At 71.6% G+C, this 108,837-nt stretch carries 113 protein-coding genes, 1 pseudogene and 1 riboswitch (1 of these 115 only partly in view); of the genes and pseudogenes, 51 read left to right on the top strand and 63 right to left on the bottom strand.

Going from position 1 to position 108,837, the window contains the following annotated elements; all coding sequences use genetic code 11:
* Positions 1–346, top strand: partial view of a virulence RhuM family protein gene (locus ACFUJ1_RS03760; protein WP_378642113.1) — the final stretch only. 713 nt of this gene lie to the left of the window's left edge; the window shows 346 of its 1,059 coding nt (coding positions 714–1,059); the start codon falls outside the window, past its left edge; its stop codon occupies positions 344–346.
* A 46-nt stretch (positions 347–392) separates the two neighbouring features.
* Here ACFUJ1_RS03760 and ACFUJ1_RS03755 read toward each other — a convergent pair whose 3' ends face one another.
* Entirely contained in the window at positions 393–1,964 is a 1,572-nt protein-coding gene (locus ACFUJ1_RS03755; RefSeq protein WP_378642111.1) for a DUF2339 domain-containing protein, read from the bottom strand.
* Between the two features lie 761 nt (positions 1,965–2,725).
* Positions 2,726–3,178 carry a hypothetical protein gene (locus tag ACFUJ1_RS03750; protein WP_378642109.1) on the bottom strand — a complete coding sequence of 151 codons (453 nt, stop codon included), beginning with the start codon at positions 3,176–3,178 and terminating at the stop codon, positions 2,726–2,728.
* A 284-nt stretch (positions 3,179–3,462) separates the two neighbouring features.
* Here ACFUJ1_RS03750 and ACFUJ1_RS03745 point away from each other — a divergent pair, with 284 nt between their 5' ends.
* Positions 3,463–4,656 (top strand): helix-turn-helix domain-containing protein, encoded by a 1,194-nt coding sequence (locus ACFUJ1_RS03745; protein WP_378642107.1) that lies wholly within the window; start codon positions 3,463–3,465, stop codon positions 4,654–4,656.
* Here the strand turns inward: ACFUJ1_RS03745 and ACFUJ1_RS03740 are convergent, their stop codons facing one another.
* The 4 genes from ACFUJ1_RS03740 to ACFUJ1_RS03725 form a co-directional block, all read right to left on the bottom strand.
* On the bottom strand, positions 4,657–5,310 hold the full coding sequence (locus tag ACFUJ1_RS03740; RefSeq protein ID WP_378642106.1) for a DUF1707 domain-containing protein: 654 nt from the start codon (positions 5,308–5,310) through the stop codon (positions 4,657–4,659).
* 154 nt (positions 5,311–5,464) lie between these two features.
* Positions 5,465–6,097 (bottom strand): response regulator transcription factor, encoded by a 633-nt coding sequence (locus ACFUJ1_RS03735; RefSeq protein WP_233021056.1) that lies wholly within the window; start codon positions 6,095–6,097, stop codon positions 5,465–5,467.
* A gap of 68 nt (positions 6,098–6,165) precedes the next feature.
* Positions 6,166–7,386, bottom strand: coding sequence for a MacS family sensor histidine kinase (gene macS / locus ACFUJ1_RS03730; RefSeq protein ID WP_378642105.1), 1,221 nt, complete (start codon positions 7,384–7,386; stop codon positions 6,166–6,168).
* Positions 7,364–8,686: an AI-2E family transporter gene (locus tag ACFUJ1_RS03725; RefSeq protein ID WP_378642103.1), complete on the bottom strand. Its 1,323-nt coding sequence runs from the start codon at positions 8,684–8,686 to the stop codon at positions 7,364–7,366. Before ACFUJ1_RS03725 ends, macS begins: the two co-directional genes overlap by 23 nt.
* Positions 8,687–8,797: 111 nt before the next feature.
* Here ACFUJ1_RS03725 and ACFUJ1_RS03720 point away from each other — a divergent pair, with 111 nt between their 5' ends.
* On the top strand, positions 8,798–10,318 hold the full coding sequence (locus ACFUJ1_RS03720) for an adenylate/guanylate cyclase domain-containing protein (RefSeq protein WP_378642101.1): 1,521 nt from the start codon (positions 8,798–8,800) through the stop codon (positions 10,316–10,318).
* A gap of 4 nt (positions 10,319–10,322) precedes the next feature.
* Positions 10,323–11,405, top strand: coding sequence for a YbhN family protein (locus ACFUJ1_RS03715; RefSeq protein WP_378642099.1), 1,083 nt, complete (start codon positions 10,323–10,325; stop codon positions 11,403–11,405).
* A gap of 1 nt (position 11,406) precedes the next feature.
* Here ACFUJ1_RS03715 and ACFUJ1_RS03710 read toward each other — a convergent pair whose 3' ends face one another.
* Entirely contained in the window at positions 11,407–12,315 is a 909-nt protein-coding gene (locus ACFUJ1_RS03710) for an NAD-dependent epimerase/dehydratase family protein (RefSeq protein WP_378642097.1), read from the bottom strand.
* A gap of 58 nt (positions 12,316–12,373) precedes the next feature.
* Here ACFUJ1_RS03710 and ACFUJ1_RS03705 point away from each other — a divergent pair, with 58 nt between their 5' ends.
* Entirely contained in the window at positions 12,374–13,048 is a 675-nt protein-coding gene (locus tag ACFUJ1_RS03705; protein WP_378642095.1) for a TetR/AcrR family transcriptional regulator, read from the top strand.
* Between the two features lie 34 nt (positions 13,049–13,082).
* On the top strand, positions 13,083–13,445 hold the full coding sequence (locus tag ACFUJ1_RS03700) for a DUF3054 domain-containing protein (protein WP_233015113.1): 363 nt from the start codon (positions 13,083–13,085) through the stop codon (positions 13,443–13,445).
* Between the two features lie 111 nt (positions 13,446–13,556).
* Here ACFUJ1_RS03700 and ACFUJ1_RS03695 read toward each other — a convergent pair whose 3' ends face one another.
* Positions 13,557–15,155: an NTF2-like N-terminal transpeptidase domain-containing protein gene (locus ACFUJ1_RS03695; protein ID WP_378642093.1), complete on the bottom strand. Its 1,599-nt coding sequence runs from the start codon at positions 15,153–15,155 to the stop codon at positions 13,557–13,559.
* A 415-nt stretch (positions 15,156–15,570) separates the two neighbouring features.
* Between ACFUJ1_RS03695 and ACFUJ1_RS03690 the strand changes: the two genes are divergently transcribed.
* Together ACFUJ1_RS03690 and aroQ are read left to right on the top strand one after the other, a co-directional pair.
* Positions 15,571–16,149, top strand: coding sequence for a hypothetical protein (locus tag ACFUJ1_RS03690; protein ID WP_378642091.1), 579 nt, complete (start codon positions 15,571–15,573; stop codon positions 16,147–16,149).
* Positions 16,150–16,173: 24 nt separating this feature from the next.
* Positions 16,174–16,614: a type II 3-dehydroquinate dehydratase gene (aroQ, locus tag ACFUJ1_RS03685; RefSeq protein WP_378642089.1), complete on the top strand. Its 441-nt coding sequence runs from the start codon at positions 16,174–16,176 to the stop codon at positions 16,612–16,614.
* Position 16,615: 1 nt separating this feature from the next.
* Here aroQ and ACFUJ1_RS03680 read toward each other — a convergent pair whose 3' ends face one another.
* From ACFUJ1_RS03680 to ACFUJ1_RS03650, 7 genes are all read right to left on the bottom strand, one after another.
* Complete coding sequence (locus ACFUJ1_RS03680) at positions 16,616–17,059, bottom strand: nitroreductase family deazaflavin-dependent oxidoreductase (protein WP_378642087.1); 444 nt, start codon at positions 17,057–17,059, stop codon at positions 16,616–16,618.
* Positions 17,060–17,145: 86 nt separating this feature from the next.
* A complete protein-coding gene (locus ACFUJ1_RS03675) occupies positions 17,146–18,399 on the bottom strand; it encodes an allantoate amidohydrolase (protein WP_378642085.1) in 1,254 nt (417 codons plus the stop codon).
* An 85-nt stretch (positions 18,400–18,484) separates the two neighbouring features.
* Positions 18,485–19,798, bottom strand: coding sequence for an FMN-binding glutamate synthase family protein (locus ACFUJ1_RS03670; protein WP_378642083.1), 1,314 nt, complete (start codon positions 19,796–19,798; stop codon positions 18,485–18,487).
* An 11-nt stretch (positions 19,799–19,809) separates the two neighbouring features.
* On the bottom strand, positions 19,810–20,634 hold the full coding sequence (locus ACFUJ1_RS03665; RefSeq protein ID WP_378642081.1) for a protein glxC: 825 nt from the start codon (positions 20,632–20,634) through the stop codon (positions 19,810–19,812).
* Entirely contained in the window at positions 20,616–21,518 is a 903-nt protein-coding gene (locus tag ACFUJ1_RS03660) for a glutamine amidotransferase family protein (RefSeq protein WP_378642080.1), read from the bottom strand. Before ACFUJ1_RS03660 ends, ACFUJ1_RS03665 begins: the two co-directional genes overlap by 19 nt.
* A gap of 10 nt (positions 21,519–21,528) precedes the next feature.
* Positions 21,529–22,863, bottom strand: a complete 1,335-nt coding sequence (glnT, locus tag ACFUJ1_RS03655) for a type III glutamate--ammonia ligase (RefSeq protein WP_378642079.1) — start codon at positions 22,861–22,863, stop codon at positions 21,529–21,531.
* Between the two features lie 18 nt (positions 22,864–22,881).
* Entirely contained in the window at positions 22,882–24,069 is a 1,188-nt protein-coding gene (locus ACFUJ1_RS03650; protein WP_378642938.1) for an NAD(P)/FAD-dependent oxidoreductase, read from the bottom strand.
* A 273-nt stretch (positions 24,070–24,342) separates the two neighbouring features.
* Between ACFUJ1_RS03650 and ACFUJ1_RS03645 the strand changes: the two genes are divergently transcribed.
* The 6 genes from ACFUJ1_RS03645 to ACFUJ1_RS03620 all read left to right on the top strand — a co-directional run bounded on the left by ACFUJ1_RS03645 (position 24,343) and on the right by ACFUJ1_RS03620 (position 27,960).
* Entirely contained in the window at positions 24,343–25,695 is a 1,353-nt protein-coding gene (locus ACFUJ1_RS03645) for an ammonium transporter (protein WP_378642077.1), read from the top strand.
* Between the two features lie 123 nt (positions 25,696–25,818).
* Complete coding sequence (locus ACFUJ1_RS03640; RefSeq protein ID WP_378642075.1) at positions 25,819–26,055, top strand: hypothetical protein; 237 nt, start codon at positions 25,819–25,821, stop codon at positions 26,053–26,055.
* Positions 26,056–26,062: 7 nt separating this feature from the next.
* Entirely contained in the window at positions 26,063–26,551 is a 489-nt protein-coding gene (locus tag ACFUJ1_RS03635; RefSeq protein ID WP_378642073.1) for a hypothetical protein, read from the top strand.
* 29 nt (positions 26,552–26,580) lie between these two features.
* Positions 26,581–27,249 (top strand): helix-turn-helix domain-containing protein, encoded by a 669-nt coding sequence (locus tag ACFUJ1_RS03630; RefSeq protein ID WP_378642071.1) that lies wholly within the window; start codon positions 26,581–26,583, stop codon positions 27,247–27,249.
* Positions 27,246–27,521 (top strand): DUF6191 domain-containing protein, encoded by a 276-nt coding sequence (locus ACFUJ1_RS03625; RefSeq protein ID WP_378642069.1) that lies wholly within the window; start codon positions 27,246–27,248, stop codon positions 27,519–27,521. Before ACFUJ1_RS03630 ends, ACFUJ1_RS03625 begins: the two co-directional genes overlap by 4 nt.
* 47 nt (positions 27,522–27,568) lie before the next feature.
* Positions 27,569–27,635: riboswitch (guanidine-III (ykkC-III) riboswitch) on the top strand.
* Positions 27,636–27,645: 10 nt separating this feature from the next.
* Positions 27,646–27,960, top strand: a complete 315-nt coding sequence (locus ACFUJ1_RS03620) for a DMT family transporter (protein ID WP_378642067.1) — start codon at positions 27,646–27,648, stop codon at positions 27,958–27,960.
* A gap of 3 nt (positions 27,961–27,963) precedes the next feature.
* Here the strand turns inward: ACFUJ1_RS03620 and ACFUJ1_RS03615 are convergent, their stop codons facing one another.
* A complete protein-coding gene (locus ACFUJ1_RS03615; protein WP_378642065.1) occupies positions 27,964–28,767 on the bottom strand; it encodes an ArsR/SmtB family transcription factor in 804 nt (267 codons plus the stop codon).
* Between the two features lie 141 nt (positions 28,768–28,908).
* Here ACFUJ1_RS03615 and ACFUJ1_RS03610 point away from each other — a divergent pair, with 141 nt between their 5' ends.
* From ACFUJ1_RS03610 to ACFUJ1_RS03600, 3 genes are read left to right on the top strand one after another with little or no spacing between them, the layout of a single operon-like run.
* Entirely contained in the window at positions 28,909–29,820 is a 912-nt protein-coding gene (locus ACFUJ1_RS03610) for an ABC transporter ATP-binding protein (RefSeq protein WP_378642063.1), read from the top strand.
* Complete coding sequence (locus tag ACFUJ1_RS03605) at positions 29,817–30,671, top strand: ABC transporter permease (RefSeq protein WP_378642061.1); 855 nt, start codon at positions 29,817–29,819, stop codon at positions 30,669–30,671. Before ACFUJ1_RS03610 ends, ACFUJ1_RS03605 begins: the two co-directional genes overlap by 4 nt.
* On the top strand, positions 30,661–30,897 hold the full coding sequence (locus ACFUJ1_RS03600; RefSeq protein WP_233015155.1) for a helix-turn-helix transcriptional regulator: 237 nt from the start codon (positions 30,661–30,663) through the stop codon (positions 30,895–30,897). Before ACFUJ1_RS03605 ends, ACFUJ1_RS03600 begins: the two co-directional genes overlap by 11 nt.
* A gap of 6 nt (positions 30,898–30,903) precedes the next feature.
* Here ACFUJ1_RS03600 and ACFUJ1_RS03595 read toward each other — a convergent pair.
* A pseudogene (locus ACFUJ1_RS03595) lies at positions 30,904–31,827 on the bottom strand (NAD(P)-dependent oxidoreductase); the annotation flags it as partial.
* Positions 31,828–31,947: 120 nt separating this feature from the next.
* Between ACFUJ1_RS03595 and ACFUJ1_RS03590 the strand changes: the two are divergent.
* The gene (locus ACFUJ1_RS03590) at positions 31,948–32,274 is read left to right on the top strand and encodes a winged helix-turn-helix transcriptional regulator (protein WP_378642935.1); all 327 of its coding nucleotides are present in this window, start codon (positions 31,948–31,950) and stop codon (positions 32,272–32,274) included.
* A gap of 48 nt (positions 32,275–32,322) precedes the next feature.
* Here ACFUJ1_RS03590 and ACFUJ1_RS03585 read toward each other — a convergent pair whose 3' ends face one another.
* Entirely contained in the window at positions 32,323–33,492 is a 1,170-nt protein-coding gene (locus ACFUJ1_RS03585; protein ID WP_378642059.1) for a glycerate kinase, read from the bottom strand.
* Between the two features lie 62 nt (positions 33,493–33,554).
* Positions 33,555–35,153 carry an alpha/beta fold hydrolase gene (locus tag ACFUJ1_RS03580; protein ID WP_378642057.1) on the bottom strand — a complete coding sequence of 533 codons (1,599 nt, stop codon included), beginning with the start codon at positions 35,151–35,153 and terminating at the stop codon, positions 33,555–33,557.
* Positions 35,154–35,325: 172 nt separating this feature from the next.
* On the opposite strand from ACFUJ1_RS03580, the gene ACFUJ1_RS03575 reads away from it, so the two are divergent.
* The gene (locus tag ACFUJ1_RS03575) at positions 35,326–35,634 is read left to right on the top strand and encodes a GNAT family N-acetyltransferase (protein WP_233015160.1); all 309 of its coding nucleotides are present in this window, start codon (positions 35,326–35,328) and stop codon (positions 35,632–35,634) included.
* Here ACFUJ1_RS03575 and ACFUJ1_RS03570 read toward each other — a convergent pair.
* Positions 35,631–36,392: a lysophospholipid acyltransferase family protein gene (locus tag ACFUJ1_RS03570; protein WP_378642055.1), complete on the bottom strand. Its 762-nt coding sequence runs from the start codon at positions 36,390–36,392 to the stop codon at positions 35,631–35,633. The two genes, ACFUJ1_RS03575 and ACFUJ1_RS03570, sit on opposite strands and share 4 nt — an antisense overlap.
* 82 nt (positions 36,393–36,474) lie before the next feature.
* Between ACFUJ1_RS03570 and ACFUJ1_RS03565 the strand changes: the two genes are divergently transcribed.
* The 3 genes from ACFUJ1_RS03565 (at position 36,475) to ACFUJ1_RS03555 (ending at position 38,462) form a co-directional block, all read left to right on the top strand.
* Positions 36,475–37,116, top strand: a complete 642-nt coding sequence (locus ACFUJ1_RS03565; RefSeq protein WP_378642053.1) for a YqgE/AlgH family protein — start codon at positions 36,475–36,477, stop codon at positions 37,114–37,116.
* A 63-nt stretch (positions 37,117–37,179) separates the two neighbouring features.
* On the top strand, positions 37,180–37,761 hold the full coding sequence (locus ACFUJ1_RS03560; RefSeq protein WP_378642051.1) for a sigma-70 family RNA polymerase sigma factor: 582 nt from the start codon (positions 37,180–37,182) through the stop codon (positions 37,759–37,761).
* On the top strand, positions 37,758–38,462 hold the full coding sequence (locus ACFUJ1_RS03555) for an anti-sigma factor family protein (protein ID WP_378642049.1): 705 nt from the start codon (positions 37,758–37,760) through the stop codon (positions 38,460–38,462). The genes ACFUJ1_RS03560 and ACFUJ1_RS03555 overlap by 4 nt, the downstream gene beginning before the upstream one ends.
* A 51-nt stretch (positions 38,463–38,513) precedes the next feature.
* Here ACFUJ1_RS03555 and ACFUJ1_RS03550 read toward each other — a convergent pair whose 3' ends face one another.
* The 5 genes from ACFUJ1_RS03550 to ACFUJ1_RS03530 form a co-directional block, all read right to left on the bottom strand.
* Complete coding sequence (locus tag ACFUJ1_RS03550) at positions 38,514–38,864, bottom strand: hypothetical protein (protein ID WP_378642047.1); 351 nt, start codon at positions 38,862–38,864, stop codon at positions 38,514–38,516.
* Positions 38,857–39,321, bottom strand: coding sequence for a hypothetical protein (locus ACFUJ1_RS03545; protein ID WP_378642045.1), 465 nt, complete (start codon positions 39,319–39,321; stop codon positions 38,857–38,859). The genes ACFUJ1_RS03550 and ACFUJ1_RS03545 overlap by 8 nt, the downstream gene beginning before the upstream one ends.
* Before the next feature lie 199 nt (positions 39,322–39,520).
* Entirely contained in the window at positions 39,521–40,108 is a 588-nt protein-coding gene (locus tag ACFUJ1_RS03540) for a hypothetical protein (RefSeq protein WP_378642043.1), read from the bottom strand.
* Positions 40,109–40,250: 142 nt separating this feature from the next.
* The gene (locus ACFUJ1_RS03535; protein ID WP_378642041.1) at positions 40,251–40,436 is read right to left on the bottom strand and encodes a DUF397 domain-containing protein; all 186 of its coding nucleotides are present in this window, start codon (positions 40,434–40,436) and stop codon (positions 40,251–40,253) included.
* On the bottom strand, positions 40,433–41,305 hold the full coding sequence (locus ACFUJ1_RS03530) for a helix-turn-helix domain-containing protein (RefSeq protein ID WP_378642039.1): 873 nt from the start codon (positions 41,303–41,305) through the stop codon (positions 40,433–40,435). Before ACFUJ1_RS03530 ends, ACFUJ1_RS03535 begins: the two co-directional genes overlap by 4 nt.
* Positions 41,306–41,431: 126 nt before the next feature.
* Here ACFUJ1_RS03530 and ACFUJ1_RS03525 point away from each other — a divergent pair, with 126 nt between their 5' ends.
* Positions 41,432–41,641 (top strand): hypothetical protein, encoded by a 210-nt coding sequence (locus ACFUJ1_RS03525; RefSeq protein ID WP_378642037.1) that lies wholly within the window; start codon positions 41,432–41,434, stop codon positions 41,639–41,641.
* A gap of 82 nt (positions 41,642–41,723) precedes the next feature.
* On the opposite strand, the gene ACFUJ1_RS03520 is transcribed toward ACFUJ1_RS03525, so the two are convergent.
* The 3 genes from ACFUJ1_RS03520 to ACFUJ1_RS03510 all read right to left on the bottom strand — a co-directional run bounded on the left by ACFUJ1_RS03520 (position 41,724) and on the right by ACFUJ1_RS03510 (position 44,042).
* The gene (locus ACFUJ1_RS03520) at positions 41,724–42,500 is read right to left on the bottom strand and encodes an ABC transporter permease (protein ID WP_378642035.1); all 777 of its coding nucleotides are present in this window, start codon (positions 42,498–42,500) and stop codon (positions 41,724–41,726) included.
* Positions 42,497–43,444: an ATP-binding cassette domain-containing protein gene (locus ACFUJ1_RS03515; protein ID WP_378642033.1), complete on the bottom strand. Its 948-nt coding sequence runs from the start codon at positions 43,442–43,444 to the stop codon at positions 42,497–42,499. The genes ACFUJ1_RS03520 and ACFUJ1_RS03515 overlap by 4 nt, the downstream gene beginning before the upstream one ends.
* An 82-nt stretch (positions 43,445–43,526) precedes the next feature.
* Positions 43,527–44,042 (bottom strand): EXLDI protein, encoded by a 516-nt coding sequence (locus ACFUJ1_RS03510; RefSeq protein ID WP_378642031.1) that lies wholly within the window; start codon positions 44,040–44,042, stop codon positions 43,527–43,529.
* 185 nt (positions 44,043–44,227) lie between these two features.
* On the opposite strand from ACFUJ1_RS03510, the gene ACFUJ1_RS03505 reads away from it, so the two are divergent.
* The 4 genes from ACFUJ1_RS03505 to ACFUJ1_RS03490 are packed head-to-tail and all read left to right on the top strand — an operon-like array spanning position 44,228 to position 48,721.
* Entirely contained in the window at positions 44,228–46,042 is a 1,815-nt protein-coding gene (locus ACFUJ1_RS03505) for a thiamine pyrophosphate-binding protein (RefSeq protein WP_378642029.1), read from the top strand.
* Positions 46,039–46,683 carry an SRPBCC family protein gene (locus ACFUJ1_RS03500; RefSeq protein WP_378642027.1) on the top strand — a complete coding sequence of 215 codons (645 nt, stop codon included), beginning with the start codon at positions 46,039–46,041 and terminating at the stop codon, positions 46,681–46,683. The genes ACFUJ1_RS03505 and ACFUJ1_RS03500 overlap by 4 nt, the downstream gene beginning before the upstream one ends.
* On the top strand, positions 46,680–47,693 hold the full coding sequence (locus ACFUJ1_RS03495; protein ID WP_378642025.1) for a 3-oxoacyl-ACP synthase III family protein: 1,014 nt from the start codon (positions 46,680–46,682) through the stop codon (positions 47,691–47,693). Before ACFUJ1_RS03500 ends, ACFUJ1_RS03495 begins: the two co-directional genes overlap by 4 nt.
* A 2-nt stretch (positions 47,694–47,695) precedes the next feature.
* Positions 47,696–48,721 carry a pyridoxal phosphate-dependent aminotransferase gene (locus ACFUJ1_RS03490; RefSeq protein WP_378642933.1) on the top strand — a complete coding sequence of 342 codons (1,026 nt, stop codon included), beginning with the start codon at positions 47,696–47,698 and terminating at the stop codon, positions 48,719–48,721.
* A gap of 13 nt (positions 48,722–48,734) precedes the next feature.
* On the opposite strand, the gene ACFUJ1_RS03485 is transcribed toward ACFUJ1_RS03490, so the two are convergent.
* Genes ACFUJ1_RS03485 through ACFUJ1_RS03475 form a run of 3 tightly spaced genes read right to left on the bottom strand, consistent with a single transcriptional unit; the run spans position 48,735 to position 50,809 of the window.
* Complete coding sequence (locus tag ACFUJ1_RS03485; protein WP_378642023.1) at positions 48,735–49,049, bottom strand: hypothetical protein; 315 nt, start codon at positions 49,047–49,049, stop codon at positions 48,735–48,737.
* Complete coding sequence (locus ACFUJ1_RS03480) at positions 49,046–49,885, bottom strand: DUF692 domain-containing protein (RefSeq protein ID WP_378642022.1); 840 nt, start codon at positions 49,883–49,885, stop codon at positions 49,046–49,048. Before ACFUJ1_RS03480 ends, ACFUJ1_RS03485 begins: the two co-directional genes overlap by 4 nt.
* A 3-nt stretch (positions 49,886–49,888) precedes the next feature.
* A complete protein-coding gene (locus ACFUJ1_RS03475; RefSeq protein ID WP_378642020.1) occupies positions 49,889–50,809 on the bottom strand; it encodes a TIGR04222 domain-containing membrane protein in 921 nt (306 codons plus the stop codon).
* 77 nt (positions 50,810–50,886) lie between these two features.
* On the opposite strand from ACFUJ1_RS03475, the gene ACFUJ1_RS03470 reads away from it, so the two are divergent.
* Positions 50,887–51,258, top strand: a complete 372-nt coding sequence (locus ACFUJ1_RS03470; protein WP_378642018.1) for a hypothetical protein — start codon at positions 50,887–50,889, stop codon at positions 51,256–51,258.
* Positions 51,259–51,261: 3 nt separating this feature from the next.
* Here the strand turns inward: ACFUJ1_RS03470 and ACFUJ1_RS03465 are convergent, their stop codons facing one another.
* The gene (locus ACFUJ1_RS03465) at positions 51,262–51,663 is read right to left on the bottom strand and encodes an SdpI family protein (protein ID WP_378642016.1); all 402 of its coding nucleotides are present in this window, start codon (positions 51,661–51,663) and stop codon (positions 51,262–51,264) included.
* A gap of 164 nt (positions 51,664–51,827) precedes the next feature.
* On the opposite strand from ACFUJ1_RS03465, the gene leuS reads away from it, so the two are divergent.
* Entirely contained in the window at positions 51,828–54,662 is a 2,835-nt protein-coding gene (leuS, locus tag ACFUJ1_RS03460) for a leucine--tRNA ligase (protein ID WP_378642015.1), read from the top strand.
* Between the two features lie 3 nt (positions 54,663–54,665).
* Here leuS and cutA read toward each other — a convergent pair whose 3' ends face one another.
* On the bottom strand, positions 54,666–55,007 hold the full coding sequence (gene cutA / locus ACFUJ1_RS03455) for a divalent-cation tolerance protein CutA (RefSeq protein WP_378642013.1): 342 nt from the start codon (positions 55,005–55,007) through the stop codon (positions 54,666–54,668).
* A 10-nt stretch (positions 55,008–55,017) separates the two neighbouring features.
* Positions 55,018–55,701, bottom strand: a complete 684-nt coding sequence (locus ACFUJ1_RS03450; protein ID WP_378642011.1) for an SDR family oxidoreductase — start codon at positions 55,699–55,701, stop codon at positions 55,018–55,020.
* 116 nt (positions 55,702–55,817) lie between these two features.
* Here ACFUJ1_RS03450 and ACFUJ1_RS03445 point away from each other — a divergent pair, with 116 nt between their 5' ends.
* Complete coding sequence (locus tag ACFUJ1_RS03445; RefSeq protein WP_378642009.1) at positions 55,818–57,155, top strand: glycogen debranching protein; 1,338 nt, start codon at positions 55,818–55,820, stop codon at positions 57,153–57,155.
* On the opposite strand, the gene ACFUJ1_RS03440 is transcribed toward ACFUJ1_RS03445, so the two are convergent.
* The 6 genes from ACFUJ1_RS03440 to ACFUJ1_RS03415 form a co-directional block, all read right to left on the bottom strand.
* Positions 57,152–57,709: a hypothetical protein gene (locus tag ACFUJ1_RS03440; protein ID WP_378642008.1), complete on the bottom strand. Its 558-nt coding sequence runs from the start codon at positions 57,707–57,709 to the stop codon at positions 57,152–57,154. The two genes, ACFUJ1_RS03445 and ACFUJ1_RS03440, sit on opposite strands and share 4 nt — an antisense overlap.
* On the bottom strand, positions 57,706–58,584 hold the full coding sequence (locus tag ACFUJ1_RS03435; protein WP_378642006.1) for a hypothetical protein: 879 nt from the start codon (positions 58,582–58,584) through the stop codon (positions 57,706–57,708). Before ACFUJ1_RS03435 ends, ACFUJ1_RS03440 begins: the two co-directional genes overlap by 4 nt.
* 11 nt (positions 58,585–58,595) lie before the next feature.
* Positions 58,596–58,733, bottom strand: a complete 138-nt coding sequence (locus tag ACFUJ1_RS03430; protein ID WP_378642004.1) for a hypothetical protein — start codon at positions 58,731–58,733, stop codon at positions 58,596–58,598.
* Positions 58,734–59,113: 380 nt separating this feature from the next.
* Complete coding sequence (locus tag ACFUJ1_RS03425) at positions 59,114–61,177, bottom strand: PhoX family protein (RefSeq protein ID WP_378642002.1); 2,064 nt, start codon at positions 61,175–61,177, stop codon at positions 59,114–59,116.
* Between the two features lie 194 nt (positions 61,178–61,371).
* Positions 61,372–62,181 (bottom strand): hypothetical protein, encoded by an 810-nt coding sequence (locus tag ACFUJ1_RS03420; protein WP_378642001.1) that lies wholly within the window; start codon positions 62,179–62,181, stop codon positions 61,372–61,374.
* Between the two features lie 30 nt (positions 62,182–62,211).
* A complete protein-coding gene (locus tag ACFUJ1_RS03415; protein ID WP_378641999.1) occupies positions 62,212–62,718 on the bottom strand; it encodes a lipoprotein LpqH in 507 nt (168 codons plus the stop codon).
* A gap of 123 nt (positions 62,719–62,841) precedes the next feature.
* Here ACFUJ1_RS03415 and ACFUJ1_RS03410 point away from each other — a divergent pair, with 123 nt between their 5' ends.
* From ACFUJ1_RS03410 to ACFUJ1_RS03395, 4 genes are read left to right on the top strand one after another with little or no spacing between them, the layout of a single operon-like run.
* Positions 62,842–64,197, top strand: a complete 1,356-nt coding sequence (locus ACFUJ1_RS03410; RefSeq protein ID WP_378641997.1) for a hypothetical protein — start codon at positions 62,842–62,844, stop codon at positions 64,195–64,197.
* On the top strand, positions 64,197–65,144 hold the full coding sequence (locus ACFUJ1_RS03405) for a hypothetical protein (RefSeq protein ID WP_378641995.1): 948 nt from the start codon (positions 64,197–64,199) through the stop codon (positions 65,142–65,144). The genes ACFUJ1_RS03410 and ACFUJ1_RS03405 overlap by 1 nt, the downstream gene beginning before the upstream one ends.
* Complete coding sequence (locus tag ACFUJ1_RS03400) at positions 65,128–66,684, top strand: tetratricopeptide repeat protein (RefSeq protein ID WP_378641993.1); 1,557 nt, start codon at positions 65,128–65,130, stop codon at positions 66,682–66,684. The genes ACFUJ1_RS03405 and ACFUJ1_RS03400 overlap by 17 nt, the downstream gene beginning before the upstream one ends.
* Positions 66,681–67,925 carry a CHAT domain-containing protein gene (locus tag ACFUJ1_RS03395; RefSeq protein ID WP_378641991.1) on the top strand — a complete coding sequence of 415 codons (1,245 nt, stop codon included), beginning with the start codon at positions 66,681–66,683 and terminating at the stop codon, positions 67,923–67,925. Before ACFUJ1_RS03400 ends, ACFUJ1_RS03395 begins: the two co-directional genes overlap by 4 nt.
* Here the strand turns inward: ACFUJ1_RS03395 and ACFUJ1_RS03390 are convergent.
* The 7 genes from ACFUJ1_RS03390 to ACFUJ1_RS03360 form a co-directional block, all read right to left on the bottom strand.
* Complete coding sequence (locus tag ACFUJ1_RS03390) at positions 67,913–68,638, bottom strand: amino acid ABC transporter ATP-binding protein (protein WP_378641989.1); 726 nt, start codon at positions 68,636–68,638, stop codon at positions 67,913–67,915. The two genes, ACFUJ1_RS03395 and ACFUJ1_RS03390, sit on opposite strands and share 13 nt — an antisense overlap.
* Before the next feature lie 2 nt (positions 68,639–68,640).
* Positions 68,641–70,431, bottom strand: coding sequence for an ABC transporter substrate-binding protein/permease (locus ACFUJ1_RS03385; protein ID WP_378641987.1), 1,791 nt, complete (start codon positions 70,429–70,431; stop codon positions 68,641–68,643).
* 78 nt (positions 70,432–70,509) lie between these two features.
* Entirely contained in the window at positions 70,510–71,304 is a 795-nt protein-coding gene (locus tag ACFUJ1_RS03380) for an LLM class F420-dependent oxidoreductase (protein WP_378641985.1), read from the bottom strand.
* A 41-nt stretch (positions 71,305–71,345) separates the two neighbouring features.
* Positions 71,346–72,725, bottom strand: coding sequence for a CHAT domain-containing protein (locus ACFUJ1_RS03375; protein WP_378641984.1), 1,380 nt, complete (start codon positions 72,723–72,725; stop codon positions 71,346–71,348).
* The gene (locus tag ACFUJ1_RS03370; RefSeq protein WP_378641982.1) at positions 72,722–74,044 is read right to left on the bottom strand and encodes a hypothetical protein; all 1,323 of its coding nucleotides are present in this window, start codon (positions 74,042–74,044) and stop codon (positions 72,722–72,724) included. Before ACFUJ1_RS03370 ends, ACFUJ1_RS03375 begins: the two co-directional genes overlap by 4 nt.
* Entirely contained in the window at positions 74,041–75,351 is a 1,311-nt protein-coding gene (locus tag ACFUJ1_RS03365) for a hypothetical protein (protein ID WP_378641981.1), read from the bottom strand. Before ACFUJ1_RS03365 ends, ACFUJ1_RS03370 begins: the two co-directional genes overlap by 4 nt.
* Positions 75,352–75,479: 128 nt before the next feature.
* The gene (locus tag ACFUJ1_RS03360; RefSeq protein WP_378641979.1) at positions 75,480–75,755 is read right to left on the bottom strand and encodes a helix-turn-helix transcriptional regulator; all 276 of its coding nucleotides are present in this window, start codon (positions 75,753–75,755) and stop codon (positions 75,480–75,482) included.
* Between the two features lie 229 nt (positions 75,756–75,984).
* On the opposite strand from ACFUJ1_RS03360, the gene ACFUJ1_RS03355 reads away from it, so the two are divergent.
* On the top strand, positions 75,985–77,238 hold the full coding sequence (locus ACFUJ1_RS03355) for a TetR/AcrR family transcriptional regulator (RefSeq protein WP_378641977.1): 1,254 nt from the start codon (positions 75,985–75,987) through the stop codon (positions 77,236–77,238).
* Between the two features lie 18 nt (positions 77,239–77,256).
* Here ACFUJ1_RS03355 and ACFUJ1_RS03350 read toward each other — a convergent pair whose 3' ends face one another.
* Positions 77,257–78,354, bottom strand: a complete 1,098-nt coding sequence (locus ACFUJ1_RS03350; protein WP_378641975.1) for a ThiF family adenylyltransferase — start codon at positions 78,352–78,354, stop codon at positions 77,257–77,259.
* On the bottom strand, positions 78,351–79,757 hold the full coding sequence (locus tag ACFUJ1_RS03345) for a phenylacetate--CoA ligase family protein (RefSeq protein ID WP_378641973.1): 1,407 nt from the start codon (positions 79,755–79,757) through the stop codon (positions 78,351–78,353). Before ACFUJ1_RS03345 ends, ACFUJ1_RS03350 begins: the two co-directional genes overlap by 4 nt.
* A 138-nt stretch (positions 79,758–79,895) precedes the next feature.
* On the opposite strand from ACFUJ1_RS03345, the gene ACFUJ1_RS03340 reads away from it, so the two are divergent.
* The 3 genes from ACFUJ1_RS03340 (at position 79,896) to ACFUJ1_RS03330 (ending at position 85,249) form a co-directional block, all read left to right on the top strand.
* Complete coding sequence (locus ACFUJ1_RS03340; RefSeq protein ID WP_378641972.1) at positions 79,896–82,385, top strand: hypothetical protein; 2,490 nt, start codon at positions 79,896–79,898, stop codon at positions 82,383–82,385.
* 58 nt (positions 82,386–82,443) lie between these two features.
* A complete protein-coding gene (locus ACFUJ1_RS03335; RefSeq protein ID WP_378641970.1) occupies positions 82,444–84,060 on the top strand; it encodes a tetratricopeptide repeat protein in 1,617 nt (538 codons plus the stop codon).
* A gap of 103 nt (positions 84,061–84,163) precedes the next feature.
* A complete protein-coding gene (locus ACFUJ1_RS03330; RefSeq protein ID WP_378641968.1) occupies positions 84,164–85,249 on the top strand; it encodes an ABC transporter ATP-binding protein in 1,086 nt (361 codons plus the stop codon).
* A 521-nt stretch (positions 85,250–85,770) separates the two neighbouring features.
* Here ACFUJ1_RS03330 and ACFUJ1_RS03325 read toward each other — a convergent pair.
* Together ACFUJ1_RS03325 and ACFUJ1_RS03320 are read right to left on the bottom strand one after the other, a co-directional pair.
* Positions 85,771–85,995, bottom strand: a complete 225-nt coding sequence (locus ACFUJ1_RS03325; protein WP_378641966.1) for a hypothetical protein — start codon at positions 85,993–85,995, stop codon at positions 85,771–85,773.
* Positions 85,992–86,198, bottom strand: coding sequence for a hypothetical protein (locus ACFUJ1_RS03320; RefSeq protein WP_378641964.1), 207 nt, complete (start codon positions 86,196–86,198; stop codon positions 85,992–85,994). The genes ACFUJ1_RS03325 and ACFUJ1_RS03320 overlap by 4 nt, the downstream gene beginning before the upstream one ends.
* 227 nt (positions 86,199–86,425) lie before the next feature.
* On the opposite strand from ACFUJ1_RS03320, the gene ACFUJ1_RS03315 reads away from it, so the two are divergent.
* The 3 genes from ACFUJ1_RS03315 (at position 86,426) to ACFUJ1_RS03305 (ending at position 88,200) form a co-directional block, all read left to right on the top strand.
* Positions 86,426–87,316, top strand: a complete 891-nt coding sequence (locus ACFUJ1_RS03315; RefSeq protein ID WP_378641962.1) for a helix-turn-helix domain-containing protein — start codon at positions 86,426–86,428, stop codon at positions 87,314–87,316.
* Positions 87,313–87,519, top strand: a complete 207-nt coding sequence (locus tag ACFUJ1_RS03310) for a DUF397 domain-containing protein (protein ID WP_378641960.1) — start codon at positions 87,313–87,315, stop codon at positions 87,517–87,519. The genes ACFUJ1_RS03315 and ACFUJ1_RS03310 overlap by 4 nt, the downstream gene beginning before the upstream one ends.
* A gap of 162 nt (positions 87,520–87,681) precedes the next feature.
* Positions 87,682–88,200 carry an NUDIX domain-containing protein gene (locus tag ACFUJ1_RS03305; protein WP_378641959.1) on the top strand — a complete coding sequence of 173 codons (519 nt, stop codon included), beginning with the start codon at positions 87,682–87,684 and terminating at the stop codon, positions 88,198–88,200.
* 27 nt (positions 88,201–88,227) lie between these two features.
* On the opposite strand, the gene ACFUJ1_RS03300 is transcribed toward ACFUJ1_RS03305, so the two are convergent.
* Together ACFUJ1_RS03300 and ACFUJ1_RS03295 are read right to left on the bottom strand one after the other, a co-directional pair.
* Positions 88,228–89,442, bottom strand: coding sequence for an acyl-CoA dehydrogenase family protein (locus ACFUJ1_RS03300; protein WP_378641957.1), 1,215 nt, complete (start codon positions 89,440–89,442; stop codon positions 88,228–88,230).
* Positions 89,439–90,374 carry a hypothetical protein gene (locus ACFUJ1_RS03295; protein WP_378641955.1) on the bottom strand — a complete coding sequence of 312 codons (936 nt, stop codon included), beginning with the start codon at positions 90,372–90,374 and terminating at the stop codon, positions 89,439–89,441. Before ACFUJ1_RS03295 ends, ACFUJ1_RS03300 begins: the two co-directional genes overlap by 4 nt.
* A gap of 67 nt (positions 90,375–90,441) precedes the next feature.
* Here ACFUJ1_RS03295 and ACFUJ1_RS03290 point away from each other — a divergent pair, with 67 nt between their 5' ends.
* Positions 90,442–91,818 (top strand): helix-turn-helix domain-containing protein, encoded by a 1,377-nt coding sequence (locus ACFUJ1_RS03290; protein ID WP_378641953.1) that lies wholly within the window; start codon positions 90,442–90,444, stop codon positions 91,816–91,818.
* A gap of 7 nt (positions 91,819–91,825) precedes the next feature.
* On the opposite strand, the gene ACFUJ1_RS03285 is transcribed toward ACFUJ1_RS03290, so the two are convergent.
* Complete coding sequence (locus ACFUJ1_RS03285) at positions 91,826–92,329, bottom strand: winged helix-turn-helix transcriptional regulator (RefSeq protein ID WP_378641951.1); 504 nt, start codon at positions 92,327–92,329, stop codon at positions 91,826–91,828.
* A 91-nt stretch (positions 92,330–92,420) separates the two neighbouring features.
* Here ACFUJ1_RS03285 and ACFUJ1_RS03280 point away from each other — a divergent pair, with 91 nt between their 5' ends.
* Positions 92,421–93,590 carry a thiolase family protein gene (locus ACFUJ1_RS03280; RefSeq protein ID WP_378641950.1) on the top strand — a complete coding sequence of 390 codons (1,170 nt, stop codon included), beginning with the start codon at positions 92,421–92,423 and terminating at the stop codon, positions 93,588–93,590.
* Between the two features lie 3 nt (positions 93,591–93,593).
* Here ACFUJ1_RS03280 and ACFUJ1_RS03275 read toward each other — a convergent pair whose 3' ends face one another.
* Genes ACFUJ1_RS03275 through ACFUJ1_RS03265 form a run of 3 tightly spaced genes read right to left on the bottom strand, consistent with a single transcriptional unit; the run spans position 93,594 to position 94,886 of the window.
* Positions 93,594–93,968 (bottom strand): hypothetical protein, encoded by a 375-nt coding sequence (locus ACFUJ1_RS03275; RefSeq protein ID WP_378613398.1) that lies wholly within the window; start codon positions 93,966–93,968, stop codon positions 93,594–93,596.
* 55 nt (positions 93,969–94,023) lie between these two features.
* A complete protein-coding gene (locus tag ACFUJ1_RS03270) occupies positions 94,024–94,425 on the bottom strand; it encodes a hypothetical protein (protein WP_378641949.1) in 402 nt (133 codons plus the stop codon).
* A 53-nt stretch (positions 94,426–94,478) separates the two neighbouring features.
* Complete coding sequence (locus ACFUJ1_RS03265; RefSeq protein WP_378641947.1) at positions 94,479–94,886, bottom strand: hypothetical protein; 408 nt, start codon at positions 94,884–94,886, stop codon at positions 94,479–94,481.
* A gap of 91 nt (positions 94,887–94,977) precedes the next feature.
* Here ACFUJ1_RS03265 and ACFUJ1_RS03260 point away from each other — a divergent pair, with 91 nt between their 5' ends.
* A complete protein-coding gene (locus ACFUJ1_RS03260; protein ID WP_378641945.1) occupies positions 94,978–95,928 on the top strand; it encodes an o-succinylbenzoate synthase in 951 nt (316 codons plus the stop codon).
* 119 nt (positions 95,929–96,047) lie between these two features.
* On the opposite strand, the gene ACFUJ1_RS03255 is transcribed toward ACFUJ1_RS03260, so the two are convergent.
* Both ACFUJ1_RS03255 and ACFUJ1_RS03250 read right to left on the bottom strand, forming a co-directional pair.
* On the bottom strand, positions 96,048–96,548 hold the full coding sequence (locus tag ACFUJ1_RS03255) for a TIGR04338 family metallohydrolase (protein WP_378641943.1): 501 nt from the start codon (positions 96,546–96,548) through the stop codon (positions 96,048–96,050).
* Positions 96,545–97,384 carry a DUF2786 domain-containing protein gene (locus tag ACFUJ1_RS03250; RefSeq protein WP_378641941.1) on the bottom strand — a complete coding sequence of 280 codons (840 nt, stop codon included), beginning with the start codon at positions 97,382–97,384 and terminating at the stop codon, positions 96,545–96,547. The genes ACFUJ1_RS03255 and ACFUJ1_RS03250 overlap by 4 nt, the downstream gene beginning before the upstream one ends.
* A 126-nt stretch (positions 97,385–97,510) precedes the next feature.
* Between ACFUJ1_RS03250 and ACFUJ1_RS03245 the strand changes: the two genes are divergently transcribed.
* The 6 genes from ACFUJ1_RS03245 to ACFUJ1_RS03220 all read left to right on the top strand — a co-directional run bounded on the left by ACFUJ1_RS03245 (position 97,511) and on the right by ACFUJ1_RS03220 (position 104,225).
* Positions 97,511–98,812 carry an ABC transporter substrate-binding protein gene (locus ACFUJ1_RS03245; RefSeq protein ID WP_233015256.1) on the top strand — a complete coding sequence of 434 codons (1,302 nt, stop codon included), beginning with the start codon at positions 97,511–97,513 and terminating at the stop codon, positions 98,810–98,812.
* A 47-nt stretch (positions 98,813–98,859) separates the two neighbouring features.
* The gene (locus ACFUJ1_RS03240) at positions 98,860–99,879 is read left to right on the top strand and encodes a carbohydrate ABC transporter permease (RefSeq protein ID WP_378641938.1); all 1,020 of its coding nucleotides are present in this window, start codon (positions 98,860–98,862) and stop codon (positions 99,877–99,879) included.
* Positions 99,876–100,775 carry a carbohydrate ABC transporter permease gene (locus tag ACFUJ1_RS03235; protein ID WP_378641937.1) on the top strand — a complete coding sequence of 300 codons (900 nt, stop codon included), beginning with the start codon at positions 99,876–99,878 and terminating at the stop codon, positions 100,773–100,775. The genes ACFUJ1_RS03240 and ACFUJ1_RS03235 overlap by 4 nt, the downstream gene beginning before the upstream one ends.
* 96 nt (positions 100,776–100,871) lie before the next feature.
* Positions 100,872–103,046, top strand: coding sequence for a transglycosylase domain-containing protein (locus ACFUJ1_RS03230; protein ID WP_378641935.1), 2,175 nt, complete (start codon positions 100,872–100,874; stop codon positions 103,044–103,046).
* A 285-nt stretch (positions 103,047–103,331) separates the two neighbouring features.
* Entirely contained in the window at positions 103,332–103,790 is a 459-nt protein-coding gene (locus ACFUJ1_RS03225) for a GyrI-like domain-containing protein (RefSeq protein ID WP_233015259.1), read from the top strand.
* A 3-nt stretch (positions 103,791–103,793) separates the two neighbouring features.
* Positions 103,794–104,225: a GyrI-like domain-containing protein gene (locus ACFUJ1_RS03220; RefSeq protein WP_378641933.1), complete on the top strand. Its 432-nt coding sequence runs from the start codon at positions 103,794–103,796 to the stop codon at positions 104,223–104,225.
* A gap of 63 nt (positions 104,226–104,288) precedes the next feature.
* Here the strand turns inward: ACFUJ1_RS03220 and ACFUJ1_RS03215 are convergent, their stop codons facing one another.
* From ACFUJ1_RS03215 to ACFUJ1_RS03200, 4 genes are all read right to left on the bottom strand, one after another.
* Positions 104,289–105,389 (bottom strand): inositol-3-phosphate synthase, encoded by a 1,101-nt coding sequence (locus ACFUJ1_RS03215; protein WP_378641931.1) that lies wholly within the window; start codon positions 105,387–105,389, stop codon positions 104,289–104,291.
* Positions 105,382–105,939, bottom strand: a complete 558-nt coding sequence (locus ACFUJ1_RS03210; RefSeq protein WP_378613410.1) for a PadR family transcriptional regulator — start codon at positions 105,937–105,939, stop codon at positions 105,382–105,384. Before ACFUJ1_RS03210 ends, ACFUJ1_RS03215 begins: the two co-directional genes overlap by 8 nt.
* 114 nt (positions 105,940–106,053) lie before the next feature.
* The gene (locus ACFUJ1_RS03205; protein ID WP_378641929.1) at positions 106,054–106,845 is read right to left on the bottom strand and encodes a DUF1707 domain-containing protein; all 792 of its coding nucleotides are present in this window, start codon (positions 106,843–106,845) and stop codon (positions 106,054–106,056) included.
* Between the two features lie 14 nt (positions 106,846–106,859).
* On the bottom strand, positions 106,860–107,945 hold the full coding sequence (locus tag ACFUJ1_RS03200) for a DUF1707 domain-containing protein (protein WP_378642930.1): 1,086 nt from the start codon (positions 107,943–107,945) through the stop codon (positions 106,860–106,862).
* Between the two features lie 156 nt (positions 107,946–108,101).
* Between ACFUJ1_RS03200 and ACFUJ1_RS03195 the strand changes: the two genes are divergently transcribed.
* Positions 108,102–108,521: a DUF5318 family protein gene (locus tag ACFUJ1_RS03195; RefSeq protein WP_233021063.1), complete on the top strand. Its 420-nt coding sequence runs from the start codon at positions 108,102–108,104 to the stop codon at positions 108,519–108,521.
* The last annotated feature ends 316 nt before the right edge of the window (positions 108,522–108,837 follow it).

Genomic DNA, 108,837 nt, shown 5'->3' with positions numbered 1-108,837 from the left:
GACCGTTCGCAAGGGCGATGTCGGTATCGCGAAGAACTATCTGACGGAGCCCGAGATCAAACGCCTGAATCGACTCACCACGATGTTCTTGGACTACGCCGAGGACCGAGCTGAGCACCGGCAGCAACTCACCATGGCGGACTGGGTCGATCAGACAGATCGCTTCTTGCACTTCAACGAGCGGGAGGTCCTGCGCGGGCCGGGTCGGGTTTCGGCTGCGGAAGCCACACAGGTATCCGCGGACCGGTACACCGAATTCGCCGAGCGGCGGCACCGCGCTGCCGAATCCGCCTCGGACCTGGCCGAACTGGAGGGCATTCAGGCTGAGATCGAGAAACGGCGCTGAGGGCCGAGAAGCCGGCCCCGGTAACCGGGACCGACGCTCGGCTCGTTCACTCGACCGGCGAGTTCTCCTGCCGCTCCGCGGCCGCTTCGGCGAAGGCGCGGGCGTAGCGGGTTCCGGCGAGCAGGAGCAGGACGCCGACCGCCAGGAAGGCGAGGACGCGGACCAGGCCGTCGAGGGTGGCGAGGTCGAAGAGGAAGAGTTTGGCGAGCGCCGCCGCGGTGACGAGCAGGCCGGAGACCAGGGCGACCTTGGCGGCGGCGGGGGCCCGGGTGAGCAGGCGGAGGCCGTAGAAGAGCGCGGCGGTGGCACCAGCCATCCAGAGGATGGTGGCGGCACTGTGGCCTGCGACGAAGCCGTCCGCGGCGCCGGTCGCCACGCCGATGGAGACCGTGGTGACGGTGGTGGCGTAGAGCGCGACGAGGGCGGCGATGACGCCGAAGACGGAGTCCGCGCCGGTGTCCCGGTTCGGGGCGACGGTGCGCAGGCAGCGGAAGCCGAGGCCGGCGACGGCGACGGCGAGCACCGCGGCGACGGCGGTGGCGAAGCCGAGGTCGTCGACCGCGAGGCGCTGGGTGGCGAGGGTTTCGGTGTTCGCGAGGGTGAAAAGCAGGCCGGTGCCGATGACACCGAAGGCGGTGCCGAGCAGCGCCGCGAGCAGCGACCTTGCCTGGCTGCCGACGGCGAGGAAGCCGACGGCGACCGCGAGGAGCGCGATCGGCAGGGTGTCGTCAGCGGTCACCGTGATGCAGGTGGCGAGCAGCGCGAGGGCGCCCGCCACTGCGGCGGTGGCCCTCGTGTGCAGCGGAATGCGCAGTGAGGCGGCGAATTTCGCGGAGGTGAGCGCGGCGGCGCCGAGCAGGGCGGCGGCGGTGACGCCGGAGATGACGGCCGCGGCGGGCCGGTCGAAGAGCGCGGGCATGCTCAGCAGCGGGACCGTGGACAGGGCGAAGGCGACGGTGGCGACGATGTCCTTCGGGCGGCGGCGCACGCTGTCGACCACGCCGACGGCGCCGAGCAGCGCGATCACGGTGGCGCCTGCCAGGATCCAGAGCACGCGGGAGTCGACGGGGTCGTCGATCACCGCGTCGCCGACGGCCCACAGGGTGGCGAGCACTGCGGGCAGGGTGCGGGCGATCTGCAGTGCGGGCCAGTCGAAGCGGTGGTGCACCGGGAGGCCCGCGGCCATGAGCACGATCAGGAAGGCGACAAGCGCGAGGTCACCGGTGACGGCCGGGGAGAGCACCGCGACGCCGGCGACCACCAGCACCGCGAACGGCTGCGAACGCCACTGCATGGCGAGGGCGACGCCGCCAGCGGCGATGCCGAAGGCGACGGCGAGGCCGGGGATCGGGTGCAGCCAGCCGTACAGGGTGGTCACGGCGAGGACGTCCAGGTAGCCACCGGCGATACCGGTTGCGGCGAGCGCGATTCCGCCGACCCGGCCGCCCGCGCGGCCGGAGACCCGGATTCCCGCGGCGACCAGGACCGCGCTGAATACGGCGCCCGCGGCGACCCGAGGGACCGGGCCGAACCAGCCCGCCTGCGCGGCCAGGACCAGCAGCATCACGACGCCGGTCAGCGTCACCGCGACGCCCGCGACGGCGAGCAGGCGGCTCACGACGCCCTCGCGCTGCCACCACGGCGGAGTTGTCCTCGGCGGGCGAGTGTATGGGGGCGGGGTGCCGGGCGGGCGCTGTCCGTAGGGCGGGACGCCCGGACGGGGTGCGGGCCAGGTGTTCGGGCCGGGTCCGGGCGGCGGTGCCATCTGCCCGCCGGGCGCGGGCCGCCAGCCCGCGTTCGGGTTGGGCGGCACCGGCGCACCCGGCGCGCCCTGCCAGCCGGAAGGCGGAACCGGACCACCAGCGGTAAGTGGCCAGCTGGGGGGCGGAACCGCCGGACCACCGGCGGCAGTCGGCAGGCCGGGAGGCGGAATTGCCGGGACGCCCGCGGAAGTGCGATCGGCTTCGGAAGGCGAGCCGCTCGAATCCGCTGCGGGCGGCACCTCGCCCGAACCGGGCGCACCACCCGGCGGAACCGCGGGAGCGGCACCGCTCGGCGCCGCACCGGCGACCTCGGACCGCGCCGGATCACCGCCGGGTACCGGCCGCTTCCACACGCCGGCCGCGGCACCTTCCGCCCCGGCGGAACCGGCGGCGGCCGCCGGAGAACCGGCGACGCCGGGCGCGATCTGGACCCGCAACAGGTCCAGATCGCGCCCGAGTGCGCCCATGCGCGTACCCAGATCGGTGAACTCCCCGGACAACCGCGCGACCAGGGCCGGATCGATGAGTGTGGTCATGCACCCATCGTCGGCGCGGCGGCGCCCCCCGGCATGAGTAGAAACCCCCTGCACGCCGCCGGGATCTACCCGACCTGGGACTACGTAGCGGTCAAGCGGGTGACGGCGTGCACCGCGGCCAGCACAGCGCCGCGCGCGGGCATGGCGAGCGCACCCGCGCCGGGTTCGCCGACCCAGTGGTAGCCGAGGCTGCTGTCGACGGTCGGCAGCATCACGTGACGCCCGCTCGGCACCACGGTCACCCGGTGCCCGGCGAGGGTGTGCCGCTCGTGAATGTCCAGCGGCGCGGCCGGGATCGGCGGGGTGACCAGGAAGGTCCAGCTACCGTCGCCGGGGTCGGCGATCACCGGCGCGGGCCGCTCCCGCTCCAGGCGGTTCAGCACGGCGCGGCCGAGCTCGGGCGGCATCACCACGGCGCCGAGCACCGAGCCGGTGCTCACGGTCGGACGGCCGGCGAAGAGCTGGACCGGCAGCCCGTAGCGATGTCGGAGCAGGTACGCCACATCGTGCGGGGAGTGACAGGATTCGAACATCGCCCTCATCCCTCCCCCTCGTCGCGGAGGTCGAGTAGTAGGCCGCAGCTCGACCGCTGTTCCGGTGTCGCAGGCCACGTCGCGCGTTCCGCGCTCCGGGCCCCTACGAAGATCTCGGGATGGGTGATCATTCGTTGCCCGCCCTTTGCAGTGTCAAAGTTGCAGAAATGCCAAGGTATTCCATGGACACGTCAACGAGTCGTACGCAATGTCCCACTCACCACCCCGAATGCGGAATAGCGTCGTACCCTGAAACCTGGATTTAACAAAGGGGCAGGGTGGGCATGGACGATTCGACGATCGGAGTGCGGATCCGCTACTTCCGCGGGCGCGCGCTGACCCAGCGGCAGCTAGCGGACCAGGCCGGCGTCAGCGTCGATCTGGTGCGCAAGCTGGAGCAGGGCGGCAGGCAGACGGCGTCGATCGCGAGCCTGCAGAAGATCGCCCGCGCCCTCGACGTCGACATCGCCGACCTGATCGGCAAGAAGCAGGGCGGCGTCCCCTCCACCGACCCGGACGCGGGCATCGTCGCGATCCGCCGCGCCCTCACCCCGGTCGACGACCTGCTCGGCGCCGCCCCGGACGACCGCTCCGCCGACCTGGACGAGGGCCGCCGCGCGGTCGAGTACGCCTGGGGCGCCTACTGGACCGGCCGCTACGAACTGCTCACCTCGCTGCTGCCGACCGGGCTCACCCAGCTCCGTGCGACGGTGCATGCCGCGCGCAACGGCTCGGTGGCCCCGGCGAACGAGCTGCTGGCCCGGATGTACTGGGTCACCGGCTGCACGCTGGTGCACCTGGGCCAGACCGATCCGGCCTTCCTGGCGATCCGGCAGGCGCTCACCGCCGCCGAGCGCGGCGACGATCCGCTGCTGCTCGCCACGATTCGCGGCTCGGTCGCCTGGCAGTTGCTGGTGCAGGGCCGCTACGCCGAGTCGCGCGGTGTCGCGCTGCGCGCCGCCGCCGAGCTGGAGCCCGACGGCGAGGTCGCCGCGCCGCACCTGGCCGCCTACGGCTCGCTGGTGCTGCAGGGCGCGACGGCGGCGGGCCGCGCGCAGGAGGTCCCCGAGGCGCTCGCGCTGGTACAGGCCGCAGGCGAGGTGGCGGGGCGGCTCGGCGCCGACCGGCGCGACTACGAGACCTACTTCGGCCCGTCCCAGGTCGTCATGCAGACGGTGGACGTGAACGTCTCGGCCGAGCGCTACCCGGAGGCGCTGGCGGCCGCCGCCACCATGCCTGCGCGGTGCGGGCTGCCGCAGGCCTCCCGGGCCAGGCACCTCACCGACACCGCGGTCGCGCTGACCCGCACCGGCAAGCGCGGGCGGGCGCTGGACACCCTGCTCGACGCCGAGCGGGTCGGCGGCGCGGACTGGCTCAAGTACCAGACGCTGCCGAAGCACATCGTCTCGGAGCTGCTCGACCACGACCGCAGGCTGCCGCTGCGCACCTTCGCCCGCAGGCTCGGCGTACACGCCTGATCAGTGCTGATACCCCATCAGCTTGCGCCAGTGCGCGCTGAGCGGGTGCTTCGCGGTGACCGAGCCGAAGCGGACCCGGCCCTGCACGATCAGGTGCAGCCTGCCGAAGGGCGGGCCGGTGCGCACCTTGTTGCTGATGCTGGAGCCGATCAGGTCGATGTTGTTCAGGTCGACGGTGGTCTCGGTGGGGACGACGAGGGTGAGGCCGCTGCAGTAGTCGTCCATGTGCAGCTCGACCACCTGGGTGGTCATGATCGCCTGGGTGAAATCCAGCGTCACCGAGGACATCCAGGAGTTCAGCCGCAGCACCGGCGGCACCTGCCAGCGCCCCCTGCGGGTGACGCCGGACATCCTGGCCCGGATCACCGAGCCACCGTCGCCGGAGATCGGCTGCGCCGGGCGGGGGGCGAAGGCGGGGCCGGGCGGGTAGTTCACGAAGTTCGACGCGGGCGCGGCGGGGCGGCCGACCAGCCGCATGCCGGGCAGATCGATGAGCACGGCGTTGAGCTCGCCGCGGGTTTTGGCGGCCAGCGCGGTGTCCATCCGCTCGGTGAACTCGCCGAGCGAGAGCATGCCCAATCCGACGGCGCGCTGCAGCAATTGCCCGACGTGCTCGCGCTCGGCGTCGGACACCCGCAGCTCGCGATCGCTCACATGGTGCGGAGTGGGCGCACGTTCCGCCTCCGCCACCGGGCCTGACTCGCGCACGCGGGGCTCCTCACCTGACTCTGCCTCGGACCCACCCATCCTTCGAGATTACCGACGATTTCGGTACCGCGGCATCAGGGCGAACCCGGAGACCGGCGTCCTACTCGAGGCCCTGTTCGATGGCGTAGCGGGTGAGCTCGACGCGGTTCGCCAGCTGGAGTTTGCGCAGCGTGGCCTGCACGTGGTTCTCCACCGTCCGGTGGCTGAGGTTGAGCCTGCCCGCGATCTGCTTGGCGGAGAGCCCCTTGGCGACCATGCGCAGCACCTCGGTCTCCCGGTCGGTGAGCGCGGGGCGGTGCGGTTCGTCCGCGGCGGGCGGGGTGGTGGCGATCCGGCGGTACTCGCCGAGCACCAGCCCGGCCAACCCCGGTGTGAAGACGGGTTGACCGGCCGCGGTGGCGCGCACCGCCTCGATCAGCTCGGTGGCGGAGGCGCTCTTCACCAGGTAGCCGGTGGCGCCGGCCTTGATGGCCTCGAGGACGTCGTCGCGCTCGGCGGAGGCGCTGAGCACGAGCACCCGGCTGTGCGGGGAGACCCGGAGCACCTCGGCGGTGGCCTGCGCGCCGGTGCCGTCGAGCAGCTGCATGTCCATGAGTACGACGTCCGGCTGTACCGCGGCGGCCCTGCGACCAGCGGTGCCGACGCCGTCGGCGGTGGCGGCGACGGTGAACCCCGCCTCAGCGAGGTCGCGGGAAACCCCGTCCCGCCACATCGGGTGGTCGTCCACGACCATCACCGACACCTCGCGCCCTCCGTGGCTACGCTCCGCTCCCGCCTCCTGGCCCGACTCGCTCACGCCACTCATCGTGCCACCCCCCGCAGCGGGATACGGAACTCCCACTCCGTGCCGAACCCGACCCCGCCGGTCTCCTCGGTGAGCAGCACCGCGGTGCCGCCGAGCGCGCCCAGCCTGCCGACGATGCTGCGCGACACCCCGAGCCGCCCCTCCGCCTCGGCCTCGGCCAGCCGCCCCGGCGGAATGCCGACCCCGTCGTCGCGCACGCTCACGATCAGCTCCTCGCCGGTGTCCTCCAGCAGGACATACGCCTTCGCCTCCGGCCCGGCGTGCTGCGCGACGTTCGCCAGCGCGTTGCGCACCGCCCCGTCCAGCTCGGCGGCGGCCGCGGGGCCGAGCAGCACCGGCTCGCCGGGGGTGGAGACCGACACGTCGGGCCGGGCCTGCGCGGTGAGCAGCGGCCGCAGGTCGACCTCGTCGCCGGGCTCGCCACCGTCCCGCCGCCCGCCCTGCTCGGAGAGCAGCACCCGCAGCGCCACCTCCTGCTCACCCGCGCGCCGCGCGAGTTCCGCGGTGGCGCCGCCGATCTCGGTGCCGCGCCGCTTGATGTAGGCGAGCACCTGGAGCACGCCGTCGTGCACCTCGCGGGCCAGCCGCTCGCGCTCCTCGGCGGCCGCGGTGAGCCGCACCGCGCGCTCCACCTGGCCCTGCGCCCGGCGCGCGGTCTCGGCGGCGAGCCCGAGCGCGAGCCCGACCGAGACCAGCACCGGCACCGTGGCATCGGTCCAGACGTCGTTGCCCCACTGGTCGCGCACGGTCAGCGCGACCGAGGCGATGAGCAGCCCGGAGAGCACACCGGCCACCGGGCCGCGCAGGATGGCGGCGGAGATCACCGCGTTGGTGGCCCAGAGCGTGGTCGGCAGGGTCTGGTGGCCGTGGTACCAGTCGTAATCGGCGACCAGCCGGGTCGAGGCGATCAGCAGGATCACCACCACGTGGTCGCCGATCACCACCCAGACCCGCAGCCGCCGCGCCACCTCGGGAAAGTGCCACTGCGAGAGCATCAGCGCGCTCACCCCCGACCACACCGCCATCAGCGCGATCAGCACCCAGCTCAGCCGCTGGTTGTGGTAGTTCGGCACCGACGCGACCTGCTGCCCCACCGCGTACAGCAGGGTGACCAGGCGAAACGCCTGCGCGGCGCGCCAGAGCGGGGCGACGGCGGCGCCGGTCGAGTCCGTCCGGCGGGCCGCGCCCGCCGAGTCAGCCCTGCCCGGGTCGCTCATCGGCGTCGTCTCCGCCGGGTCGCGCGGCGGACTCCGGCCGTGCCGCCGGGCCACCGCCGGCCGCGTCACCCCGATCGGCCGTGCGCTTGCGCAGCGCCACCCGCGCCGACTCCTCGGCGGCGACGGTACCGAGTTCCAGCCGGTCCGGTGCGGGCATGTCGTCCGGCTCGGCGTCGTAGAGCCCGTGCTCCGGGGTGACGGTCTGGATCTCCTCGAACATCTCCTCCGGCTCACCGGCGAGCAGCGACCGGATGGCGGTGTTCAGCACCGCGACGATGGGCACCGCGAGCAACCCGCCGACGATCCCGGCGACCACGACGCCCGCGGTGATCGCCAGCACCACGGCCAGCGGGTGGATGCTCACCGCCCGGCCGAGCAGCAGCGGTTGCAGCACATGCCCTTCCAGCTGCATCACCGCGATGATGATGCCGAGCACGATCAGCGCGGTGACGAAACCCTTCGTGACCAGCGCGATGAAGACCGCGATGAAGCCGGCCAGGAAGGCGCCGATGATCGGGATGAAGGCGCCGACGAAGACCAGCGAGCCGAGCGGAAGCGCCAGCGGCACACCGAGGATCGCGAGTCCGGCACCGATGCCGATGGCGTCCACCGCGGCCACGACGACGGTCGCCCGGACGAAGCCGACCAGCGAGCCGAAGCCGAGCCTGCCCGCGGTGCGGGTGCGGGCGCGGTGCGCGGTCGGCACGATCCGGGTGACGAACTGCCAGATCTGCTCGCCGCCGTAGAGGAAGAAGATCAGGATGAACAGGGTGAGGAAGGTGCCGGTGAGGATGTGCCCGACCACCGTCGCGGTGGTGAGCGCGCCGCTGGTCACGCTGTCCTGATTGTCCTGGATGGTCTGGACGATGGTGTCGCCCGCACTGCGGATCTGGTCGTCGCTGAGGTGCGGCGGGCCGTTGATCAGCCAGTCCTGGATGGTGTGGATGCTGTTGGTGACCTCGTCGGAGAGCTGCGGCACGCCGTCGATGAACTGCTCGACCACGAAGGTCAGGACTCCGGCCACCAGCCCGATCGAGCCGAGCAACGTGACGAAGACGCCGGCCCCGCGCGGCACCCCCCTGCGCTGCATCCAGTCCACCAGCGGGGCAAGCAGCGCCGCCGCGAGCAGCGCGATGGCGATCGGGATCACCACGGTCGCCATCCGCTGCACGATCATGCTCAGCGCCAGGAAGGCGCCGAGGATCACCAGCAGCCGCCAGGCCCACTCCGCGCTCTGCCGGACCAGCGGGTGCACCGCGTCCGCCGGATGCCGCTCCGGCTTCGCCGCTGCCTCGGTCATTCCGCGAGCGTATCCGCCGCACGCGACACTCGGGCGTGCGCCCGGAGCCGAAACGCTAGATTGTTTGTCGTGTCGGCCCCCCTCGAAGCAATCGCAGCGGTCAAACAGACCATGCGAACGCGGTGGCCGCTCTACCTGACCTCCATGCTGCTGGCCAATGCCTTCGGCGGCATCCTGGTCTGGGCCTTCATCCAGTACGGGCTGCCGGTCCCCGAGGGCGAGCAGGGCGGGCCGCGGCGGACGGGGCTGCTGGTCCCGGTCGCCGTCTTCGGCGCGGGCGGGGTGCTCAGCCTGACCGCGTCGGCGCTCATGCTGCGCCCGGTCATGCGCTGGCAGATGCGCGGCGGGCCGCCGAGCAGGCGCGAGCAGATGGCCGCGCTGCACGCCCCGCTGCGCCAGGCCATCGTGCACCTGCTCATCTGGCTGGTCGGCGGCGGCATCCTGACCGGCTTCATCCTGCTCGACTCGCCCGAGCTGGCGCTGGCGGTGATCGTCACCCAGTGCATGGCGGCGACCATCGTCTTCGGCTTCACCTACATGCTCGGCGAGCGCATCCTGCGCCCGGTCGCGGCGCAGGCGCTCACCGAGGGCACCTTCGACCACACGCTCACCCCCGGCGTCGGCACCAGGATGGCGATGACCTGGGGCATGGGCACCTTCGCGCCGACCATCGCGATCGTGCTGCTCTGCGTCACCCAGATCTCCTCGGACGTGAAGTTCTCCGCGCAGTCGCTCGCCGTCTCGATCCTGCTGCTCTGCGGCGTGGTGATATTGCAGGCCCTGGCTCTGTCGATGCTCACCGGCTCCAGCATCTCCGACCCGGTGCGCCAGCTCAGCCAGGCCATCGACCGGGTGCAGGACGGCTCGGTGGACGTGCAGGTCGAGGTGTTCGACGGCAGCGAGATCGGGCTGCTCCAGGTCGGTTTCAACCGGATGATGGAGGAGGCGGCCAAGCGCCGCCAGCTGCAGGAGCTCTTCGGCAGGCACGTCGGCGAGGAGGTCGCGCAGCGCGCGCTCGACTACGGCACCGAGCTGGGCGGCGAGACCAGGTTCGTCGCGGTGCTCTTCGTGGACATGGTCGGCTCCACCGCGACCGCGGCCGAGCGGCCGCCGACCGAGGTGGTCAGCCTGCTCAACGAGTTCTTCCGGATCGTGGTCGACGTCATCGACCGGCACCACGGCTTCGTCAACAAGTTCGTCGGCGACGCCGCGCTCGCCATCTTCGGCGCCCCGCTGGACCGCCCCGACGCCCCGACCGCCGCGCTCGCCGCCGCCCGCGAGCTGCGCGAGACGCTGCGCGAGGTGCCCGGCCTCGACATCGGCATCGGGGTCTCCGCCGGACTGGCCGTCGCGGGCAATATCGGCGCCGCCAACCGCTTCGAGTACACCGTGATCGGCGACCCGGTGAACGAGGCGTCGCGCTTGACCGAACTCGCCAAGGACCGCCCGGAGCGGGTGCTCGCCTCCGGCAGCGCGCTGTATTTCGCGGACGACGCCGAGCAGAGCTTCTGGACCACCGGCGAGGAGGTCCAGCTGCGCGGCCGCCGTCGGATGACGCTGCTGGCCTGGCCGCGGGAGCGCACCGGCGCGAGCGGTGCTGCCGACTCGGAACAGGCCCGTTGGCTAGGCTGAGACAGTGACGGCCAACGGCGAACGGGTGGGTACCCCGGCACGCCGTGTCCCGAAACGCGCCCGGTACCGCTGGCTGCGCTGGTTGCTCGGCATCGCGGTGCTGGCGCTGCTCGCCGGCGAGGGCGTCTACCTCTGGCCGCGGCTGCACGAGAGCTGGCAGAAGCTCACCGAGATCCACTGGGGCTGGGTGGCGCTCTGCGTCGTCCTGCAGGCGCTCTCGATGAGCGGTTTCGGCCGGGTGCAGAAGCAGCTGCTGCGCGCGGGCGGGGTGCTGGTCAGCCAGTTGCGCTCGGTGGCGGTGGTCTACGGCGCGACCGCGATGTCGGTGACGCTGCCCGCCGGGCAGGTCTTCTCCACCGCCTTCACCTACCGGCAGACCAGGCGCTGGGGCGCCAACCCGGTGGTCGCCTCCTGGCAGCTGGTCTTCTCCGGCGTTGTCGCCGCGGCCGGGCTCGCGCTGCTCGGGGTGAGCGGCGCGATCCTGGCCGGCGACCGGATCGGCCCGGCCCAGCTGGTGCTCTCGCTCGCCGCGGTGGCCGCGCTCGCCACCGCGGGCAACTACCTCGCGCGCCGGCCCGGCTCGCTGGAGGCGCTGCTCCGGCGCGGGCTCGCACTGGTGAACCGGGTGCGCAAGCGGCCGCGCGAGCACGGGCTGGCCAAGGTCACCGAGATGCTCGGCCAGCTGGAGTCGGTGCGGCTCAGCAGCACCGACGGCGCGCTGGTCGGGGTATGGGCGGTGGTGCACCGGCTCGCCGACGTGGCCTGCCTCGGCGCCGCCTGCTACGCCATCGGCGGCGACCCGGTCTGGGCCGGGCTGCTCATCGCCTTCGCCGCGGGCAAGGCGGTCGGCTCGATCCCGTTCGCGCCGGGCGGCATCGTCTACGTGGACGCCACCCTGATCTACGCGCTGACCGCCGCCGCCGGGCTGCCCGCCGCCCAGGCCGTCGCCGCCGCCTTCGTCTACCGCATGGTGAGCTTCGTGCTGGTCGCGATCGTCGGCTGGATCGTCTTCGCCTTCCTCTTCCGCACCCCGCACGCCGACGAGGCGGAGTACGAGCGGGAGTTCGAATCCCGCCGCCCGCGCTGAGTCAGCCGATCATGGCGCGCAGCGCCGCCGCGGTCGGCGTCGGTTCCAGGCCGAGCTCCCTGCGCGCTGCGCTGGAGTCGAGGACGAACGGGCGCTGGAACTGGTACTGCACTTCGACCATCGCCCTGGCGTCGGCATCGAAGAGCCCCGCCAGCCGGAGGGCGATTCCCGGCATGCGCCGCACCCGGGCGGGTGCGGCGCCCGCCAACTCGGCGGCCATGGCCGCGAGGGCGCGGATCGAGACCGGGGGTGCGGTCGGCACGTGCCACGGCCTGCCCAGGTGCCGCTCATCGGCGGCTACCGCGACCAGGGTGCGAGCGACGTCGCCGGTGTGGGTCCAGCTGTGCGGGGCGTCGAGGTCGGCCGGGATCGACGCGGTGCGCCCGGCCAGCACCTTGGGCAGCACCATGACTCCGAACGAGGTCACCGCACCGGCGCCGAGGTAGTCCGAGCCCCGTACCTCGACCGCGCGGAGCTGCCCCGACTCGTGCGCGGCCAGTGCCTCCTCCCACAGCGCGGCGCGCACCCGCCCCTTCACCGAATTCGGCCGCAGCGGCAGCTCCTCGGTGATCGGGCCGTCGACCGCGCCGTAGCCGTAGAGGTTGCCGGTGCCCGCGTACACCGCGCCGGTGGCCGCGGCGGCCCGGAGGAAGGCGGCGCCGAGCGGCGGCCAGTCGGTCGCCCAGCGGGGGTAGGGCGGGCCCGCGCAGCAGTACAGCGCCACCGCGCCGTCGGCGTGCCCGGTGAGCACGGCCGGATCGGTGGCGTCCGCGGCCACCCGCTCGACGGCCGGATGCTCGGGGCCGGCGCCGCCGCGGGTCAGCAGCCGCACCCGCTCGCCCCGCTCCGCGAGCAGCAGGGCGGTGGCGGTGCCCACCGGCCCAGCCCCGACGACGACATGCAGTGACATGGGGAAACACCTCTCACGAGAACAGCAATACGTTTCGAGAACACTGTACACTGAACGCATGGCAGCTCCTTCGATTCGCGCCCGGGTTCGGTCCGAGATGAACCGCGAGATCAAAGAGGTCGCGCGCAGGCGGCTGGCCGCGGACGGCGCGAACCTCTCGCTGCGCGCGGTGGCCAGGGACATGGGCATGGTCGCCTCGGCGCTCTACCGCTACTTCCCGAGCCGGGACGCGCTGCTCACCGCGCTCATCGTGGACGCGTACGGCGACCTGCGGGACGCGGCCCGCACCGCCGCCGCCGCGATTCCGGACGATCGCCCCCGCGCGCGCTGGCTCGCCGTCGGCCACGCGGTGCGGGCGTGGGCGCTGGCCCATCCGGCGGAGTACGGCTTGGTCTACGGCACGCCGGTACCCGGCTACAGCGCACCGCCGGAGACGACGGCGCCCGCCGCCGAGGTGATCCTGCTGCTCGCCGAGATCGCCGCGGCGCACGCCACCCCGCCCGCCGACCCGGTGCCCGCCGCCTACCGCTCCGACCTCGAGCAACTCATCGACGCGCAGCCGGGCGGGATCGCCCCGGAGCTGCTGGACCGGGTGCTGCTGGCCTGGACCCAGCTCTTCGGCGCGGTCTCCTTCGAACTCTTCGGCCGGTTGGACGGCATGGTCGCGGCGCGCGCCGAGTACTTCGACCGGCACCTGCGGCTGATCGCCGACCTGGTCGGCCTGCCGCGCTGAGCGCGGGGGCGAACCGCCGGTACGCTCGGAGCCCGTGAGGACCCTGGTGCCGCTGCTCGTCGATGTCGTGCTGGTGATCCTGTTCTGCGCCATCGGCAGACGCAGCCACGAGGAGGCGGTGCTGGCCGGGCTGCTGCGCACGGCGTGGCCGTTCGCCGCCGGGCTCGCGCTCGGCTGGCTCGGCGCGCTGCTGCTGGCCAGGCGCACCGCCGACGCATTCGACGGCTCCCTGCTCTGGCCGTCCGGCGTGCTGATCTGGGCGGTCACCCTGGCCGGCGGGATGGTGCTGCGCGCGGTCTCCGGTCAGGGCACCGCCTTCAGCTTCGTGCTGGTCGCGACCGGGGTACTCGCGCTCTTCCTGCTCGGCTGGCGCGCCGCGGTCTCCGCCCTCGGCTGATTTCGCTCAACTGGCGCGCCGCGGTCTCCGCGCTGGGCTGGTTCGCTCACCTGGCGCGCCGCGCGGTCTCCGCGCTGGCTGATCCTGCTCCGGTCGGCGCGCGGCGTCGTGTCAGGAGTCGGGGGCGGCCAGAGACTGCAGCAGCCGCGCGGCCATCCGCGCGGTGGCGTCGCCGCTGTCGACGGCGTCGATATGGATGGCGAAGGCCAGGTCGCCCATGGTGGCGAGGAGCCAGCCGTCGGCGCCCGCGGTGGCCGCGAGCCCGCTGACGTCCCGGTAGCCGCGCACCGAGGCGAACTCGGGGCGGCCGGTGCCGTCGCGCAGCAGGCCGCGCAGCCGATCCACCATCTCCGGGTTCAGCCCGCCGAGCGGGGCATCGGTGGCGCCGGGGCGGCCGACCTCGATCATCGGCGGCGCCAGCGCGCCGCGGGCGACCGCGGCGGTGGCGATGGCCATACCGAACGGGCTGGCCAGGATGGCGTCCCCGCCGCCGTTCTGGCTCACCTGCTCCGCACCGCGACCGCCGGGCAGCCGCCCGGTGACCTCGTCCAGTCCAGGCACCTGGAAGTCCACCCCGACCCCGAGCAGCGCCGCCGCGTCGGCGGCCTCCTGCCCGGTGACCTCCTGCGGCGGCTTGCCGTGCGCCACCGAGGCGACCAGGCGGAACAGCTCCGAGGTACCCCCGACCGGGTAGAGCCCGGTGAAGGCGACCGGACCGTGCTCGCTGGCCTGGCTGTTCTGCGCCACCGCGACCACCGCGCCGCTGGACGGCTGGATCGCCACGATCGACGCGGGCGTCGCCGAGCTCACCACGGCGTCCTCGGCGGCGCGCTGCAGCCGCTGGTCCATGGTGGCCGCGATATCCGGCCCTGGCGGGCCCTGATACCCCGCGACCTGCCCGGCGAACTTCCCGTCCGGCTCGAACAGCTGCACGCCCCAGCCGGAGTGCGCCTCCTGGCTCTCCTGCTGCACCTTGCGCAGCGCGTCGAGCATCGGCGACCAGACCCGGCGGTCGGCGGAGATGAGCCGCGGCTGCTTCTCGATCACGGCCCCCTGCACCGCGACCAGGTCGGGCTCCAGGATCTCGAAGTCGCCGTCGCGCAGGTTGACGGCGGTGATCGGCTTGCCCTGCGAGGTGGCGAGCTGCTGCATGAGCGCGGGGCCGGTGATCAGCGGGGCGACCGGTTCGATGGCGCGGGCCAGCGCGTCGGTGGCGGCGACGGGGTCGCCGATCCGGGCCGGGTCCAGCTTGATCACGTTGATGTTCTGCTCGGTCATCAGCGGCGCGCCCGCGATGTCGACCACCTTCGGCGCCGGCGCGGGCAGCGTGCGGACCAGCCGGACGGTGCGGTTGTTCTGCAGCGGCGGCATGACGACGCTCGGCTCCCAGGAGATCCGCCAGCCGATGGCGAGCTTGCGCACATTGCCCTGCAGCGAGTAGCGCCACTCCTTGTTCTCACCGAAGGACCAGTCGACGTCCATGCTGTACATCCCGGACTCCGCGTCGAGCGCGATGAACTGGGTCTTGGCGTAGTCGACGGTGCCGGGGTCGAGCCCCTTGAACATTTGCTCGAGAGTTGCCGAGGCGGCGGCGGGATAGGAGGTCAGCTGGGCGGCACCGGCGTAATCACGATCGTCGAGCAACTCCGTGAACCGTTCGACAACCGCCTCCGCCGCGTTCCGCTGCTCGTGTACACCGCATGATCCCATCGCGATCGCGATAGCCGCTACACCCACGAGTGCCAATGCGCTCCGGAGGCGAAAGCGGCGGGATCCCCACACATCCATGTCCGCCCACTCTTCACTCTTGTCACTTCAGCAACAAGACAACCGTATCCGACCAGTCTCCACCGGCGACACCTGGAGCACCGGGGACGCCACGCATGCTCAGCACCTTCATTGTGCCCCAACCCGGCGAACCGGGGGCCGATCATGACCTCCGCCCGGCGCTGTCGAGACAACCGGCGCCGCTACCGTACCGGCCCTGCCGGGCGGGCGGGCCACCAACCGCCCGCTTCGGCGATTCGGGTGGATCCCGGGCGTGTTCGCGCTGAGCGCAACCGGTAAGGCGCATGTCGACGTAATCTTGTAATCACTGCAAGACGAGTGACAGGCAGGTGACGTGATGGGACACGGACAGCGACGCGGATTCGGCAGGCCCGGCGGTTGGCAGCAGGCCGACCTCCCCGACGCGGCGGATGCCGCCGATTGGTTCGCCGGGAGATTGCCGGAGGAGTGGTTCGTCGGTGCGCCGACGCTGGAGATCGACCGGGACGAGATCGTGGTGGTCGGCGAGCTCCGGCTGACGCCGCCCGGCGAGCAGCCCGGCGAGGGCGAGCCCATCCCGGCCGCGACGAAGGAGGGCGCGATCGCGCGTTTCCGCGAGGGCACCCGCTCGGCGCGCATGCGGATCGCGGAGGAGGCACAGCACCGCTACCGGCGCAATGTCGCCTGGGGTATCACGGTGGACGGCGAGCGGATCCTCTTCACCCACCTCGCGGTGCCGGTGATGACCCGGCTGCGGCAGCCGGAGCGCAAGGTGCTCGACACCCTGGTCGACGCGGGCGTCGCGCGGTCGCGGTCGGATGCGCTGGCCTGGACCGTCCGGCTGGCGGGCGAGCACGCCGAGTCCTGGCTGGAAGAGCTGCGCGCGGCCATGAAGACCGTCGACGACCTGCGCGCCGAAGGCCCGAAGGATCTCTGACCGCGGGCCGGTAGGGTGGCCCGCATGTCAGCTCCCGGCCCGATCCTGGTGCTCAACGGCCCGAACCTGAACATGCTCGGCACCAGGCAGCCGGAGGTATACGGCTCGGACACCCTCGACGACGTGGTGGCGCTCTGCCGCGCGACGGCGGAGCGGTACGGCCGCGAGATCGCGGCATTCCAGTCCAACTCCGAGGGCGCGCTGATCGACCGGATCCACGCCGCGCGCGGCGTGGCGTCCGGCATCGTGATCAACCCGGGCGGGCTCACGCACACCTCGGTGGCGCTGCGCGACGCGCTGGTGATCCCGGAGCTGCCGATCGTCGAGGTGCACATCAGCAACGTGCACGCCCGCGAGGAGTTCCGGCACCACTCCTACGTCTCGCCGATCGCGACGGCGGTGGTCGCCGGGATGGGCGTCTTCGGCTACGCGGCGGCCGTCGAGTTCCTGATCCGGCGCGGCTGAGTCAGTTCAGCCGGAAGACCGGGAAGCCGGGCGCGATCCCGGCCAGCTGCTCGTCGGTGGCGTTCTTGTCGATGCCGTCGAAGAAGCGGCCGACCTCCCAGCCCCAGCGCCGCAGGTACTCGCGCAGCAGCGGGTTCTTCTCGGCGTCGGGCACCTCGACCGCGGTGAACGGCTGTACCTTGCGGCCGAGCCGCAGCTCGCCGCCGCCCGCCGCGCGCAGGTTGCGCACCCACTGGGTGTGGCCGCGCGGGGAGACCAGGTAGCGCGCGCCGTCGATCTCCATCGGGTTCACCGGGACGGTGCGCCACTCGCCGCTCTTCCGGCCGCGCACGGCGAGCTCCTTCGACCCGGCCAGGCTGATGCCCCACTGCGCGAGCTTGCGCACGATCCGGTTGAAGACGTTGTCGCCGCCTGCGGGGGCGAGGTAGCGGGACTCGGCGTTCATGATCTCTCCTCTGTGAGCACTGCTCTCTGTTGAGAGAAGTGTTCCACGGATTGCAGCGCCGAGTCAAGAGCAGTGCTCTCTGTTTTTCAGCGCACCCAGGCCGCCATCACCTCCGCCAGTGCCGCCGCGCCCCGGTGGCAGTCCGCCGCCTCGGCGAACTCGTGCGGGGAGTGCGAGACGCCGGTCGGGTTGCGGACGAAGAGCATGGCGGTCGGCACCCGCTCGGCCAGCACCCCGGCATCGTGGCCGGCGGCGGTGGGGATCACCGGGACATCGCCGAGGTGCGCGAGCGCGGCGCTCAGCCTGGCGCGCGGCTCCGGCGGAAATTCCACGATGGGTGAGCGGGATTCGGCCTCGGCGGCGAAGCCGATGCCGCCGTCGGCGGCGGCCTTGCCCGCGAGTACCTCGATCTCGGCGACCAGGGCGGTCAGCGTGGCCTCGTCGGCGGCGCGGGCGTCCAGCCAGGCGCGGACCGCGGAGGGGATGGCATTGGTGCCGTTCGGGGCGACCAGCACCTTGCCGAAGGTGGCGACGGCGCGGTGCTTCTCGGCGGTGCTGCGAGCGGCGTGCACGGCGGTGGCGAAGGTGAGCATGGGGTCGCGGCGGTCGACCAGGCGGGTGGCGCCCGCGTGGTTGGCCTCGCCGGTGAAGGTGAACTCCCAGCGGCCGTGCGGCCAGATCGAGGAGGCGAGGGCGATCGGGCGGTCCACCAGGTCGAGGGCGCGGCCCTGCTCGACGTGCAGTTCGACGAAGACGCCGATCCTGCTCGCCAGCAGCGGGTCCGGGCCGAGCGCGGCCGGGTCGCGGCCCGCCGCGCGCAACGCCTCGGCCAGGGTGATGCCGTCGCCGTCGCGCAGCCGCAGGGCGCGCTCCGGGGCGAGCGCACCGGCGCTGAGCTGGGAGCCGATGCAGGCGACGCCGAAGCGGGCGCCCTCCTCGTCCACGAAGCAGGTGACCGCGACCGGCACCCGCGGGGTGATGCCCCGCGCGCGCACCAGATCCACCGCGGCGAAGGCGGAGACGACGCCGAGCGGGCCGTCGAAGGCGCCGCCGTCCGGCACCGAGTCCAGGTGCGAGCCGGTGACGAAGGCGTTCTCCGGTTCCCCGGTCCAGGCCGGGGGGAGCCACCAGGCCCAGAGGTTGCCGTTGCGGTCGATCTCCACGTCCATGCCGCGCGCCGCCGCGCAGCCGGTGAACCATTCGCGCAGCGTGAGATCCGCGTCCGCCCAGGCGAACCGCCGGTACCCGCCGGTTCCGGGGTCGCGCCCGACGGCCAGGATCTCATCCCACAGCGGGTCGAACGCCCGCGCGGCGGCATCCGTCGCGAACAGCCCCGTCATCGGGGTGCCCCCACCGCGGGGCGGGGATCGAATCCTTCGCTGCCGGTGCTGTGGCGCACGAACCCGGCGGGCGACACGGCCCCCGTCACCCCACCGCTCCGGGAATCCAGGAGGTGCCCGCGAGCGGAACGCGGGCCATGGCCGACGCCTCGACGGTGAGCGCGACCAGATCCTCCGGCTCCAGGTTGCGCAGGTGCGACTTCCCGCAGGCGCGGGCGAGGGTCTGCGCCTCCATGGTCAGCACCCGCAGGTAGTTGGCGAGTCTGCGGCCGCCGTCGACCGGGTCGAGCCGGGCGGCGAGTTCCGGGTCCTGGGTGGTGATGCCCGCCGGATCCCGGCCCGCCTGGAAGTCGTCGTAGCTGCCCGCCGCGCTGCCGAGCGCCGCGTACTCGGCGGCGTAGCGCGGGCTGTTGTCGCCGAGCGCGATGAGCGCGGCGGTGCCGATGGCGACCGCGTCCGCGCCGAGCGCCATCGCCTTGGCCACGTCGGCACCGGTGCGGATCCCGCCGGAGACGATGAGCTGCACCTTCCGGTGCACCCCGAGCTCCTGCAGCGCCTGCACCGCCTGCGGGATCGCCGCCAGCGTCGGAATCCCGACGTGCTCGATGAAGACCTCCTGGGTGGCGGCGGTCCCGCCCTGCATCCCGTCGACCACCACCACGTCCGCCCCGGCCTTCACCGCGAGCTTGACGTCGTAGTAGGTGCGGCTCGCGCCGACCTTGATGTAGATCGGCTTCTCCCACTGCGTGATCTCGCGCAGCTCCAGGATCTTGATGGCCAGGTCGTCCGGCCCGGTCCAGTCCGGGTGCCTGCACGCGCTGCGCTGGTCGATTCCCTGCGGCAGGGTGCGCATCCCGGCCACCCGCTCGGTGATCTTCTGCCCGAGCAGCATGCCGCCGCCGCCAGGCTTGGCGCCCTGGCCGAGCACGATCTCGATGGCGTCGGCCTGCCGCAGGTCGTCCGGGTTCATCCCGTAGCGGGAGGGAAGGTACTGGTAGACGAGGTTTTTGGACTGTCCCCGCTCCTCGGGGGTCATGCCGCCGTCGCCGGTGGTGGTCGAGGTGCCCATGGCGCTGGCGCCGCGGCCGAGCGCCTCCTTGGCCTGGCCGGAGAGCGCGCCGAAGCTCATGCCCGCGATGGTGATCGGGATGTCGAGGTGCAGCGGGTGTTTCGCGTTGCGGTCGCCGAGCACCACATCGGTGCCGCAGCGCTCGCGGTACCCCTCCAGCGGGTAGCGCGACATGGAGGCGCCGAGCAGGACCAGGTCGTCGAAGTGCGGCAGTCTGCGCTTGGCGCCCCAGCCGCGGATGTCGTAGATGCCGGTCTCCGCCGCGCGCTGGATCTCGGCGATCACGCCGCGGTCGAAGGTGGCGGATTCCCTCGGCAGTGTTCCGGTCATCGGTGGCCTCCTCAGTACGCGTTCGCGTTGTCGACGTGGAAGTGGTACAGCTCGCGGGCCGAGCCGTAGCGGGTGAACTCGGCCGGGTCGGCGTCGAAACCGGCGGCGGCGAGCAGCTCGGCCAGCTCGGCCAGGTGCTCCGGGCGCAGTTCCTTGCGCACGCAGTCGGCGCCGAGCGAGGCGACCCGGCCGCGCACATAGATCCGGGCCTCGTAGAGCGAATCACCCAGCGCCTCACCGGCGTCGCCGAGTACCACCAGCCTGCCCGCCTGCCCCATGAAGGCGCTCATGTGCCCGATATCGCCCCCGACGACGATATCGACGCCCTTCATCGAGATCCCGCAGCGCGCACCGGCATTGCCCTCGATAACCAGCAGCCCGCCGTGCGCGGTCGCGCCCGCCGACTGCGAGGCGTCGCCCTCGACCCGCACGGTGCCGGACATCATGTTCTCCGCCACCCCGACGCCCGCGCTGCCCCGCACGGTCACGGTCGCGCGCTGGTTCATGCCTGCGCAGTAGTAGCCGACGTGGCCCTCGATGGTGACCTCGACGTCGGCGTCCAGCCCGCAGGCGAGGGCATGCGCCCCGCGCGGGTCGGTGATGGTCAGCGTGGCCGGGCGCTCCGGCCCGGCCAGCAGCGCGTTCACCGCCCGCACGCCCGCGGCCGTCGCGTCGACGGTGGCGTGCTCCCCCGCCGCAGGCGCGTCGACGGCGCCGCGGCTCCCCGCGGCCGCGGCCGCGTCCGGCTGCTCCTCGAGCACGGCCCCCGTTCCGGCGGCGGCAACCGTGCCCGCCGCTCGGGTCGGAGTTTCTCGGCTCACTGCGGTCGGCGCCATACGTACACCTCTTCCGGTTCGGGTTCGAAGATCCGGGCGTCGGCGACGCCGGGCAGCTCGGCGAGGGCGCGGTACTCCGACGCCATCGCCACCCAGCGATCGGTCTCCGCGACGATCGCCGGCTTGCAGGAGATGGCGTCGCGCACCACCGCGAAGGAGTCGGCGGTCGACACCAGCAGCGTGTAGAAACCGTCGAAGACCCCGTTGAGCAGCAGCAGCGCCTTCTCCAGGTCGGCGCCTGCCGCCAGCTGCTGCGCGACGAACCGCGCCCCCACCTCGGTGTCGTTCTCGCTGTCGAACTCGACGCCCGCGCGCCGCAGCTCGTGCCTGATGCTCATGTGGTTGCTGAACGACCCGTTGTGCACCAGGCACTGCCCCGGCCCCACCGAGAACGGGTGCGACCCCTCCGCCGTGACCGCCGACTCGGTCGCCATCCTGGTGTGCGCCACCCCCTGCCAGCCCTGCGCGGCGGGCAGCCCGAAGCGGTGCGCCAGCTCGGTCGGGTTCCCGACGCCCTTGAGCACGGTCAGCTCCGAGCCGAAGCCGATCACCCTGGCCGCGGGGACGGCCGCGCGCACCGCCGCGACCAGCGGCTCGTGCGCCACCGGGCCGTGCAGCACGAGGGTGGGGTCCAGGTCGTGCGCCGCGATCGGCGCGCCCGTCGCCGTGCTCAGCAGCGCCGCGAGTTCGGCGGCGGGCAGCGGGCTGTCCAGCACCGAGACGGTGGTGTGCCCCGGCGGCGACCACACCGGGTCGCCGTAGACCGCCATCCCGGCCGAGTCCGGCCCGCGGTCGCACATCTGGTCCAGCATGCCGGTGAGCAGCTCGCCCAGCCGGGGGTAGAGGGTGGCATCACGCAGGTGAAGCCCGACGATTCCGCACATGGCGCTCCTCTCAGAAGGCGGTGAGGTAGTGGTCGATCTCCCAGTCCGAGACCGTGTTGTGCCAGGCGAAGAACTCCGCGCGCTTGGCCTGCGCGAAGTAGGCGGCGACGCCGGGCCCGGCCACGTCGAGCGCGGCGGTGAGCACCGGGTCGGCCTCCAGCGCGTCCATGGCGTGCACCAGCGTCATCGGCAGGTCGGCGGCGGCGCCCGCGCCGAGCGGGCCGGGGTGCGCCGCGCGCTCGACCCCGTCCAGCCCGGCGGCGATGGTGGCGGCTGCGGCCAGGTACGGGTTGGCCGAGCCGTCCGCGCCGCGCAGCTCGACGCGGTTGCCGTCCGGCACCCGGAGGAAGTGCGTGCGGTCGTTGCCGCCGTAGGTGGCGCGCCGGGGTGACCAGGTGGCGCCGCTGGTGGTCGAGGTGGCGCCGGTTCGCTTGTAGGAGTTCACCGTCGGGGCGATGACGCCCTGCAGCGCGCAGGCGTGGTCCAGGATGCCCGCGACGAACGAGTAGGCCAGTGGCGAGAGCCCGAGCCCCTGCGGGTCGGCGCCGGGGAAGAGCGCCGTGTCGCCGCGCCACAGCGACAGGTGCAGGTGCATCCCGGAGCCGGTCCGGTCGGTGAACGGCTTCGGCATGAAGGTGGCCGTCATGCCGCGCTTCTCGGCGATCACCGAGAGCAGGTAGCGGGCGGTGATCACCCGGTCGGCGGTGGTCATGGCGTCGGCGTAGTCGAAGTTCTGCTCGAACTGGCCGTTGCCGTCCTCGTGGTCGCTGGCGTAGTTGCCCCAGCCGAGTGCGTTCATCGCCGTCGAGATCTCGGTCAGGTGGTCGTACATCCGGGTGACGTCGCGGGCGTCGTAGCAGGGCTGGGCGCTGACGTCGGCGGCGTCCGCGGTGGTCAGCTTGCCGCTCGCCCGGTCGACCAGGAAGTACTCGATCTCCGCGCCGACGTTCACCGCGTACCCCATGGCCGCGGCGCGGGCCAGCGTGCGCTGCAGGATCACCCGCGGCGCGAACGGCCACGGCTCGCCCTCGACGTGCGGGGTGCAGTGCACCAGCGCCAGCCCGGGCCGGACGAACGGGATCGGGGTGAACGAGGCCGGGTCCGGCACCGCGACCAGGTCGGGGTCGCGCGGCTCCTGGCCCATCATGCCGGCGGCGTACCCGGCGAAGCCGACGCCGTCCCGCTCGAGCTGGTCGATCGCCTGCACCGGAACCAGCTTGGCGCATGGCTTTCCGGAGAGCGTGGTGAAGAGCGCGAGCACGAAGGTGGTGCCGGACTCGGCGGCCAGCTCGCGCAGCGTGCGGGTGCTGGTCGGGAGGGTGGAGACGGTGGCGGTGTCGGACATGCGGGGTACTCCTGTTGGTCAGCGCATCTCGCCCGCGCCGAGGTACGGGTGCGGGCTCGTGAGCGGCGCACCCTCGGCGAAGCGGCTGAGGCGGAAATCGGCGGGGTCGACGTTCGGCAGGGTGGTGGCACCGTCCAGCAGCAGCTCGGCGGCGAGCCGCCCGACGGCGGGCGAGATCTTGAAGCCGTGCCCGGAGAAGCCGGTGGCGAGGAAGAGGCCGGGCAGCGGCGCGGGGCCGATGATCGGGTTGTAGTCCGGGGTCACGTCGTAGGCGCCGGCGTAGCTGCCGGTGACCCGCGGGTCGGGCATGGCGGGGAGCCGGTGCTCCAGCTTGCCGATCGCCTGCTCGACGGTGCTGTCGTCGGCGCGGTTCGGATAGTCGTCCGGGTCGAGGTACTCGACCTCCGCGTGGTCGCTGTTGCCCGCGAGGAGTTCGCCGTTCGGCTCGCGGCACAGGTACTGCAGGCTCGCGAGGTCGGAGAGGACCGGCACCTCGGGGGTCGGCTCGCCCTGGTCGACCAGGACCAGCTGGGCGCGCTGCGCGCGGACCGGGACATCGAGGCCGAGCGGCGCGGTTAGCGCCGGCACCCAGGGTCCGGCGGCCAGGATCACGGTGCCTGCCGCGACGGTCTCGCCCGCGGTGGTGCGCACCCCGGTGACGGTGTCGCCGTCGCGCAGCAGCTCGGCGACCTCGGCGCCCTGCCGAATCCGGACCCCCATCCTCCGGGCCGCGGCGGCGTAGGCCATGCCGGTCAGGTACGCCTCGCCGCGGCCGCCGAGCGGCTCGTAGGCGAAGGCGGCGAAGTCGTCCAGCCGCAGCCCCGGCCAGAGCTCGGCCATCTCGTCGTGGCCGATGAAGTCGACGTCGATGCTGAGCTGCTGCTGCATGGCCACATTGGCCTTCAGCGGATCGACGTTGTCCGGGCCGACCCCGACCACGTAGCCGCAGCGGCGAAAGCCCAGGTCGTCGTCGAGGATCGCCGCGGCGTTGCCGAACACCTCGACCCCGTACCAGGACATCGCGGCCAGCGACGGCACCCCGTAGTGGCAGCGCACCACGCCGCTGGACTTGCCGGTCATGCCGGAGCAGAGCGTCGCCCGCTCCAGCACCAGCACGTCGGTGACGCCGCGGTCGGCGAGCGACCAGGCGATCGCCAGCCCCTCCAGCCCGCCCCCGACGATCAGGTACTCGGCGGTAGCACCCATGAACCCGTCCTCGAATCTCATGTCGTGAATCGTTGTGTAATCACATGAAACTATTCGATCGTGACGGCACGGTCGCCTCGCTGTTACGAGCACGTTGCGTCACGCGCGTGCTCGCGCGCACGAGTAACCACCCGGAACCACCCGAATCGGGCAGGGATTAACTCCCGGTTCACCACGGGTCGATTGTTCGCAACATTCGACGGCGTTTACTGCTGTTCAACCGCACTGAACTGCGGCCGCAAACATCCGGCACGACGGACGTAGGTGAGTTCAATGACAGAAGCCCTGGCGGCGGCCAATACCGCCTGGATTCTCGCCGCATTCACGGCGGTGGCCCTGATGGTCGCGGGCCTGGCGCTGTTCTACGGCGGCATGGTGAGCGTCCGCAGCACGCTGAACATGGCGATGATGGTCTTCGGCGCGCTGGCCGTCGTCGGCGTGCTGTGGATCATGTTCGGCTACTCCGTCGCCTTCGGCGACTCGGTGGGCGGCCTGCGCCTGATCGGCGACCCACTGGAGTACTTCGGGTCGTCCAAACTCCTGGAGGCGCCGGTCGAGCCGGGATTGCCACCGGCGCTCTTCTCGGCGTTCCAGCTGCTCTTCGCCGCCATCACGGTGGCGCTGATCGCGGGCGCCGTCGCCGACCGGATGAAGTTCGGCTCCTGGATGCTCTTCGCCGGGCTCTGGGCCACGCTGGTGTACTTCCCGGTGGCGCACTGGGTCTTCGCCTTCGACTCCGCCGACGGCTCGGTCCAGGGCGGCTGGATCGCCAACTCGCTCAAGGCGGTCGACTTCGCCGGCGGCACCGCGGTGCACGTCAACGCCGGTATCGCCGCGCTCGCGCTGATCCTGGTCATCGGCAAGCGGGCCATCTTCCCGCACGCCCCGCGGCCGCACAGCCTGCCGCTCACCATGCTCGGCGCCGGCATCCTGTTCTTCGGCTGGTTCGGCTTCAACGCCGGCTCCGCGCTGGCCGCGGGCAACAGCGCCGCCGTCGTCGCGCTGAACACCATGGCCGCCGCCTGCGCGGGCATCTGCGCCTGGCTCGTGGTGGAGAAGCTGCGGCACGGCCACGCCACCTCGCTCGGCGCCAGCTCCGGGCTGATCGCCGCGCTGGTCGGCATCACCCCCGCCTGCGGCGCGGTCTCCCCGATGGGCGCGCTGGCGGTCGGCGCGGTCTGCGGCGCCGTCTGCTGCCTGGCGATCACCATGAAGTTCCGCTTCGGGCTCGACGATTCGCTCGACGTGGTCGGCATCCACCTGGTCGGCGGCGTCATCGGCACCATCCTGATCGGCCTGCTCGCCGACCCGGCCGCGCCCTCCGGCGCCACCGGCCTCTTCTACGGCGGCGGGTTCGGGACGCTCGGCAAGCAGACGGTCGCGGTCCTCGCCGTCCTCGCCTACTCCTTCACCGTCACCTGGATCATCGCCAAGGTCATGGACCTCACCATGGGGCTGCGCGTGCCCGCCGACGCCGAGACCGAGGGCGTGGACGTGGTCGTGCACCGGGAGAGCGCGTACTTCCTGGAGAGCATCGAGCTGGCCGAGGGGAAGGTGGAGCCGGGGGCGGCTGTCGTCGCCGCCGAGGTGATCACCGAGAAGGCGGCTGAGCCGGCCACCACCTAGGTTTCACGTAAAACATTGAGCCGCACTGCGTTCGCGCAGTGCGGCTCAATGCCGTTCGGCCCACGCTCAGATCCGTAAACGTTACCTTGACAGAGCCCGGAATCGTCAAGGTAAGCTTGACGCGTGGAGATATCGGACTCTGCCCGCAAACATGATGTGGCCGAGGTCGATATCCTCCACGCCTGGGAAAACGCTCTCCGGTACATCGAACTCGAGATGTACGGCGAGGACCGGCTCCTGGTCCTCGGCCCGAATCGCGCCGGCCGGATGCTCGAACTGATCGCCGTCCCCGCAGACGGACCGGCTCGAATCATCCACGCCGACACCAGGAGAGCCAAGTTCCACAAGTATTTGAGGTGATGCCGAGATGACCATCATGAACAAGGGAAGGCGCTCCGGGCGCAAGCCGTCGACCACGCTGCTGGCGTCGGCCGTGGCGCCGCGGCGTCCGGCGCTCACGTTCGATATCAGGCGCGATTTCCCTGCGACTTATGTCCTGGCCTACTCGTCGGCACCGGCGGATCGTCGCGGTTCCCGCGTCGGCCCGGAAGTCCTGTACCAGCGACTGGCGCACATGTGGGCCGACGAACGCACACCAACAGCACCGCCGATTCCGGAGCCGACCGCGGGTGACCTCGATGCCGTTCTGGAGCAGCTGGACCCGGACACCACTCCGGCACGGGACGCCGAGCACTTCCGGCACATCATCGAGGCCCGCAAGAAGCTGGCCGAGGCGGAGGCCGAGCTGCGGTCGGCCGTCAAGCGGGCGCGGCAGGCCGGTGACTCGTGGACGGTGATCGGCGCGGCCCTGGACACCTCGCGCCAGGCCGCGTTCCAGCGGTTCGGCAAGGACTAGGCAGCCACCCAACCTCTAGACTTCCCCCCATGCGTGAACCGGCCCGAGGACGGGAGCACCGTGACACCGGTGACCCGGCCCCGGTGGACCGCGAGATCCCGCGGGACGTCCCGACGGCGGCGGGGCTGGAGCAGGTGATCGGGCGGCAGGTGCGGAGCCTGCGGCTGGCGGGCAGCATGTCGGTGGTGGAGCTGGCGGCCAAGGCCGGGATCTCCAAGGCCATGCTGTCGAAGATCGAGAACGCGCAGACCTCGTGCAGCCTCGGCACGCTGGCGGGGCTGGCCAAGGGGCTGGATGTGCCGGTGACGTCGCTGTTCCGCGGCGCCGACGCGGCCCGCGAGGCGGTGTACACGCGCTCGGGCAGCGGGGCGGTGATCGTCGGCCGCGGGACCAGGGTCGGCCACCACTACGAGCTGCTCGGCGCGCTGCGCGGCCAGCACAAGCGGCTGGAGCCGGTGCTGGTGACGCTCACCGAGGCCAGCGAGACCTTCCCGCTCTTCCAGCACGCGGGCACCGAGCTGCTCTACATGCTGGAGGGCGTCATGGTCTACGGCCACGGCGATTCGGAGTACACCCTGCGCCCGGGCGATTCGCTGCTCCTCGACGGCGAGGGCCCGCACGGCCCGAACGAGCTGGTCCGGCTGCCGATCCGCTTCCTCGCGATCACCGCCTATCCGGACAATCACGTGGAACGATGACCACCGCGCTCGGTCTTGCCCTCCCCGGCAGTGTGCTGCTGCTCCTGATCGTCGGTGGCTACGAGCTGAAACGGCGGCGCCGGAGCGGGCTGGAGAGCGGGCGGATGGTCTCGACCGTGCTGACCGACGAGGTCACCGCGCTGCTCTACCCGACCAAGCGGATGGAACTCGACCACCGCGACGGCATCTCCATGCTCAGGGACGAGGAGAGCAACGGCGACCCGGTGGATCTCGAGCGCGGAACCGCGAGGATCCAGCCGAACGAGCGGTGACCCCGGTCGCCATCGATTGCCGCCCAGCACCCCGTGTGACACGGTGGAGGCGAGCCCGACCAGGGCTTACCGGACGAGGGGTGCCGTACCCGGAGTGCGACAAGACGGCCCGAGGAGGGTCGACATGTCGTGGCTGCTACTGGTGATCTCCGGGGTCCTGGAGGCCGTGTGGGCGACCGCACTCGGCCGCTCCGACGGCTTCACCCGGCTCACCCCGTCGCTGATCTTCGCCGTGGCGCTGCTCGCGAGCATGGCCGGGCTCGCGCTCGCCATGCGCGAGCTGCCGGTCGGCACCGCGTACGCGGTGTGGGTGGGGATCGGCGCGGTGCTCACCGTCGCCTACGCCATGCTCACCGGCGCCGAGTCCGCCTCGGTCGCGAAGGCGCTGTTCCTGGTGATGATCGTGGGCGGGGTGGTCGGGCTGAAGCTCACGCATTGAGCCTCACTGCGGGATGTGCAGCTCCTCGCCGGTCTCCAGCAGCGATTTGAGGCCGGAGAGGATGCTCGGCCAGCCGCCCTGGACGCCGTCGAGCACGGGGCTGCCCGGCGCGAAGCCGTCGTGCACCACGGTCAGCTTCACCACTTCGCCCTGCTGCTCCAGCTCGAAGGTGACGGTGGAGCGCGGGTCGGCGGCCCAGCGCGGGAGGTCGTCGGCGGGCAGCTCGACCTCGGCGGCGAACTCGGCGTCGATGGTGTGCCAGGTGTACGAGAGCACCGTGAACGGCTCGGCTTTCACCACCACCTGCCCCTCGTCGGCGTGCGACCAGCCGCCGAGCGACCAGCGCATGGTGGAGCCGGGCTGCCAGTCGGTGTCGAAGGTGGCGCCCCAGTACTTGCTGGTGAAGGCGGGGTCGGTGAGCGCCTGCCAGAGCCGCTCGGGGGTGGTGCGGATGTAGGTGGTGTAGACGAAGGCGGTGTCGGTGGTGGTCATCGGTGCCTCCAGGGCAGCTTTGAGGTCGGCGAGCACGTGTACGCGCCCGCGGTGGTAGCGGTCGATCCAGCGTTCGGTGATGGCGTCGAGCGGGGCGGCGTTGAGGTGGTGCAGCTTCTCCCGGCCGCGGCGCCTGGTGGCGACCAGGTTCGCCGCCTCCAGCACCGCGAGGTGTTTGCTCACCGACTGCCGCGCCATGTCCAGCCCCGCGCAGAGTTCGCGCAGGGTCAGCCCGTCGGCGGCGCGCAGTGTGTCGAGCAACCGGCGGCGGGTGGGGTCGGCGAGTGCGCGGAAGACCGCGTCGTCCTGCTCCATACCGTCCTTCCGAAAGGCAACCTCGCGGCTGCATGTTCGACAATAGGCAGCCGAATAGCTGCCTGTCAATGGCAGCAAAGCTCTGTCGCTATATAGCACTCCTACTACATAATGGAGCCGACAAGCTACGGGGAGGTGCCCATGAGCGTCGTGATCGACGTCGAAGAACTGCGCATGCGCTACGGCGACCGCGACGTCCTGCGGGACGTGACGTTCCAGGTGCACGAGGGCGAGGTGCTGGTGCTGCTCGGCCCGAACGGCGCGGGCAAGACCACAACCATCGAGATCCTGGAGGGGTTCCGGCAGCGCTCGGCGGGGCGGGTTTCGGTGCTCGGGCTGGATCCGGAGCAGGGCACCGAGGCGTGGCGCGCCCGGGTCGGGGTGGTGCTGCAGTCCTGGCGCGATCACAGCAAGTGGCGGGTGCGCGAGCTGCTGGCGAACCTCGGCCGCTACTACGCCCCGTACTCCACGCCGGAGCGGGAGCGGCCGTGGCACCCGGACGAGCTGCTCGAGGTAGTCGGGCTCGCCGAGCACGCGGACCGCAAGGTGCTGACGCTCTCCGGCGGGCAGCGCCGCAGGCTCGACGTCGCGATCGGCATCGTCGGCAGGCCGGAGCTGCTCTTCCTGGACGAGCCGACCGCGGGGTTCGACCCGGAGGCCAGGCGCGAATTCCACGACCTGGTGCACCGGCTCACCGACGAACTCCGCACCACCGTCCTGCTCACCACGCACGACCTGGACGAGGCGGAGAAGCTCGCCGACCGCATCCTGATCCTGGCGGGCGGCCGGATCATCGCCGACGGCTCGGCGGACGCGCTCTCCCGCAGCGTCGCCGGAGCCGCGGAGATCCGCTGGACCCGCGGCGGCGAGCGCTTCGTGCACACCGCGGTGGAGTCCACCGAGTTCGTGCACGACCTCTTCCGCCAGCACGGCGGCGAGATCAGGGAACTCGAGGTGCGCCGCGCCTCGCTGGAGGACACGTACATGACGCTGGTGCGGCGCTCCGAATCCGGCGCGGCCGACGTGCGCTCGCTCACGGAGGTATCCCGATGAACCCGGTCCTCGTCGCGGTCCGCACCGGGCTGCGCCGCGGCGTGATCGAGATCAGGCAGGCGCTGACCAGCGGGCAGGATCTGTTCGGGCTGGCGATCTATCCGCTCTCCGCGCTGATCACCCTGTTCTTCATGCGCGACGCCACCTTCCAGTCCAGCGGGATCGGGCTCGGCGCGCTCGCCCTGCCGAGCCTGATCGGCCTGCTCATCGTCTTCAATTCGCTCTTCGGGATCGCCGGGGCGCTCGCCACCGACCGCGAGGACGGCACGCTGCTGCGCGCCAAGGCGACGCCGAACGGCATGGTCGGGTATCTCACCGGCAAGATCGTCGCCGCCGCCGCGCTCGCGGTGCTCTCCGCGCTTCCGGTGCTGATCGGCGGGCTCGCGCTGATCGGCGACGGGCTCGACTTCGGCACCCCGGACCGCTGGCTCGCGCTCGCCGCGATCACCGCGCTCGGGCTGCTGGCCACGCTGCCGCTCGGCGCGGCGCTCGGGTCGCTCTTCACCAGCCCGCGGAACCTCGGCTACCTCTCGCTGCCGATCATGGGGCTGGTGGCGATCTCCGGCATCTTCTACCCGATCACCGCCCTGCCCGGCTGGCTGCAGGCGGTCGCGCAGGCGTTCCCGGTCTACTGGATGGGGCTCGGCACCCGCGCCGCCATGCTCCCGGACTCGGCCGCCGCGGTGGAGCTCGGCGAGTCCTGGCGGCACCTGGAAACCATCGCCGTGCTCGGCTTCTGGGCGGTGGTCGGGCTGGTGCTCGCGCCGCCCTTCCTGCGCCGGATGGCGCGCCGGGAGTCCGGGTCGAGCGTCGCGGCCCGGCGCGAGAAGGCGCTGCAGCGTGCCTACTGAGGTCATCTACAACCGGATCGCGATGCTGCGCGCGGAGCGCGGGGTCTCCCGGCGGCAGCTGGCCGAGGCGCTCGGCGTGCACTACCAGACCGTCGGGTACCTGGAGCGCGGCGAGTACAGCCCGAGCCTGCACCTGGCGCTGCGGATCGCGGCGTACTTCGAGGTGGCCGTGGAGGTGGTGTTCGCCACGGCCCCCTTCCCGCGCATCGGCAGCGAGACCGGCTGAGCCGGTTCACGATCCGCGCATCAGCTCCAGCACCGAAACCGGGCGGCTCGCCGCCGTCGATGCCTCCAGCCCGCGCTGCCACCAGGCCATGGCGGCGTGCGAGAGCGCCGCGTCCACCCCGGCATCCTCGCTGGCCTCGATGATGTGCCGCGCACCGGCCAGCATCATCCGGTACATCGATTCGTCGTACCCGGCACCGGCTTTCGCCGCTGCCACCGAATCCGCCATGAAGGACGGGTAGGCGGCGGCCGAGCGCTGCGCGTAGGGCAGGAAGCGGTCGATGTCGTGCCCGCTGCGCTCGATCACAGCCAGCGCCTGGTCGAAGGCGAGCAGCCACGGGTGGAAGGTGACCAGCAGCGCCTGGTAGAAGACCTGCGCCACGCCGTCGTCGGCGCCGAGGTACTCCGGCGGGCTCAGCGGGCGCAGCAGCTCGCGGTGTCGCTCGAAGACCTCGGCCGGACCGCCGTAGAAGGTGTACGAGGCCGGGTGCGCGATGTCGTCGCCCGCGGACATGACGCCGCCGGAGAGGAATTCGGCGCCGTGCCCGCGCACCCATGTCCCGCCGCGCCTGGTGTTCTCCGGCGAGTCGGAGGAGAGGTTCACGATGGTGCGGCCGGGCAGGGCGTTCGTGGCCTGGCCGAGCACGTCGTACATGGCCGGGTAGTCGGTGAGGCTGAGCACGGCGACCTCGTTCGCGGCGAGCGCCTCGGCCACCGAATCAGCGGCGGTGGCGCCGAGCGCGACCACCTCGTCCACCTTGTCGCGGCTGCGATTCCACACCGTCACCACGGTGCCCGCCGCGAGGAAGGCGCGCACCATGGCACGGCCCATCGGACCGAGACCGATTACCGTCACCGCCGTGTTCTGAGACATTCGCTCGAGCCTTTCGCTGGTCTGTCGGGAAGTTCGGCGCCGGTTCCGATGCTGGTCGCGGCCGGTAGCATCGACAAGAGCGCACGTCGGGGCGGGGCTACCGCACCCGCGGGTACGTGACCTGGTCAGGAGGCGGCGGTGGACACCAGAGGTGACGTGGATCACGAGGTCTGCGGAATGTCCGTTGCCATCGAAGTGGTCGGCGGCAAGTGGCGCATGCATCTCATGTGGGTGCTCGGCGAAGGGCCGCGCCGGTTCGGCGAGATCCGGCGCAAGCTGGACGGGGTGAGCGAGAAGGTGCTCACCGAGAACCTGCGGCACCTGGAGGCGGCGGGGGTCGTGCACCGCGAGGTGTTCCCCGAGGTGCCGCCGCGCGTCGAGTACTCGCTCACCGACCTCGGCGAGTCGTTGCGGGTCGCGCTGCTACCCCTCGAAGACTGGGGCGACCGCCACCGCGAGCACGTTGCTCAGTGCGAACTGGACGACACCTTCGCCGAAGTCTGACCCCGCCGAGGGGCGAGTCTTACGAGCCCCGTTCGCCGGAGGCGGGCCTCAAACTCTTGCGCGTAGGTATTGCTCTGCGATCCGCTCTCCCACGCGGACCAGCAGGGGCCGCGCCTGCGCGATGCAGCGCGCCGGGTCCGGCTCGAACTCCGTGAGCGGGTGACACCCCGCGAACCCCGCCTCCCGCACCTGCTCGGGGGTGAGCAGCGAACGCCCGGGGGTGACGACACACGGCACCCCGGCCGCGGTCGCGGCGGCGAGCACGCCGAGCGGCGCCTTCCCGCGCAGGCTCTGCTCGTCGAACGACCCCTCCCCGGTGACGACGAGCGCAGCCCCGTTGACCAGGTCGGCGAAGCCGAGCAGCTCCAGCACCACGTCGATCCCGCTGCGCACCGTCACCGGCATCAGCACCGCCAGCGCGCCGAGCACCCCGAACCCCGTCCCACCGGCCGCGCCCGCCCCCGGCCGCGAGGTGGCATCGCCGTACCGCTCCACCGGAAATGCCTCCCCGACCACCCGGGCCCAATTGCCAAGCGCCGCTTCCAGAATCGCCAGCTCCGCCGGCCCGGCCCCCTTCTGCGGCCCGTACACCGCGACCGCTCCCGCGGGCCCGAGCAGCGGATTGTCCACGTCGCAGGCGAGCGTCAGCCGAGCCCGGCGCAGCAGCGGGTGCAACCCACCCGCGTCCAGCCGGGCCGCGTCGGCGAGCGGCGCGCCACCGGGCGGCACCTCCGCACCCCTGGCGTCCAGAATCCGGGCGCCGAGCCCGCGCAGCAGCCCGGCGCCGCCGTCCGAGGAGGCGCTGCCGCCGAGCCCGAGCACCAGGTGCCGCACCCCCGACTCCAGCGCGTGCGCCAGCACCGTGCCGAGCCCGTCGGTGCCGCTGCCGAGCGGATCGAACCGCCCCGCGGGCAGCTTGGCCGCCCCGACCACCGCCGCCAGCTCCACCACCGCGGTGTCGCCGCGCACGGCGTAGGAGGTGGGCGTGGCGGCCCCGGTCGGCCCCGGCGCGATCAGCCCGACCCGCCGCCAGCCCGCCGTGACGAAGGCGTCGACGGTCCCGTCGCCGCCGTCGGCAACCGGCACCCGGTGGATCCGGGCGGCGGGCACCGCCCGCACCACCCCGGTCGCCAGCGCGTCGGCGACCTCGGGCGCGCTCGCCGAACCCTTGAACTTGTCCGGGGCGAGGACCACCCGTTGACTCGGCTCCCGTGTCATCGACCCATTGTGGAACCCGGCGCCGATGCGCGCACCTCGGGCATCCGGATGCACGTGCACCGCTACGGCAGCGGGGCCTGCTCGGCGCGGTCGATGCCGACCTCGCCGGTCTCCAGGTAGCGCACCACCGCGCCGTCGACGGCGCCGTTGCCGCGGCCGAAGGTGCCGTGGTCGCCGCCGTCGACGACGATCAGCTTCCCGTGCACCGCGCGGGCCAGCGCCGGGCCGCCCTCGTAGGCGGTGAGCGCGTCGTAGCGGCTCTGCAGCAGCAGCGGCGGGGTGCGCAGCGCGGCGCCGTCCACCGCGACCGGCTTCGCCACCGGCCGCCACGACCCGCAGTTCATCCCGGCGCGGACCAGGTTGGCGCGGGCCTCCATGGCGCTGCCGCCGGAGGCGATGGTGCCCGCGGCGACGGCGATCAGCTCCGGCCGCGGCTCGACGGCGTTCTCGTTGCAGGTGATGGCGGTGAAGACCACCTGGCCGGTCGGGTCGGAGCTGCTCGCGCCCTCCAGCGCCAGCAGTTTGCCGATATTGCGCGGGTCGGCGTTGGCGTCCGACATGGCGCGGGCGAAGTTCGGCCAGAACGCGCGGGTGTAGGTGGCGACGGTGGTGGCGCCGAGCAGCGGCACCTGCGCGGAGGTGCCGCCGGCGACCAGCGTGCGGGTCAGGTTCTGCACCTTGCCGATCTGCTCGACGCTGCCGTTGAAGCCGTCGCGGGCGATCTCGGCGAGCGGCTCGGGCAGCGCGCCGGGCAGGTCGGAGACGGCGGCGGGCGGCGGGGTCAGGTTGGCGTACCAGCCGCCGCCCTGGTCGGCGACGAGCCGCACCCAGTTCCGGTAGACCTGCAGCGGGGTGTTGCCGAGGCCGTACTCGCCGTCGTGCTCGGCGATCCAGGCGAACAGGTCGTCCAGCCGCTGCTTGCCCGCCACCTGCTGCTGGGCGAACTCCTCGGTCCACACCCAGCCCGGGTTGACGTTGGAGTCGAGCACCATCCGGCCGGTGTGCTCGGGGAAGAGCGTCGCGTAGACGGCGCCGAGGTAGGTGCCGTAGGAGGTGCCGAGGTAGTCGAGCCGCTCGACGCCGAGCGCGGCGCGCACCGCGTCCAGGTCGCGGGCGGTGCTCTCGGTGGTGATGGTGTCCAGGTACCCGGGCAGCGCCGCCTCGCAGGTGGCGCGCATGTCGTCGCGGGGGCGCAGCGCGATTTCCTTGACGCCGGCCGGCGCGGGCTCGGCCCCGGTCGGCTTCACCGCGCAGTCCAGGGGGGTGGACCAACGCATGCCGCGCGGCTGCACGGCGATCCGGTCGTACTGCTTGAAGGCGGCGGGAAAGGCATCGATCCGGCGGGCCCAGTAATCGAGGGCGTCCGCGCCGGGTCCGCCGGGGTTGGCGGCGATCACCCCGCGCTTCTGGCCATCGGCCGGTATCCGGCTCACGGTCAGTTCGATCGTGGCGCCGTCCGGATCGGCGTAATTCCTCGGTACATCGACGACCGCGCACTGCACGCCGCGACCTGCGGGTACCGCCCCCTCCGGGCAGTCGCCGAAGGCCACCGCTGGCGCCGCCGCGGCGGGCGCGAGCAGGGCAGGGGTCGCCGTGACCGCACCGAGCAGTCCGGCCACCAGGAGCGCGGCCAGCCCGGCCGCGCGCTGTGCGCTCGTCATCTTCCGTCCCTCCCGGGCCCGCGCCGCGGCCGCCCCGAGCTCACGTACCGGGCGGCGGGCCACAAGCATTCTGTGCGGCGGAACCGCGTTCGACAAGTCCACCGTGGGGATGGGCGCTCCGCGAGGCGGATTCGAGCGCGCGATCGCGCCCCGCACCGAGTAGCGTCGAGCCATGGCGATCGAGGTCCGCACCAACACTGCTCTGGAGCGGTTCGAGCTCTACATCGACGGAACTCTCGCCGGTCACGTCGCTTACCAGGACACCGCCGCCGAGCGCGCCTTCGTCCGCTCCGAGATCTACGCCAGCCCCGATCGCGGCCACGCGGCCACGCTCTTCGAGTCGGCCCTGCGCACCACCAGGGCGCAGGGCTTCGAGGTGCTGCCGATGTGTCCGCAGGTCAACCGCTATATCGAGAGCCGCGCCGAGCACGTGGCCGCGGTGCCGAGCTGGGCCCGCAGTCAGTTCGGGCTGCCGCTCTAGTAGGCGGCGACGGCCCCGTCCAGCGCGACCTGCAGCTCGGCGCGGACCAGCCGGGAGATCTCGGCGGGCCGGGTCGGCAGCTCGGTGACCGGCTGCCCGAAGTAGAACGACGAGCCGACCACCTCCTGCTTCGACGGCTCGGTGCCGTCGCCGGGCCGCGGCCCGTAGCTCAGCGCCAGGCTGAGCAGGGCGGGCTCGGCGCCGAGCTTCTGCGCGCGGAAGGCGATGTGCCCGATCCCGCTGCCCACCGGCTGCACCCGGCTCGGGTCGACCACATTGCAGGTGCCCTCCGGGAAGACCGCGAGGTGGTCGCCGCGCGCGAGCCGCTCCGCGCAGCTGTCCATCATGCGCTGACCTGCGGCATTCACCGCGCGGAGGCCGTGGTCCTTGCCGCGGAACACCGGGATGGCGCCCATCATGTCGACCTGCTTGCGCAGCTTGGGATCGACGAACAGTTCGTCCTTGGCCAGCACCCGAACCCGCCCGATGAGCCGGCGCAGCGGGCTGCGCCAGGCCGCCGCCGCCACCGTGTACGGGTCGTGCCTGGAGAGATGATTCACCGCGATCAGCAGCGGCCGCCCCGAGCGGACCAGGGCCTGCACCGCCTCCGGCGCCCCATCGGCGAAGTGCACCCGCGGCCGGAAGCGGCGGGCCAGAAAGGCGTACGCCGCCAACGCCTTCGCCCGGTTCTGCCGGTGATCGCGGTAGAAGTCGTAGACGGTCTCGAAGTCGTCGAGGAGCACCTCGGGCGGTCGCATGGCACGACTCTACGACGCCGAGCGGCCGCTTTCCCACCGCAGAGGGCAAGCGCATCGGGGCTGCAACTGCGATGATGTCCGGGTGGCACGCGCAGACGACCCCGACGATCGCAGGACCCGCGGGCACGGCGACCACGGTCGCCGCGATCACCGGCCGGGCGAGTCCGTCGTGCGGGCAGGCAGTCTGCTGGTCTCCGCCATCGACCTCGCGGAGCCGACCTTCCGGCGCACCGTCATCTACGTCATCGAGCACAACGAGGCGGGCAGCCTCGGCGTCGTCCTGAACCGGCCGAGCGACACCGCCGTGCACGACGTGCTCCCGCGCTGGAGCGAGGTGGTCTCCGCGCCGCAGACGCTCTTCGTCGGCGGGCCGGTCAAGCGGGACGCCGCGCTCTGCGTCGCGACCGTCCGGGTCGGCGTCTCGATCGCCGACGTGCACGGCCTGCGCCGAGTCGACGGCCGCGTCGTGCTCGTCGACCTCGACGCCGACCCCGCCGAGATCAGCCCCCTCATCGAGGGCGCCCGCATCTTCGCCGGCTACGCGGGCTGGACCTTCGGCCAGCTCGAGGGCGAACTGGACAACCACGACTGGTACGTGGTCTCCGCCCTCCCCGCCGACCCCATCGCCCCCGGCCGCCCCGACCTCTGGGCCCAGGTACTGCGCAGGCAACCGCTCCCGCTCTCGCTACTCGCCTCGCACCCGATCGAACTAGAACGCAACTAGCCTCGTGTAACTCCTCGACAGAGGAGGACCACCCCGTGACCAACCCCCCGCTCCGGTGAGCCGATGGACGCACCGGAACCTCCGGCGGCCACCCAGCCGCCCCCGACCCACCCGGAGAACGCCCCGTGGGCAGCAGCCGACGACGACCGGGCCACGCTCATGGCCGCGCTCTACCGCGAGCACGCGACCGTGCTCTGGCGCTACACCCTCGGCCTGGTCCGCGACGCGGGCCGCGCCGAGGACATCGTCCAGGAAACCCTGCTCCGCGCCTGGCAGCGCCCCGCGGTCCTCGACCAATCCACCCATTCGGCCAGAGCCTGGCTCTTCACCGTGGCGAGGAACCTCGCCGTGGATGAACACCGCAGCGCCCGCAACCGCCGCGAATTCCGCACCGACGCCCCACCCGAGCAGGCCACACCCGACCACTCCGACCGCGCCCTCGACGGCTGGCTGGTCGCCGACGCCCTTGCCAAACTCGGCGCCGACCACCGCGAGGTGATCGTGCGCGCCTACTATCGCGGCCTCTCGACCCAACAGATCGCCGAGGAACTGGGTATCCCACCCGGGACGGTGAAATCCCGCATGCACTACGGCATGCGGGCCCTACGTCTCACGCTGCAGGAAATGGGGGTGACGAACCGATGACCGACATCGTCGACGACTACACGACGTGGGACGCGCCGTATGTGCTCGGGTCGCTCACCCGGGCGGAACGGTTGGAGTTCGAGGAGCATCTGGAGGGGTGCTCGCGGTGCCGGGACGCCGTCGCCGAGCTGGCCGGGATGCCGGGGTTGCTCGGGCTGATCGGGCCCGAGACCGCGCTGGAACTCGGCTCCGCACCGGAACCCGAATCTCCCGAGGCCCCGGCCGACCTACTGCCCCGGCTCGCCGCCGCGAGCGAACGACAGCGCCGCCGCTCCCGCTGGGTCTCGGCAGGCGCCGCACTCGCCGCCGCCGCCGCTGCCGTCGCCATCGCGGTTCCGGTGGTCGCCGCGGTGACCGCTGACTCGGACCCGGTGAGCACCGAGCAGGTCTTCGCTGAACGGTCGATGGAGCCGTTGCGGGCGAGTCCGGTCTCAGCCGATTTCCGGCTGCTGGCCGAGGGTGATCGCACCCGGATCGAGATGACCTGCAGTTACGCACCCGGTGATGCTCGCTACACCTGGGAGTTCGGCCTCGTCGCCACCGGTGTGGACGGCACCCGATGGAATCTCGGGCAGTGGCCTGCGGGGCCGGGGGACGTGGTGACGTTGGAACGCACCGTCCCCACCACTCCGGAGCGCATCCGCAGTGTCGAGATCACCTCCGCCGCCACCGGCGACACGGTGCTCCTCGGCACGGTCTGAGCACGCCGATCGGTTCTCGTCCACTCCGGCGGGAACCGATCCGGCGTGAATTCAGCTCGCGTCGGCCGACCGAGCAGCGAACCCGGTCCGCTCGATCACCACGACCGCGCGCCCGCTGATCCGGTCCAGCTGATAGAGCGCCTCGTACAGATGGGTCGACATCAGGGTGCACCACCAATCCCACGGCGATATCTGGCCCCGGCCCGCGTCATTCGCGATGTCCAGGTAGTAGCGTTCCAGCGATTCAACGGTGAACCTCACTTCGACCGGTGGCTCCACCGCAACACCCCGGCGCCCCGAAATCCAGACAGCTCCGCTGGAATCGACGGTGATATCGAGCCTCATCTCCCGCCCAGCGGCTATGACGGAACCAACCAGCTCCGCGTTCGTCGGTTCAGGCACATCCGCCTCCTGGGAACGCCGTGATGATTCGTCCATCGGTCAGGACGATAACGCTGGGGTGGATGGTCTGGACAATCGCACCGGTGACGTGGTTGACCAGGTAGACCTGCCCCGAGTAGCAAGTGGCGCCGCCGCCCTGATCGACGGTCCGTTGCGGATCGTTCAGCGACTTGGCGATCGCCATATCCGCGATGTCGCGCCAGTTCCGGTTCTCGATGGCGGCGAGTTGCTCCCACTCCTTACCGTGATTCTGCTGCACGTGGCGGAATCCCCACTTGTCATTGCCGCAGAGGAGTCTGCCGCGACCATAGGTGGCAACCACCTTGTCCTCCGCCGAGCTTCTTCCGCAGGCACCCCATACCTGTGGCTCCGCCGCCGCGTTTCCCGCGCCGAATCCCGTCGCGACGAGCGCGGCCGACACCGCGCACACTGCCACGATCGATGTGATCGTCTTCATCGTCCCCCCGTTTCGACTCAGGGGTATGCGCACGACCCGGATGCCGCTTCATATTCATCCCCCACCAAATTGGACGCAGCAGACGCCAGACGGTTCCCGACGTGCACGGTGGGACGGGGGCGGCGAGGGCGGTCGCGGCGAGGGAGCCCGTTCCTGCGGAAATCAGATCGTCCGCCGCGGGAGAGCGCGCCGTGCCCTGCTAGGGCTGGATCGGCCGTACCTCGCTCGCCGTGCGGTACTTCCCGTGATGTCCTTCGCCGATGAGCCAGGTCACCGGCATGCCCGGGGTGATGGTCTGGTCGTCGCCCCGGTACTGCCAGCGAGAGAACCACACGTCGCCGGAATGGCTGGCGACGAGGCCGTCGTAGCTGTGGGGCAGCCACCACCGGACCACCCCGTCGAGGCCGGGGTCGGGATCTGCGGCTGACCGGATCTGGCCGTAGGGTATCGAGCCGCCCGGCCCCTGCCACCCGGCGCCGGTGGGCAGCAGCGGCTGATCGCCACCCCGCGGGTCGGCCGGCCAGATCTTGCCGCTGCGCGCCAGGATGTCGTCGTGCAGAAGCCGCGCGAGTCCGCAGGCCACGCCGCTGGGGGTGTGCTCGCCGGGGGTACAGCCGACGAGGATGTTCCAGGTCGGGACGGTGAACTCGATCCACCACGCCGGAGGCGAGGGCTGGCGAAGCAGGCGTTCGGGGATCGTCTCGTCGATGTGCACCTCGACGCCCAGAGCGGTTTCGATGTCAGCGGCCAGCAGGTCGGCGCCTTGCCTCGATATTTCCTGATCCATGCCGCTACCCTCACGATGCGCTGAGACCGAGACGGTATTGCGAACACTCGGATCGGATACGTCGCTGCCAATCCACAGCACGGATGAGCCAGCGGGGGCATTGGCGAGCGACCACGACTGCTCGTCGGTCGTAGGGCTACGCCTAGAACTCTCCGGTCGAGATGCCGGCTACGAAGGCTGCCCAGGACAGCCTTGGGAAAGTCAGGGCCGCGACATCCGGGTTCTTGGAGTCCCGGACACCCAGCTGCCCGCCCGGCAGGTACGCGACCTCCACGCAGTTCGCACCGTCGCTGCTGTAACTGGACTTGAACCAGCGGGGTTCACTCACTGCTCGTACTCCTTGACCGTCTTCCGGAGCAGGCTTCTGCTCGCCTCCTCACCCAGCGTATGTCGTTGCAAACGGCGGGTGACGTCGGTGTACTGGGACACCTCACCCGGCTTCTCCAGGTACATGCTCCCGGTAAACGACTCCAGGAGAATCACCGGCGGTGAGGCTGGGTCCTCGAACTCCAGCATCGCGTAGTGGCCGATCGGACTGCCCATCGGAACGCCCGCGGTGAAGGGCAGCAGACACACTGAGACATTCGGCCGCTTTCCCACCTCCGCGAGGTGCCGAAGTTGCGCGGCCATGACGGCCTCGCTCCCGACCCGGCACCGGAGCACCGTCTCGTTGAGGATCACCAGCAGATCGAGCGGCCTGTGCCGCCGGGTGATCCGCACCTGCCGTTCCATCCGGAGCGCGAGCAGGCGCTGCCGCTCCTCGTCCGACCAGTCCGGGAAGCCGTTCTCCAACAGGGCGAGTGCGTAGCCAGGGGTCTGCAGCAGTCCTGGCACGATCGACGGCTGGTACACCACGATCTGCTGGGCTTCGGCCTCCAAGCCGATGTACACGTCGAAATTCGCCGGGATCACATCGCCGTAAGCGTGCCACCAACTCTTCTCGCCGGCCTTCAGCAGCAAGCCGATCATCGCCTTGATTCTGTCGTCCGGCATCTCGTAGACCCGGCAGAGCGCATCCAGGTCGCGGGCCTTCAACCTCGTCTTATCCGCCGTTTCGAGTCGTTGCAGCACCGACGTGCTGATATCGGCTGCGATCGCGGCTTGCGCGATCGTCAGCTTCACGGCCTGCCGTGCGTCGCGCAGGTAGGCAGCGAGTCGCCGCCCCGCCAAGGTCGATCCGCTATCCCCCACTGCCACCCCTTCGAATCCGCACTGGGTTTCCGAACCCAGAAGGACGGTTTCTGTTCTGCGGCAACAAATTACCTGCTTCCGGATTCTCCGCTAGGGATTTCGGGAACAGGGTCTCGGTGGTGTGGTGGGGCAATGAGCGAGAGCATGCATGATGCCCGTTTGCAGGCCGCGCGAGCCCGGGCCGCGGCACGGGGTCTGGAGGTCCGCAATCGGAAGTCCCCGCCGTGGGGGTTCGAACTTCGGAACCTGCGGGGTGAGGTACTGGACGAGGGCACGCTGACCGATATGGAGCGCGCGATCTCCTCGATCGATCCTGATGATCGCTTGGAGTCGATCGGGTGACCCCAAAGCTGTTCATCGCCGTCTGGCGACGCGACAACGCCCAGCCGGCGGAGAGTTCCGCTGGCTGGGCGTAGCCGAGAAATCACCGCCCGCGGCGGGCGAAGATCGAGCGGGACCAGAGGAAGCCGGCGATCCCGATGCCGACGCACCAGGCGAGGGCGATGATCCAGGAGTTGCCGATCTCGGTGCCCATGAGCAGCCCGCGCACCGTCTCGGTGATCGGCGTGAAGGGCTGGTACTCGGCGAACTGCCGCATCCCGACCGGCATGGTCTCGGTCGCCACCAGCCCACTCCCCAGGAACGGAAGCAGAACTACCGGGAACAGCATGTTGCTCGCACTCTCCGGGTTGGCGGCCAGCAGCCCGCAGGCGACTGCGAGCCAGGTCAGGGCGAAGACCAGCAGGCCGAGGAGCCCGGCCGCGGCCAGCCACTCCAGCGCGGAGGCATCGGGCCGCCAGCCGATGAGCAGGGCCACCAGCACCATGCCGGTCAGCCCGAGAAACGACTGGATCAAGGTGCCGAGCACATGCCCGGCGAGCACCGCGGGCTGCGCGATAGCCATGGTGCGGAACCGGTTCACGATCCCCTTGGTGGTGTCGGTGCAGACCGCGACGCAGACCGAGACGGTCATGTACGCCGGGATCATGAGCAGCATGCCGGGCGCCAGGTAGTCGATGTACTTGCCGCCGGAGGAGAGTTGCAGCGCTCCGCCGAAGACGTAGTTGAACACCAGCATGAGGATTACCGGCATCACGATGACGCCGAAGACCATGCTCGGATACCGCCTGGCGTGCAGCAGGTTCCGGCGCAGCATGGTGACGGTATCGGCCAGCGGGCGCGGTGCGGCCAGGGTGGTCATCGGACGGTCTCCTTCGAATCGGTGGCGTGTCCGGTGAGGGAGAGGAACACGTCGTCCAGGTTGGGGGTGTGCACGGCGAGGCCGGCGGGTTCGAGGTCGTGCAGGTCGAGGCGGTCGAGGACGGCGCGCAGGGCGGCGACGCCGCCGTCGCTCGGGACGGCGAGGGTGAACTCCTCCCCGACGATCTGCGCGGTGTCGAGGACGGCGGCGGCGCGGTCCAGCGCACCGGCGTCGGCGAAGCGGAGGCGGATGTGGCCGCCGGGGACCAGCCGCTTGAGTTCGGCGGCGGTGCCCTCGGCGACGATGCGGCCCTGGTCGAGCACGGCGATCCGGTCGGCGAGTTCGTCCGCCTCCTCCAGGTACTGCGTGGTGAGGAAGACCGTGACGCCGTCGTCGTCGACCAGGGAGCGGATGATCTGCCACATGGAGCGGCGGCTGCGCGGGTCGAGGCCGGTGGTCGGCTCGTCGAGGAAGATGATGCGCGGGGCGCCGACCAGGGTCATGGCCAGGTCGAGGCGGCGGGTCATGCCGCCGGAGTAGGTGGCGGCGGTGCGGCTGCCTGCCTCGACCAGGTCGAAGCGGGTGAGCAGCTCGTCGGCGAGGCGCTTGCCCTCAGAGCGGGGCAGGTGGTGCAGGTCGGCCATGAGGAGCAGGTTCTCGCGGCCGGTGAGCAGTTCGTCGACGGCGGAGAACTGGCCGGTGACGCCGATGGCGCCGCGCACGGCGGTGCGCTCGGTCGCGACGTCGTGTCCTGCCACCTGGACGATGCCGTCTCCGGCGTCGATGAGGGTGCTGAGGATCTGGACCGTCGTGGTCTTGCCCGCGCCGTTCGGGCCGAGCAGGGAGAAGATCGTGCCCTCCGGGACGGAGAGGTCGATGCCGTCGAGCACGGTCTGCTCGCCGTAGGACTTGCGCAGGCCGCGCACAGTGATCGCCGAAGACATGGCGTTCCTTTCATCAATAGGTACGAATGTATGCATGTTTTGGGCACACCGCCCCCGGGGGGCGGGTCTCAGTTGTGCCGGGTCAGATGTCGAGGTCCTCCACCTGGGGATGCCCGGCGATGTCCGCGATGCGCTCGTAGAGCTTGTCCGGGATCTTGCCCTTCAGCTCGGAGTGGTCGTCGACGATCTCCAGCCGGAAATCGCCCCAGTCCATTTCGCCGATGCCGAGCATGCGGCGCCAGCTCTTCCAGTCCCGCAGCGAGCCGGTCTCGGTGGGGTACTCGTTCCAATCGCTGGAGCGGGTGTGCGCGACGAATTTGCCCTTGCGACTGCGGAACACCCGGACGTGCAGCGCCCGCTCGTCGTCCATGTCGTTCAGCTCGCCGAGCAGCACGCCGGAGAACCGGACCTGCCGCGCGCCGTTGTGCCCGACCCGGAGCACGATCTCCTCGAAGCCCTCCAGCCGCCCCTCCTCCAGCTCGATGAAGCGGCGCAACGCCGTGGTGACGGCACCGGAGAGGTTGCCGCCGACCAGCTCCTGCGCCCGCTGGAAGAGCGGGAGGTCGGTGTCCGCTACGTAGATCGTCTTGTTGGGCATGCAATGACTATACGTAGATGTATATGTAGAACGCAACCCTGAGTTTTCGGGAGCTCGTGAACCGGGCGCGGCCGCGGCCCGTGTCTTCTCCCGAGGGTCGATCGGGCGCGGGTGTGAACGCCGCGCGGATCGCCCGCGATGAACTGGGTGGGCTTGTACTTCGGCCCCCGGAGGAGGTGGAATCCGTGCTCGATCGTGTGGCCGATCATCTGGTCCGTGCCGTCGCCGCGCTGGGAGTGCGGCAGCTCTTCGGTGTGGACGGGGCCAATATCGAGGATATCTACGATGCGGTCTTCGCCTCCGATGGGGCGGTGCGGGCCGTCGTGGCCAAGCACGAGTTCTCCGCCGCCACCATGGCCGACGGGTATGCCAGGGCCTCGGCCGGGATCGGTTCCGTCGCGACCACTTCCGGCGGGGGCGCGATGAATCTCGTTCCCGGGCTTGCGGAATCGTTCACCTCGCGGGTTCCGGTGCTCGCCCTGATCGGGCAGCCGCCGCGGGCCGGGGAGGGGAACGGGGCCTTCCAGGACACCAGTGGGCTTGCGGGCACCATCGACGCCGAGGCGCTCTTCGCGACCATCACCGGGTACTGCGCGCGAGTTCGGGGCGCCGCCGAGTTGCCCGGGCACCTGGATGGCGCCGCACTGGCGCTGCAGCGCGGACTGCCCGCGGCGCTTTTGCTGCCCAAGGACATTCAGCAGGAGCGGATCGCGCTTCCGGAGTGGGTGCCGCCCGCCGCTGTTCCCCGGCACGATGTGGGGCGGCTGGCCGAGGTGCGGTCGCTGCTGGCGGCGGCGCGGGCTGCCGGGGGTGTGGTGCTGCTGGCCGGGGCGCAGGTCGGGATGGACGATGCCAGGGGGGAGCTGGCTCGGCTGGCCGGGGTGCTCGGTGCGGCGGTCGGGGTCGCGCCGGATGCCAAGGATGTCTATGACCAGGGTGCGCCCGGTTTTCGCGGGGTCGCGGGGACCATGGGGCATCCGGAGCTGCCCGTTGCTGTCGCGGCGGCGAGTGTGTGTCTACTGGTCGGCAGCACGCTGCCCGGGCCCGCGCGGACCGGGCTCGATCTCGACGGGGTTCCGGTGCTGTCGGTGGGGCACAGTGAGCCGCATCCGCGTGCGCTGCACGCGCACAGCTCGAACCTGCGGCATACCCTCGCCGTCCTCGCCGACGCGCTGGAGCCCGAGCTGTGCGCCGTGGCCGTCCGTGCGCCGTTGACCGGGATGTCGCCGGACCCGGTGCCCGGCCGCCGGACGACCGTACCGGCCGCGGACCGAATCCCCGCCCACCCTGCAACGGGCGACCCGACGGTCGAGAACGGTCGCGGCCATCCGGGCAAGCCGGCCAGGACCGTGCCCACCACCTCGCACGACGGTGCTCCGACCCGCCTGCCGGTCCCGGACTCCACCGGCCCCGGCCTGCGCTACCGCTCGGTGGTCGACGCGATCACCGCCGCACTCCCGCCCGGCAGCGACGTCTTCGCCGACGCGGGCAACACCGGCGCCGCCGTCGTCCACCACCTGCGCGTGCCAGAGGACGGCCGCTTCACGGTCGCGCTCGGCATGGGCGGCATGGGCTACGCCTTCGGCGCGGCCATCGGCGCCTGCCTCGCCCGCGGCAGGCGAACCGTCGTGATCGCCGGCGACGGCTCCTTCTACATGCACGGCATGGAGTTCCACACCGCCGTGCAGCTCGACCTACCCCTCACCGTGATCGTCTTCGACAACAGCGCGCACGGCATGTGCCTGACCCGCGAGCAGCTCTACTACGGCGACCGCTACAGCTTCAACCGTTTCCGCCCGGCCGAACTCGGCGACGGCATGGCCGCCATGTTCCCCGGCCTGCCCGCCTGGTCGGTGCGCACGACCGACGACCTGAGCACCGCGCTACCCGCGGCGTTCGACACGCAAGGCCCCTCGTTCGTCGCCGTGACCTGCGATCCCGACGAGATCCCCCCGTTCCTGCCCTTCCTCTCCGCCAACCCCTCCAGGAGTACCCCGTGACCGCTCTCAGCGACATCCCCGTCCCCGTGATCCCCGGCGTCCTGCGCTTCGAGAACTCGGACCGGGACGCGACGCTACCCGTGATCCTCGAACGATTGCGCTCGGTGTACCCGCACGACGAAGTGTTCGGCGAGTACTGCCCGGTCCAGATCGTGATCGACGCACCACCCCGCGAGGTGTACGAGTACCTGTCGCACACCCTGTCGCTCGCCGAGTGGACGTACAGCATGCGCGATTTCGCCGAGACCGATGAGCCCGGGCTGTGGGCGGCCTACGACCGCCTCGGCGAGAACACGCCGATCTACACCCGCACCGTCGCCTACCCGGACGCCATGACCGTCGACTACCACTGCGCCTGGGACCAGGGCGAACACCTCTGGATGATCTACCTCATGCGGGTCGTCGACGCCCAGGTGGTCTTCGACCGCCCCGGCTCGGTGGTGCTCTGGACCAACTGTCACCACCCCTTCTACGAGAAGAACCCGTTCCCGGAGAAGGCGCCGGAGGGCCGGGATGCCTGGGTCGGCGACTTCTGGCCGCTCTTCGGCCCCGGCCACCAGCTCGAGCTGGACAACCTCAAGGCCATCTGCGAATACCGCTACGCCAACAACCTCCCGCTGACGCCGGAGTGGATGCGATGAGCACCGTGAGCCTGGTCGACGTCGCCTCCTACCTGCCCGGCGACCCGGTCGGCACGGAGTACTTCACGCAGTACTCGCGGTCGGAGCGGCAGGCGCGCAACGTCATGTTCCGCGCGCCCGCCGCCCGGCACCACATCGCGCCCGGCGAGACCGCGGTCGACATGATCGAGCGCGCCACCGCCCCGCTCATCGAACGGCACGGCCGGGACCTGATCAGCAATATCGACGTGCTGCTCACCCACGTCCAACTACCGGACAACCCCGTGCTCGGCAGCGGCCCCGAGGTCGCCCGCAGGCTGAACGCGCGGCCGGAGCACGTGCTCGACGTGCACAACGGCGGCTGCGCGGCGTTCATCCACATGATGGCACTGGCCGCGAACCTGCTGCGGGCGAGCGGCGGCCGGACCGCTCTGGTCGCGGCGGCGCAGAACTGCGCGGGGCCGGTCTTCACCCAGTCCGAGATCCGCGGCATGCCGCAGGCGCCGGTGCCGGGGGACGGTTGCGGGGTCGGGCTGCTCATTCGCGACGACAGCGCGCCGATCCTGGACACGGAGTGCCGCACCTACCCGGAGTTCGCGGGTGACATGGCGTTCTCCACCGGCAGCGACCGGCGCTACTGGGAGCCGGGCGACGGGCAGGCGTGCGTGCGCTTCTCCGAGTCCAAGGTGGCCGCGGTGCTGGCGCGCGGCAACCGGCTGGTGCCGGAGGCGGCGTTCGCGGTCTGCGACCGGATCGGCGCCAAGAGCAGCGAGGTCGACACCCTGGTCACCAACCAGCCGAACCGCCTCTTCCTGCGCAACTGGCACGACGCGCTGGAGCTCCCGGCCGAGCGGCACCCGGACACCTTCGACCGCTGCGGCAACCTCTTCGCCGCGGGCATCCCGGTGACGCTGGACCAGGAGAACCGGGCGGGGAGACTGCGCAACGGCTCGACGGTGCTGCTCTCCGCCTTCGCGCACGCGGGCGACTTCGCGGCCGCGGCCGCCGTCCGCTGGGGCGCGGCGCGGTGAGCGTGCGGATCCACCCCGGTGACACCACGCCGCGGGACGGCACCTCGAGCAAGCTCCGCCGCTTCGACCTGAGCCTGAGCGAGAACCCGTTCCCGCCGCTGCCCTCGGTGCTCGAGGCGGTGCACCGCGAGCTGGCCGCGGCGAACCGCTATCCGGAGTTCCTGCCGGAGAAGCTGCCCGCGCTGATCGCCGGGGAGCTGCGGGTGCATCCCGACCAAGTGGTGGTCGGGGCCGGGGCGACCGGCGTCGCCATGCAGGTGCTGCGGGCGGTGGTGGAGCCGGGGCGGAGCATGGTGTTCGCCGCGCCCACGTTCGACGGGTACCCGATCATGGCCGAGATGGCGGGGGTGCGGGCGGTGCCGGTGCCCCTGGATGCCAGGGGTGGGCAGGATGTCCGGGCGCTGCGCCGGGCGATCGACCGGCACACCCGGTTGCTTGTGGTGTGCCGGCCGCACAACCCCACCGGGACCGTGCTTCCCCTCGCCGAGTTGGACGCGCTGCTGGCCCGGGTTCCGGCCCGGGTCACGGTGCTGCTCGACGAGGCGTACATGGAGTTCCTCGACCGAGCCGACCGCCCCGACCTGCACCACCTCATCGCCAGGTATCGGAACCTGCTGGTCCTGCGCACCTTCTCCAAGGCGTACGGGCTGGCCGGGTTGCGGATCGGTTATGCCGTCGGGGATATCGAGCTGGCGCGGCGGGTGCGGACTCAGCAGTTGCCGTTCGGGCTCGGGGCCGCCGCCGGGGCCGCCGTTGCCGCTTCGTATGCCGCGACCGAGGAGTTGCGTGCGCGGGTTCGGCGGATCACCGAGGAGCGGGATCTGCTGCGGGCGGCGCTCTACTCCATGGGAATCGAGGTGCCGGAGAGTCACGCGAACTTCCTCTACCTGCCGGGGCCGGGCGCGTCGAATGCGCTGCGGCGGCGGGGGATCAAGGCGCGGTGTTACCCGGATGGGAGTGCGCGGATCGCGGTCGGGGATCCGGAGGCGGGGCGGGCGGTGTTGCGCGCCATGCGGATTCCGCAGTGATCGGACCGCTCGATCAGCGGCGGAACCAGCGGCGGCCCGTTCGGGGCGCGAGGCCGTGCGCCGCGGCGAAGGCCGTGGCGTCGTCGGCCACCGAGGTGGACGGGCGGCCGCGGGCCCAGGCGGTGAACATGTCCGGGAAGTCGGGGCCGCACTGCTGGGCGAGCAGGGGGTAGCGCTTGGCCACCAGGCCCGCCCGTTTGCGGAGCAGGGCGGTGGCGGTGACGGTGAGGTCGTCCGGGGCGAAGCCGGAGGGGGGCGGGCCGTCGGCGACCAGGGCTCGGATGAGTTCCGCCTGGCGGGTGGCGAGGTCGGGGAGGTCGCTGCTCACCGCCGGGCTCCGACGGCTCCGGTGATCCGCGTCCGGCCGGTGACGTCGGCGATGGCGTCCAGCTCGGCGAGCAACTCGGCCGCGGGCGGGTAGTTTCCGTCGCGCTCCAGCATGAGTGGGACGTCGCGGTCGGTGGCGAACTCGCCGACCAGCTTGAGCACCGCCGCCGGGACCGCGGCGGTGTGCGTGTCGTGGTAGCGCCCGTCCAGCTCGTGTCCGCCGGCGATGTGGCAGTAGGCGATCCGCTCGGCGGGCAGCCGGTGCAGTTCGGTGCGCGGGTCGCGGGCGCGGTTGCGGGCGTTGGCGTACACGTTGGCGATATCGAGCAGGAGGTGGACGCCGGTCCGCTCGACGAGTTCGGTCAGGAATTCCGACTCGGTGAATTCGTCCTCCGGCCAGTCGAAGTGGCTGGTGATGTTCTCCAGCGCCAGTGGAACCGGCAGCTCGGCCGTGGTGCGCGCGATGTTCCGCGTGAGCGCGCGGAGCGCCGCCCGCGTGCGCGGCACCGGAAGCAGGTGACCCGCTTCCAGCCCGTTCGCTCGAACGAACGACACGTGTTCGCTCACCAGGGGTGCGTTCAGTTCCCGTGCGCTCCGGGCCAGGTGCGCCACCCGCTCCGGCAGGACCGGCTCCGCACCGCCGAGCGAGAGCGAGACCCCGTGCGGCACCACCGGAATGCCGCGATCACGCAGCGCGGCGAGCTCGTCCGGCACCCCGTGTGCGACCGTCTCCGCGATCACCTCGCAGAACCCGAGCCCCGGCAGCCCGGCGACCACCCCGCAGATCTCCGGCCGCCACCCGATCCCGAGCGCCCGCCCCGGCAGGATGGTTTTCACCGGTCACCCACCGCAACCGCCGCCTCCGCCGCCGCAACCTCCCCCGCCACCGCAGCTACTGCCGCTGCTGCAGCTACTGCCGCTGTCCCCGCCACTGCCGCCGCTGTCCCAGCCCGACGACGACTGCGGCGGTTCCGCCGCACTGGCCAGCCCGGCGTCGAAGGTGAGCAGCGCCGCGCCACCGAAGAGCGCCGCACCGAGCGCGGCGGTGTGCAACCCGTACGTCTCGTAGGATGGCGCGTTCTGCGGCCGCAGGTACCCGTTGGCGATCACCGCCTGCGTGGTGGCCGCCCGGCCGAGCGCGGTCACCCGCGGCACCCGCGTCAGCATGAACCCGGCGAACCCGAGCATCAGCAGCAGGAAGAACAGGAAGCCGACCCCGTTCCCGTTCATGATCCCGGCGATGAACCGCACCAGCCCGAGCAGCCACACGATCAGCACCGGCATCGCCGCGTCCCGCAGCTCCCGCCGATACCCGGGACTCGGCAGGTACCCGCGCTCGACCAGCCCGGCCCGCAGCAGCTTCAGATCCGGCCCCACCGCCACGGCGAGCACCGCGACCTTGACCGGCGTACCTGCCGCGATCCGGTCGTACACCGCCCCGGTGAACGGATCCAGCCTGCTCCGATCACCGGCGGTGATGGCCCGCGCGGGCGTGCCGTCCGAACCGATCAGGTTCTCGGCGCGCAGCAGCGCGAGCGCCGCGAGCACCGGCCGGTTGTCGTCGATCAGCATGCCGAGCTCCGGCGCGCTGAGTTCGGACCCCGGCTTCTCCAGCCGCGGTTTCACCTCGTCCCGCCGCGTGACCCCGCGGCGCAGCCAGATCGCCGCGACCACCGCCGCGATCGCGACCGGGATGTACAGCAGGAGAAAGTCCGGCCCTGAGATCCCCCAGGTGTCCGCCGCCGTGTCGAGCACGCTCATCTCCACCTCACGATTCGCCGCGTTTCGCCTGATTATCGAGCTCGGCGGCGCCGCGCGCCAGATGGTTCCATGAACCCATGGCGAAATCTCCCCCGCTGCGCCCCAACCCCGCGCCCGCGCACGGCACCGCCAGCCGCGAATGGTTCCGCCGCACCCTCGCCCGGCGCGAGTTCGTCCTCCGCCAGACGGTCATCGACCCCGGTGGCAGCAGCGGTTGGCACTACCACGACGGCACCCTGCTCGTCCTCGTCACCCGAGGCACCCTCGACCACCCCGACGCCCGCCGCACCCCCATCCGCTACCCCCGCTGGCGCGTCTTCCGCGAACCGAGCGGCCCCGGCCACCCGCACGTGGCCCGCAACTCCGGATCGGAGCCGGTCACCATCTGGGTGCTCTACCGCAACCCACCGGGAGCCCCGCTCTCCCGACACGTCGAGCCGCTGGACTGAGCGTCAGGCGGGCTCGCAGGCCGTGCGCAGCGAGCACGCCCCGCAGGCGCTCCCGCATCCGCCGACCGGCTCGGGGACCAGCGGCGCGACGACCCGCTCGGCGGCGTTGGCGCCCGCACCGAGGGTGAGAACCGCGACCACCCCGACCGCGGCGGCGACGATCAGCGCGACGAACCCGCCCGCGGCGAGCGCGACGAGGCCGCCGGCGAAGAGCAGGAAGCCTGCGGCGACGGAGGTGGGGGCGGCGACGCGGTTGGCGAGCCGGAAGGTGGTGTCGTCGGTGAGCGCGGCCTCGGTGTGCACGCCGACGAAGCGGTTGCGCGGCAGCCGTCCGGTCAGCCCGAGCAGACCGGTCGCGACGGCGACGGCGGCCGCGGCGAACAGGAGGAGAGCGACGACGAACACCCGGGTAGGTTATCCCACGGGCCCTGCGCACCCGCGCCGGCATCGTCAGGTGTGACGCCCGCTACCAGCGCAGATCCAGCCGATCGGATCTTGTTCGAGATGAGTGGGCCCACGTTCTACCCTGATAACCGGGTTCCGGACGAACAAGAAGGAAGGGCTGAGCGGTGGATGACACGCGGGCGACCGAGAGCGGTGGCACCGAGAAGGACGGCCCGCGGCATCGGTACAGCGCCGAGCTCGCGGGGCGCATCGAGCGCCGCTGGCAGCAGACCTGGACCGAGCGCGGGACCTTCCACGCGCCGAACCCGGTCGGCCCGCTCGCCGGCGAGACCCCGGCCGACAAGCTGTTCGTGCAGGACATGTTCCCGTACCCGTCCGGCGCGGGGCTGCACGTCGGGCATCCGCTCGGCTACATCGCCACCGATGTCTTCGCCCGCTACCACCGGATGCGCGGCCGCAATGTGCTGCACGCGCTCGGCTACGACGCCTTCGGCCTGCCCGCCGAGCAGTTCGCGGTGCAGACCGGGACGCACCCCAGGGTGACCACCGAGTCGAACATCGCGATCATGCAGCGCCAGCTGGACCGGCTCGGCCTCGGCCACGACCGGCGCCGCTCCTTCGCCACCACCGACCCCGAGTACTACCGCTGGACGCAGTGGATCTTCCTGCGCATCTACAACGCCTGGTACGACCCGGAGGCGAACCGGGCGCGGCCGATCGCCGACCTGGTCGCGCAGTTCGCCGACGCGGCCCGCCCGACCCCGGACGGTCGGCCGTGGAACCAGCTGACCCCCGCGGAACGCAATGCCGTGCTCGACTCGTATCGCCTGGTCTACCAGACCGATTCGGTCGTGAACTGGTGCCCCGGGCTCGGCACCGTGCTCTCCAACGAGGAGGTCACCGCCGACGGCCGCAGCGAGCGCGGCAACTTCCCGGTGTTCCGCAAGCGGTTGTGGCAGTGGATGATGCGGATCACCGCCTACTCCGACCGGCTCGTCGACGACCTGGACGGCCTGGACTGGCCGGAGAACGTGAAGACCATGCAGCGCAACTGGATCGGCCGATCCCGCGGCGCGCAGGTGAAGTTCGGCACCGAGGCCGGGTTCATCGAGGTCTTCACCACCCGCCCGGACACCCTGTTCGGCGCCACCTACGTGGTGCTTGCGCCGGAGCACGAGCTGGTCGACGCGCTCACCGCCGAGCAGTGGCCCGCAGACACCGAGGAGCGCTGGACGAACGGCGGGGCCGCGAACCCGCGCGCGGCGGTCGCCGCCTACCGCGCCGGAATCGCCGCCAAGTCGGATCTGGAGCGCCAGGAGAACCGGGAGAAGACCGGCGTCTTCCTCGGCACCTACGCGATCAACCCGGTGAACGACGCGGCGGTGCCGATCTTCGTCGCCGACTACGTGCTGAGCGGCTACGGCACCGGCGCCATCATGGCGGTGCCCGGCCACGACCAGCGCGACTGGGATTTCGCGACCGCGCTCGAGCTGCCGATCGCCGAGGTGATCGCGGGCGGCGACGTCACCGCCGCCGCGCACACCGGCGAGGGGAAGCTGGTCAACTCGGGCTTCCTGGACGGGCTGGAGATCGAGGAGGCCAAGGCGACCGCGATCGCCAGGCTGGAGACGGTCGGCGCGGGCACCGGGACCGTCCAGTACAAGCTCCGCGACTGGCTCTTCGCCAGGCAGCGGTACTGGGGCGAGCCCTTCCCCATCGTCTACGACGAGGACGGCGCGCCGCACCCGCTGCCGGAGTCCATGCTGCCGGTGCGGCTGCCCGAGCTGGCGGATTTCGCGCCGGTCACCTTCGACCCGGACGACGCGAGCTCCGAGCCGTCACCGCCGCTGGCCAAGGCCACCGACTGGGTCGAGGTCGAGCTGGACCTGGGCGACGGGGTGAAGAAGTACCGGCGCGACACCAACGTCATGCCGAACTGGGCCGGAAGCTCCTGGTACCAGCTGCGCTACGCGGACCCGACCAACACCGAGGCGTTCTGCGCACCGGAGAACGAGGCGTACTGGCTCGGCCCGCGCGGCGCGGCCGACCCGGGCGGCGTCGACCTCTACGTCGGCGGCGTGGAGCACGCGGTGCTGCACCTGCTGTACGCGCGGTTCTGGCAGAAGGTCCTCTTCGACCTGGGCGACGTCACCGGCAGCGAGCCGTACCGGAAGCTGTTCAACCAGGGCTACATCCAGGCGCACGCCTACACCGACGAGCGCGGCGCGTACGTGCCCGCGGCCGAGGTGACCGAGCGCGACGGCCAGTTCTTCTGGCACGAGCAGCGGGTGTTCCAGGAGTACGGCAAGATCGGCAAGTCGCTGAAGAACGCCATCTCGCCGGACGAGATGTGCGACCTCTACGGCGCCGACACCTTCCGCTTCTACGAGATGGCGATGGGCCCGCTCGACACCTCGCGCCCGTGGGCGACCAAGGACGTCGTCGGCGCGCACCGCTTCCTGCAGCGGGTCTGGCGGCTGGTGGTGGACGAGGAGTCCGGCGCGGTCCGGGTCACCGACGCCGAGCCGACCGCGGCGACGCTGCGCGTGCTGCACCGCACCATCGCCGGGGTCGACGAGGACTACGCCGCCATGCGGGACAACACCGCGGGCGCGAAGCTCATCGAGCTGACCAACCACCTCACCAAGGCGTACCCGGACGGCGCGCCGCGCGCGGTGGTCGAGCCGGTGGTGCTCATGCTGGCCCCCATGGCCCCGCACATCGCCGAGGAGCTCTGGGAACGCCTCGGCCACACCGATTCCCTGAGCACCGGCCCCTTCCCGGCCGCCGACCCGGCGCTGCTGGTCGAGGAGTCGGTGGAGTACCCGATCCAGGTGAACGGCAAGGTGCGCAGCCGGATTCAGGTCCCGGCCGACGCCGACAGTGCCGCCATCGAGGCCGCCGCGCTCGCCGACGAGAAGATCGCCGCCCTGCTCGAGGGGGCGGCGCCGCGCAAGCTCATCGTCGTCCCGGGGCGGCTGGTGAACATCGTCCGATAGCCGCTACTCGACGACGCCGGGCTCGGTCTCGGCGAGCACCCAGTCGCGGTAGCCGGGGTGCACGACCGCCACCGGCACCGCGACGACCTGCGGGGTGTCGTAGGGGTGCTCGGCGTCGGCGCGGGCGATGATCTCCTGTACGTGCGCGCGGCGGGTGTGCAGGGTGACCAGCGCTTCGGGCTCGTCGGCGATGGCGCCCTCCCAGCGGTACAGGCTGCGGACGGCGGGCTGTAGGTTGCCGCAGGCCGCGAGGCGGTCGGCGAGCAGGCGGCGGGTGAAGCCGGCGAGCCAGTCGGCGTCCGCGGCGGTGATGCTGACGCTGACCAGTTCTTCGTCGACGGACATGGGTTCCCTCTCAGCGGCCGTACGGGCGGATGACGAGCTCGGTGGGGTGCGCGTCGCGCGGGGTCTCGATGGCGGTGCGCACGGTGCGCGCGACCGTCGCGGGGGTGAGGAATTCGGCCGGGTCGTACTCGCGGCCCTCGCCCGCGATGAGTTCGCGCTGCATGTCGGTGTCGATCCGGCCGGGGTGGATGGAGGTGACCCGGAGCAGCGGCTCCTCCTGGCGCAGCGAATCGCCGAAGGCGCGCAGCCCGAACTTGCTGGCCGCGTAGGAGGCCCAGCCCGGGTGGGCGCGGAGCCCGGCGCCGGAATTGATCAGCAGCACATGGCCGTTCGCGGCGCGCAGGGCGGGAAGCAGCAGCCTGGTGAGCTCGGCCACCGCGATCAGGTTGACCTCGAGGGTGCGCCGCCACTGGTCGACGGTGGAGTTCGCGACGGTGTCGATATCGGCGATGCCCGCATTGTGCACGAGCACGTCGAGCCGCTCGATGGGCGCGGTCGCGGTGGCGACGGCGGCATAGTCGGTGAGCTCGACCGGCCAGCCGGTGGCGTCCGGGAGCTCCGCGAGCACGTCGGTGAGCGCGGGCAGGCTCCGCGCGCCGAGCAGCAGCCGGTGCGTCGGCGCGAGCTCGCGGGCGATGGCGGCGCCGAGCCCGCGGGCGGCTCCGGTGACGAGGGCGACGGGTTTCGCGGTCATGCGCCCAACGGTAGCGGCAGGTCCACGAGCTCCGGATACCCTCCGATATCCACGGGTGGTCTGTACCACCCGACACTGAACAGGCGAAACCACTGGAATCGCCGCAGAATGAACAGATGCAGCACCCCGGTTTCACGCCGACCCAGCTCGCGGCCCGCGCCGCCTACCTGCTGCGCGGCAACGACCTGGGCACCATGACCAGCGCGGCGCCCCGGCTCTACCCGCACATGTGGAGCTGGGACGCGGCCTTCGTCGCGGTCGGGCTCGCCCCGCTCAGCGTGGAGCGGGCGGTGATCGAACTCGACACCCTGCTCTCCGCCCAGTGGAAGAACGGGATGATCCCGCACATCGTCTTCGCCAACGGCGTCGACGGCTACTTCCCCGGCCCGGCCCGCTGGGAGTGCCGCAAACTCGCCGCCAACGCCCCGGACGGCCCGGACACCTCCGGCATCACCCAGCCGCCGGTGCACGCCATCGCGCTGCAGCGCATCCTCGACCACTCGCGCAGGCACGGCCGCAGCACCAGGGCCGCCGCCGACGAGTTCCTGAACCGGCGCTGGGGCGACCTGGTGCGCTGGCACCGCTGGCTCGCGCACGCCCGCGACCCCAAGCAGACCGGCCGGATCACGCTCTACCACGGCTGGGAATCCGGAATGGACAACTCACCGCGCTGGGACCGCGCCTACGCCAACGTCGTCCCCGGCGACCTCCCCGCCTACCACCGCGAGGACCTGCTCGTGGTGAGCGACCCCACCCAGCGGCCGTCGGACCGCGAGTACGACCGCTACCTGTGGCTGGTCGAGCAGATGCGCCGCTCCGGCTACGACGACTACCAGCTCGCCTCCACCATGAGCTTCGCCGTCGAGGACGTCTTCGTCACCGCGATCTTCGCGCTCGCCTGCGACGTCCTCGCCGACATCGGCGAGGAGTACAAGCAGCCGCGCGCCGACGTCAAAGAGCTGCACGGCTGGGCCGAGCACTTCCGCGGCGGGGTGATAGCGACCACCGACCCGCGCAGCGGCGCCGCCCGCGACTACGACGTCCGGCTCGGCCGCTGGATCGACACCGAGACGCTGGCCATGTTCGCCCCGCTGCTCTGCGGCGGGCTGCCGCGCGACACCGAGCGCACGCTGCTCAAGATCTTCGAGGGGCCGCGCTTCTGCGGCCACCCCGACCTCCGCTACGCGCTCCCGCCATCGACCTCGCCCGTGGCAAGGGACTTCCGGCCGCGCGAGTACTGGCGCGGCCCGATCTGGCCGGTCATGAGCTGGCTCTTCTCCTGGGTCTTCGCCCGCCGCGGGTGGGCCGAGCGGTCGCTCACGCTGCGCGCGGAGGGGTTGCGGCAGGCGGGCGACGGGAGTTTCGCGGAGTACTACGAGCCGTTCACCGGGGCGCCGCTCGGCAGTATGCAGCAGTCATGGACCGCGGCATCGGTGCTGGACTGGCTCGGTTAGCCGCTCGCCAGGGTGCGGGCCACCTCGAAGCCGAATTCGGCGGTTCGGCGGACCTGGTCGTCGGTCAGGGCGAGGGGGCCGGTGGCGGTTCGGGCGGCCGATTCGTACACGAAGAGCGACACCCTCGATTCGTTGTCGTACAGCAGGAAGGTGAGCGGGCCGTAGGGGCGGACGTCGGAGACCCACCCGCGGCCGGAGACGCCCTCCAGGCGCTGATACAGCGGAGTCTCGACCTCTGTGCGGTCGGCATTCGGCGCGGGGGTGATCGAGATGGAACCGACCCGCTCCGAACCGGCCGCCACCACGCAGCGGCCCGCGATCCGGAGCGGCGTCGAAAGATCGTGCTCCGGTGCGGGCTGCAGGTCCACGACGCCGAGGTCGCCGCGGAAGTAGGCCAGGAGCGCAGCACACAGGTCGGCCACGGTGTGTTGCGCTGGGGCCGCCGACGCCGGGGCCGCAGGCACCGGCACCGGCTCCGGGGACGAGCACGCAATTGTCAGCGCGAGCAGGATGCCGAGCGCCGCGCCCCACGCCGCGGCGCGGAAGCCGGTCACGTCTTGACCTTCCAGTCCGACGCGTCGCCGTCGAGAGCACTCGCGTCATCGAACTCCAGTTCATAATCGTACTTCTGGCCGCGCTCGTCGATGCCGGTCGCGGCAATACTCGCCGGCGGCCAGCGGTCGCCGGGGAAGCCGGCTTCGGTGTGCGGGGCGAGGGCGATCTGATTTCCCGCGATCATGTTGTTCTGCGAGATGGTCGCGCATTCACCGACGATGGTGAAGATCCTGGTCTGCAGTGCTCCGAGGGTCTTCACCAGCTGGTCCAGCTGGAAAATAGCGACCGGCCCCTTGGTGGACAACCCTGACATGACACCAAGGATCTCGTTCTTGATTTCGAGCAGCGCGGTGACGATTTTCTTGTAGGAGTCGAGAATCCCCTTGGCCACAGCTTCGAGATTCGCGGCCACCTTCTCCGCTATCGCCGGGACCGCCTTGAACGCCTCGGCCTGCCGAAGGCCGACGAAGAAGTAGCGTTCGGCGGCGATTCCGCCCCATTCGCTGCGGAGATCGGTACCCCCGGCGAAATCACGCGCGTTGGTGACAGCGGCGGCCAGATTGCGCCACCCGGCGGCCCGGTCGATGAAGGTGACCGGGACCTTCTCCCCCACCTGCAATTCGCGCACCTTGGTGAGCACCGCGTCGATGGAATCCTCGATGTCGCGCCGGTTGTTCTCCACGACGCTGATCGCGTACTCGTTGACGAACAATCCGATCCCCAGCGAGGGAACCGTCCCTATCAACTGCCCGATACGCAGGTACTCGATCAGCTTGTCGACCTCGCTGGCGGTGCCGTCCGGGAGCAGTTCGATTTCCTTCGCGAGCGTTCGCATGGCGTCGATCTCGGACATCAGCGCCGTCTTGTCGTCCATACCGATCTCCCCTACCCGATGCCGTTGAATTGCTGCGACTGCTGAACCTCTTCGGCCTCGTAGTTCTGGACGCACTGCCGCAGGATGTCGCGGATTTCCTGGGAGACGCCGACTCCCTCCCCCAGCCGGTCGCGCACGTACTGCAGCACGGGCGTATGGGCTCCACGCGCCGGGTGCTGCGATCCGGATCGGCAGGAGGCCGCGATCGAGCTCGAACTCGATGCCGGGGACCCCCGTGCTGCTCCACGCGGACGGCAGCGAGGCGGGCGGCGGTTCGGCCCGCGCGACCTCGAACGGTTCGGTCTTCCGGGGGACGATCGGCTCGTCGTCCCAGAACTCGTCCGGATCGTCGTAGTGGTTGTGGAACCCGGTCATCGGACGGCCCGTCCGCATGGCGCAGCGGCATGCACGTCGGCCAACACTCCCCCTGGATATTCGAGTGGCCGGGCTCCCCGCACAGCCACGCATGCGCAGTGTAGCGCCCCGCACCGTCGAGGTGCGCCGACGCGGGGCGCCACCGCAGCCGAAGTCAGACGCCGATCCGGCCCTGACCAGCCTTCCAGGCGACGACGACGGACGGGCGCGGCTGGGTGGTTCCGCCGTCGGGCCAGTGCGAGGCCGGGTTGTCGGCGGAGGCGTCGTCCTTCTCGCCCGGGTGCTGGACGCAGACCAGGACGCGGGATTCGGTGACGACGGGGCCGCAGGTCTCGGCGCCCCTGGGGACGGTGAGGAACTGCTTGGTCTCGCCGCGCCGGTCACCGTCGAGCACCACCGAGAAGAGGCCGTCGTTGGCCTTGAGGGCGTTGCCGTCGGTGGAGATCCAGAGGTTGCCGTACTGGTCGAAGGCCAGGTTGTCGGGGCAGGAGATCGGGCTGACCTTGGTCTTGTCGAAGCCGCCGTAGTAGGTGTCGGCGGCGTTCGGGTCGCCGCAGACGAGCAGCAGCGACCAGCTGAAGCGGGTGCCGGTGTGGTCGTCGTCGAGTTCGAGGACCTGGCCGTTCTTGTTCAGGTTGCGCGGGTTGGCCTCGTCGGCGGCGGCCTTGCCGTCCTTGCCCCTGTTGTCGTTGTTGGTCAGCGCGACGTAGACCTTGCCGGTGACCGGGTTGGGTTCGAAGTCCTCGGGGCGGTCCATCTTGGTGGCGCCGACCTTGTCCGCGGCCAGCCGGGTGAAAACGGCGACCTCGGCAGCGCTCATGCCGTCGACCTTGGAGGTGCCCTTGCCGTCGGGGCCGGTCGCCAGCAGCGGGATCCACTCGCCGGTGCCGGTGAAGCCCTGCGGGGCGGGGAGTTTGCCGGTGCCGTCGATCTGCGCGGCGTGGTCGCCGGTGAGCTTGGCGACGTAGAGCGTGCCCTCGTCCAGGATGGTCATGTTGTGCCGCATGGCCGAGGCGCCGGTGCCGGACTGCACCTTCTTGGCGGAGACGAACTTGTACATGTAGTCGAAGCGCTCGTCGTCGCCGGTGTAGGAGACGACGGCGCCGTCGGCGGTGACGTAGATGCTCGCGCCCTCGTGCTTGAACCTGCCCATGGCGGAGTGCTTGACCGGCACCGAGGCGGCGTCCCACGGGTTCACCTCGACGACGTAGCCGAACCGGTTCGCCTCGTTGGGTTCCTGCGCCAGGTCGAAGCGCTTGTCGGTGCGCTCCCAGACATTGGTGCTGGCGCCCTCGGCGAAGCCGTAGCGCTTGAGCCGGGCCGCGGCGGTGGCGTCGGTGACGGTCTGCGCGTTGGCGAAGTAGCCGTGGAAGTTCTCCTCGCCGGAGAGCACGGTGCCCCACGGGGTGGTGCCGCCCGCGCAGTTGGCGAAGGTGCCGAAGATTTTGGTGCCCGCCGGGTCGGCGGCGGTCTTCACGAAGTCGCTGCCCGCGGCCGGGCCGGTGAGCAGGAATTCGGTGTTCGCGGTGATCCGGCGGTTGTACCGGCCGAAGGCGGGGGTCAGCTTGCCGGAGCCGTTCTCGCCGACGACCTCGACCACCGCGAGGCCGTGCGCGGCCCTGCTGATGGCGATCTGCTCGTCGGTGGGGTTCTTGGCGTCGTAGCCGCGGAACATGTGCGGGCCGGTGGTGTACTCGTGGTTCACCACGAGCAGGAAGGCGTTGGGCCTGCCCTCGATCGGCAGCAGCGCCGCGAAGTCGTTGTTGTAGCCGAACTGCTTCTCCTGCGCGGCGGCGGTCTGCCGGTCGAAGTCGAAGGCGGGGGCGTCGGCGAAGAGCGGGTCGCCCCAGCGGATCACGACGGACTGCTCGTAGCCCTCCGGAACCCGCACGGCGTCGTCGGTGTTCGGCGCGACGGCGGTGAAGGTGGTTCCGGTGCCGTCCGACGCGGCGGCGGCCTTCGAGGTCTCGGTGGAGCCGCCGTCGGCACCGCAGGCGGCGAGCGCGCTCGCCGCGCCGACCGCGAGCACCGCGGCCGCGCCGCCCTTGAGCACGCCGCGCCGGTTCAGGGAGCTGACGATGTCGCCGAAGTAGGCGCCGTCCGAGGTGTTCGGGGCCGGGTGGAAGCAGGCATTGGCGCACTTGTATTCGCAGGTCACGAGGGCGCGTGCGGAGCGGCCGTCGTGCGCGGTGAAGAGGGTGAGCGGTTTCGGGGTCACTGCGGCTCCTGATATCGGCGTCGGCCGCACGGTAGACGATGTTCGCCAGGGGGAATCGACAGCGAAGTGAACAGCCACCCAATTAGGTAACCCTCAGTTTGCCGGGCAACCGGCGAGCATCCGCCGAACGCGAACGATCCCGGTGTCTCGGGGAGACACCGGGATCGGTGGGGGGCGGGGCTCGGCGGCGGCTTTCATGCGCTGATCGGGATGGCGATGACCACCTCGCTCTCGTCCTGCGGCAGGTAGTGCGTCCGGAGGATGCGGCCGACCTGCACGTGCCCGACCGCGGTCGGCGGCACGTACTTCTCGGTGCGGGCGGTGAAGGTGCTGCCGTCCGGGCGGGTGACGACCAGCCCGAGCACGACCCTGGTGTGGCCGTCGCGGATCTCGCCGGGCACCGAGAGCGTCTGCACCACGGCCTGGGTGGCGATGCCGCGCTCGGCGATGTCGAGTTTGCCGCGGGTGGTGAAGCCCTTGCGCAGCATCGCCTCGTTCATGGCGTGCTGCGCCGCGCGCTGGTCGCCGGAGAGGTCGATCTCGACCTTGTCGGTGCGGTGCGGCAGGTAGCGGACCGGCAGCACCACGCCGGGGCGGAGCATCGCCATCTGGTGCTGCGGGACGACCAGCTTCGCCACCGAGGGGAAGACCTTGCCGTCGGCGCCCTCGACGCTCAGGTCGATCCGCAGCTGGGGCTGGTGGTTCAGGGTCACGCCGGTGTGCCGGACCGCCCGCACCGTGCCGAGCCCGACCCCGGCATTGCGGTACTCGGCCGAGTTGTTGCCGGTGAGCGCGGAGAGGATGCCGTCGCCGGTGAAGGCGAAGACGATCGGGGTGACGGTCAGCGCGATGATCGGCAGCGCCATCTGCGGGCCGACCCAGGCCAGGATGTCCTGGCCGTACTCGTCGGGGCCGTCGTAGGTGAGGCCGTGCAGCAGGTAGTAGCCGAAGGCGACGACCAGGAAGGCTGCGGCGACGGCGCGGGCGATGGTCTTGAGGTTCATGGTGGTCTCTCCGGTGCGGGTGGGAGGGGGTCAGCCGCCGACGACGGTGGTGCAGGCGAAGGTGATCTCGAAGGGGATGTTCTTCGGGCCGGCGAGGGGGTCGGTGAGGTCGACCCCGCCGACGCCTTCGCCGGTGACGGTGTAGGTGGTGCCGTTCTTGGTGACCTTCGCCGAGCCGCCGGGGGCGCCGGCGCCGTAGCCGACGGCGTAGGGGGTGCCGCTGCTGCCGCCCTTGGTTCCTGCGATGGCGACGGCTTGGACGCTGTCCTCGCCCTGGAGGGTGGCCGAGACGCTGAAGTTGCCGTAGGTGGTGTTGTTCAGGTCGGTCAGGGCCAGGGCGAGGGTGCCGCCCTGCTTGGCGCAGGTGGTGTCGAAGCGGGCGTCGATGGTCTTGCCGTCGACCTCGGCGGTGGAGTTGCCGGAGGTGCTGACCGGGGAGGTGGCGGTGCTGGTGGTGTTGTCGCTGCAGCCGGTGACGAGCAGGGCGAGGGCGGCGGCCGCGGCGGTGGTGGCGATGGCGAGGCGGTTGGTGCGCATGGGTTTTCGTTCCTTCGTTCTCGGGTTGTTCGGCTTCCGGTGAGGCCGTTGAGATGAAGGTAGGAGGGGTTCGTGCCCTACCGATCCCAGCTTTCGCCACGGGCAAGGCGCTAACCTGGTGCGATGCGACGACCCCGGGCCGCTGTGCTCGACGAGGTGTGGCGCGGGCTCGACGGATTGGCGCCGCTCAGCGGACCCCAGGGCGGGCCGCTGCGCCGCACCGTGAAACTGGTGCTCGACCCGCTGGTGATCCGGCCGGTGCAGTACCCCGCCTGCGCGGGCCCGGTGCTCGACGCCGACGGCATCGCCCTGCTCACCGCGCGGCTGCACGCCGCCGCCGACGACCTGCGCGCGACCGCCGCCTGGTTCACCCTGCTCAAGCAGGTGCGCCGGGCCTCGAAGATCACCGACGGCAACCCGCAGGACCTCTACTTCCAGCGCTGCTTCGAACTGGCCGCCACCCGCGGCACGCCGGAGCCGCTGCGCGACCGGCCCGTCGCCGAGGCCGCGCTGCGCGAGATCCACGACAACCCGGCGGGCCGCACGGTCGCCGTGCTCCGCGCGCACCTCACCGACCCGGCGCGCGCCGCCGAGCTCGCCGCGCTGCTCGCGACGGCGTGGGCCCGCCGCCCGCTCACCGAGACACCGACCCCCGACCACGCCGCCGCGCTGCACACCCTGCTCGACGCCTGCGCCGCCGCCCGGCTCACCGACGGCGTCGACAACGGCCTGCGGAGCTTCGACGACCTGCTCGACGCGCACGCGGGCACGCACGCCGGGATCGAGCTCTGGCAGGTGGTCACCGGCTGGACCGCCGCCGAGCTCGGCTTCACCGCGCGCCCGGTGCCGCAGCAGCCCGCGGTCGGCAGCTCCGCCGCGACCGCGCAGCTGGGACGGCCGTTCGACCGCACGGTGTACGAGCGGGTCTTCACCGTGCTGCAGGGCGGCACCGAGCGGGCCGACCTGCCGACCGTGCCCGAGCTGGTCGCCGCCGAGGTCGCGCGCAGCTGCGCGCCGCTGGCGCTGCTGGACGAATCGTTGCGGCTCACCGCCACCGCCGGGATCGCGCTCGCGCTCGGGCTCGCCCCGGCCGGGGTGACCAGGCCCGCGCCGGACGGGACGCCGGGAACCGAGCCGGACGCCACCGCCGCGCACCGGATCGTGAACGGGCGCTGGCGGCGCGAGGCGTACGTGCTCGCGGCTCGGCGGCTCTCGGTGGCCGGTGCGCCTGGACCCGACGCCGAGCCGCTCGCCGCTATCGCCGCCGATCTCTCCCGGCCGTGGCGGCCGTACCTGCGCAGACTCTGGGTCCGGCTGCACGGGCGGGATGTGCGCGCCGCGCCCGTGTACGACCCGGACGAGCTGTGGGACCTGCTCGACGGTGTCGCCCGCTCGGTCATGCTCGATCACCGGATGCGGGTGAAACAGGTGCTCAGCGCGCGCGCCGAGCTGGAAACCCCGGCACAGAGGGCGGGCTGATGGTGACCGTCGAGGTGCGCGGGGTCGACGGGTTGACCGTGCTCGCTCCCGTCGGGGCGCCGACCGTGCTCGATCCGGTGCCGGGGGTCGGGGTGCTGGTGCTGGAGGTGTCGGGTGGGCATCTGACCTGGGATCTGTTCGGTGACAGCGTGGTTCCGGCTGCGGTGCTCGAAGATCCGGCGGCCGCGCAGGACTGGCTGTGGGCGCTGTACGGCGAAGCGGCGGCGGTGGCGGTGGCCGATGGCGTCGACGGGCCGCTGGACGCCGAACCGGCCGATCCCGGGCAGGCCGAGGATGCCCGGCGGCTCGCGTACGCGCACTGGGCCGCCCGCTGGTGGCCCGCCTCCACGCTCGACGGGATCGCCGCGCTCGACCCCGGGCTGCTGGACGCCGAGATCGCCGAGCTGACCGCCGCCTGCGACGCGCTGGTCGACGGTGCCGACGCGGTTGTCGCGGCTTCGGTCGAGGTGCCCGCGCGTGCGGAGGACTACGCGCTGGCCGCCGGGGACGGGGTTCGGGAGGGGATGGTGCTCCGGCGCGGCAGTACCGGGTGGGCGTGGCATCGCTGCCCGCCCGGGGTTGTCGATGCCTCCGAGCAGGCGCTGACCTGGGAGTCGGTGCGGCAGGGCGGGTCAGGGGTGCTGCGGGTCGACGTCGTCGCGGCGCCGCGGACGGTGCCGGTGCTCGTGCCCGCGCACCTGCGGCCCTGGGTTCGGGTCGGGGAGCTGCGGGCTCCGCTCGATGCGGCCGCCGATCGCTGGGTCACCACGCTCGCCACGCCGGAGGGTGCGGAGCCGGAGCTGTTCGTTCCCGGAGTCGGCTCGGCGCAGCCGGATTCGGCGGCGGATCGGGTCCGGGTGCGGGAGTTCGCCCGTGCACGGTTGTCCGGGGCCGGTTCCCTCCTGCGCGCCGAGAGCGCCGCCGCGGCCGATGACTCCGACTTCTGATCCCGGCGCAGCTGTCCCCGACTCGGTCGGCGGACCGGAAGGCGCGGCGGGCCACGCCGTGCTGGCGGCGGGGGCCGCGGCGTACGCCAGGGGCGACGTCACCGAGGCGCTGCGGATCTTCCGCGCGGCGAGCACCGGCCCGGACGAAGCGATCCGGCTCGCCGCCCTGACCAATGCCGCGAGCATGCACGACGAACTCGGGCAGCACGCCGAGGCACTCCCCCTGCTGCGCGAGGCACTCGCGCTGATGCCCGCCGACGCGATCCGCATGCGGCCGCACGCCCTGATCAACCTCTCCCAGGTCCAGCAACACCTCGGCGACCTGGACGGCGCACAATCCTCCCTCGAGGAAGCCCACACCCTGCTGGCCGACAGCACCGACCCGGAGCTCGGCCGGGTCCGAGTCGCCTGCCTGCTCTCGCTCACCGCCGTCGCCATCCACCGCGACCACTGGTCCCGCGCCCTGGAACTCGCCACCGAATCACTCGACGCCGCCGTCCGATTCGCACCCGACCTGGCCGGACACCCCCTGCTGAACCTCGCCGCCGCACACTTCGAAACCGGCCGCACCGACCTCGCCCTCGACTTCGCCGCCCAGGCGCGAGCCGCCTTCACCGAGGCGGACGACCCCAGCGCCCGCGCCGAGGCCGACCAGAACACCGCCATCATGCTCGCCCGCGGTGGCCGCCCCGCCGAGGCGGCCGAGCCGCTGCGCCGCAGCCAGGAGTACTTCGAGCGGGCCGGGCTCGCACACCGCGCCGGAATCGGCGCCAAGCTGCGCGGATTCCTGGCCGAGGGCGCCGAGCGGTTCGCCGACGCGGAGGCGGCGTACCGGGGCGCACTGACCCGATTCGAGGCGTCCGGCGCGGTGCTCGACGCCGCGGAGGTCCGGGTGCGGCTGGCGACCGTCGCCGCCCGCACCGGCCGCCTCCCGGCCGCGGAAACCCTTCTCGACCAGGCATTCTCGACCTGCGCGGAGCGCGGCATGACCACCCGCTGCGCCCAGATCGACTACTGGCACGCCGCGCTGATCGAAGCGTCCGGACCGGACCAGGCACTCCTGGCCCGCGGCACCGACCTCGCGGTGATCGCCGCCCTCGCCCTCGACGCCGTGCGCTTCACCTTCCCGGACGGCACCCAGCGCGCCCGCTGGAGCGACGAGATCGCCGACCCGGCGCTGAAGGTCGCCTTCCGCCTCGCCTACGCCTCCGGCAACGGTCAACTGATCGCCGAACTGATCGAAACCCGCTGCGCCGGAACCACCATCGACCTGGACCGCAGCACCGGAGCCGCGGCACCACCGACCCTGCCGCTGACCTGGATCGACCCACCGGACGGACCGGGCGGCGCACTCACCGCGGGCGGCGCGGTGGAGCTGGGCATCGCACTGGCCGAGGTCGCCGCCGCCGCCGGCCTCGCGGTCGCCCCACCGCCGCGGATCGCCCTGCCGGACGGCCGGATCGCCCTGGCCGCGCACCTCGCCGCCGCCGAGCAGCGCTACGGCAGGCCGGTACGGGACAGCCGGGTGGTACGCGCATGACCCCGACGGCCTACATCCGGATGGCCGACGCCGGTGACCTCTACCTCTGGTGGCGCTGGGAAAATCACACCGCCGCACCGGGAATCGGCGTCGTCCCGGAGGCCCAGCTCCGAGCGGCACTGGACGAACTCACCGCCGCCCTGCCCGACCCCGCCACCCCCGGCAGCCTCGAGAACGCGCTCACCGCGGGCGCGCTCGCAGACCCGCACCGCGAACAGCACCTCGCCGAGCAACTCGCCCGCGCCTTCCTCCCCTGCAACCTCGCCGTCGCCCTGCACGAGCTCATGACCAGCGGCATCCGCCCGCACCTTCGCATCCAGCCCGCGCCGCGGGTGGCGCAGGTGCCCTGGGAGCTGCTCGCCCCCGACCCGACGATCCGGCTGATCGAGATCGCCGACATCAGCCTGCTGCCGCCGGTCAGCGTGGTCAGGGCCCGCGAACCGCGCCCGTGGGACCCCGCCCTTCCGGTCGTCGCCGTGCTCGACCCGCGCGTCCCCGGTTTCCGCGCCGACTCCGCGCTCGGCTCGGTGCTCGGCCGCCCCGACCCGGCCATGCCGGTGGCCCGCCGGGTCGCCGAGTACGCCGCGACCGGCAGACTCGCCCCGCGGGCCGCGACCCCGGCCGATGCCTTCCGCCGCACCGACCTCGACCGCGACCTGCTCGGCGAGCTGCTGCGCGCGGGCGCGAGCAGGCTGCTGTACGTCGGCCACGTCACCGCCGCCGCGCCGGAGTCCGGCCGCAGCGAGGAGGCCGCGCTGCACCTTGCCTGCCCCGCCGAGCTGCCCGGTTTCGCCGCCCCGCTGCGCACCCACCGCCCCTTCACCGCGAAGGACCTGCTGCTCGGCTCGCACACCCGCGACCCGGACCCGCGGCCGGGCAACCGGCTCTGGCCGATCCCGGCGCGGGTCGCGCTGATCGCCTGCGAGAGCGGCGGCGACCTCCGCTTCGGCGAGGCGCTCGGCCTGGTCACCGCCATGATCGCGGGCGGAGCCGAGCTCGTCACCGCCTGCCGCTGGCCGCTCCCCACCGACCTCGCCGTCCAGCGCCTGGCCGGCGCCCCAGCCACCGCGACCCCGCTGCAGGACACGATCTGCGCCATCGACGCCGCCCACGAACACCCCGACCCGGTCACCGCGCACGCCGACTGGCAGCGCGCCCGCCTCACCGCCTGGCGCGGCACCCCATCGCCCGCCACCGCCCCGATCCTCTGGGCAGCGCCTGCGACGGTCTACAGCACCTGATCGAGGAAGGTGCGGAGGCGGGGGGTTTCGGCATTGTCGAAGACGGCGTCGGGGGCGCCGTGCTCGACGACGACGCCCTGGTCCATGAAGACGACGGTGTCGGAGACCGAGCGGGCGAAGCCCATCTCGTGGGTGACGACGACCATGGTCATGCCGCCGGCGGCGAGCTCGGCGATGAGCGCGAGCACGCCCTTGACCAGCTCCGGGTCGAGCGCCGATGTGGCCTCGTCGAAGAGCATGAGCTCCGGCTCCATGGCCAGCGCGCGGGCGATAGCGACGCGCTGCTGCTGGCCGCCGGAGAGGTTGCCCGGGCGCGATTCGACCTTGTCGGCGAGCCCGACCCGCTCGAGCTGCTCGACGGCGACCGCGCGGGCCCGCTCGGCGGAGAGCCCCTTGAGCTTGCGCGGGCCGAGCGCGACATTGTCGACGACCGACCGGTGCGGGAACAGGTTGAACTGCTGGAAGACCATGCCGATCCGGCGGCGCAGCCGGTCCGGGTCTTCGGTGAGCACCGACTTGCCGTCCAGCAGCAGGTCGCCGCTGTCCGGTTCGTGCAGCCGGTTCAGGACGCGGAGCAGGGTGGACTTGCCCGACCCGGACGGCCCGATCACGGTGACCGTCCGGCCCGCGTCGACGTGCAGGTCGACGCCGCGCAGGATGTGGGTGCGGCCGAGGGTGAGGTGCAGCCCGGTTCCGGTGAGCGAAGCACTCATGATCAGCGTCCTTCGGTGATGGCGGCCTGGTCTGCCGGGTCGATGGGCCGGTCCGGGCGGCCGGTGCGCATCCGCCGGTCGATGTAGTTCACCAGGTGCGTGAGCGGAATGGTCAGCAGCAGGTAGACGAGCCCGGCGGCGACCAGCGGCGAGAGGTTGCCGGTCTGCGCGTTGAGGTCGCGGCCGACCGCGAAGAGCTCGCGCTGGCTGACCAGCAGGCCGAGGAAGTAGATCAGCGACGAGTCCTTGATCAGCGCGATGAACTGGTTCATCAGCGCGGGCAGCACCCGGCGCACGCCCTGCGGGATGATCACCAGCGTCATGGCCTGCCGGTAGCCGAAGCCGATCGCGCGCGCCGCCTCCAGCTGCCCCGGCTCCACCGACTGGATGCCGGAGCGGAAGATCTCGCCGATGTAGGCCGAGGCGAGCAGCGCCAGCGCCACCGCGCCGAGCCAGTACGGGTTGTTGCCGGTGATATTGCGGACGATGGGGCCGACGCCGAGCCCGATGATCAGGATGATCACCACCGCGGGCAGCCCGCGGAAGATGTCGGTGTAGACCCGGGCCGGCCAGCGCAGCCACCGGGTGCGCGCGATGCCCGCCACCGCGAGCAGCATGCCGAGCACCGTGCCGAGCACGCCGGAGACCACGGCGAGGATCAGCGTGTTCGGCAGCCCGGTCTTGATCAGCTCGGGGAATGCCTGCTTGTACAGCGACCAGTCGAAGAAGGTGTCGCCGAGCTGCTGCAGCGTCGATTTCGGCGCTGCGACGGCCTGTTCCGGCTGCTCGTTCTGCGCGGCGAGCGCGCGGAAGTCGGGCAGCTCCGGGGTGGGCGCGGCGCGCGAGCCCGGCTTCCAGCCCGGCGGCAGCTCGCGCGGCACCCAGTCCTGGTAGAGCCGGGCGTAGGTGCCGTCCGCGATCACCGCGTCCAGGCCGCTGTTCAGCGCGTCGAGCAGGGGCTGGTTGGTCTTGGCGGCGGCATAGCCGACGAAGTTGTCCAGGCTGAAGGTGTTCTCCGCGATGGTGATCGGGTCGCCGGGCGCGATGGCGCCGTCGGCCTGCGCGGATGGCGCCACCCAGACGTCGACCTGGCCGGATTTCAGGTTCGCGTAGGCGGTGTTGTAGTCCGGGAACTTCACCGGGTCCAGCCCGAGCTGGTTCACCACGAACTCGTCCTGCACGGTGCCCTGCACCACCGCGATCCTGGTGTCCGGCTTCAGGTCGGCGAAGCTCCCGATCGCGCTGCCCGCGGGGGTGACCAGCGAGAAGTAGCCGAAGTCGTAGCCGTTGGTGAAGCCGACGAGCTGGCGCCGCGCGTCGGTGGTGGTGATGTTCGACGAGCCGACGTCGTACCGGCCGGCGGCCACGCTGGCGAGCAGGCCGGAGAAGTCGGTGGTGGCGAAGTCGACGGTCAGCCCGAGTTTGCCCGCGATGGCCTTCAGCAGCTCGTTGTCGAAGCCGGTGACCTGGTTGCTGCTGTTCACGCAGATGCTCGGCGGGGCGTCCGAGAGCGTGCCGACGCTGAGCTTGCCCGGCGTGATCAGCCCGAGCTTGCCGACGTCGATCGAGCTCAGCGGCACCACGTTCGGGGTGGTGTAGCGGTCGGCGCCCGCGCCCTGCGGGGCGGCGAGGTTGGCCGGGGCCGCCGAAGCCGCTGTCGGCCCCGGCGGGGCGCACAGGTCACGGGCCTGCCCGCCGCCGTCGCCCGAGCCGCACCCGCTCAGCACGAGCGAGGCGACCGCGAGGACCGCGGCGAGCAGGGCCGACGAGCGGACCGCACGGGATACCGACATGGGAACCCACCCTAGCCGCGCGACAGCGAATCACCGGCTATCAGGCGTCTCACAGCGCGAAACCCTTGCGCCGCTCGGTCAGGACAGCCCGACCACCGACTCCGGGTTCACCTCGTCGCGCCACCGGATCGCCTCCTCGACCTGGCTCAGGTCGTAGTCCGGCCCGCTGGTGCCCACCGTGAAGAGCGTGACGCCCGCCGCGTGGAACTCCTTCGCCCGCTCCACCCCCGGCCACGCCGTGGACTTCTCGATCCGGCCCGCGTCGGTGCCCGCCGCGGCCGCGTGCTCGGCCAGGATATTGCTCTTGCGGGTGAAGGTCTCGAGGTCGCCGAAGCTGTGCCAGATATTGCCGTACTCGGCCACCAGCCGCAGCGTCTTCTTCTCGCCGCCGCCGCCGATCAATACCGGGATGTGCCTGGTCGGCGCGGGGGTGAGCTGCTTCAGCCTGGCGTCGATCCGGGCCAGCCCGTCCTTCAGCAGCGCGAGGCGACTGCCCGCGGTACCGAACTCGTAGCCGTACTCGTCGTAGTCGCGCTCGAACCAGCCTGCCCCGATACCGAGGATGAGCCTGCCCCCGCTGATGTGGTCGACCGTGCGCGCCATATCGGCGAGCAGGTCGAAGTTCCGGTAGCCGCCGCCGGTGACCAGCGCCCCCAGCTCCACCCGCTCGGTCTGCTCGGCGATCGCGCCGAGCATGGTCCAGCACTCGAAGTGCGCGCCCTCGGGGTCGCCGGTGAGCGGGTAGAAGTGGTCCCAGTTGAAGACGATGTCCACCCCGGCCTCCTCGGAGCGCAGTACCGCGTCCCGGATGAGCTGGTACTCGGGGGCGTGCTGCGGCTGCAGCTGAACTCCGATGCGAACCGGTCGGCTCATGCTCTGCTCCTCGTCGTCCGTTGGGTGTTCCCGGGGCGAGGCTACCGGCGAGACCCGGTCACCGCCGGGGGCGCCGCGACCGGACGGGCACGCTCCCCCGCCGCCGCCGAGTCCGGAACGGGCACGCCCGGCCTGGCCTTCGCGACGGTGGTGGAGAGCGCCGCCCAGATCAGCGGGGTGTCGGCGACGCCGATATCGCCGCCGCCGCACCAGTGCCGCAACCGGTCCCGCTGCCAGGCGGTGAGCACGGCAGCCGGGTCCTCGGTCTCGTGCGCGGCGTCGACGCGCAGCGCGAGGTCGATGGTCGGGCTGCCGGTCGGCATTCCGACGGCGCGGAACGCGGCGGTCGACGGGGTGACCCAGCGGGTGGTGGTGATCAGCTCGGCGCCCGCGTTGGCCATCGCGACGACCAGCCCGAAGGTCTCCATGGCGCGGTAGTCGGCGCCGCCCTCGCAGGCGATCACCGCGACCCGGGGCGGCATCGGCCACAGCACGTGCCCGTCGGCCGGGCCGCCGGTCCCGTACGGGCGCCACCCGGCTTCGTCGGCGGAGTGCGTGCCGAGGAAGAGGTCGAGCGCCGAGAACGGGCGGTGCGCGGCGGGCCCGGCGTTCCCAGCCAGCGGCGTCGCCCGGCCCCAGATCTGCTCGCCGTCGGAGAGGTGCAGGGCCGCCGAACCCGGTTCGTCCGGCTTCGCGCTGACGTGCCCGAAGTAGAGGAACCGGGAGCGCGGGGTGCGGAGGGCGGCGCTCAGCTCGACCCGAGTGAATCGGGCGCCGATCGCGACCTCCAGATCGTTCTCCGAAACCCGGTCGCCGTACTCGAAGAGCCGGTTGGTGAACGAGTTGACATCGTCCTGTTCCAACGTCTGCGAAAGCCCGTCGAGCCCGGCGGGGAGCACCGGGTCGATGACGGCGAGGATCGGCTGCTCCGCCCGCGCCGCCCAGCCGCGCGGGGTGACCGCGCGGTCGGCGTGCACGGCGGCCGGCAGCTCGTGCTCGATGCGCGCGAGGTCGAGCAGCCGGTGCTCCGGGGTGACGACGAGCAGTTCCCAGGGCACCGAGGCGAGCCGCGGGCTCGGCGTCAGCCGCACCCGGATCGCCGTCCCCGCGGCGGCCCGCCGTGCGAGCTGTTCGCGCAGCGCGGGCGGCAGGATCACCGCGGCGAGGGCGGCCGACAGCTCGCGCTCCCGACCGGGATCCGCGAGTTCACCGGTCACCAGCGCGCGGCGCGCGGCCTCGTCGCGGCTCTCCGTCGGCGACAGCTGCGCGGGCAGCGCCCGCACCAGCCGGGTGAGCAGGGCGGTCAGCTCGGCGGCCGGGAGCACCGTGTACTCCGGCCGGTCCGGGTCGTCCAGCCAGCGCCAGTACAGGTAGGTGTCGCCCGCGTCGACCGCGCGGATCAGTACGTCCACCTCGTTCACGCTTCGTCCTCCGGTGGCAGCAGATCGGAAAGCAGCAGGTCCGCGGGGGCGGTCGCCGCTTCGCGCAGGACCGTCAGGTAGTCGGCCACCGCGGTGCGCCGCGCGGTCAGCGCGAGCGATTCGGCGGCGGGCGGCAATGCCTCCAGCGTGCGGACCGCGTTGCCGACCGCGCGCCGCGCGGCTATCAGCGCGGTCACCGCCGAGCCGCCGTCGGCGGTCGCGACGGCGGCGATCCGCCGCTGGTTCCAGCCCTCGATCAGGTAGCGGTCGATCTCGGCCAGGCTCCGGCCGATCGGCCCGGCGCGCAGCTCGTCCGGTTTCGTATCCGGGTCGAAGAGCCCGAAGGCGAGGGCGTCCAGACTGTTTCCGTGCAGCGGCAGCACCGCCACCACCGCGTTGCCGCGGACATCGGCCGCGCTCACCTCGATGATCCGGCCGGTCGCCTGCTCCGCCGCGTAGGCGAGCAGCTCGCCCGCCTCCCGGCAGTCCGGGTCGACGCCGGCGGCGAGATTCGCGGTGAGGACGCAGGATTCGTCCGGCTGCCGCTCGATCGCGAGCTCCGGCGCGCGTGCGCCGTGCCAGGCGATGATCCGCGGCGGAATCGCGGTCAGGTCGAGCAGTGCCTGAGCGCTGGCTGGGCCGGTGGCCTCGCCGCCGAGCGTGGTGCCCATCGGCACCGCGGAGAGCGCCGCCTCGCGCCCCCACTCGCTGAGCAGCGCGGCGAGCGTCACGTCGGAGAGCGGCGGTGCGGGCGGCTCGGCACGCAGCCCGCCGACCGCGAGCCCGCACGCCTCCGCCGCGGCGAGCGCGGCCCGCAGCGGCTCGGCGGCCGGTTCCGGGAGCGTGCCCGCCAGGCCGCGCTCGCCGAGATCGCGCAGCGCGTACTCGCCGAGCCGGAACAGCCGCCCCGCCGCCGCCGGATTGCCGACGGCGTGCTCGGCCACCGCCCGGTCGAGCAGCAGCGCACCGTGATTCAGCCGCCGGGTGGTCCACCGCGCGACCGCCGCGACGGTCGCGCGGCGCCGCCAGGCGGGCGTGAGCGGCGGGCACTCCAGCGCCGACACCGACTCCCCGTCCGCGACCAGCGCGGCGACCAGGTCGGGCGGCGCCGCCGCGCCGAAGACGAGTTCGAGGACACCGGGAGCGATGCCGGGCTCGAGCACCCACGCGGCGGGCACCTCCGGATACGCCGGGTCGACGCGGACCGTGAGCCCGCCCGCGGCCAGCTGCACCGGCGGCAGCACCGGCACCCGCCGGGACCACCAGCCGACACCGCCCGCCTCGTCGACGGTGAGGATTCCCCGCTGCGGTTCGCTCATCGGTCCCGCTCCTCGTCGTCGAGGACGATGTGGTGGGCCGCGATCAGCTCGATCGCCCGCTCGCGCGCTTCCGTCACGGCGGCGTCCGGGCGGGCGGGCAGCGAGCCGACCGCCACCACCAGCAGGGCGCGGACCAGCGCCACCGCCGCCCGCGGGGTCCCGGTGACGGCGGCGTTCGGGCGCCGCGCGCCGGGCGCCAGGTCGGCCTTCCAGTCGGCGCGCACCCGGGCGTCGAGGTCGCGCCGCGTCGGACCGTCGAAGGTGGTGTCGCCGAGGATCTCCAGGGTGATCCGGCGCTCCCACCAATCGCTCTGCGCACCGGGGGCGCGGTACCGCTCGGCGACCGCGACCGCGACCGCGGCCGCACGCAGCTCGAGGCCCGGCTCCACCTCCGGGGCCGCACCGAGCAGGTCCGGCTCGAGCGGAACCTCCCTCCACCGCCGCGCCTTCCGCATGCCATCCTTCTCGAAGCCGCTGATCATCCGGTGCACGATGACCGCGTTCTCGATCGGGGTGCCTGCCTTCTCCATCTTGGTGAGCGTCTTCAACGCTCGCTCGTAGGCGATTCCCCAGTATTCGCGCTTGTGCCGCAGCTTCGGGTCGGTGCTGAACTGCTGCTCCAGGACCCGGATGACGTTGCTCTGGTCGTGTGCCGGTGGCGCGGCCGGTGCGGCCCCGTAGGCCACCTCCAGCGCTTCGATGCTCGCCCTGACCACCTCGGCGGCATCCGGATCGTCGGCGAAGTCGGGCTCCTTCGCCACGAGTTCGTCCCGGTACTTGCGCATCGCGACCGGGTGGTAGGTCGCGCGATGTCGATCCGGCTCGGCCACGAACGCGGTGACGTCGGCGGCCGAGCCGAGCACGCCGCCGGTCGCCACCATGGCCTCACGCACCACTTTCGGCACCCGCCGGGCGAATTCGCGCACCGTTCCGTCGAGCCCCGACGGCATCCTGCGGGGCCGCTGCTCGTGCGCGGCGGCGGCGAAGCCGGCGCTGAAGCGGGCCAGCGGATCGGCGCAGTCGGCGTACAGCTCCGAGACCCGCAGCCAGCTCTCCGGCGCGTTCTTCGCCTCGTTGACACCGGCCAGGTACGCCGCGGTAGCGGTGTAGGCCTCCGCGACCCAGCCCGTCGCCCCGAGCTGCCCGGACCAGCTGGTCATCTCGATCCCGAACAGGGGCTTCGGCGGTTTCGGCGGCTCCGCCCGCGCCACCCACTGCTTGATCAGCAGGGGGCGGGAGCAGTCCTGGTCCCGGCCGTTCACCCACCAGAGTGGCCGCACCCAGGTAGCCCGGGGATATGTGGGCATGGAACCTCCGTATTCGTCACCGCACTGCCGATCGGCCCGATTCTGAGCCGAATTCGGCGGCGGTGTCTGCATTTCGACCACCAGGTCGTTCGAATGGCGGACAGCGAGGCGGGCAATTACCGACCGGTCTAAATCTTCTCCAGATCGAGCAGCCCATCCTGCAGAACGCGGGCGAGCAGCTGCGCCTTGGTATTCGCGGGGCGGCCGACGCTGTCGTACTTGGCCCTGCTCCTGGAAAGATGGGTATTGATCGTGCCGATCGCCAGGTAGAGCTTGCGGGCCACCTGATCCTTGGTGTCCGCGAGGATCCACTCGACCAGCACCTCGGCCTCGCGGCGGCTCAGCTTCGGGTCGGCGTAGCGGCGGTTCGGCTCGTTCGCTTCGGAGCCGCGCGTCGTATTCATCAGACATCTTCCTCGTTTGCTGCCGAGTCGGCAGGTGATCTCGGGTTCCATTTCATGAGACCCCTTTTCGGTCCCGGCTTCACTCCGCCTCGCGAGGCGGTTATCTCTCCCGTGAGACAATTCGGTCTCACGCGCTGTAACGCATTCGACTCGGCGGCGGATGTGACCAGCGCAGACAATCGCCGCGTCCGCAAACGGGGATGCCGCTGTACCAGGGGGTTACACACTGATGGCCGACGATCCGCTGACCGGGCGAATCATCGAGGCGGGGCTGCGGCTGCTGGCCGATCAACCCGCGCAGGTGCTCGACCGCGGGCTCAACCGCAACCTGGTGGCACTCGCCGCAGGCACCGCGCCCGCGACGTTCCACCGCAAGTTCAAGGTCAAGGACAACTTCCTGGACGCGGTCGTCGCCGCGCTGCCGCCCGCCGTTCCGTACGACGAGAAGGAGCTCCGCGCCGAGGCCGAGGGCCTGGCGGCCGACGGGCAGCACGGGTTGCGCGCTGTTCGCACGCTCGTGCTGCGCCGCTACGCCGCGCTCACCGACACCCGCTGGTTCACCGGGCACCTGCTCGCGCACTGGCTGGCGCCGTCGGCCCCGACGGTGAACGCCAGGGTCATCGACTCGTACCGCAGCCGCGACCGGATCGCGCACGCCGTGCTCGAGGTCGCCTTCGAGAAGATGGGCGTGACGCTGCGCAGGCCGCTCAACGCACGCACCGTCGCCCTGGTGATGAACGCCCTGATCGAAGGGGTGCAGCTGCGGATGCGGGTGGATCCGGCGAACGTCAGCGCGGAGTTGCTCGCGGACGCCCTGGAGGCGCTGCTGACCGGCGCCGTCGACTTCGACGAGCGGCACCGCGCCCTCGGCGACGCCCTCCCGCAGCAGGCACCGGCCGTCCCGCTGCCCGCGAATCCGCGGGCAGCGGTGATCGCCGCGGCGCAGCGGGAGTTCGGCAGGCGCGGGTACTTCAACACCAGCCTCGATCTGATCGCCGAGACGGCCGGGGTGCCGCGGGACAAGCTGGACCTGCTGTACTCCAGCAAGATCGACATCATCGAGAAGGCACTGCGCTCCCGGATCGACGCCCTCACCGTCACCGTCGACGACGCCGTCGCCTTCGGCGAGCCCGTCCGCGTGACCATCGAGCGCTTCCTCACCGGCTGCGCCCAGCTGGTGGCGGACGAGACGGTGTTCATGGACGCCCTGCTGCTCGCCGTCGCGCACGACACCTACGGCGAGTCCGAGCGGATGCGCTCGGTCAAGGAGAAGCTGCACCTGCCGCGGATCATCACCGAGGTGGTCCGGACCGGTCAGCGCTCGGGCGAGCTGACCGATGCCTGGTCCGCGGAGGACCTCGCCGCCTGGATGACCAACACCGTGCTGATGCGCTGCTTCACCCGGCGCACGGAGTCCGCCGAGGTCAACGCGCGTTTTGCCGCCGCGATGGCCTTGGACGGGCTCAGCGGGACCGGCGCCTGAACGCCGGTCCCGCACCGCTCACCCGGTCCGGAGCCGCGCCGCGAACTCCTCGGCGCCGAGCTCGTTCCAGCGGTCGGCCCGGTCGGCCGCCTCCCCGAACACCGCGCGATCGAGATCCAGCCGGTACCTGCCGGATTCGAGCTCGGCGCCGCAGACCAGCATCCGGGCCGCGAAGGCGCCGAAGGCCCCCGCCGCCACCGCCGCCGTGCCGAGTTGCGGCCAGGTGGGCAGCGTGCGCCCGACCTCGCTCAGCGAGAAGCGCGTCCGCGGCGTGACGTCGGTGCCGACGATCGCGGTGGCGAGCGCCGCGCGGGTGCGCGGCTCGCGCAGATCGGCCTCGGTGAAGCGGCCGAGATCGCCCGCCCTGCCGTGGAACAGCGGGTAGCGCCGGTCCAGGTCGAACCGCTCGACGTCGAGGATGACGTTGTCGCCGTTGTCGGTCACCATCAGTACCGGGATCCCGCGCTCCCTTGCCTGCAGCCGGATGGCGACCTTCATCGGCAGGTCGTCCATCTCCTCGAACAGCACCGAGAGCGAATCCGCGCCCGCGCCGAGGAATTCGGCCGCGAGTTCGGGCCGGTACCCGGCGTCGAAGCGCGCGGTCTCGGCGTAGGGGTCGAGCTCGAGCACGCGCCGCTCGGCCAGTTCGGTCTTGGCGGCGCCGAGGTCGCAGACCGACGCGGTGAGCCGGTTCAGGTTGCTCAGCGCGAGGGTGTCCGGGTCGGTCAGGCGGAAGCGGCGCGCGCCGGTGAGCGCGCACGCCGTCAGCACCGAGCCGCCGACGCTGAGCCCGGCGATCCCGATCCGGGCGGTCCGCCAGCGGCGCTGCTCACCGGCGTCGATCAGGTGCCGGTTCCTGGTGGTGCGCACCCGGTGGAACAGCCCGGAGTCCGGCAGCCGGACCAGGGTGCGCCGCCACGGGAAGAGGACGTAGCGGCTGGCCCGTTCGACCGAGGCGGGGTCGTCCGGGTGGAACGCGCCGCCCGCGGGGCCGCGGAGGGCCGGATCGGCGTCGATGCCGATCCAGCCGTCCACGTAGCGCACCCCGGAACCGGGCGCGCGCAGTGCGGCGATGCGCTCGGCATCGACGCGGGGGTGCAGGATTTCGACGGTCATGCGGCGGCCCTCCGGCTGCGGTGCTTGATCGGGCCGCCGTACCCGTCGGCGGCGAAGTGGTCCAGCGCGACCTCGGGCTCGGCCGCCGCGCCGTAGGTGCGGTGCAATTCGCGATATTCGCTGCTGACCCGGCGCAGGCTGTCGACGACCACCTGCCCGACCAGCTCGGCGAGCCCGGGGCCGGGGGCGATGCCGCGGCGCAGCTGCACCCGGAGCCGCAGCTCCGAACGGAAACGCTCGTCGTCGACGCGGTCGAGCAGGAACTTTCCGGTCAGCGTCGGGGTCAGCCGCGGATCGGCGAGCGCGGCGCGGAGCGCCTCGTCCGGGATCTTGACCGAGTAGAACGTCGCCGCGACGCCGCTGCGGCCGTGCAGCACCACATAGCGCGCGCCGCGCACCGACGGCCGCAGCTCGTCCGGGCACCCGGCTCGGCGCAGCGAAGCGCGCAACTGCCCCGGGCTCAGCACGGCGCCCTGGTCCCCGATCCGATAGCGGATGAGGGGCGTGCCGGGCGCCGCGGTAAAGAGCAGCTGCCCCTCCGCATCGGTCTCGACGTATCGGTAGGCCGGATCCACCTCGACCAGGGTCGGCATGGCCGCCGCGCCACCGAGGATCTCCGGGTGCTCGATGGTGTACCTGCGCACCGCGATCGTAGACGCCGTCTCGTGCCCGACCATTCCCAGGTCCGCGGTGCCGTAGATCAGGCACGACGCGTCGAACCGGCCCGGCTTGCCCGCCAGCTCGAGCACGTTGTCCCGCCACGGCTCGCTGATGTTCTCGCCCGCCATCAGCAGCCGCAGGTCGACGCCGCCGAGCTCCAGGTCGTCGGTGTCGAGCACGTCGCGCAGGAACGGCGGGTACCCGGCGACGACCACCGTGGTGTAGTGCGGGCCGAGCCTCCGGATCGCGTCGCGGATCGCAGGCACATCCGCGCCCGGGGTGATCACCGACACCGGGACACCGCGCCCGTGCAGGCCCGTGATCGCCTGGTAGGTGTAGGTGCCGCCGATCCAGTTGCCCATCGCGAACCCCACCACCACCAGCACCGAGCCGCTGTCGGCGTCGATGGCGCGCAGGATCCGCCGGTGCAGCTCGATCGACTGCTTCAGCGCGACCGTGCCGCGGGCCCAGTAGGTCGGGCGCCCCGAGCTCCCCGAGCTGGCGGACCAGGTCTCGGCGCCGCTGATCCGGCCGAGCGGCAGCAGCTCGTGCGGGGGGTAGGCGTTGATGTAGTTGTCCTTGGTGACCGGCGGCAGCTCGGCGAAGTCGCGCGCCGTGCGGATGTCGTCCGGATCGATGTTGTGCCTGCGCAGGAAATCCCGGTAGGCGGGGACGTACTCCGCCGTATCCCGGAAAGTTCGCAGCGCGCCGGTGAAGCCCGGCGGCGTGTGGCGCTGTGGCATATCGCCACATCTCCCTTCGTGTCGAGCGGCGCCGGGGTCGGTGCCGCACAACATCCCCACCGATTCCCCGAAGCTCGCCATGCGGGTCGGCCGCTCGGCGGACAGACACCCGGTGGCGCGGCTGGCAGAGTCGGACCGGTGTCGACCGGGCCGGAAGATCGCAGGGAGCGCGCCGAGTATCTGTTCGACGCGGCGCTCGGCGCCGCGGAGTCCGGCGATCAGCGCGGCGCGGTGATCGCCGCGACCACGGCCTTCGAGCTGCTGCGGGCGGATGGCCCCACCGAGCTCGCCGCGGTCTGTGCCCTGCTGGCGGCCGAATCCTGCTACGCGCTCGACGATTCGAGCGGCGCGAGAGGCTGGCTGCGGCGGGCGAGCGAGGTGAACCGGAGCATCGGCAGGCTGCCGGAGGCCGCGGCGTGCGAGTTCGACCTGGCCGCCGCCCTGGCGGCGGACGAGGAGTGGACACCGGCCGCGGCGGCCTTCGCGACGGCCGCCGAGCTTTTCGGGCAGGCCGATGAGCACGAGGACGCCGCCGACGCGCACTGGGCGGGGGCCGAGATCGCACTCCAATTCGACGACAAGGCGCGCGCGCGAACGCTGTTCATCGCCGCGAGCGGGCACTACCGGCTCGCCGGGCGGATCGAGGAGCAGGCTCGCTGCGAATTCCTGGCCGCGATGGCCGATGTGGAGCTGGAACGGAAGGCCGAGGCACTCGGCCGGTTCCGGGTGGCGCGCGAGCTCTTCGAATCCAGCGGGCACCCCGGGGAACTCCCGGAGTGCGACGAACAGATCGGCGACCTGCTCGACGCGGCCGGGCAGCGCGCCGCCGCCGCCGACGCCCTGCTCCGCGCCGGTGCCGGGTACACCGCACTGAACAGGCACGGGGACGCGGGCGGCTGCTGGTTCCGCGCGGGCACAGCGCTGCTGGCGAGCGCGCGCATCGATGCGGCGATGCGCGCCATGGAGCAGGCGGAGGGCGCCTTCGCCGCGGCCGGACGCCCCGATCTCGGCTTCGGCATCCGCGAGGTGCGGGCGGTCGCCCTGGAGGATCTCGGCCGCTACCCCGAGGCGCGCACGCTGTACTCGGAGATCCGCGCCCACCACCTCGGCACCGGCGAGCGCGCCGAAACCGCCTGGTGTGACACGAATATCGCGACCACGTACATGGCGGAGGGCGACTACGGCACCGCGGAGGCGCTGCTCGTCGGCGCGGCGCCGACGCTGCGCCGGGCCGACCCGGCCCGCTACGCGAAGAACCAGATGTTCCTCGGCGTGCTGCGGATGCAGCAGTCCAGGCACGCGGAGGCCGCGGCCCCGATCGAGACCGCGCTCGCGTACGCCGAACGCGGGAACGACCGGGAGCTGATCGGCGACTGCCTGTTCCAGCGCGCCTCGGTGTCTTTCTACAACGGTGCGGTGACCGCCGTCAGCGACGATCTCGACCGCGCGGAGGAGCTGTTCACCGTCGCCGGGATGCCTGCCAAGATCGCGCTCTGCACCCAGTGGCGCGCCGTCGCCGCCTACGGTGCGGGCCGGTTCGCCGAGGCGGCGCGGCTGCTCCTGCAGTGCCGCGCGGTGCTCGCGGCGCACGGCAACCTCAGGCACGTTGCCGTCTGCGACAACCTGCTCGGCCTCGTCCACACCGAATCCGGCGACCTGGCGGCGGCCGAGCCCGCCTTCGAGCGCGCCCTGCGGGCGGCGCACACCCTGGGGCTGACCGCCCTGCGCGCGGGTATCGAATCCAATCTCGGCGGGCTGCTGCTGCGGCGCACCGAGTACGCCGAGGCGGAGCGGCACTTCCACGCCGCCGAGACCGCGCTCGTCCCGCTCGGCGATTCGTTCGCGGTCGCGAACTGCCGGGCCAACCGCGGTGGCGTCCTCGTTCTGCTCGGCAGGCAGCGGGAGGCGATCGCGCTCCTGGAGGCGGCGAGCGCCTACTTCCGCGCGCACCCCGAGTTCCACCGGCACAGCGCGGCGTGTGCGCGCAATATCGCAGTCGCCGAGCTGGTGGCGGGCGACGACGCCACCGGGCTCCGGCACCTGGCCACCGCCCGTGCTGCCGCACTCGCCGCGGGCACCACGCTGGAGGTCGCCCGGTGCGACATCCTCGCCGCGGGGCTGCTCGCCGGGGACCCGGACGCCGACCTGGGTCCGGCACTCGACCTGGCCCTGCCCGCCGTCCTCTACCTGCAGCGGCAGCGCCACCAGTTCACCAGGGCGGCGAGCCGCGCCGCGTGGGCGACGGCGAACGAGGAGTTCCGGCTGCAGATCGTGCGCTGGATCGACCGCACCGCCGACGCCGGGCTGATGGCCGAGTTCATCGAGGACGCCATCAACTCGTCGGCCTTCAGCACCGGCACCGAGCTGCCGCCGGACGGCCCCGGCGCCGCCCTGGCCGCGGAGATCTCCGCCGCCGCGCTGGAAGTGGACGACACCGCCAGGCACGTGGTGCCCGTGATCCGGCCGATCCCCGCCAACGGCGCGCTGATCGCGGGCGCCGAGCTCCCGGTGCGCCCGCCGCCGCTGCTGCGCACCCCGGACGGCCGGATCGTGCTCGACGCCTACCTGCGCAGCGCCGCCGACCGCTACGGCCCGATCGAGCGCGATGTGCTGGTCGGCGCCTGGTGACCGTCGGATCTCGGCGCGATCGACCAGCCGTCCCGTACCACAGCGAACAGGAGAGCCCGTGCCGCGAGATCACATCGCCGACGCGCTGGTGGACGAGGCACGGGCCCTCGCGAACCACGGTCGGCTCGAGCCCGCACTCGCCACCTACCAGAAGGCGCGCGACCGCTGGGCCGCAGCAGGCGACGACAGCGAAAGCGCCTGGTGCGACACCCTGATCGCGACCGTGCACACCATGCGGGGTGCCATCGACACCGCGGAGGCGCTGTTCGAGCGGGCCGCGCCGATCCTGGAAGGCACCGATCGGAGCCGCTACGCGCTGTGCCTCTCCAGCCTCGGCGGGCTGCAGTTCGGCCGCTCCCGATTCGCCGATGGCGCGAGAAACCTGGACCTGGCGCTCGCCATCACCGAGAGCGGAACGGATCGCCTCGCACTCGCGGACTGCCTGACGTATCGGGCGGTCACCTATCTGAACGCGGGAAACCCCGCAGGCGTCGACGGCTGGTTGCGCACCGCGGAGCAGATCTACCTCGAGCTGAACCAGACCGCGAACCTGAGCCGCTGCAGGCAGGCCCAGGCCATGGCGCGCATGCGCAGCGGCCGGTATCAGGACGCCGAGAAGGCGATGCTCGAAGCCCGCGCCACGTTGGCCGCCGAGGGAAACGTCGGTGACGTCGCAGTCATCGACAATCAACTCGGCGTGCTCTACCAGACCGTCGACCGCGTCGATGACGCCGTCGCCGCGTTCGAGCGAGCGCTCGGGGCGCTCCGCCCCGGCGAGACGAACGACCTGGCGGGGGCGCTGCACGGCAATCTCGGGGGGCTGCACGCCCGGCGCGGACGGCTGACCGAGGCACTCGCGGAATTCGCCGCCGCGGAGGCGATCTTCACCAGGCTGGGCGATCACGCCAGGAGCATGGTGTGCCGGGGGAACCGCGGTAGCGCGTTGATGCGGGTGGGGCGAATCCGCGAAGCGCTGCCCCTCCTGGAGAGCGCGTACGGCTACCTCCGACAGCATCCGGAACTCGAACCGGATGCCACGCTCTTCAAACGGAACATCGCCCACATCAACGGCATGCTCGGCAACGAGGGGGCGACGCTGCACCATCTGGCGGAGGCCAGGAAGGCAGCCGAGCGGGCCGGGAACACGCTCGAGATGGCCCGCTGCGACCTGCTCGCCGGTGTGGCGCTCGGCCCGCGCTCCGACGACGACATCACCCCGGTGCTCGATCTCGCCGGTCCGGCGATTCTGTTCTTCTACCGGCAGCGGCAGCAGTTCAGCGCGGCGCCGGACCGCGCCGCGTGGTCCGCCGGGCAGGGCAAGGTGCTGGAATTCCTCTTCGAATGGCTGGTGCGGATCGCCGACCCGGGACTCATGGCGGAGCTGATCGAGGTCTGCCTGAACTCCGGCGCCTTCACCACACCCGACCCGGACACCTCCGAGACCGCGACCGCCCTGGCGACGCGGATCGCGGCGGTGGCGGGCAACGACCACCCGACCGTCCCCGGCCTGACTCCCGCGGCCAACGGCGCGTTGATCGCCGGCGCCGAACTGCCGGTCCAGCCGCCGCCGCTGATCCGCTTTCCCGGCGGCGGGATCGCGCTCGGCGGCCTGCTGGAGAGCGCCGTGCACCGCTACGGCCTGGTCGAGCGGGCGATCGAGGTCGACGCCTGGTGAACCTGCCCGGTGCGCGCGACGAAGGCACCCGATAACATCCCCGCCGATTCCCCTACTCGGATCGTCCGGCACGTTCCTGCCGGTGAAGGGATGGTCATTCACCGTGGCCACGGTTACTTTCGAACACGCCACCCGGCTCTACCCGGGCAACCCCACCCCCGCCGTCGACCGCCTCGACCTGGAGATCGCGGACGGGGAGTTCCTCGTCCTGGTCGGCCCGTCGGGCTGCGGCAAGTCCACCTCGCTGCGCATGCTGGCCGGGCTGGAGGAGGTGAGCGACGGGCGCATCCTGATCGGCGCGGACGACGTCACGCACGCCGAGCCCAAGGACCGCGACATCGCGATGGTGTTCCAGAACTACGCGCTCTACCCGCACATGACGGTCGCGGAGAACATGGGGTTCGCGCTCAAACTCGCCAAGGTCGCCAAGGACGAGACGCGGGCGCGGGTGCTGGAGGCGGCCAAGCTGCTCGACCTGGAGCCGTACCTGGAGCGCAAGCCGAAGGCGCTCTCCGGCGGGCAGCGGCAGCGCGTCGCCATGGGCCGGGCGATCGTGCGGCAGCCGCAGGTGTTCCTGATGGACGAGCCGCTCTCCAACCTGGACGCCAAGCTGCGCGTGCAGACCCGCACCCAGATCGCGCAGCTGCAGCGGCGGCTCGGCACCACCACGGTCTACGTCACGCACGACCAGGTCGAGGCGATGACCATGGGCGACCGGGTCGCGGTGCTCAAGGACGGCAGGCTGCAGCAGTGCGCGACCCCGCGCGACCTCTACGGCGACCCGGCCAACGTCTTCGTCGCCGGCTTCATGGGCTCACCGGCGATGAACCTCTTCACCCTCCCGGTCAGCGACGGCGCGGTGCACCTCGGCGGCTGCCCGATCCCGGTGCCGCGCTCGGTGACCGACGCCTGCTCCGGCGCGCTCACCGTCGGCATCCGGCCGGAGCACTTCGAGCTCGGCAGCGATTCCGGCATCGCCATGGAGGTGGACGTCGTCGAGGAGCTCGGCTCCGACGCCTACCTCTACGGGCGCACGCTCGGTGATTCGCCGACTGGGGCGGCCGACGAGACGGTCGTCGCCAGGGCGGATTGGCGGAATCCGCCGCCGAAGGGGGCGAAGTTGCAGCTCGGGGTCGCCGCGGAGCACGTGTACTTCTTCGACGCGGCGAACGGGAGCCGGCTCAACTGAGGTGCCGGGGCGCGGTCGTCGGGCCGCGCCCCCGCAGTCCGACCCCTCAGAACCCGATCTGGCCTGGGCGAGTTCTGTTCACAGTCAGTTGAGCCGGATGCCGACAGCCGCGACTTCCAGGAATCGCGCCCGGGCAGTCATGAGCGCTACGCGGACCTCGCGCGGCTCCGGCTTGGCGCACCGGAACCAGTGGGCGAGTGCGGAATTGTAGTCCTGCCAGGCCACTTCGTACTCCGCCAGAATCCGCTGGGGCGGGAGTTCGCTCCGCGGCTCCGTCGTGCTTGTAGGGGTGGTCGAAGGTGGCATACGTGAGCTGCTTCCGGTCATCATTGTCGTTGGGCCAGAACGCGAGTCCGAGGAGAGTCAGCACGCCGGGAACGAGGAGGGCGAGAGTCCAGAGCGTCATGCGGCAGCGCTCCCGGCCGCAGGCAACTGCGGGCCGCCAACGATGAGCGCTTCCCCGGCCGCGTTGAGGTTGGGGCCGCTCTGCGCTTCTCCGGCGGTGTGCCGCTCCGGATACCTCACAGCAGGTACAACCTTTCGTTCGGGAGCCGCCGGAGGTCGGCGCTCGGATTGCCGCTCAACGCTGCGCACATATCGGTGCGGCCGGTCAGCTCGCGCAGGAACGCCGTCGCGGCGGTGAGGCAGGCGCGGTATCGGAATTCGACCTTCTCCGGACCGATGCCGACCAGCACTGAGACCCGCACGTCCGGCTGATCGGGGGCCGGGGACTGCTCGGCCGTCATCGCGCCATCTCCAACGCTTCGCGCAGCGAAACGGGTGGTTTCACCCCGGACGCAGGACGCGGCACCGCGCCCGGGGTGGTTTCGGGATTGCCTGCCCATTCGCGGAGCGCCGCGGCGAAGTGGACAAGCAGGGGAAGCGGCAGCGTCCGGCACTCGCCGATTCGCCGCGGGAACGGCATTCGTTGCGGCAGCGCGCTGGACATATGACTTCCTCACAGGTCTGGTTCTTCCCCACCGCCACCGGCTGATCGCCGTAGCGGTGCCGATTCAGTACAACCCAGATCGGTGGCGAATAGACTGCTCGCAGAGGATGTTCCAGCGAATTGGTTGGACGTCCATTCAGGGGCGGTCCACTAAAAGTGGGTCCGCCGCGAGGCGGTCCACTACGACCCGGCCCGCGGTGGACCTACTCTGTAGGGAGGGAAGACAGATGACAGGCTCAACACTGCCGCGGCGGGCACTCGGCCGGATCCTGCGAGATTTGCGCGACGGATCAGGGAAGAGCCAGCTCGCAGCGGGTTTGTGTATCGAGGTGTCCAAGCAGACGATCGGCAGGGTCGAGGATGGGAAACCGGCGCGGATCAGCACCGCTCAGTACCGCGACCTGCTCGACTTCTACGGTGCGAGCACCGATGTCCGCGACGAGTTCTTCGGGCTGTTGCAGGAACTCAGGGCGACCAAGGGCGATCCAGCCAATGGCTGGTGGCGGGCGTACGCGGATGTGGTCAACCCCTATTTCGACCACTTCGCCAGCTTGGAGCAAGCGTGCGTCCGGCTGAACAGCTACCAGATGACGCTGCTGCCCGGTCTCTTGCAGACGCGGGACTACCGCCGATGGATCGCGACCACCACCGACCCGGCTATGTCGCTTGTGGACATAGAGCGGCGACTGGAACTCCTCGCGAGTCGGCAGCAGCGAATCTCCGAGGCGGACAATTTTCAGCTCTCGGTGCTGCTCGCCGAACCTGTCCTGCGACATCGAGTCGGAAGCGTCAGCATCATGGCCGAACAGCTTCGACACATCGCGGATATCAGCAAGGCGCCCAACGTCTCCATTCGTGTCGTTCCGTTCACGGCCGAACCGCACACGGGACTCATTACCCAGAGTTTCACCCTCTTCGAGTTTCCGGCGCTGCCCGCGCGGCGAGAAGTGGAGCCACCGATTGTTTTCGTGGAGGGCTTTACCGGCGCGCTCTTCCTCGAGGAAGAGGAGTCGATAGCACGCCATCGGGCGGCCCTGAAGTCCATCCAGTCGACAGCGCTGGACGAGGAGAACACGAGGCAACTCGTGGAACAAATCGCAGAGGAGTACGAATTGTGAGCGCTGACCTGACCGGGGCACGCTGGTTCAAGAGCACGTTCAGCCAAGCGGGCGGGGACTGTGTGGAGATTGCTCACCTGGACGGTGGACGTACTGCTGTACGTGACTCCAAGAATCCCGCCGGCCCCGTCTTGGACTTCACCCCGTCCGAGTGGACAGCATTCGTCGCCGGGGTCAAGGCCGGGGAGTTCGGCCAGGCATAGCCTCAAGCATTTCCGCAGCCGAGTGAGCGGCCGTCGCGCAACGGCGGCCGCTCACTCGGAAAGGACGGCGAGCGCATGCCCCTGCCCCGACCGGAGACCTGGCGGTCGAGCCCGGAGCACACGTCACCAACCCCGCGAATTCACGAGGCTAGGGTGGCGCGGGTGAACACAGCATCGAGTTCGGAAGCGGGCACGAATGGGGTGCTGCCGGTGCAGCAGTACGTGGCCGGGTTGGCACGCAAGCGGATGGCTGCGGGAATGTTGTTCCGCGACGAGCTCAGCCGGGTAATCCTCGTGGAAACGACCTACAAACCGAATTGGGAAATACCGGGCGGTGCTGTCGAAGCCGACGAGTCGCCGTGGGAGGCGGTGCGCCGTGAGCTACGCGAGGAGATCGGCTGGGACCGGCCAGTGGGCCGGCTGCTGATGGTGGACTACGTTCGCCCGCAGGACAATCGGCCTGAGGGGGTGGTGTTTGTCTTCGACGGCGGCGTGCTCACCGACACCGACGTTGCCGACATGGTCACGCACCCCGGAGAGATCCGCTCGGTCGGGTTCTACACCCTCGCCGAAGCCGCGGCACGGGTGAAACCGCTGTTGGCCGATCGGCTGGCGATGGCGCTCGAGGCGGTGCACGAGGGAGCAACGGTGCTCTGCGAGCAGGGGCGACGTATCGGTTGACCGGTTCGTCGCCCCCGGGCGGTGTGATCAGGCCGAGAGCGGCGACCGCTGCGATGCGGGTTGTCGACTCGACGTCACGGTATCGGCGTGCGCGATGTGCTGTCTGCCCGCGGCACGGTAGAGGCTGTCGTGGATACCGTCGGCGTAGATCAGCCCGCCGAGATCGCGCCGGATCTTGATCAAGGGACTGTCGGCGCGAAACCCGGCCGCACCGACCAGCGGCATCAGGTCGGCGGCGACCCGGTTCGCCAGATCGGTGCCGTTGGCCTTCGTCCCCGCCGACCATCGCTCGGCACGGGGGTGACCGGATTCGGCGAGAGCGGCGGCGGCTGCCGCACCGAGCAGGGCACTGGTCAGTTGGGCGTGGGCTCGTCCGACCGGCAGCAACGCGGTGTCGCGCAGCCGTGCCACACCACCGGTGGCATGCCGGTCGGCCAAGGCCGCGGTGACCGAGTCGAACAGTGCGGCCGCGCCGCCGACCGCCGTCGCGGTCACCAGCGGCCGGTACCCCGCGAAATGGCGGCGCAGCAGCGTCATCCCCTTCCCACGCAATACGTCGTCGGGCCGTACCGGAACGCTGTCGAGGTCCAGGATTCCCCAGTCCCAGCCCGCGAGCCCGGCCGGTGCGATGAGCCGACGGTGCAGACCCGGTTCCCCGGCGTCGACCGCAGCGGCCGCCAAACCGCCGTCGGGGTCGCGGAGGAACACCACGAACACCGCGGCCTCGCTCAACCGGCTGATCCAGTTCTTACTGCCGGTCACGTGCCAGGTGCCGTCCGGTGTGCTGACCGCACGGGTCCTGGTGGCGGCCGGATTCGATCCGCCGGTGGCTTCGGTGATCGCGATCCCCGCCAGTTCACCGGCGAGCAGACGCGGAATCCAATGCCTGCGCAGCGCCGAACCGCCGTAGCGCGCGACGAGCGCACCATGGCCGAGACCGGTGCAGTCGCGGAGGTCGATATCCCGGTATCCGCATACGAATTGGGCCAGCACGGCGAACAGTGCTGGCTGCCCATCGGTGTCGAGCAGGCCGTGATTTGCCAATTCGATCCGGATCGCGCGCAACTGCTCACCGGGCCGACGACCGATCTCGGCGGCGATCGGATAGGTCTCGGCGGCCCCATCGATGGCGGCGGCGAGTGCGGCCAGCCGCGGCCAGTCGAGACGGCTCGCGGGATCGATCAGGGGCCGCAGGGGCTCCAGCCATGTGCCGATGGCGTCGCTCGAGCTGATCGCGGTCATCGGCTCGCCCGCCCGTGTATGCGGGCGGGGTGACCGTAAGCCAGCGCACCGGGCGGGATATCGCGGGTGACCAGCGATCCCGCGCCGACCAACGCTCGCGCGCCGATCGTGACACCACCGAGGATCACCGATCCGGTGCCGACCTTGGCGGCGGTCTCGAAACGCGGCGCGACCAGAATTGGTTCACGGTGCGGGTCACGCCAGGTCAGAGTCTTGTCATTGATCGTGCGCACCCCCGCGCCGAGGAACACCCCGTCGGCCAGGTGCGTGGAACTGGTGATGTGCGAGCCCGGCGAGCACCGCACCCCGCGCCCGATCCAGGTGCCGCGCTCCACACACAGGTGATGGCCGAGCAGGGTTTCCGCGCCGACCCGAACACCGGTGCGCAACACCGACTGATGCCCGACCACCGTCGACGCGTCCACCTCGACATCGGCGTAGACGACGGCACCGGAACGGATCACGCTGCCGGCACCGAGCAGGGTCGCCGCACCCATGCCGGGATGAATTCGGCCGACCGCGTACCCGTGCTCGGGTTTGCCGATCACCGCATGCTCCTCGATCAGGGTGTATTCGGCGAGTGCGACACCGCCGTGCACTATCGCGAACGGGGAGATCACCGCCGCCCGACCCACCACGATCGGGCGCAGCACACCAAGGTGGTCGGCAGGCATGAATACCGCGAACCTGCTGATCCGAGCGGTGGGTTCGGCGTGCAGCAGACCGGCACGGTCGAGCTCGGTCACGGTCATCTCCGAGCTGGCCATCGGGGCGTATGGGATCGGCAATCCCGAGGCGGTGTGGCTGGTCATGGTCCCTCCTGCGCCGCGGCGGGACGGGTGGGCTGCCACGGCAACTATCAGGAGACGACGAATCCCTGCTCGGCGACCACGGGCTTTGCGGCACCGGGAAAGCTGTTGCGAGATCCGCAAAGCCGCTGGCGCAGTGCGTGGTGTGGTCGATATCGTCGAAGCCCGGTCCGAGTAAGGAAACACGGCGATGGACCCTGACCGCGCGATCTGGGATACCCACGCGGTGCGTGCTGCCGTGGCCCGCGGCGACTCCGGCGCGGTCGTGCGAGCGGTTCGCCGCGCCAGCAACCTCACCCTTGCCGAGCTGGCCGCCCGCAGCAACTACTCCATCTCGACACTGTCCCGGCTCGAACGCGGCAAACAGTCGATGCGCGACACGCGTGTGCTGCGCAGCCTCGCCGCAGCCCTGCGTATTCCGCCGGAACTACTCGGAGTGGCCGACCCGCCGATACTTCCCACGCGTCCCCTTCGGCCCACGGCTATCGTCGGGCTCACCCCAGGCCCGGACGAGGAGACCGAACCCATGCGCCGTCGTACGCTGCTGACCGGCCTGGCCGGCACCGTCACCACCCTCGGCGTCACGCCCTCCTCTCGCGCAGCACAGCCGACCGACCCACTGCACGAGCTCGAACGCGCGCTCCTTGCTGTGCCCGCCGTCGGCGTCCCCGTTCAGCTCCGGCGGCTGGAACAGCAGGTCACGGCCGCCAAGTCGCTGTTCGACCAGGGCCGCTACACCGCACTCGCCACTGGTCTGCCCCGATTGCTGTCCACCGCGACCGCGACCTGCGCGAGCGGCGCCACCACCGACGACATCGCCGTAGCGAGCGCTCTCCTCGCTCGCGCCTATGTGCTCACTGCCAAACTCAGCGTCGAATTCAGCCACGACCAACTCGCCTGGACCGCCGCCGACCGCGCGATGCAGGCTGCCCATACGGTCGATGACCCCCTCATCCGAGCCCAGGCTCGTCGATCGTGGGCGATCGTGCTGCGCCGCACCGGACACAGCAACGCCGCCGCACAACTGATTGTCGACACCGCGGCGTCGCTCCAGCCGCAACCACACCGAGACGCCGATGAACTCGCCATGTTCGCGGCGCTACTGTCGACCGCCGCCTACACCGCCGCCACCGAGGGCGACCGCGACGGCGCGCGGACGCTCATCGGCGAAGCGGCGCATGCCGCCACCCGGAACAAGCACGACCACCCCGGCCAGGCCGTCGGATTCGGGACCGACTCCGTCGCGCTCTATCAGGTCAGCATCGCCAGAGTCCTCGGCGACGCCGGAACCGCCATCGACACCGCACGGCGAATCGACCCCGCTTCGATTCGGTCGGCCGAAACTCGCGCCCGCTACTGGTCCGACATTGCGCGTGCTTTCCACCAATGGGGCAAATTCGAGCAGTGCTACCACGCGCTGCGCGCCGCCGAACAAGCCGCTCCCGACGAAGTTCACTACCGCAAACCGATCCAGAGAATTACCTCCGACCTCCTCCACAAACCGCACATCGCAGCTCTGCCCGGCCTGCGATCCTTCGCCGAGCGCACCGGCACCCGCGCGCTGTGAGAGACCGCTAGCGGCGCTTCCGGACGAACTCCTCGTTCAACCGGACGCCCAGCCCCTCCAACCCGACCTCGGCCCCGGACTCACTCCGCACTTCGACCCGCACCGCCTCCCCGGTCGCCTCCTCGACCAGCAGCAACGGTGCGGGCCCATCCTGCAGATACCTGTCCCCCCACTGCATGAGCGCGAGCACGACGGGCAGCAGATCCCGCCCCATCGGGGTGAGCACGTACTCGTGCCTGGTGCGCTGCCCCTCCTCCCGGTACGGCTCCTTGGCGAGCAACCCGGCGGCGGTCAGTTTGCGCAGCTGCGCGGCTGCGGCGGCGTCGGTGATGCCGACCCGCGCGGCGAACCCGTCGAAGCGGGTGGTGCCGTAGTACGCCTCGCGCATGATCAGGATCGCCGAGCGGGTGCCGACGAGCTCGAGTGCCTTGGCGATCGAGCACTCGGTCGGCCGCCAGGCGGCGAGATCGGCGAGGGGTCCTTCCATCACGGCTGCCATGGCGCACATCATACCCTCGCTGACTTGACTCGACTAATGCCAGAGCGGAGACTTGGCTATGTCGAGGTAGAGCCAGACGGCTCCCCGGACGGAAGGAAGCACGATGCGAGACGCAGTCATCGTCGAAGCGGTCCGCACTCCGATCGGCAAGGGCAAGCCGACGGGCGCGCTGCACGGGGTACACCCGGTCGATCTGCTCGCCCACTCGCTGCGCGAGGTAGTGCACCGGGCCGGGATCGATCCGGCCCTGGTGGACGACGTCATCGGCGGCGTGGTGACGCAGTCCGGCGAGCAGAGCGTGAACCTCACCCGCAGGGCGGTGCTCGCGGCAGGCTTCCCGGAGTCGGTGCCTGCCACCACCGTCGACCGGCAGTGCGGCAGCAGCCAGCAGGCGGTGCACTTCGCGGCGCAGGGCGTGATCTCCGGCGCCTACGACGTGGTGATCGCGGCCGGGGTGGAGTCCATGAGCCGGGTGCCGATGGGGTCGAGCGTGCTCGGCGCCGCCGACATCCTCGGCACCGGCTTCGCCGAGCGCTACCCGGAGGGGCTGGTCGGGCAGGGCATCAGCGCCGAGCTGATCGCCGCGCGCTGGGGGCTGAGCCGGACCCGGCTGGACGAGTTCGCGCTGGCCAGCCACGAGAAGGCGGCGCTCGCCACCAAGAACGGCGCCTTCGCGGCCGAGCTCGCGCCGCTCGCCGGGCTCGCCACCGACGAGGGCATCCGCACCGGGAGCAGCCTGGAGCTGCTCGGCGGGCTGCGCCCGGCCTACTACGACGAGGCGATCGCGGCCCGCTTCCCGGAGATCGGCTGGAACATCACCGCGGCCAACGCCAGCCAGATCAACGACGGCAGCGCGGCGGTGCTCATCATGAGCGGCGCGAAGGCCGCCGAGCTCGGGCTCACCCCGCTGGCCCGGCTGCACAGCTTCGCCGTCGTCGGCGACGATCCGCTGCTGATGCTCACCGCCGTCATCCCGGCCACCCGCAAGGTGCTGAGCCGGGCCGGGCTGGAGCTGGCCGACATCGACCTGGTCGAGATCAACGAGGCGTTCGCCGCGGTCGCGCTGGCCTGGGCCGACGACACCGGGGCCGATCTGGCCAAGGTGAACGTCAACGGCGGCGCCATCGCGCTCGGGCACCCGCTCGGCGCGTCGGGCGCCCGGCTCACCACCACGCTGGTGCACGCACTGCGCGAGCGCGGCGGGCGGTACGGGCTGCAGACCATGTGCGAGGCGGGCGGGCTCGCCAACGCCATGATCATCGAAACCCTGTAGTAATCACCGCAGTTCGCTGAGGGCGAGTGCGAATACCAGGCCGAGCAGCCAGGCCTCGACGATCACCGGGACGGCGACCGCGGGGCCCCAGCCGATCGGCCTGCCGTACCGCACTCGCTCCCACACGTGGGACACCGCGACAACCGCCCCGAACACCAGCCCGCCCCAGGCGATCAGCGCGGCGGGCCACACCTCGCCGAGGCCGTCCCCGCGCTCGTCGGCGAAGAGCCCGTAGAGCGGGACCAGCGCGACGGCGAGCCCGGCGACCAGCAGCGCGAACAGCGCGCCCGCGACCGTGCGCAGCAGGTCGAGCGGCGAGGCGGGGCGAGGGTCGCGCCACTCCGGGCGCCGGGAGGCGAAATCGAACCACCGAGCCATGTCTCCCCCTTCACCACCTCCAGCGTGCCGCCGGAATGCCCGCCGCGCAGCCGGATCAGCTCAGCCCGCCGGAAACGATGGCGATCCCGATGCCGAAACCGGCAACGACGAGCGCCAGCGAGAGCACACCCCAGACCCACATGGGCCAGCGCTGCCAGGCGGCGATCGGGAGCATCACGGCGCCGACCAGGACGCCGAGCCCGGCGCCGCCCCAGGAGACGATCATGCCGGTGCCGATGTAATCGCAGTCCCGGCCGAGGGTGCACGCGTCGGCGGCGAAGGCGAAGAAGAAGGTGGCGAAGACCGAGCAGACCGCGAGGAGGAAGGCGAGGGCGTAGAGCACGATGGCGATCGCGGTGTCGGCCGCGTTCAACGGGCGCCGGCCCGGCGGGGGCGGCGGGGGCGGCTGGCCGTAGTCGAACCGCGGTTCGTGCGGAGCTGGGTAGGCGGTGGTCATGGGAAGATCCTCGCAGGTGAGGGTGCTCGAGGGGAGATAAGCGACGTGCCGGGTCACGCCGAGATCCCCGCCGAGACGATGCTGTAGCCGATGAGGAAACCGCCGATGACGAGGATCAGCGGGACGACGCCCCAGATCCAGAGCGGCCAGCGGCGCCAGGCGGCGATCGGGAGCATGACCGCGCCGGTGACGACCGCGAGCGCGGCGCCGCCCCAGGAGGCACCCATCCCCGAGCCGACGTAGTCGCAGCTCTTGCCGCCGTAGCTGCAGGAATCGGCGGCGAAGGCGAAGAAGACGGTCGCGTAGGCGGAGCACGCCGCCAGCACGAGCGCGACGGAGTACAGCACGATGCCGAGCGTCACGTCGAGCGGGTTCAGCTCCTTCTTCGCGGGCGGCGGGGGCGGACCGGGCGGCGGGGGCGGCATGGCGCCGTACCGCGGGTCGGGGTAGGCGGTCGTCATGCATCGATATTCGGCGCGGACCGGGCTGCCGGGTACCGGGAAACTACTCGAGTGCGTCCGGGGGTTTCCGGCGCTGCGGCAGAATTCCGGCATGCTGGTTTACGCGATCCCGCTGCGCACCCGCTTCCGCGGCATCACCGTGCGCGAGGGCGTACTGCTGGAGGGCCCGTGCGGCTGGGGCGAGTTCTGCCCGTTCCCGGAGTACGACGACCGCGAGGCGGCGAACTGGCTGGCCACCGCGCTGGAGCAGGCGAACGGCTGGTGGCCCGAGCCGGTGCGCACGCGGATTGCGGTGAACTGCATCGTGCCCGCCGTCGACCCGGAGCGGGCGCGCCGCATCGTCGCCGAATCCGGCTGCGGCACCGCCAAGGTGAAGGTCGCCGACCACCCGGACTCGCTCGCGGAGGACATCGCCCGGGTCGAGGCGGTGCGGGACGCGCTCGGGCCGGGCGGCGCGGTGCGGATCGACGCGAACGCGGTGTGGGACGTCGACACCGCGGTCACCCGGATCCGGGCGCTGGACCGGGCCGCGGGCGGGCTGGAGTACGCGGAGCAGCCGTGCCGCACGATCGAGGAGCTGGCCGCGGTGCGCCGCCGGGTCGGGGTGCCGATCGCGGCCGACGAATCCATCCGGCGCGCGGAGGATCCGCTGCGGGTCGCGGTGGCGGGGGCCGCCGATATCGCGGTGATCAAGTGCACGCCGCTGGGCGGGGTGCACCGGGCGCTGCGGGTGGCCGCGGCGGCCGGGCTGCCGTGCGTGGTGTCCTCGGCGCTGGAGACCGGAGTCGGGCTCGGCGCGCAGCTGGCGCTGGCCGGGGCGCTGCCGGAGCTGACGCACGCCTGCGGGCTCGGCACCGGGGCGCTCTTCACCGGCGACGTGCTTGCCGAGCCGGTGCTGCCGGTGGACGGGTTCCTCGCGGTGCCCACCGCGCCGCCGGTGCCGGATCCGGAGCTGCTGGAGCGCTACCGGCACCCGGACCCGGAGCGCACCCGGTGGTGGCTGGAACGGGTGGAGCGGGTGCGCGCGCTGGTCAAGGGGTAGGCCGATCCGGCGGATACCGGACAGTTACGGACAGATCGGTCACCGGCTCCGGCCGAGCCGGGCGCTGTCCCGCCGGACCGCGCGAATCCGGCTGGGCCGAGCAGCGCGGGGAGGCTCGCTCACCCGATCCTGGCGCCGGTGCCCAGCAGCGCCGAGCGCAGCAGCAGCGCCGCCTCGGGCCCGACGACGCCGTCGAGCAGCGCCAGATAGCGGGCGCAGAAGGCGGGGCCGTGCGCGGGCTCGGCGGAGTCCGGCGCCAGGTGGTGCGCCAGCTCGTGCAGCACCACCAGTTCGCGCAGTGCCCACACCCGCCCCACCGGCACCGCGAGCACCGCGCCATCGGGTTCGTAGTGCGCCGCGCCTGCCCCGCGCCTGGCCCGCACCCGCACCGGGACGGCCGCCCGCGGCCACTCCGCGCGCACCCAGTTCAACGCCAGCACCCGCTCGACGTACCCGGCCACCGACTCCACCGACCCGAACCGCCGCTCCACCGGCAGCGTGAGCCGCGACCCGAAGACCTCGACGGTGCGATTGCCGAATTCGTCGGCCCGCTCGAACGCTCCCCGCACGAGCTGCTCCGCGTCGTAGACGGCGGCGCGCTGGCTGTCGCGCGGGGTCACGGCGCGGGCAGCTCGCCGCGCGGGGCGCCCAGCTCGGGTGCGGTGCCGAGCCGCGCCGCCCGGCCCGCGCGGTCACCGGCCCGGCGCGCGTCCGCGGACGGGGTGAGCGAGGCCGCCGCACCGCGCCAGGTGCCCCGCGCCTCGGAGGTCATGCGGTAGAAGTCGGTGAGCTCGAGTTCCTTCTCGCGCAGTGCGATCGCGGTGCCGGGCGCGCCCGCCTCGGCAGGCGCATCGGCCTCCCGCAGCACCTCGGCCTTGACCTCGGCGAGCCGCTTGCCGACCCGGGCCGCGAACGCCGCCTGGAAGTTCAGCCGGGCGGTGACCGGGGCGACCGGCGCGGCGACCCGGCGGCGCACGGTGCGCCCGAACCGCCGCTCCACCACCACCTTCTCGACGGTGGCCGAGCGGTAGCCGCCGGACTTGATGTACTGGTCGCTCGCCCGCACCATCTGCACCAGCAGGCTGCTGTAGAGCGCCTCGCAGACGTCGATGTCACCGGCGAAGCCGTAGGCGTAGACCTGGGTGGATGTCCGCGCGACATCGCAGCGCACATCGTTGGCCGCGGCGATCGCGACGAACAGTTGAACGTACGTGCGCAGACCTTTCCGGCCCGGCTCGCCGATCGGAATCACCCGCTGGATCGGCGCGGCGCGGCGCTGCCTGCCCGCCACGTGCGCCCGCGCCACCGCAAGGTCGATCGCCGAGCGGGTGGCCAGCCGCTGCGCGGCGGCCAGGAACGCCTCGGCCTCGTGCTCGTTGTCGGTGGACTCGGCCTGGCGCAGCAGCCCGCCGATCCGGGTGAGCATCCGGTCCGGGACCGCGTTCGGCGAAGTCATCCCGGCCAGCCTAGCGAGTGGGCCGAAGGGGGAACGCGCTCCAGCGCTTCCGATGAACACCATGTATCTTGCCTTGTGCGTCGGCTGATGTGCCGCCGCTCACGTCTCGACCCGGGAGTGTTCGTGATGGCTTTGCCGCAGGTGTCGTCCCTCCGTTCGTCGCTGGTGCCGCGGGCGTCGCTGGCGATCGCCGCCGCGGCGCTGCTCACGGCGACCTTCGCGTCGGCCTGCTCCAGTGGTGACGGTGGCAACCCGACGTCGGAGAATCTCGACGGCCGCGGCCCGATCACCTACGTGGAGGGCAAGGACACCACCGAGACCGGGGTGGTGAAGCAGATCATCGAGCGCTGGAACGCCACCCACCCGAACGAGCAGGTGACGTTCAAGGAGCAGTCCAACGACGCCAACCAGCAGTACGACGACCTGGTCGAGCACATGCGCTCGAAGCAGTCCGGGTACGACGTCGTCGCGCTCGACGTCCCGTGGACCGCGGAGTTCGCGGCCAAGGGCTGGATCCAGCCGCTGAAGGACACCTTCGCGATCGACACCGCCGCGCTGCTCTCGCCGACGGTCGCGAGCGCCACCTACAACGGCACGCTCTACGCGGCGCCGCGGAACACCAACGGCGGCCTGCTCTTCTACCGCAAGGACCTGGTGCCGACCCCGCCGCGCACCTGGACCGAGATGCTCGCCCAGTGCCAGGTGGCGCGGGACAACAACATCGGCTGCTACGCGGGCCAGCTGGCCCCCTACGAGGGCCTCACGGTGAACACCGCCGAGGTGATCAACGCCTACGGCGGCACCTTCGTCGGCCCGGACGGCAAGACCCCGACGGTGGACAGCCCGCAGGCCCGCACCGGCCTGAACACGCTGGTCGACGCCTACAAGAAGGGCGACATCCCGCGCGAGGCGATCACCTTCAAGGAGCCGGAGAGCGGCAACGCCTTCGCCAACGGCAACCTGCTCTTCCTGCGCAACTGGCCGTACTTCTTCGGTGAGGCGGGCGGCGACGCGTCGCAGGTCAAGGAGAAGTTCGGGGTGGCCCCGCTGCCCGGCGAGAACGGCGTCGGCGCCTCCACGCTCGGCGGCTACAACGCCGCGATCAGCGCCTTCTCCAAGAACAAGGCGACCTCGCTCGACTTCCTCCGCTTCCTGATCTCGGAGGAGGCGCAGCAGATCGTCGCCTCCGGCGCGCTGCCCTCGGTGCGCGCGTCGATGTACGACGACCCGGCCCTGATCGCGCAGATGCCGTACCTGCCCGCGCTCAAGGAGTCGATCGCGAGCGCGGTGCCGCGCCCGGTCACCCCGTTCTACTCCGCCGTGTCGAAGGCCGTGCAGGACAACGCCTACGCCGCGCTGAACGGCACCAAGTCGGTGGACGACGCGATCATCGGCATGCAGAAGGGCATCGAGACCGCCGGTAACTGACCGGCTCGAGCACGCCCGGCGTAGAGACCACCCGTAGGAGAGAGAACGTGTCGGATCCTTCGGGAACGGCCACCCTGGTCGAGGAAAAGCCATCCGGGGAACGCGAACCCGGCTTCGGCGCGGCGCTGGCCACCGAGTGGCGCAAGTCCCGCCGGGCCTGGCTGTTCGTGCTCCCGGTGCTGACCGCGCTCACGGTGGTCATCGGCTACCCGGTGTTCCGGGCGCTCTGGATGTCCTTCCAGAAGGACCCGGGGCTGGACAAGGCCACCGGCATGTTCGTCGAGGGCGGCGGCGCCGGCTTCACGAACTACACGCACTGGCTGCTGCAGCAGTGCCAGGCCGCGGGCGGGCTGGTGCCGTGCCCGACCGGAACGCTCGGCTCGCAGTTCTGGATGGCGGTCGGCGTCACGCTCTTCTTCACCGTGGTCACCGTCTCGCTGGAGGTGGTGCTCGGCCTGGCGATGGCCGTGGTGATGGGCAAGACCTTCCGCGGCCGGGCGCTGCTGCGCGCCGCGGTGCTCATCCCGTGGGCCATCCCGACCGCCGTCACCGCGCGGCTCTGGGAGTTCATGTTCCAGTACGACGGCGTGGTGAACCGGCTCCTCGGCACCGAGATCCTCTGGACCTCGGACGCCTGGCCCGCCCGCTTCGCGGTGATCGCGGCCGACGTCTGGAAGACAACGCCGTTCATGGCGCTGCTGCTGCTCGCCGGGCTGCAGGTGATCCCGGCCGACGTGTACGAGGCGGCCAAGGTGGACGGCGCATCGGCCTGGCAGCGCTTCGTGCACATCACGCTGCCGCTGCTCAAGCCCGCACTGCTGGTCGCGGTGCTCTTCCGCACCATGGACGCGCTGCGGATGTTCGACCTGCCCGCGATCATGACGCTGGGCAACCCGGCCACCAAGACCCTCTCGATCCTGGTGGTCGAGCAGGTGCGGCAGGGGCCGAACAGCGCGGCCGCGCTCTCGACGATCACCTTCCTGATGATCTTCGCGGTAGCCTTCGTGCTGGTGAAGGTCCTCGGCGCGAACGCGGTCCGCACGCAGGAGGAGCAGCGCAAGGCATGAGCACCGCCATCGACACCGGAAAGCCCGAAGCCACCCGCACCACGGTGCCGAACAAGCAGCCGTGGTCCAAACGGCTCGGCACCGTCCGGCTCTACCTCGGCGCGCTGATCGTGCTGCTCTGGGGGCTCGCGCCGTTCTACTGGATGACGGTGACCGCCTTCCGCGATCCCGCCTACCAGTTCGAGAACACCCCGTGGCCGACGCACGTGACGCTGGAGAACTTCCGCAACGCGTTCGACACCACCCGCGGCAACGACTTCGGCAAGGCGCTGCTGAACAGCGTCATCATCGGGTTCGCGACGACGGTGGTGGCGCTGGTCATCGGCATCCTGGCGGCGTACGCGCTGGCCCGGATCCAGTTCCGGGGCAAGTACATCGTCTCCGGGCTGATCCTGAGCGCCTCCATGTTCCCGGTGGTCGTGCTGGTGACCCCGCTGTTCCAGCTGTTCAGCGACATCGGCTGGATCGGGCAGTACCAGGCGCTGATCATCCCGAACATCTCGTTCGTGCTGCCGATGACGGTGTACATCCTCGCCTCGTTCTTCGCCGAGCTGCCCTGGGAGCTGGAGGAGGCCGCGCGGATCGACGGCGCCAGCAAGCTGCAGGCCTTCCGGCTGGTGATGCTGCCGCTGGCGGCGCCCGCGGTCTTCACCACCGCGATCCTCGCCTTCATCGCGGCGGTCAACGAGTACCTGCTGGCCCGGCTGCTCTCCAACAGCGCCACCGAGCCGGTGACCGTCGCCATCGCGCGCTTCTCCGGCAACGACCCGCTGGTGCAGCCGTACGCGGCGATCATGGCGGCGGGCACCATCGTCACGGTGCCGCTGGTGATCATGGTGCTGCTGTTCCAGCGCCGGATCATCTCCGGACTCACCGCGGGCGGCGTCAAGAGCTGATCCGGCCGTCGCCACCGGGTAAAGTCGGGGGACGTCACCGCGGGTTCGCGGGAAGCCGCACCGGGAGTTCGCCGCCGCTTTCGGAAGGAGAGGCTCGTGAGCTCGTCCGAAGAGCCCCCCGCACCCCGGAGAACGCCGCAGCCCGTCTACGACGAGACCGCGCACTGGAAGCCGCTGCCCGGCGCCGCGCTTCGCGGGAGCACACCGCCCGGCGCGCCGGTCCGGCCGCGGCGCACCCGCGGCCAGCGGCTGCGCAGGCTGCTGCTGGCGCTCACCGTCGTCTTCGTCGCGGTGCCCGCGCTGCTCTTCGTGCTGGTCTACTGGAGCGCCGAGATCCCGAGCCCGGAGAACGCGCAGGGCGCCCGGATCGCCACCGTGCTCGCCGCCGACGGCAGCACCGTGCTCACCACCGTGGTGCCGCCGAACGGCAACCGCACGCCGACGCCGCTCGCCGACGTCCCGGTGCCGGTGCGCCAGGCCGTGCTCGCCGCCGAGGACCGCGACTTCTACAGCAACCCCGGCTACTCGACCAGCGGCTTCCTGCGCGCCGTCCGGGACAACCTGCTCGGCCACGACAACGCGGGCGGCGGCTCCACCATCACCCAGCAGTACGTGAAGAACGCCTTCCTCGGCCACGACCGCACCGTCACCAGGAAGCTGCGGGAGCTGGTGATCGCCGCCAAGATGGCGCGGCAGTGGAGCAAGGACGACATCCTCGCCGCCTACCTGAACACCATCTACTACGGCCGCGGCGCGTACGGGATCGCGGCCGCCGCCACCAACTACTTCGGCAAGCCGGTGCCCGAGCTGACCACGGCCGAGGGCGCGGTGCTCGCCGCCGTCATCCGCTCGCCATCGATCCTGACCCCGGAGACGCACCTGCCGCAGCTGCGCGACCGCTGGCGCTACGTGCTCGACGGCATGGTCGAGCTCGGCACGCTCACCGCCGCCGAGCGCGACGCCACCACCTTCCCGAACATCATCCCGGTCACCGACATCCCGGACACGAGCACCGCGCTCGGCCCCGAGGGGCTGCTGCGCACCCAGGTGCTGCGCGAACTCGCCGACTCCGGCATCGACGAGCAGCAGCTGAACACCGGCGCGCTACAGATCACCACCACCATCGACGCTCGCGCGCAGCAGGCCGCGCTGGACGCCGTCACGAGCAGGCTCGGCCCGCAGCCGCCGCAGCTGCGCGGCGCCGTCGTCTCCGTCGACCCGCGCTCCGGCGCGGTGCGCGCGTACTACGGCGGCGCCGACGGCACCGGCTACGACTTCGCCGCCGCCCCGCTGCAGACCGGCTCGGCCTTCAAGGTCTTCGCCGCCATCGCCGCGCAGCAGCAGGCGATCCCGCTCACCCGGACCTTCGACAGCGGCCCGGTCACCGACCGGGACGTCACCATCACCAACGTCGGCGGCGAGAGCTGCGGCAAGTGCAGCCTCGCCGAGGCGCTGAAGCGTTCGCTCAACACCGTCTACTACCGGCTCACCATGTCCATGTCGGACGGGCCCGGCTCGATCGCCGACGCCGCACACCTGGCAGGCATCCCGGCGGAGCTGCCCGGCGTCGGGAAGACGCTCACCGAGAACGGCGCCGCGCCCTACAACGGCATCGTGCTCGGCCAGTACCTGGTGCGCCCGATCGACATGGCCTCCGCCTACGCCACCCTCGCCGCGGGCGGCGTCTACCACCCGCCCTACTTCGTGCAGCGGGTGGTGACCGGCGGCGGCGAGGTCCTGCTCGACCGCGGCGACCCCGGCCGCGGCGAACAGCGCATCTCCCGCGCCATCGCCGACAACACCGTCCGCGCCATGCTCCCGGTCGCCGGCTACTCCAACAACCACGGGCTCGCAGGCAGCAGGCCGTCCGCCGCCAAGACCGGCACCACCCAGCTCGGCGAGACCGCGGCCAACAAGGACGCCTGGATGATCGGATTCACCCCCGCGCTCGCCACCGCCGTCTGGATCGGCACCGACCTGCCGCAGCCGCTGCGCACCGTCCGCGGCGGCGACATCTACGGCTCCGGGCTGCCCGCCGACATCTGGAAGGACACCATGGACGGCGCGCTCGACGGCACCCCCGTCGACCAGTTCCCCGCCGCCGCCGCACCACCGCAACCCACCGCCCCCGGCGGCGGATTCGGCATCTTCGGGCCGGAGACCGGCACCGCGCCGAGCCCGGCGCCCGCGGAACCCTTCATCGTGATCCCGCCCGCCACCTCCGGCCCGGCCCGGCCCGGCGAGCTCTTCCCCGGTCTCAGCGGCCGCTGAACGTGTTGCTGCCAAGATCACGGTTACGCCTACCCGGTCCCCGCGGAACCACGGACGTGGCAGCATCGTTGGCCAGAGTGAGAGCTAACCGGAGTGAGAGCGACGCATGGGCCGGACCTCGGTGGTCCCGGCCGGTCGGCACCGCGCCGACCTGCGACGAAACCGCACGAAGGGCTCGAGCCGCGAACGACGCGCCGGGCGCGGGGCCGACAGCGTCGCCGGGCGGGCGATGCGGGAGGATAGCGCTCGAGCGACGACGAAAGACGAGACATAGGGGCTACGCCGGTGGATTTCAATGTCGTTGACCGTCCCGAGACGCTGGTGGCGGGAACAGTACTTCGCAGCCCGGCGCTCGCGGTCGAGGGACCGCGGCGGGCGAAGGTCGAAGAGGCGTGGAAGCGCAACCTCGCCCGCAGGCTGCCCGGGCCGCCGACCACGGCCTACGTCGACCACGCCCCGGAGATCAACTCGTACCTCACGCACATCGTCGGCTACCGCTGCCGTGGACTGGACGACCTGCAGGCCGGTGACGTGCTCGCCCGAGTGCCCGCCGGACGCTTCGCCCGCTTCACCGCGAGCGGCGACAACCTCGGCGACACCATCGTCTCCATCTGGCGCACGGTGTGGGACGCCGAGGCCGCGGGCAAACTGGTGCGCTCCTACACCGGCGATGTCGAGCAGTACCCCGACGCCCGCACCGTCGAGGTGTTCGTGGCGCTGGCCGACGAACACGGGAACAGGTAGGACATGGCTGTGGACTTCGAACTCGTCACCCTGGACGAAATCCTGGTCGCGGGGTTGACGGTGCCGCTGACCGGACGGGAGGTCGCTGCCCGCGACCTCGACCTGGTGAACTTCACGTGGGATCGGTATCTGGCGCGGGAGAAGACCGTGAGCCGGGCCGCCGCCTACATCGGGCAGAACGATCACGCGGTCGCGGTGCTCGGATACGAGGTGTCGGGGCTGGACGATCTCGACCCCGGCGACGTGCTGACGCGGATTCCGCAGGGGCGCTACGCGCGCTTCGTCGTCTCGGACAAGCCGTACGACCTGCTGCGAACCGCGTGGGCGCAGGTGGCGAAAGCCGAGGCGGCCGGAACCATCACGCGCTCGCACACCGCGGAGCTGGAGCGATACACGGGACCGACCTCGGTCGAGGTGTACGTGTCGCTGGACTGAAGACTCGCGCCGTGCGTGGCCGGTCGGCCGCGCACGGCGCGTTGTCTCCGCGGGTGTGCCTGGTTACTCGGCCCCGATGATGAAGGCTTCCAGCTGGGTGCGGGCGATATCGTCCGCGAGCTGCTTCGGGGGGGACTTCATGAGGTAGGCGCTGGCCGGGATGACCGGACCGCCGATGCCGCGGTCCTTCGCGATCTTGGCGGCGCGGACGGCGTCGATGATGATGCCCGCCGAGTTCGGCGAGTCCCAGACCTCGAGCTTGTACTCCAGGCTCAGCGGGACGTCGCCGAAGGCGCGCCCCTCGAGGCGGACGTAGGCCCACTTGCGGTCGTCGAGCCAGCCGACGTGGTCGGACGGGCCGATGTGCACGTCGTTGGCGCCGAGCTCCTTCTTCAGGTTGCTGGTGACGGCCTGGGTCTTGGAGATCTTCTTCGACTCCAGCCGCTCCCGCTCCAGCATGTTCTTGAAGTCCATGTTGCCGCCGACGTTCAGCTGCATGGTGCGGTCCAGCTGCACACCGCGATCCTCGAAGAGCTTCGCCATGACGCGGTGCGTGATGGTGGCGCCGACCTGGCTCTTGATGTCGTCACCGACGATCGGGACGCCCGCGTCGACGAACTTCTGCGCCCACACCGGGTCGGAGGCGATGAAGACCGGCAGCGCGTTGACGAAGGCGACGCCCGCGTCGATCGCGCACTGCGCGTAGAACTTGTCCGCCTCCTCCGACCCCACCGGCAGGTAGGAGACGAGCACGTCGGCCTTCGAGTCCTTCAGCGCCTTGACGACGTCCACCGGCTCGCTCTCGGAGAGCTCGATGGTCTCGGCGTAGTACTTGCCGATGCCGTCCAGGGTCGGGCCGCGCTGCACCGTGATGTCGGTCGGCGGCACATCGGAGATCTTGATCGTGTTGTTCTCGCTGGCGAAGATCGCCTCGGCCAGGTCGAACCCGACCTTCTTGGCGTCCACGTCGAACGCGGCGACGAACTTGACGTCGCGCACGTGGTAGGGACCGAACCTGACGTGCATCAGCCCGGGCACGGTCGCGTTCTCGTCCGCGTCCTGGTAGTACCGCACGCCCTGGACCAGCGACGAGGCGCAGTTGCCCACACCCACGATGGCGACGCGTACTTCGGTGGCGTTGTCAGCCTTGTCGATGTCACTCATGGCCGATATTTCCCTCTTTCTGTGGTGCCGCCTTCGTCGATTGCTCTGCGGCAATCAACTCGTTGAGCCAGCGCACTTCACGCTCGCTCGATTCCAGTCCGAGCTGATGGAGCTGCCGGGTGTAGCGATCGAGTGAGCCGCTCGCCTTCTTGATGGCCTCCCGGAGTCCTTCTCGGCGCTCCTCGACCTGGCGCCGCCTGCCCTCCAGAATCCGCATCCGCGCCGCGGCGGGGGTGCGGCTGAAGAAGGCGAGGTGCACGCCGAAGCCGTCATCGGTGTAGTTCTGCGGCCCCGTGTCGGCGAGCAGTTCGGTGAACCGTTCCCGCCCGTCCGGAGTCAGGTGGTAGACGCGCCGCGCCCGCCGCATCGTCGCGCCGGTGACGCTCTCCTCCGCGATCAACCCGTCCGTCTGCATTCGCCGCAGGGTGGGATAGAGCGACCCGTAGGAGAACGCGCGGAACGGCCCGAGCAGGCCGGTGAGCCGCTTGCGCAGCTCGTAGCCGTGCATGGGTGCGTCCAGGAGCAGCCCGAGGATTGCCAACTCGAGCATCGGGCCTCACCCCCTGACTTGTCGACAGATCTAACCGATGGATGCGACTTACCACTATATCGGGCCGATATAACATCGCACGCGGAAGGGCTACGTTGTCGGTAGAATCACAGGTCAGGAGGGTTTGCTGATCACCAGCGGCTCGCCGCCGAGCGTGGTCTCCAGGTAGCCGGCGCGGTTGTCCGCGCCGCGCACGTAGATCCGGACGATCGGGGGGTCCTCGTCGCGCGCACCCGCCTCGCGCTGGACGATGATGTGGCTGACCGTGCCGTCCGGCAGCCCGAGCGTCCGCGGCGCGCCCGCAAGCAACCCGGCCAGCTTCGGCAGGTCGAGCTCGGCGAGGTCGAGGGTCGGCTCGTCCGGCTTGCGGCCGTCGCTCGCGGTGTACCGGCCGAAGCCGCCGTCGTAGTGGTAGTCGGCGGTGCTCTGCGGGCTGCCCGGCAGCACCCGGTCCACCAGCACGTACTCCGGGTAGAAGGTGGCCTCGTCGACCACGGTCTCGCCGAACTCGGCGCGGTACTCGGCGAGGAAGTAGCCGATGCCAGGCCCGCTGGTGAGGATCGGCACCTGCTCCGCCGGGCCGCCCGGGCCGTCGCAGCTGCTCAGCAACCCGGCCAGCAAACCGAGTGCGGCGGCGCAGGCCAGCACCGCGACCGGCGCCTGCCAGCGGCGCGGGGTGCGCCGGTCGACCCGGACGATCGGGGCGTCCACCAGGTTCGCCGGGATCTGCAGGTCGGCCACCAGCGCGTCCAGCTGGTCGAAGGATTTCGCGCGCATGGCCGTCGCGGTCCGCGCGGCGTGCTCGGCGGTGCTGAGCTGGCCGTCGGCCAGCGCGGCGTCCAGCACCGAGCAGGCATCCACCCGGTCGCGGTCCCGCGCCCGTACGCCGTCGGTTCGCTGCGCCATCCGCTCGCTCCTGTTCAATTCTTGAAGGGCCAGACGTTGGCGACCCGCCCCGTCTGATCCAGCAGCAACCGGCCGGACTCGGAGAACTCGTTGGTCACCGAGAGGTCGACCCCGGTCACGCCGTGCGGCAGGCCGTACCTGGCGTAGGAGTCGGTGTTGACCGGCTCGACGCTCAGATGCGAGACCGTGCCGTCGCGCACGTTCGCGGCGGCGGGGGCGGCGGCAAGCGCGGCGCCGATGCCCTTCGCGTCGAGCACGCCGAGATCGACCACCGGGGTCTCCACCTTGCGCGTCGTGACGTCCCGGTCCTGCTCGAAGCCGCCGCGATAGGTGTAGTGCACCAGGCGATTCGGCTGCCCGGGGAGGGCGCGCGCGATGCTCGCGTGCTCCGGGAAGAGGTCGACCTCGTCGGCCTGCAGGTCGCCGAACTTCTCCCGGTAGCGGCGCAGGAATTCGGTGAGCCCCTCCGCGGTGACGAGCGAAGGCGTCGCGATCACGACGGGCTCGACCGCGCCGAGTTCGGCGACTCCCGGGTAGGCCACCGGCGGTACCGCGACCTCGTCGCGGTGCGTTATCAGGAACCCGCCCACGGTGGCGGCCAGCGCGAGCACGGTCACCAGCGCGATCCGCAGCCTGCCGCGGTAGCTGGGCGGCTGCCGCGGCGCAGGCCCGGTGCCGGTGACCCGCTGCAGGTCGGCGACGAGTTCGGCGAGGTCGTCCAGCGAGCGGGCGGCGGCGAGCAGCTCGATCCGCTCGGCATGCTCGGCGTCGGCGAGCTGGCCCTCGCCGTGCGCGGTGTCGAGCACGGCGCGGGTGCGCTCGCGGTCGTCGTTCCGCGCGCGGGTGCGGCCGGGGTAGTGGCCTGCGCCGCCCTGCAGCGGGCGCCACGCGGTACCCGCCCGCACCCCATCGGTGGCCGCCCTGACCCTGGCCGCGGGCAGCTGCAGATCGTCGACCAGCGCGCGCAGCTCGCCGATCGTCTTCGCGGCGGCGACCTGCGCGGCCCGGTCGTGGTACTCGTCGCCGCCGAGCTGCCCCTCCGCGTAGGCGGCATCCAGGAGCCCGGATGCGTTCACGCGATCGAGGTCACGCGCTCGCATGCGGCCGGATGCGGCGGTTGACACAGCAGAATCCTAGAATGCCGCGGCCGGAAACGCGCCTGTTGGCGGTGGATTGCCGCCCGGGGCACCGCGCCCGCGCCGGGGCGGGGGCTTCCCCGCACCGCTACTCTGGGTGGCGTGCGAATTCAGCGGCAGGTGGTCGACTACGCCCTCCGGCGTAAGTCGCTGCTCGCCGACGTCTACGCGGGGCGGGTCGCCGTCGCCGAGGTCTGCGACGCCAATCCGTACCTCCTGCGGGCCGCGAAGTTCCACGGCCGGGGGAGCGAGGTCACCTGCCCCATCTGCCGGAAAGAGCAGCTGACGCTCGTATCCTGGGTCTACGGTGACGGGCTCGGGCAGACGGCGGGGTCGGCCAGAACGCCAGAGGAGCTGGCCAGGCTGGCCGACACCAAGGAGGAGTTCTCGGTGCACGTGGTCGAGGTCTGCCGCTCGTGCCACTGGAACCACCTGGTGCAGTCGTACGTCCTCGGCACGGATCCGGCGCCGCGGCGCGGCCGGTCCGGCGGGAATCGCGAGAACCGGCCCGGCTCCGGCCGGCGCAGCGCGGCCGAATGAGCCGCGCACCGGCTCTCCCGCGCAGGCAGCGGAGGAGCCGTGACACCGCCGAGCGGTGAACCCGACGCCATGAGCGTGCACAGATACGAGCAACGGAGATTTTGTCAGTGAATTCGCCCTACGAGCGTTCCCCCTACGGCGAAGAACCGCACGGCGGCCGTACGCAGCGCGCTTCACAGCAAGATTTCCAGTCGAGGCCGCAGCCGCAGCGCCCCGGCGGCCCGCCGCCCGGCGCGGGCCGCCCGCTGCCGCAGGACGGCAGGCCGATGCCGCCGCGCCAGGGCGCGCCCGGCCAGCGCCCGCCGCAGCGGCAGGG

This window comes from Nocardia sp. NPDC057227 (genome assembly GCF_042669725.1).
Classification (GTDB): domain Bacteria; phylum Actinomycetota; class Actinomycetes; order Mycobacteriales; family Mycobacteriaceae; genus Nocardia; species Nocardia asteroides_A.
Note: the sequence above shows the minus strand (reverse complement) of the source record. Positions and strands in the feature narration are given on the sequence as shown.

What these genes read in the sequence shown, in the direction of transcription:
- ACFUJ1_RS03405 (WP_378641995.1), top strand. Translation starts at nt 64,197, where the DNA reads ATGGTGACCGTCGAGGTGCGCGGGGTCGACGGGTTGACCGTGCTCGCT.
- ACFUJ1_RS03250 (WP_378641941.1), bottom strand. Translation starts at nt 97,384, where the DNA reads ATGACTTCGCCGAACGCGGTCCCGGACCGGATGCTCACCCGGATCGGC.
- ACFUJ1_RS03710 (WP_378642097.1), bottom strand. Translation starts at nt 12,315, where the DNA reads ATGTCACTGCATGTCGTCGTCGGGGCTGGGCCGGTGGGCACCGCCACC.
- ACFUJ1_RS03695 (WP_378642093.1), bottom strand. Translation starts at nt 15,155, where the DNA reads ATGGGATCATGCGGTGTACACGAGCAGCGGAACGCGGCGGAGGCGGTT.
- ACFUJ1_RS03735 (WP_233021056.1), bottom strand. Translation starts at nt 6,097, where the DNA reads ATGGTCGTGGACGACCACCCGATGTGGCGGGACGGGGTTTCCCGCGAC.
- ACFUJ1_RS03495 (WP_378642025.1), top strand. Translation starts at nt 46,680, where the DNA reads ATGAGCACCGTGAGCCTGGTCGACGTCGCCTCCTACCTGCCCGGCGAC.
- ACFUJ1_RS03370 (WP_378641982.1), bottom strand. Translation starts at nt 74,044, where the DNA reads ATGAGCGAACCGCAGCGGGGAATCCTCACCGTCGACGAGGCGGGCGGT.
- ACFUJ1_RS03645 (WP_378642077.1), top strand. Translation starts at nt 24,343, where the DNA reads ATGACAGAAGCCCTGGCGGCGGCCAATACCGCCTGGATTCTCGCCGCA.
- ACFUJ1_RS03665 (WP_378642081.1), bottom strand. Translation starts at nt 20,634, where the DNA reads ATGGCGCCGACCGCAGTGAGCCGAGAAACTCCGACCCGAGCGGCGGGC.
- ACFUJ1_RS03555 (WP_378642049.1), top strand. Translation starts at nt 37,758, where the DNA reads ATGACCGACATCGTCGACGACTACACGACGTGGGACGCGCCGTATGTG.
- glnT (WP_378642079.1), bottom strand. Translation starts at nt 22,863, where the DNA reads ATGTCCGACACCGCCACCGTCTCCACCCTCCCGACCAGCACCCGCACG.
- ACFUJ1_RS03540 (WP_378642043.1), bottom strand. Translation starts at nt 40,108, where the DNA reads ATGGATCAGGAAATATCGAGGCAAGGCGCCGACCTGCTGGCCGCTGAC.
- ACFUJ1_RS03745 (WP_378642107.1), top strand. Translation starts at nt 3,463, where the DNA reads ATGGACGATTCGACGATCGGAGTGCGGATCCGCTACTTCCGCGGGCGC.
- ACFUJ1_RS03280 (WP_378641950.1), top strand. Translation starts at nt 92,421, where the DNA reads ATGCGAGACGCAGTCATCGTCGAAGCGGTCCGCACTCCGATCGGCAAG.
- ACFUJ1_RS03420 (WP_378642001.1), bottom strand. Translation starts at nt 62,181, where the DNA reads ATGAACCTCAAGACCATCGCCCGCGCCGTCGCCGCAGCCTTCCTGGTC.
- ACFUJ1_RS03570 (WP_378642055.1), bottom strand. Translation starts at nt 36,392, where the DNA reads ATGCGACCGCCCGAGGTGCTCCTCGACGACTTCGAGACCGTCTACGAC.
- macS (WP_378642105.1), bottom strand. Translation starts at nt 7,386, where the DNA reads ATGAGCGACCCGGGCAGGGCTGACTCGGCGGGCGCGGCCCGCCGGACG.
- ACFUJ1_RS03620 (WP_378642067.1), top strand. Translation starts at nt 27,646, where the DNA reads ATGTCGTGGCTGCTACTGGTGATCTCCGGGGTCCTGGAGGCCGTGTGG.
- ACFUJ1_RS03410 (WP_378641997.1), top strand. Translation starts at nt 62,842, where the DNA reads ATGCGACGACCCCGGGCCGCTGTGCTCGACGAGGTGTGGCGCGGGCTC.
- aroQ (WP_378642089.1), top strand. Translation starts at nt 16,174, where the DNA reads ATGTCAGCTCCCGGCCCGATCCTGGTGCTCAACGGCCCGAACCTGAAC.
- ACFUJ1_RS03315 (WP_378641962.1), top strand. Translation starts at nt 86,426, where the DNA reads ATGACAGGCTCAACACTGCCGCGGCGGGCACTCGGCCGGATCCTGCGA.
- ACFUJ1_RS03385 (WP_378641987.1), bottom strand. Translation starts at nt 70,431, where the DNA reads ATGTCGGTATCCCGTGCGGTCCGCTCGTCGGCCCTGCTCGCCGCGGTC.
- ACFUJ1_RS03605 (WP_378642061.1), top strand. Translation starts at nt 29,817, where the DNA reads ATGAACCCGGTCCTCGTCGCGGTCCGCACCGGGCTGCGCCGCGGCGTG.
- ACFUJ1_RS03260 (WP_378641945.1), top strand. Translation starts at nt 94,978, where the DNA reads ATGCTGGTTTACGCGATCCCGCTGCGCACCCGCTTCCGCGGCATCACC.
- ACFUJ1_RS03750 (WP_378642109.1), bottom strand. Translation starts at nt 3,178, where the DNA reads ATGTTCGAATCCTGTCACTCCCCGCACGATGTGGCGTACCTGCTCCGA.
- ACFUJ1_RS03235 (WP_378641937.1), top strand. Translation starts at nt 99,876, where the DNA reads ATGAGCACCGCCATCGACACCGGAAAGCCCGAAGCCACCCGCACCACG.
- ACFUJ1_RS03450 (WP_378642011.1), bottom strand. Translation starts at nt 55,701, where the DNA reads ATGACCGCGAAACCCGTCGCCCTCGTCACCGGAGCCGCCCGCGGGCTC.
- ACFUJ1_RS03380 (WP_378641985.1), bottom strand. Translation starts at nt 71,304, where the DNA reads ATGAGCCGACCGGTTCGCATCGGAGTTCAGCTGCAGCCGCAGCACGCC.
- ACFUJ1_RS03670 (WP_378642083.1), bottom strand. Translation starts at nt 19,798, where the DNA reads ATGACCGGAACACTGCCGAGGGAATCCGCCACCTTCGACCGCGGCGTG.
- ACFUJ1_RS03215 (WP_378641931.1), bottom strand. Translation starts at nt 105,389, where the DNA reads ATGAGTGACATCGACAAGGCTGACAACGCCACCGAAGTACGCGTCGCC.
- ACFUJ1_RS03525 (WP_378642037.1), top strand. Translation starts at nt 41,432, where the DNA reads ATGAGCGAGAGCATGCATGATGCCCGTTTGCAGGCCGCGCGAGCCCGG.
- cutA (WP_378642013.1), bottom strand. Translation starts at nt 55,007, where the DNA reads ATGTCCGTCGACGAAGAACTGGTCAGCGTCAGCATCACCGCCGCGGAC.
- ACFUJ1_RS03575 (WP_233015160.1), top strand. Translation starts at nt 35,326, where the DNA reads ATGGCGATCGAGGTCCGCACCAACACTGCTCTGGAGCGGTTCGAGCTC.
- ACFUJ1_RS03625 (WP_378642069.1), top strand. Translation starts at nt 27,246, where the DNA reads ATGACCACCGCGCTCGGTCTTGCCCTCCCCGGCAGTGTGCTGCTGCTC.
- ACFUJ1_RS03285 (WP_378641951.1), bottom strand. Translation starts at nt 92,329, where the DNA reads ATGATGTGCGCCATGGCAGCCGTGATGGAAGGACCCCTCGCCGATCTC.
- ACFUJ1_RS03545 (WP_378642045.1), bottom strand. Translation starts at nt 39,321, where the DNA reads ATGAAGACGATCACATCGATCGTGGCAGTGTGCGCGGTGTCGGCCGCG.
- ACFUJ1_RS03590 (WP_378642935.1), top strand. Translation starts at nt 31,948, where the DNA reads ATGTCCGTTGCCATCGAAGTGGTCGGCGGCAAGTGGCGCATGCATCTC.
- ACFUJ1_RS03580 (WP_378642057.1), bottom strand. Translation starts at nt 35,153, where the DNA reads ATGACGAGCGCACAGCGCGCGGCCGGGCTGGCCGCGCTCCTGGTGGCC.
- ACFUJ1_RS03725 (WP_378642103.1), bottom strand. Translation starts at nt 8,686, where the DNA reads ATGACCGAGGCAGCGGCGAAGCCGGAGCGGCATCCGGCGGACGCGGTG.
- ACFUJ1_RS03650 (WP_378642938.1), bottom strand. Translation starts at nt 24,069, where the DNA reads ATGGGTGCTACCGCCGAGTACCTGATCGTCGGGGGCGGGCTGGAGGGG.
- ACFUJ1_RS03355 (WP_378641977.1), top strand. Translation starts at nt 75,985, where the DNA reads ATGGCCGACGATCCGCTGACCGGGCGAATCATCGAGGCGGGGCTGCGG.
- ACFUJ1_RS03615 (WP_378642065.1), bottom strand. Translation starts at nt 28,767, where the DNA reads ATGGAGCAGGACGACGCGGTCTTCCGCGCACTCGCCGACCCCACCCGC.
- ACFUJ1_RS03415 (WP_378641999.1), bottom strand. Translation starts at nt 62,718, where the DNA reads ATGCGCACCAACCGCCTCGCCATCGCCACCACCGCCGCGGCCGCCGCC.
- ACFUJ1_RS03515 (WP_378642033.1), bottom strand. Translation starts at nt 43,444, where the DNA reads ATGTCTTCGGCGATCACTGTGCGCGGCCTGCGCAAGTCCTACGGCGAG.
- ACFUJ1_RS03720 (WP_378642101.1), top strand. Translation starts at nt 8,798, where the DNA reads ATGCGAACGCGGTGGCCGCTCTACCTGACCTCCATGCTGCTGGCCAAT.
- ACFUJ1_RS03435 (WP_378642006.1), bottom strand. Translation starts at nt 58,584, where the DNA reads ATGGACGACAAGACGGCGCTGATGTCCGAGATCGACGCCATGCGAACG.
- ACFUJ1_RS03690 (WP_378642091.1), top strand. Translation starts at nt 15,571, where the DNA reads ATGGGACACGGACAGCGACGCGGATTCGGCAGGCCCGGCGGTTGGCAG.
- ACFUJ1_RS03630 (WP_378642071.1), top strand. Translation starts at nt 26,581, where the DNA reads ATGCGTGAACCGGCCCGAGGACGGGAGCACCGTGACACCGGTGACCCG.
- ACFUJ1_RS03470 (WP_378642018.1), top strand. Translation starts at nt 50,887, where the DNA reads ATGGCGAAATCTCCCCCGCTGCGCCCCAACCCCGCGCCCGCGCACGGC.
- ACFUJ1_RS03300 (WP_378641957.1), bottom strand. Translation starts at nt 89,442, where the DNA reads ATGACCGCGATCAGCTCGAGCGACGCCATCGGCACATGGCTGGAGCCC.
- ACFUJ1_RS03320 (WP_378641964.1), bottom strand. Translation starts at nt 86,198, where the DNA reads ATGTCCAGCGCGCTGCCGCAACGAATGCCGTTCCCGCGGCGAATCGGC.
- ACFUJ1_RS03325 (WP_378641966.1), bottom strand. Translation starts at nt 85,995, where the DNA reads ATGACGGCCGAGCAGTCCCCGGCCCCCGATCAGCCGGACGTGCGGGTC.
- ACFUJ1_RS03265 (WP_378641947.1), bottom strand. Translation starts at nt 94,886, where the DNA reads ATGACGACCGCCTACCCCGACCCGCGGTACGGCGCCATGCCGCCCCCG.
- ACFUJ1_RS03245 (WP_233015256.1), top strand. Translation starts at nt 97,511, where the DNA reads ATGGCTTTGCCGCAGGTGTCGTCCCTCCGTTCGTCGCTGGTGCCGCGG.
- ACFUJ1_RS03205 (WP_378641929.1), bottom strand. Translation starts at nt 106,845, where the DNA reads ATGGCGCAGCGAACCGACGGCGTACGGGCGCGGGACCGCGACCGGGTG.
- ACFUJ1_RS03365 (WP_378641981.1), bottom strand. Translation starts at nt 75,351, where the DNA reads ATGCCCACATATCCCCGGGCTACCTGGGTGCGGCCACTCTGGTGGGTG.
- ACFUJ1_RS03585 (WP_378642059.1), bottom strand. Translation starts at nt 33,492, where the DNA reads ATGACACGGGAGCCGAGTCAACGGGTGGTCCTCGCCCCGGACAAGTTC.
- ACFUJ1_RS03635 (WP_378642073.1), top strand. Translation starts at nt 26,063, where the DNA reads ATGACCATCATGAACAAGGGAAGGCGCTCCGGGCGCAAGCCGTCGACC.
- ACFUJ1_RS03475 (WP_378642020.1), bottom strand. Translation starts at nt 50,809, where the DNA reads ATGAGCGTGCTCGACACGGCGGCGGACACCTGGGGGATCTCAGGGCCG.
- ACFUJ1_RS03390 (WP_378641989.1), bottom strand. Translation starts at nt 68,638, where the DNA reads ATGAGTGCTTCGCTCACCGGAACCGGGCTGCACCTCACCCTCGGCCGC.
- ACFUJ1_RS03660 (WP_378642080.1), bottom strand. Translation starts at nt 21,518, where the DNA reads ATGTGCGGAATCGTCGGGCTTCACCTGCGTGATGCCACCCTCTACCCC.
- ACFUJ1_RS03210 (WP_378613410.1), bottom strand. Translation starts at nt 105,939, where the DNA reads ATGCTCGAGTTGGCAATCCTCGGGCTGCTCCTGGACGCACCCATGCAC.
- ACFUJ1_RS03610 (WP_378642063.1), top strand. Translation starts at nt 28,909, where the DNA reads ATGAGCGTCGTGATCGACGTCGAAGAACTGCGCATGCGCTACGGCGAC.
- ACFUJ1_RS03200 (WP_378642930.1), bottom strand. Translation starts at nt 107,945, where the DNA reads ATGCGAGCGCGTGACCTCGATCGCGTGAACGCATCCGGGCTCCTGGAT.
- ACFUJ1_RS03400 (WP_378641993.1), top strand. Translation starts at nt 65,128, where the DNA reads ATGACTCCGACTTCTGATCCCGGCGCAGCTGTCCCCGACTCGGTCGGC.
- ACFUJ1_RS03560 (WP_378642051.1), top strand. Translation starts at nt 37,180, where the DNA reads ATGGACGCACCGGAACCTCCGGCGGCCACCCAGCCGCCCCCGACCCAC.
- ACFUJ1_RS03345 (WP_378641973.1), bottom strand. Translation starts at nt 79,757, where the DNA reads ATGCCACAGCGCCACACGCCGCCGGGCTTCACCGGCGCGCTGCGAACT.
- ACFUJ1_RS03350 (WP_378641975.1), bottom strand. Translation starts at nt 78,354, where the DNA reads ATGACCGTCGAAATCCTGCACCCCCGCGTCGATGCCGAGCGCATCGCC.
- ACFUJ1_RS03680 (WP_378642087.1), bottom strand. Translation starts at nt 17,059, where the DNA reads ATGAACGCCGAGTCCCGCTACCTCGCCCCCGCAGGCGGCGACAACGTC.
- ACFUJ1_RS03510 (WP_378642031.1), bottom strand. Translation starts at nt 44,042, where the DNA reads ATGCCCAACAAGACGATCTACGTAGCGGACACCGACCTCCCGCTCTTC.
- ACFUJ1_RS03675 (WP_378642085.1), bottom strand. Translation starts at nt 18,399, where the DNA reads ATGACGGGGCTGTTCGCGACGGATGCCGCCGCGCGGGCGTTCGACCCG.
- ACFUJ1_RS03270 (WP_378641949.1), bottom strand. Translation starts at nt 94,425, where the DNA reads ATGACCACCGCCTACCCAGCTCCGCACGAACCGCGGTTCGACTACGGC.
- ACFUJ1_RS03290 (WP_378641953.1), top strand. Translation starts at nt 90,442, where the DNA reads ATGGACCCTGACCGCGCGATCTGGGATACCCACGCGGTGCGTGCTGCC.
- ACFUJ1_RS03360 (WP_378641979.1), bottom strand. Translation starts at nt 75,755, where the DNA reads ATGAATACGACGCGCGGCTCCGAAGCGAACGAGCCGAACCGCCGCTAC.
- ACFUJ1_RS03220 (WP_378641933.1), top strand. Translation starts at nt 103,794, where the DNA reads ATGGCTGTGGACTTCGAACTCGTCACCCTGGACGAAATCCTGGTCGCG.
- ACFUJ1_RS03705 (WP_378642095.1), top strand. Translation starts at nt 12,374, where the DNA reads ATGGCAGCTCCTTCGATTCGCGCCCGGGTTCGGTCCGAGATGAACCGC.
- ACFUJ1_RS03520 (WP_378642035.1), bottom strand. Translation starts at nt 42,500, where the DNA reads ATGACCACCCTGGCCGCACCGCGCCCGCTGGCCGATACCGTCACCATG.
- ACFUJ1_RS03395 (WP_378641991.1), top strand. Translation starts at nt 66,681, where the DNA reads ATGACCCCGACGGCCTACATCCGGATGGCCGACGCCGGTGACCTCTAC.
- ACFUJ1_RS03445 (WP_378642009.1), top strand. Translation starts at nt 55,818, where the DNA reads ATGCAGCACCCCGGTTTCACGCCGACCCAGCTCGCGGCCCGCGCCGCC.
- ACFUJ1_RS03275 (WP_378613398.1), bottom strand. Translation starts at nt 93,968, where the DNA reads ATGGCTCGGTGGTTCGATTTCGCCTCCCGGCGCCCGGAGTGGCGCGAC.